The 115,343-nt window shown below is 39.0% G+C and carries 98 protein-coding genes and 1 pseudogene (2 of these 99 running past the window's edge); 54 read left to right on the top strand and 45 right to left on the bottom strand.

The genetic code is table 11. The features are described from left to right. The 3 genes from J7E57_RS01010 to J7E57_RS01000 form a co-directional block, all read left to right on the top strand. Positions 1–385 carry the 3' portion of an FMN-dependent NADH-azoreductase gene (locus J7E57_RS01010; protein WP_215129733.1) on the top strand. It extends 218 nt beyond the left edge of the window, so 385 of the gene's 603 nt are visible here — the last part of the coding sequence; its start codon lies beyond the left edge, outside the window; it ends in the stop codon at positions 383–385. 302 nt (positions 386–687) lie between these two features. After that, on the top strand, positions 688–1,578 hold the full coding sequence (locus J7E57_RS01005; protein WP_215129731.1) for a helix-turn-helix domain-containing protein: 891 nt from the start codon (positions 688–690) through the stop codon (positions 1,576–1,578). A 51-nt stretch (positions 1,579–1,629) separates the two neighbouring features. Then, positions 1,630–2,364, top strand: a complete 735-nt coding sequence (locus J7E57_RS01000) for an SDR family oxidoreductase (RefSeq protein ID WP_251029750.1) — start codon at positions 1,630–1,632, stop codon at positions 2,362–2,364. A 203-nt stretch (positions 2,365–2,567) separates the two neighbouring features. On the opposite strand, the gene J7E57_RS00995 is transcribed toward J7E57_RS01000, so the two are convergent. From J7E57_RS00995 to J7E57_RS00970, 6 genes are all read right to left on the bottom strand, one after another. Then, positions 2,568–6,296, bottom strand: a complete 3,729-nt coding sequence (locus J7E57_RS00995) for a tetratricopeptide repeat protein (RefSeq protein WP_215129728.1) — start codon at positions 6,294–6,296, stop codon at positions 2,568–2,570. 377 nt (positions 6,297–6,673) lie between these two features. After that, a complete protein-coding gene (locus tag J7E57_RS00990; protein ID WP_215129725.1) occupies positions 6,674–8,104 on the bottom strand; it encodes a DUF1593 domain-containing protein in 1,431 nt (476 codons plus the stop codon). Positions 8,105–8,569: 465 nt separating this feature from the next. Then, positions 8,570–9,655 carry a Gfo/Idh/MocA family protein gene (locus tag J7E57_RS00985; RefSeq protein ID WP_215129723.1) on the bottom strand — a complete coding sequence of 362 codons (1,086 nt, stop codon included), beginning with the start codon at positions 9,653–9,655 and terminating at the stop codon, positions 8,570–8,572. A gap of 8 nt (positions 9,656–9,663) precedes the next feature. Continuing rightward, positions 9,664–11,118 carry a Gfo/Idh/MocA family protein gene (locus J7E57_RS00980; protein ID WP_215129721.1) on the bottom strand — a complete coding sequence of 485 codons (1,455 nt, stop codon included), beginning with the start codon at positions 11,116–11,118 and terminating at the stop codon, positions 9,664–9,666. A 30-nt stretch (positions 11,119–11,148) separates the two neighbouring features. Continuing rightward, the gene (locus tag J7E57_RS00975; RefSeq protein WP_215129719.1) at positions 11,149–14,622 is read right to left on the bottom strand and encodes a DUF1080 domain-containing protein; all 3,474 of its coding nucleotides are present in this window, start codon (positions 14,620–14,622) and stop codon (positions 11,149–11,151) included. Positions 14,623–14,644: 22 nt separating this feature from the next. Further along, a complete protein-coding gene (locus tag J7E57_RS00970) occupies positions 14,645–15,931 on the bottom strand; it encodes a Gfo/Idh/MocA family oxidoreductase (protein ID WP_215129717.1) in 1,287 nt (428 codons plus the stop codon). Positions 15,932–16,156: 225 nt separating this feature from the next. Here J7E57_RS00970 and J7E57_RS00965 point away from each other — a divergent pair, with 225 nt between their 5' ends. The 4 genes from J7E57_RS00965 to J7E57_RS00950 all read left to right on the top strand — a co-directional run bounded on the left by J7E57_RS00965 (position 16,157) and on the right by J7E57_RS00950 (position 19,881). Beyond that, on the top strand, positions 16,157–17,410 hold the full coding sequence (locus J7E57_RS00965) for an ROK family protein (RefSeq protein WP_215129715.1): 1,254 nt from the start codon (positions 16,157–16,159) through the stop codon (positions 17,408–17,410). Between the two features lie 624 nt (positions 17,411–18,034). Further along, complete coding sequence (locus J7E57_RS00960) at positions 18,035–18,817, top strand: alpha/beta fold hydrolase (protein ID WP_215129713.1); 783 nt, start codon at positions 18,035–18,037, stop codon at positions 18,815–18,817. 71 nt (positions 18,818–18,888) lie between these two features. Further along, complete coding sequence (locus tag J7E57_RS00955; RefSeq protein ID WP_215129711.1) at positions 18,889–19,572, top strand: GNAT family N-acetyltransferase; 684 nt, start codon at positions 18,889–18,891, stop codon at positions 19,570–19,572. Positions 19,573–19,656: 84 nt separating this feature from the next. After that, on the top strand, positions 19,657–19,881 hold the full coding sequence (locus J7E57_RS00950) for a CDGSH iron-sulfur domain-containing protein (RefSeq protein WP_215129709.1): 225 nt from the start codon (positions 19,657–19,659) through the stop codon (positions 19,879–19,881). A gap of 105 nt (positions 19,882–19,986) precedes the next feature. On the opposite strand, the gene J7E57_RS00945 is transcribed toward J7E57_RS00950, so the two are convergent. Next, a complete protein-coding gene (locus J7E57_RS00945) occupies positions 19,987–20,790 on the bottom strand; it encodes a helix-turn-helix domain-containing protein (RefSeq protein WP_215129707.1) in 804 nt (267 codons plus the stop codon). A 138-nt stretch (positions 20,791–20,928) separates the two neighbouring features. Further along, a complete protein-coding gene (locus tag J7E57_RS00940) occupies positions 20,929–21,807 on the bottom strand; it encodes an oxidoreductase (protein ID WP_215129705.1) in 879 nt (292 codons plus the stop codon). Positions 21,808–21,955: 148 nt separating this feature from the next. Between J7E57_RS00940 and J7E57_RS00935 the strand changes: the two genes are divergently transcribed. After that, the gene (locus J7E57_RS00935; RefSeq protein WP_215129703.1) at positions 21,956–22,150 is read left to right on the top strand and encodes a hypothetical protein; all 195 of its coding nucleotides are present in this window, start codon (positions 21,956–21,958) and stop codon (positions 22,148–22,150) included. 78 nt (positions 22,151–22,228) lie between these two features. Here the strand turns inward: J7E57_RS00935 and J7E57_RS00930 are convergent, their stop codons facing one another. Beyond that, positions 22,229–23,959, bottom strand: a complete 1,731-nt coding sequence (locus J7E57_RS00930) for an arylsulfatase (RefSeq protein ID WP_251029749.1) — start codon at positions 23,957–23,959, stop codon at positions 22,229–22,231. A gap of 65 nt (positions 23,960–24,024) precedes the next feature. Then, positions 24,025–24,399, bottom strand: a complete 375-nt coding sequence (locus J7E57_RS00925; RefSeq protein WP_215129701.1) for a DoxX family protein — start codon at positions 24,397–24,399, stop codon at positions 24,025–24,027. 100 nt (positions 24,400–24,499) lie between these two features. On the opposite strand from J7E57_RS00925, the gene J7E57_RS00920 reads away from it, so the two are divergent. The 6 genes and pseudogenes from J7E57_RS00920 (at position 24,500) to J7E57_RS00895 (ending at position 29,485) form a co-directional block, all read left to right on the top strand. After that, on the top strand, positions 24,500–24,898 hold the full coding sequence (locus J7E57_RS00920) for a winged helix-turn-helix transcriptional regulator (RefSeq protein ID WP_215129699.1): 399 nt from the start codon (positions 24,500–24,502) through the stop codon (positions 24,896–24,898). Positions 24,899–24,994: 96 nt separating this feature from the next. Next, a complete protein-coding gene (locus J7E57_RS00915; protein ID WP_215129697.1) occupies positions 24,995–25,528 on the top strand; it encodes a hypothetical protein in 534 nt (177 codons plus the stop codon). Between the two features lie 720 nt (positions 25,529–26,248). Continuing rightward, positions 26,249–26,551, top strand: coding sequence for an ArsR/SmtB family transcription factor (locus tag J7E57_RS00910; protein WP_029276735.1), 303 nt, complete (start codon positions 26,249–26,251; stop codon positions 26,549–26,551). A gap of 11 nt (positions 26,552–26,562) precedes the next feature. Further along, positions 26,563–27,663, top strand: a complete 1,101-nt coding sequence (locus tag J7E57_RS00905) for an NADH:flavin oxidoreductase (protein ID WP_215129695.1) — start codon at positions 26,563–26,565, stop codon at positions 27,661–27,663. A gap of 644 nt (positions 27,664–28,307) precedes the next feature. Next, positions 28,308–29,197 (top strand): annotated as a pseudogene (locus tag J7E57_RS00900) (pirin family protein). Positions 29,198–29,203: 6 nt separating this feature from the next. Then, entirely contained in the window at positions 29,204–29,485 is a 282-nt protein-coding gene (locus J7E57_RS00895) for a GNAT family N-acetyltransferase (RefSeq protein ID WP_215129693.1), read from the top strand. Between the two features lie 6 nt (positions 29,486–29,491). On the opposite strand, the gene J7E57_RS00890 is transcribed toward J7E57_RS00895, so the two are convergent. Continuing rightward, complete coding sequence (locus tag J7E57_RS00890) at positions 29,492–30,685, bottom strand: PorT family protein (RefSeq protein WP_215129691.1); 1,194 nt, start codon at positions 30,683–30,685, stop codon at positions 29,492–29,494. Beyond that, positions 30,682–31,320 carry an RNA polymerase sigma factor gene (locus tag J7E57_RS00885; protein WP_251029748.1) on the bottom strand — a complete coding sequence of 213 codons (639 nt, stop codon included), beginning with the start codon at positions 31,318–31,320 and terminating at the stop codon, positions 30,682–30,684. Before J7E57_RS00885 ends, J7E57_RS00890 begins: the two co-directional genes overlap by 4 nt. A gap of 174 nt (positions 31,321–31,494) precedes the next feature. Between J7E57_RS00885 and J7E57_RS00880 the strand changes: the two genes are divergently transcribed. Next, a complete protein-coding gene (locus tag J7E57_RS00880) occupies positions 31,495–32,358 on the top strand; it encodes a hypothetical protein (protein ID WP_215129689.1) in 864 nt (287 codons plus the stop codon). A 56-nt stretch (positions 32,359–32,414) separates the two neighbouring features. Here J7E57_RS00880 and J7E57_RS00875 read toward each other — a convergent pair whose 3' ends face one another. Continuing rightward, complete coding sequence (locus tag J7E57_RS00875; RefSeq protein WP_215129687.1) at positions 32,415–32,813, bottom strand: HIT family protein; 399 nt, start codon at positions 32,811–32,813, stop codon at positions 32,415–32,417. Between the two features lie 89 nt (positions 32,814–32,902). Then, positions 32,903–33,376, bottom strand: a complete 474-nt coding sequence (greA, locus tag J7E57_RS00870; RefSeq protein WP_029276724.1) for a transcription elongation factor GreA — start codon at positions 33,374–33,376, stop codon at positions 32,903–32,905. Between the two features lie 322 nt (positions 33,377–33,698). Here greA and J7E57_RS00865 point away from each other — a divergent pair, with 322 nt between their 5' ends. After that, a complete protein-coding gene (locus tag J7E57_RS00865) occupies positions 33,699–35,579 on the top strand; it encodes a M1 family metallopeptidase (protein WP_215129685.1) in 1,881 nt (626 codons plus the stop codon). A 55-nt stretch (positions 35,580–35,634) separates the two neighbouring features. On the opposite strand, the gene J7E57_RS00860 is transcribed toward J7E57_RS00865, so the two are convergent. Continuing rightward, on the bottom strand, positions 35,635–36,111 hold the full coding sequence (locus J7E57_RS00860; protein ID WP_215129683.1) for an OsmC family protein: 477 nt from the start codon (positions 36,109–36,111) through the stop codon (positions 35,635–35,637). Positions 36,112–37,024: 913 nt separating this feature from the next. Next, positions 37,025–37,951 (bottom strand): 2-hydroxyacid dehydrogenase, encoded by a 927-nt coding sequence (locus J7E57_RS00855; protein WP_215129681.1) that lies wholly within the window; start codon positions 37,949–37,951, stop codon positions 37,025–37,027. 218 nt (positions 37,952–38,169) lie between these two features. On the opposite strand from J7E57_RS00855, the gene J7E57_RS00850 reads away from it, so the two are divergent. From J7E57_RS00850 to J7E57_RS00830, 5 genes are all read left to right on the top strand, one after another. Continuing rightward, positions 38,170–40,656 carry an outer membrane beta-barrel family protein gene (locus J7E57_RS00850; RefSeq protein WP_215129679.1) on the top strand — a complete coding sequence of 829 codons (2,487 nt, stop codon included), beginning with the start codon at positions 38,170–38,172 and terminating at the stop codon, positions 40,654–40,656. Between the two features lie 56 nt (positions 40,657–40,712). After that, positions 40,713–43,142 (top strand): outer membrane beta-barrel protein, encoded by a 2,430-nt coding sequence (locus J7E57_RS00845; protein ID WP_215129677.1) that lies wholly within the window; start codon positions 40,713–40,715, stop codon positions 43,140–43,142. 28 nt (positions 43,143–43,170) lie between these two features. Continuing rightward, positions 43,171–43,725 carry an NUDIX domain-containing protein gene (locus J7E57_RS00840; protein WP_215129675.1) on the top strand — a complete coding sequence of 185 codons (555 nt, stop codon included), beginning with the start codon at positions 43,171–43,173 and terminating at the stop codon, positions 43,723–43,725. A gap of 1,011 nt (positions 43,726–44,736) precedes the next feature. After that, positions 44,737–45,198 (top strand): IS200/IS605 family transposase, encoded by a 462-nt coding sequence (gene tnpA, locus J7E57_RS00835; RefSeq protein WP_215129673.1) that lies wholly within the window; start codon positions 44,737–44,739, stop codon positions 45,196–45,198. 36 nt (positions 45,199–45,234) lie between these two features. Continuing rightward, positions 45,235–45,993: a lysophospholipid acyltransferase family protein gene (locus J7E57_RS00830; protein ID WP_215129671.1), complete on the top strand. Its 759-nt coding sequence runs from the start codon at positions 45,235–45,237 to the stop codon at positions 45,991–45,993. A gap of 142 nt (positions 45,994–46,135) precedes the next feature. Here the strand turns inward: J7E57_RS00830 and J7E57_RS00825 are convergent, their stop codons facing one another. Together J7E57_RS00825 and J7E57_RS00820 are read right to left on the bottom strand one after the other, a co-directional pair. Continuing rightward, on the bottom strand, positions 46,136–46,885 hold the full coding sequence (locus J7E57_RS00825) for a LytR/AlgR family response regulator transcription factor (protein WP_029276707.1): 750 nt from the start codon (positions 46,883–46,885) through the stop codon (positions 46,136–46,138). 54 nt (positions 46,886–46,939) lie between these two features. Next, positions 46,940–47,965 (bottom strand): sensor histidine kinase, encoded by a 1,026-nt coding sequence (locus J7E57_RS00820; protein ID WP_251029747.1) that lies wholly within the window; start codon positions 47,963–47,965, stop codon positions 46,940–46,942. 263 nt (positions 47,966–48,228) lie between these two features. Between J7E57_RS00820 and J7E57_RS00815 the strand changes: the two genes are divergently transcribed. The 4 genes from J7E57_RS00815 (at position 48,229) to J7E57_RS00800 (ending at position 51,887) form a co-directional block, all read left to right on the top strand. After that, a complete protein-coding gene (locus J7E57_RS00815; RefSeq protein ID WP_215129669.1) occupies positions 48,229–48,486 on the top strand; it encodes a hypothetical protein in 258 nt (85 codons plus the stop codon). A gap of 5 nt (positions 48,487–48,491) precedes the next feature. After that, entirely contained in the window at positions 48,492–49,400 is a 909-nt protein-coding gene (locus J7E57_RS00810) for an ABC transporter ATP-binding protein (RefSeq protein WP_215129667.1), read from the top strand. Between the two features lies 1 nt (position 49,401). Next, complete coding sequence (locus J7E57_RS00805; protein WP_215129665.1) at positions 49,402–50,199, top strand: ABC transporter permease; 798 nt, start codon at positions 49,402–49,404, stop codon at positions 50,197–50,199. A gap of 119 nt (positions 50,200–50,318) precedes the next feature. Continuing rightward, positions 50,319–51,887 carry a M28 family metallopeptidase gene (locus tag J7E57_RS00800; protein ID WP_251029746.1) on the top strand — a complete coding sequence of 523 codons (1,569 nt, stop codon included), beginning with the start codon at positions 50,319–50,321 and terminating at the stop codon, positions 51,885–51,887. Positions 51,888–51,984: 97 nt separating this feature from the next. Here J7E57_RS00800 and J7E57_RS00795 read toward each other — a convergent pair whose 3' ends face one another. Further along, complete coding sequence (locus J7E57_RS00795; protein WP_057931491.1) at positions 51,985–52,215, bottom strand: response regulator transcription factor; 231 nt, start codon at positions 52,213–52,215, stop codon at positions 51,985–51,987. A 435-nt stretch (positions 52,216–52,650) separates the two neighbouring features. On the opposite strand from J7E57_RS00795, the gene J7E57_RS00790 reads away from it, so the two are divergent. From J7E57_RS00790 to J7E57_RS00755, 8 genes are all read left to right on the top strand, one after another. Continuing rightward, a complete protein-coding gene (locus J7E57_RS00790; RefSeq protein WP_215129664.1) occupies positions 52,651–53,100 on the top strand; it encodes a hypothetical protein in 450 nt (149 codons plus the stop codon). Positions 53,101–53,110: 10 nt separating this feature from the next. Then, positions 53,111–53,806 (top strand): hypothetical protein, encoded by a 696-nt coding sequence (locus J7E57_RS00785; RefSeq protein WP_215129662.1) that lies wholly within the window; start codon positions 53,111–53,113, stop codon positions 53,804–53,806. 128 nt (positions 53,807–53,934) lie between these two features. After that, positions 53,935–54,564, top strand: a complete 630-nt coding sequence (locus tag J7E57_RS00780) for a sensor histidine kinase (protein WP_215129660.1) — start codon at positions 53,935–53,937, stop codon at positions 54,562–54,564. 4 nt (positions 54,565–54,568) lie between these two features. Next, on the top strand, positions 54,569–55,210 hold the full coding sequence (locus J7E57_RS00775; protein WP_215129658.1) for a response regulator transcription factor: 642 nt from the start codon (positions 54,569–54,571) through the stop codon (positions 55,208–55,210). A gap of 219 nt (positions 55,211–55,429) precedes the next feature. Beyond that, positions 55,430–55,807: a BlaI/MecI/CopY family transcriptional regulator gene (locus J7E57_RS00770; RefSeq protein ID WP_029280636.1), complete on the top strand. Its 378-nt coding sequence runs from the start codon at positions 55,430–55,432 to the stop codon at positions 55,805–55,807. Beyond that, the gene (locus J7E57_RS00765; RefSeq protein ID WP_215129656.1) at positions 55,804–57,786 is read left to right on the top strand and encodes a M56 family metallopeptidase; all 1,983 of its coding nucleotides are present in this window, start codon (positions 55,804–55,806) and stop codon (positions 57,784–57,786) included. Before J7E57_RS00770 ends, J7E57_RS00765 begins: the two co-directional genes overlap by 4 nt. Before the next feature lie 5 nt (positions 57,787–57,791). Beyond that, a complete protein-coding gene (locus J7E57_RS00760) occupies positions 57,792–58,427 on the top strand; it encodes a TonB-dependent receptor plug domain-containing protein (RefSeq protein WP_215129653.1) in 636 nt (211 codons plus the stop codon). Positions 58,428–58,452: 25 nt separating this feature from the next. Further along, positions 58,453–58,851, top strand: coding sequence for an energy transducer TonB (locus J7E57_RS00755; RefSeq protein WP_215129651.1), 399 nt, complete (start codon positions 58,453–58,455; stop codon positions 58,849–58,851). Positions 58,852–59,334: 483 nt separating this feature from the next. Here J7E57_RS00755 and J7E57_RS00750 read toward each other — a convergent pair whose 3' ends face one another. The 5 genes from J7E57_RS00750 to J7E57_RS27390 form a co-directional block, all read right to left on the bottom strand. Next, positions 59,335–60,105, bottom strand: a complete 771-nt coding sequence (locus tag J7E57_RS00750; RefSeq protein WP_029278232.1) for a succinate dehydrogenase/fumarate reductase iron-sulfur subunit — start codon at positions 60,103–60,105, stop codon at positions 59,335–59,337. A gap of 85 nt (positions 60,106–60,190) precedes the next feature. Then, on the bottom strand, positions 60,191–62,170 hold the full coding sequence (locus J7E57_RS00745) for a fumarate reductase/succinate dehydrogenase flavoprotein subunit (protein WP_215129649.1): 1,980 nt from the start codon (positions 62,168–62,170) through the stop codon (positions 60,191–60,193). Positions 62,171–62,187: 17 nt separating this feature from the next. Then, positions 62,188–62,868, bottom strand: coding sequence for a succinate dehydrogenase cytochrome b subunit (locus J7E57_RS00740; protein ID WP_215129647.1), 681 nt, complete (start codon positions 62,866–62,868; stop codon positions 62,188–62,190). A 222-nt stretch (positions 62,869–63,090) separates the two neighbouring features. Continuing rightward, on the bottom strand, positions 63,091–63,378 hold the full coding sequence (locus J7E57_RS00735; RefSeq protein ID WP_251029745.1) for a GxxExxY protein: 288 nt from the start codon (positions 63,376–63,378) through the stop codon (positions 63,091–63,093). A gap of 1 nt (position 63,379) precedes the next feature. Continuing rightward, the gene (locus tag J7E57_RS27390) at positions 63,380–63,499 is read right to left on the bottom strand and encodes a GxxExxY protein (RefSeq protein WP_410522672.1); all 120 of its coding nucleotides are present in this window, start codon (positions 63,497–63,499) and stop codon (positions 63,380–63,382) included. Positions 63,500–63,728: 229 nt separating this feature from the next. Between J7E57_RS27390 and J7E57_RS00730 the strand changes: the two genes are divergently transcribed. Beyond that, a complete protein-coding gene (locus tag J7E57_RS00730; protein WP_215129645.1) occupies positions 63,729–64,850 on the top strand; it encodes a TlpA family protein disulfide reductase in 1,122 nt (373 codons plus the stop codon). Positions 64,851–64,939: 89 nt separating this feature from the next. On the opposite strand, the gene J7E57_RS00725 is transcribed toward J7E57_RS00730, so the two are convergent. Both J7E57_RS00725 and J7E57_RS00720 read right to left on the bottom strand, forming a co-directional pair. After that, positions 64,940–65,131: a cold-shock protein gene (locus J7E57_RS00725; protein WP_010599638.1), complete on the bottom strand. Its 192-nt coding sequence runs from the start codon at positions 65,129–65,131 to the stop codon at positions 64,940–64,942. Positions 65,132–65,421: 290 nt separating this feature from the next. Next, a complete protein-coding gene (locus J7E57_RS00720; RefSeq protein ID WP_215129643.1) occupies positions 65,422–65,925 on the bottom strand; it encodes a hypothetical protein in 504 nt (167 codons plus the stop codon). 291 nt (positions 65,926–66,216) lie between these two features. Here J7E57_RS00720 and J7E57_RS00715 point away from each other — a divergent pair, with 291 nt between their 5' ends. Beyond that, the gene (locus J7E57_RS00715; RefSeq protein WP_083505280.1) at positions 66,217–66,561 is read left to right on the top strand and encodes a four-helix bundle copper-binding protein; all 345 of its coding nucleotides are present in this window, start codon (positions 66,217–66,219) and stop codon (positions 66,559–66,561) included. A 58-nt stretch (positions 66,562–66,619) separates the two neighbouring features. Here the strand turns inward: J7E57_RS00715 and J7E57_RS00710 are convergent, their stop codons facing one another. Continuing rightward, positions 66,620–68,170, bottom strand: a complete 1,551-nt coding sequence (locus J7E57_RS00710; RefSeq protein ID WP_215129641.1) for a trypsin-like peptidase domain-containing protein — start codon at positions 68,168–68,170, stop codon at positions 66,620–66,622. A gap of 402 nt (positions 68,171–68,572) precedes the next feature. Between J7E57_RS00710 and dapF the strand changes: the two genes are divergently transcribed. The 5 genes from dapF (at position 68,573) to J7E57_RS00685 (ending at position 79,328) form a co-directional block, all read left to right on the top strand. Next, positions 68,573–69,355 carry a diaminopimelate epimerase gene (gene dapF, locus J7E57_RS00705; protein WP_215129639.1) on the top strand — a complete coding sequence of 261 codons (783 nt, stop codon included), beginning with the start codon at positions 68,573–68,575 and terminating at the stop codon, positions 69,353–69,355. A gap of 415 nt (positions 69,356–69,770) precedes the next feature. After that, the gene (locus tag J7E57_RS00700; RefSeq protein ID WP_215129637.1) at positions 69,771–70,940 is read left to right on the top strand and encodes an efflux RND transporter periplasmic adaptor subunit; all 1,170 of its coding nucleotides are present in this window, start codon (positions 69,771–69,773) and stop codon (positions 70,938–70,940) included. Positions 70,941–70,988: 48 nt separating this feature from the next. After that, on the top strand, positions 70,989–74,165 hold the full coding sequence (locus J7E57_RS00695) for an efflux RND transporter permease subunit (protein WP_215129635.1): 3,177 nt from the start codon (positions 70,989–70,991) through the stop codon (positions 74,163–74,165). Positions 74,166–74,175: 10 nt separating this feature from the next. Further along, positions 74,176–75,576: an efflux transporter outer membrane subunit gene (locus J7E57_RS00690; RefSeq protein WP_215129633.1), complete on the top strand. Its 1,401-nt coding sequence runs from the start codon at positions 74,176–74,178 to the stop codon at positions 75,574–75,576. 221 nt (positions 75,577–75,797) lie between these two features. Further along, on the top strand, positions 75,798–79,328 hold the full coding sequence (locus J7E57_RS00685; protein ID WP_215129631.1) for a gliding motility-associated C-terminal domain-containing protein: 3,531 nt from the start codon (positions 75,798–75,800) through the stop codon (positions 79,326–79,328). Here J7E57_RS00685 and J7E57_RS00680 read toward each other — a convergent pair. After that, on the bottom strand, positions 79,325–80,335 hold the full coding sequence (locus J7E57_RS00680; protein WP_215129628.1) for a type IX secretion system membrane protein PorP/SprF: 1,011 nt from the start codon (positions 80,333–80,335) through the stop codon (positions 79,325–79,327). The genes J7E57_RS00685 and J7E57_RS00680 overlap by 4 nt on opposite strands. A gap of 285 nt (positions 80,336–80,620) precedes the next feature. Here J7E57_RS00680 and J7E57_RS00675 point away from each other — a divergent pair, with 285 nt between their 5' ends. The 4 genes from J7E57_RS00675 (at position 80,621) to J7E57_RS00660 (ending at position 85,634) form a co-directional block, all read left to right on the top strand. Next, entirely contained in the window at positions 80,621–83,512 is a 2,892-nt protein-coding gene (locus J7E57_RS00675; RefSeq protein ID WP_215129627.1) for a DEAD/DEAH box helicase, read from the top strand. A gap of 246 nt (positions 83,513–83,758) precedes the next feature. Then, a complete protein-coding gene (locus J7E57_RS00670) occupies positions 83,759–84,076 on the top strand; it encodes a DUF2892 domain-containing protein (protein WP_029278253.1) in 318 nt (105 codons plus the stop codon). A 65-nt stretch (positions 84,077–84,141) separates the two neighbouring features. Continuing rightward, positions 84,142–84,924 (top strand): DUF1080 domain-containing protein, encoded by a 783-nt coding sequence (locus J7E57_RS00665; protein WP_215129625.1) that lies wholly within the window; start codon positions 84,142–84,144, stop codon positions 84,922–84,924. A gap of 107 nt (positions 84,925–85,031) precedes the next feature. Continuing rightward, positions 85,032–85,634, top strand: a complete 603-nt coding sequence (locus tag J7E57_RS00660) for a TMEM175 family protein (protein WP_215129623.1) — start codon at positions 85,032–85,034, stop codon at positions 85,632–85,634. A 2-nt stretch (positions 85,635–85,636) separates the two neighbouring features. On the opposite strand, the gene aat is transcribed toward J7E57_RS00660, so the two are convergent. Then, entirely contained in the window at positions 85,637–86,269 is a 633-nt protein-coding gene (gene aat / locus J7E57_RS00655) for a leucyl/phenylalanyl-tRNA--protein transferase (protein ID WP_215129621.1), read from the bottom strand. A 73-nt stretch (positions 86,270–86,342) separates the two neighbouring features. Here aat and J7E57_RS00650 point away from each other — a divergent pair, with 73 nt between their 5' ends. Beyond that, positions 86,343–87,785, top strand: a complete 1,443-nt coding sequence (locus tag J7E57_RS00650) for a DUF1800 family protein (protein ID WP_215129619.1) — start codon at positions 86,343–86,345, stop codon at positions 87,783–87,785. A gap of 93 nt (positions 87,786–87,878) precedes the next feature. Beyond that, positions 87,879–89,078 (top strand): DUF1501 domain-containing protein, encoded by a 1,200-nt coding sequence (locus tag J7E57_RS00645; protein ID WP_215129617.1) that lies wholly within the window; start codon positions 87,879–87,881, stop codon positions 89,076–89,078. A 58-nt stretch (positions 89,079–89,136) separates the two neighbouring features. Here J7E57_RS00645 and J7E57_RS00640 read toward each other — a convergent pair whose 3' ends face one another. After that, a complete protein-coding gene (locus tag J7E57_RS00640; RefSeq protein ID WP_215129615.1) occupies positions 89,137–89,487 on the bottom strand; it encodes a hypothetical protein in 351 nt (116 codons plus the stop codon). An 88-nt stretch (positions 89,488–89,575) separates the two neighbouring features. Here J7E57_RS00640 and J7E57_RS00635 point away from each other — a divergent pair, with 88 nt between their 5' ends. After that, on the top strand, positions 89,576–90,094 hold the full coding sequence (locus J7E57_RS00635; RefSeq protein WP_215129613.1) for a hypothetical protein: 519 nt from the start codon (positions 89,576–89,578) through the stop codon (positions 90,092–90,094). 45 nt (positions 90,095–90,139) lie between these two features. Continuing rightward, positions 90,140–90,508: a YccF domain-containing protein gene (locus tag J7E57_RS00630; protein WP_029274540.1), complete on the top strand. Its 369-nt coding sequence runs from the start codon at positions 90,140–90,142 to the stop codon at positions 90,506–90,508. A 379-nt stretch (positions 90,509–90,887) separates the two neighbouring features. On the opposite strand, the gene J7E57_RS00625 is transcribed toward J7E57_RS00630, so the two are convergent. Next, on the bottom strand, positions 90,888–91,859 hold the full coding sequence (locus tag J7E57_RS00625; protein WP_215129611.1) for an App1 family protein: 972 nt from the start codon (positions 91,857–91,859) through the stop codon (positions 90,888–90,890). Between the two features lie 58 nt (positions 91,860–91,917). Here J7E57_RS00625 and J7E57_RS00620 point away from each other — a divergent pair, with 58 nt between their 5' ends. Further along, positions 91,918–92,790: a diacylglycerol/lipid kinase family protein gene (locus tag J7E57_RS00620; RefSeq protein WP_215129609.1), complete on the top strand. Its 873-nt coding sequence runs from the start codon at positions 91,918–91,920 to the stop codon at positions 92,788–92,790. On the opposite strand, the gene J7E57_RS00615 is transcribed toward J7E57_RS00620, so the two are convergent. The 10 genes from J7E57_RS00615 to J7E57_RS00570 all read right to left on the bottom strand — a co-directional run bounded on the left by J7E57_RS00615 (position 92,779) and on the right by J7E57_RS00570 (position 100,960). Further along, positions 92,779–93,168, bottom strand: a complete 390-nt coding sequence (locus tag J7E57_RS00615) for a hypothetical protein (RefSeq protein ID WP_215129607.1) — start codon at positions 93,166–93,168, stop codon at positions 92,779–92,781. The two genes, J7E57_RS00620 and J7E57_RS00615, sit on opposite strands and share 12 nt — an antisense overlap. Continuing rightward, positions 93,169–93,822, bottom strand: coding sequence for a TonB family protein (locus tag J7E57_RS00610; RefSeq protein WP_215129605.1), 654 nt, complete (start codon positions 93,820–93,822; stop codon positions 93,169–93,171). It abuts the gene before it with no gap. A 272-nt stretch (positions 93,823–94,094) separates the two neighbouring features. Further along, positions 94,095–94,781 carry a peptidoglycan DD-metalloendopeptidase family protein gene (locus J7E57_RS00605; RefSeq protein ID WP_215129603.1) on the bottom strand — a complete coding sequence of 229 codons (687 nt, stop codon included), beginning with the start codon at positions 94,779–94,781 and terminating at the stop codon, positions 94,095–94,097. Positions 94,782–94,788: 7 nt separating this feature from the next. Next, positions 94,789–95,418 carry a PAQR family membrane homeostasis protein TrhA gene (gene trhA / locus J7E57_RS00600; RefSeq protein ID WP_215129601.1) on the bottom strand — a complete coding sequence of 210 codons (630 nt, stop codon included), beginning with the start codon at positions 95,416–95,418 and terminating at the stop codon, positions 94,789–94,791. 5 nt (positions 95,419–95,423) lie between these two features. Beyond that, positions 95,424–95,801 (bottom strand): 30S ribosome-binding factor RbfA, encoded by a 378-nt coding sequence (gene rbfA / locus J7E57_RS00595; RefSeq protein WP_116249286.1) that lies wholly within the window; start codon positions 95,799–95,801, stop codon positions 95,424–95,426. Between the two features lie 90 nt (positions 95,802–95,891). Next, a complete protein-coding gene (gene hflX, locus J7E57_RS00590; protein ID WP_215129599.1) occupies positions 95,892–97,082 on the bottom strand; it encodes a GTPase HflX in 1,191 nt (396 codons plus the stop codon). 165 nt (positions 97,083–97,247) lie between these two features. Then, on the bottom strand, positions 97,248–98,030 hold the full coding sequence (trpC, locus tag J7E57_RS00585; RefSeq protein WP_215129597.1) for an indole-3-glycerol phosphate synthase TrpC: 783 nt from the start codon (positions 98,028–98,030) through the stop codon (positions 97,248–97,250). 117 nt (positions 98,031–98,147) lie between these two features. Then, complete coding sequence (locus tag J7E57_RS00580) at positions 98,148–98,738, bottom strand: anthranilate synthase component II (protein WP_215129595.1); 591 nt, start codon at positions 98,736–98,738, stop codon at positions 98,148–98,150. Positions 98,739–98,790: 52 nt separating this feature from the next. Beyond that, positions 98,791–100,188 (bottom strand): anthranilate synthase component I family protein, encoded by a 1,398-nt coding sequence (locus J7E57_RS00575; RefSeq protein WP_215129593.1) that lies wholly within the window; start codon positions 100,186–100,188, stop codon positions 98,791–98,793. Positions 100,189–100,513: 325 nt separating this feature from the next. After that, the gene (locus J7E57_RS00570) at positions 100,514–100,960 is read right to left on the bottom strand and encodes a hypothetical protein (protein WP_029274527.1); all 447 of its coding nucleotides are present in this window, start codon (positions 100,958–100,960) and stop codon (positions 100,514–100,516) included. 112 nt (positions 100,961–101,072) lie between these two features. Here J7E57_RS00570 and J7E57_RS00565 point away from each other — a divergent pair, with 112 nt between their 5' ends. The 5 genes from J7E57_RS00565 to J7E57_RS00545 all read left to right on the top strand — a co-directional run bounded on the left by J7E57_RS00565 (position 101,073) and on the right by J7E57_RS00545 (position 110,933). Next, entirely contained in the window at positions 101,073–104,093 is a 3,021-nt protein-coding gene (locus J7E57_RS00565) for an amidohydrolase family protein (protein WP_215129591.1), read from the top strand. Between the two features lies 1 nt (position 104,094). After that, a complete protein-coding gene (locus tag J7E57_RS00560) occupies positions 104,095–105,405 on the top strand; it encodes an amidohydrolase family protein (RefSeq protein WP_215129589.1) in 1,311 nt (436 codons plus the stop codon). A 239-nt stretch (positions 105,406–105,644) separates the two neighbouring features. After that, positions 105,645–108,845, top strand: a complete 3,201-nt coding sequence (locus J7E57_RS00555; protein WP_251029744.1) for a TonB-dependent receptor — start codon at positions 105,645–105,647, stop codon at positions 108,843–108,845. 102 nt (positions 108,846–108,947) lie between these two features. Further along, complete coding sequence (locus J7E57_RS00550; RefSeq protein ID WP_215129585.1) at positions 108,948–110,699, top strand: ABC transporter ATP-binding protein; 1,752 nt, start codon at positions 108,948–108,950, stop codon at positions 110,697–110,699. Between the two features lie 18 nt (positions 110,700–110,717). Continuing rightward, positions 110,718–110,933, top strand: a complete 216-nt coding sequence (locus J7E57_RS00545; protein ID WP_215129583.1) for a PLDc N-terminal domain-containing protein — start codon at positions 110,718–110,720, stop codon at positions 110,931–110,933. A 110-nt stretch (positions 110,934–111,043) separates the two neighbouring features. Here J7E57_RS00545 and J7E57_RS00540 read toward each other — a convergent pair whose 3' ends face one another. The 4 genes from J7E57_RS00540 to J7E57_RS00525 all read right to left on the bottom strand — a co-directional run. Beyond that, positions 111,044–111,196, bottom strand: coding sequence for a hypothetical protein (locus J7E57_RS00540; protein ID WP_215129581.1), 153 nt, complete (start codon positions 111,194–111,196; stop codon positions 111,044–111,046). Positions 111,197–111,481: 285 nt separating this feature from the next. Further along, positions 111,482–112,804: an MFS transporter gene (locus J7E57_RS00535; RefSeq protein WP_215129579.1), complete on the bottom strand. Its 1,323-nt coding sequence runs from the start codon at positions 112,802–112,804 to the stop codon at positions 111,482–111,484. 178 nt (positions 112,805–112,982) lie between these two features. Beyond that, a complete protein-coding gene (locus tag J7E57_RS00530) occupies positions 112,983–114,776 on the bottom strand; it encodes a RagB/SusD family nutrient uptake outer membrane protein (protein ID WP_251029743.1) in 1,794 nt (597 codons plus the stop codon). A gap of 116 nt (positions 114,777–114,892) precedes the next feature. Beyond that, positions 114,893–115,343 carry the 3' portion of a SusC/RagA family TonB-linked outer membrane protein gene (locus tag J7E57_RS00525; protein ID WP_215129574.1) on the bottom strand. Its footprint extends 2,822 nt past the window's final position, so 451 of the gene's 3,273 nt are visible here — the last part of the coding sequence; its start codon lies beyond the right edge, outside the window; it ends in the stop codon at positions 114,893–114,895.

Here is a 115,343-nt window from a genome sequence, read left to right as displayed (position 1 = left end):
TATCAGCCTTTCAGATGCACTGGTTAAACAACTATTATCTGCAGATATCATCGTAATCGGCGCACCCCTGATTAATTTCACTATTCATTCATCACTGAAGGCATGGATTGATCATATTACCAGGGCAGGAATAACATTTGTATACAGTGAAAATGGTCCTATTGGAATGGTTATAGGTAAAAAAGTTTATGTTGCCATGTCGTCAGGTGACATTTATTCTGAAGGGCCAGGGAAAGCTAACGATTTTGTTGCCCCGTATTTAAAGGCCTTTCTTGGGTTTTTAGGAATGAGCGACCTAACCGTATTCCGCGCTGAAGGACTAAAAGTGCCTGGAGTTAAAGATCAGGCTTTTAACAAAGCGATTGAAAGTATAGTGATCGACTAATTTTTTTAACCCATAATGCATGAATAAAGCAGCAATACCGTTTACTTAAGGCTAAAACCGGTTAAAAAATATGAGGTGGTTAGTGCAGTCGATGAATAATTATTGTTAGAATATTGAAACAACACCCAAAATCCCCTGCAAGAGTTCGAACAAACTCCCATCCACCCTACGAAAAAGCATCAATCTGGTAAAGGTTGATGCTTTTTTTATATCCAATACGGAGGCTTATACCTATAATTGCATATCGGACGTTACTCACGCACAATCAAGGCAATTCCTTTTCTTTCAATTTGTTTTAAGCGATGCAAACACTCCATCCCAATCAACAGTTACCTGTTTATACCTTAGAACCCGACGAAATAGCGGGAAATAAAAATTTCAGGGTTTATCATTTCGAAGGTACTCTACCAAACCAGTCGGAACTGCTTATCCCCCACCGGAAAGATCATTACCTGGTTGTTTTGAACAGACAGTCCGATAGCCGTCAATGGATTGATATGACGCCCTATGTACTAAAAAACAATACCATTTACTTTGCTGGTCCAAGCCACATCATTGTAAAAGAAGGTTTTAAGCAGTTATGGAGCACTGGCATTGCTTTTACAAAAGAGTTTCTCTCCCTTCAGGAAAATGCTTCATTAAGTAAACTACCCATTATCGAAAACCGGCACGATGGACATGAATTAGCCTTAACCGCCGCTGATCTTAACTTTGTAGAGGACATGCTCGCCAAAATCAATACCGAATATCAAAAGCCGAGCGAATGGCAACAGCGTATGCTTACTGCCTACCTTACCGTGCTGCTTACCTATTTAAGTCGGCTGTATACCGAACAGTTTAAAGAAAGTGATCATTCCGCAGATAAACTTTTACTGAAAAGTTTTCAGGCAAAAATAGATGAAAATTATCGCGAACTGCACGAAGTGGGCGATTATGCCTCATTGTTGAATATTTCTGCCGGACATTTAAGCGAGGTGGTGAAAATACAAAGTGGCAAACCAGCCATTAAACATATCCATGAACGATTGGTACTGGAGGCTCAACGGTTGCTCTTTCACACAGAGCATTCTTTAAAAGAAATTGCCTTTGACTTAGGTTTCTCTGATACCTCTTATTTTAACCGCTTTTTTAAACGGGAAACTGGTGTAACGCCCGCTACGTACAGAGCTAATATCCGCGAAATGTACCATTAATACCATTGGATGTGTTCTAGCCAGATAACGCACCCATTATACATTTGTACTATGAAAACAGTACTGATTACAGGAGCAAACAAAAGCATTGGCTTTGAAACAGCCAGACTGTTATTACAGCAAGGATATTACGTATTTCTAGGCTGTAGAGATATCAAAAAAGGTGAACAAGCCATAAATCAACTAAAATCAGAGGGATTAACTGAGGTAGAGCCCATAGAAATTGACGTAGATAACATCGAATCAATTAAAGCCGCAGGAGAATTGCTTGGTCAGAAAACCAAGGTACTCGATGTATTGATCAACAACGCTGGTATTAGTGGTTCCATGCAAAATGCATTGGAAACCGAAATTAGTGTATTTAAACAAGTATTTGAAACCAACTTTTTTGGTGTAATTACAGTAACGCAAACATTTATAAATCTATTGAGACAATCGCCAGAACCAAGAACCGTTAACGTTACCTCCGGTTTAGGTTCGCTTGCCTTGCATAACGATCCTACATGGAAATACTATAGTGTGAAACCTGTGGATTACGTTTCTTCGAAAGCCGCCCTTAATGCGTATACCATTGTATTGGCCAATAACTTGCAAGGTACTCCATTTAAGGTAAATGCAGTCGATCCAGGTTATACAGCAACAGATTTTAACCATCACTCGGGCCCGGGAACTGTACCAGATGCAGCAGCAAGAGTGGTAAAAGCAGCTACATTGCGGCCAGATGGGCCAACAGGGCAATTCTTTAGTGACGATAATGCCCCAGAGACTGGCATTAGTCCGTGGTAACCCGAATTTGCTATTGAGATGTAGCTAAGTTTGTTTAGTAATTTTCTATATAACTTAAAGGGTTTGTATCATAAATATGGAATTTGTCATCCTGAGCCTGTCGAAGGACTTAGTTAAATATGCTTTTATGTGTTTCGACAAGCTCAACATGACAAAAATCTAAGGATAAAATACATTTATGATACAACCTCTCTAAGTTGTTCTTATTTCATAGCCAGTTGCTGATCATCAGCCTCAGCCATTTCTTTATAAAAAGCCTTAAACTGATCGATCTTATCCAAAGGGACATAATCTTTCTTTAATGCAAAACTCCGCTTTAAAACGAGTTTATTTCCTTGTTGTACACTCTCTAGTTTAAAATCGACAAAATCATTGCTCAGTTGAACCGCTTTAAAAGGCTGAACCATAGCTTTTCCGGTTGGAAGCTCTAACGATAATTCCTGATTAGACTCATCAACACCAAACAATTGGGTAAGATCGATACCAAATTTCCGCGGCGAAACCACCTGTAAAGCCGTTGCATACGATTTGTTTGACCATGGAATAGAGAATATCGACATGCCTGCTACACTTTTGCTTACATTGAGCAATTTGTACGAACAGGCTGTTCCCACAGTATCTGAAGTAGATTTTGAGGTATTGAGGTTGGTAAAACTAAGGTTAAAAATCTCGTTTTCTGGATAGATACCGGTTAAATCTTCTTTCATTTTCTTGATTTGATCTGCACTGCTCAAATCGTTAAAAACACTTCTGATATAGCTAGACATTGATCCGGTATTCCAATTGGTTTCCTTAACCGTCATATCGGCATTTTCCAGCTTAACCTCGGTTTTATAACCCATCATATTTCTTCCTCTTATACCCGGATTAAACTTAGTGAGTGCTGTGCTCGTTTTATTAATTTCGAGGATATTAGATCCTAAGAAAGTATTGCTGAAAGTATTAAAAGGCAATGTTCCGGAAGTAAGCTCTACCCAGTAATCTTTCCCTCCTATAGTAGATTTGGCAATACAGTGATTAAATTCTATACTGGGTAACAATAACGTATTCTGCCCACGATCTCTGGTGTTTGCCAAAGCCAGCGTCGCTGTAATTCCAGCTTCTTTGCACATACTCACAAAAAGTGTAGATACATCTTTACAATCGCCAATTCTTGTATTAATAACCGTTGACGGGTTTTGAGGAATAATACCACTCTGCCTAAACGATACGGAGCTGTATGCGATGTTGGTAATGATGTAATTATAAATCATCTTGATTTTGGTTAAATCATCTAAATTACTTTTACCTGTAAACAAATCGTTTACTACTGTTTTTATTTCATAACTGCTCCGTGCTTTAGCCGATGCAATATTGTCATACCAGTCTGCAATAAATTTCCAGTCGGGAATAGATGATAAATAAAGCATGTTTGTTACGTCATCCATTGGAGGCATTTTATCCTCATACCTCAAAGCTTCCTGTTTATTTTTTCCCCATACATACAGGTCAAACTCGTCTTTTGCCGTTTTAACAGGAGCAATGTCCTGCTGTGAGAAAACATATTTAAAAGCTTTATCGCGGTGGATTAACAATGAATACTTAATATTAAGGTTATCCAAACCATCGCTAAAATAGAAAGAGTCCCAGAAGTGGGTAGACATTGTCCCAACATGGAAATTTTCTATTTTATAGCGGATATTAATTACATCACCTATTTCGAGGTTTGTAAATACCAACTCATTGTTATTGGTTTCGGCAGGAACTTTTGTGCCATTTGCTTTTATTACCTCAGCTATTTCGACAGCATAATTCTGATCATTGTTATATGAAATAGCATATTCTTTAAAGCTTTCAAGGCCTTTTTGAGTCAGTATTTTTGCAGTAAAAAAGTGTTTCTCTTCTGATCCACCGTTTTCATAAACAACTTTCTGTACTTCATTATTCAAAACCACAACCTGCCCATCGGGATATTCTGTTTTAGATGGCGCCTTGCTAACCATCACTTTAACATCGGGTTTATCGAAATAATCGAATACAGCTTTTTTATCCTGAAGTGTTCTTAATAACTGGATAACAGTGTAATTATTCGGGTCGATCTGTAAACTCTTTTCGTATGCCTTAATACTTTTCTCTTTCTGTTTATTTGCATTATACAGTGTACCTAACTGAGAATATACAAAAGCATTGTTTGGATCGATCTCGAGCACTTTTAAATATAATTTTTCTGCCTCATCGTATTGTTGCAACTGATAATAAATGCCAGCTAGGTCAGTGTAGATCGAAAATCCGATCGGATCGTTCTGCAATTCCTTTTTGTAAATATCTATACCTGCATCGGTTTCTCCTTTATCAAAATGCAGCTTTGCCACATATTTAGCAGCCTTGTAATCGTTATTTTCATCAATATATTTTTGCAAAATATCAATCGCCTTAGGGTTTTTCCTAATCTGCACTTCGATAAGGTATTTTAAATTGATAATATCTGCTGAATTTAAATATTGTGGATAAATTTTCTCCACCAGGTCTATAATTTCAGGTTGTTTTTTCTCTTGGCCAAGTATATTTAGTTTTTTCATCAACACCGTTTCATTCTCGCCATAAATTTTTTCCAGTTTAGCAAGAACTTCTTTTGCCCTCACGTAATCGTTCTGTTGGAAATGCTCGGCATATACAAGCTCCAGGGCTAGCAAACACTCCGGATCGTGTGTTTTAATTTCTTCTCTGAGGGTTTCAATTCCGGTTCTATTATCAGCTTTAACAAACAGTTCTATCATCATCAGGTTGAGATAGGTACTTTCAGGAAAACGTTTTTTAAGTTTCTCCAGGATCAACCTTGCATCGAACACATTTCCTAAACGCAAATAAAGCTTAGCCATCATTAACTGATTTAAATAGCTCTGTGGTTTTGCTTTCAGGGCATCTTCGAAATATTTAAATCCAAGTGGTTTTAGCTGAACTGGTACAGGGTTTGTTTCTTGTGAATATGCCTGTGGTGTGCTGGTAGTAGAAAGGTTGTTTATTGGTGTTCCGTTGGCATCAGTTAACCGCAGCATAAAATTCGATCTACCCGCATAGCTCTCGCCTATCTGCACCAAAATGCGGTTATAGCCCTGATTTAATTTAACTGGCACAATGTAAGCGTCAAGATCGTTGTTTCTTTCTTCTGATTCGCTGATTAAAAGCTGATCATTTAACCAAACCTTTACCGATCCGGATACTCCGATTCTTAATTGCGCTACTGTACTTGCAGGTGCATTAACAAATGTTTGGGCAAACTGTAATGCATTTTCATAAGTGTTATAATAGGTAAAATCGAACCATTTATCATGCCGTACATAAGGTACCGTTCTCCAGCTAAATTTTCGGTTCTTTTTACCCGTAAAAACATAATTAAGTTCTGGATGGGCTAAAATATCATCGTACAGTTTATCGAAACCGCTGGTCGAAATATTTTCATATTCACCCGTGATTAACCAATTTTCAATTTCGCCAATCTTATTGAAATACTGATCAGCTTCGGCATATTGTTTTTCCTCTTCAAAATGCGAACCTAACGATGCATAGGCCAATGCATTGATGGTGCCGTCAACATCTTTTCTCGCTGCCAGTTTTTTATAAAATTCCAACTGGTCGGCCGTCTTTATCTTCGACGCATTATTGGGCAAATCGCTCCAAAGTGCAACAAGATATGGTTGTGGGTTTTTAGCCGTATTGGATAATTTATTTAAGTAGTTAAAACCTTCTTTGGCTGGCCGGTCCATTTCAGTCATCATAGATAATGCAACATTTGCTTCATCTGAAAATGCAGGTTTAAGTGCTGCCTTCGTAAAAAAATCGCGTGCCGCTGTCCGGTTGTTTTTAAAAAAATATTCCCAACCTGGGTTCAAATTTGTTTGTGCCTGAATAGACGAAGAAACAAGAATTGAGAGAATTAATAGTTTAAATTTCATTTTGTAATTATAGAAAAAAAACAAATCTGAATCAAAGCAATTTAGATTAAAAATAAGCAAGAAAAACACGGCTCATTACTGTACGCGAAACGATGGTTTAAGTCTATAATGCTGAGGAAGGGCAAAAGGAGAATATAAAAAACTTAGGGAGTACCTTTTGAAGGTCCACAGGCAATAATTCCGTCATTTCGCGAATTCAGCTTTAAAAAAACAAAAGAGCTAAGGTGACAGTTTAGGATAAAGCGTCATTTCAACCGCAGTCGAGAACCCGAAGGCTCTGCGAAGCAAAATCTTTAAACTATCCCAACAAGCATAGTTTAAAGATTTCTCCATTTCACTGCATTCCAGTCGAAATGATGCCATGTCCTTATCGTTCATTACTTTGGAAGAATGGTTACAATTACTCTTTTATATCGGGTTAGCCGGGGTGTTCCTTTATCGGTAACCTTCAAAATGAAGTGAGTAGTTTGAGGACCATTTACCTCTGGCGCTTTTAATTCTGTAATAACAGACATGTTTTCTGCCGGAGTGACCGCTATTTTATTAGGCAAAGTTCCTGCTTCCCTGTATTGAAACCACTGAAAACTCAGCGCATCTCCATCGGGATCATAGGATTCACTGCCGTCAAGACTAAATGTCTCGCCGGATTTTACCTTGAGCTGTTCAGGCGTATTGAGTTTCACAACAGGTGGATGATTAGCAGCTTTATAATCCGTATTGCACCAAGCCATTCTTGCCGCAAAATCATTCTGGATTTCTGCTCTCCATCTCCAAATCGTTACATGGTTGTTTTTGTAGGTACCTGTGTCTTTTACAATGGCGCTCCCCCATTTGCCTGGCACCCAAGGTGTATATTCGTCTTCGGCATTTGTCCAAAACGGTCTCGTCTCTTCTTCCAGCGGAACAATCCATTTTACCTTGGGGTCAAAGGGTGGTTTGTAAAATTCATAACGTCCGCCCCAACCTCCCCAATTTGGATGTTCTGGGTTGTTCAGTCCATTGGGAATCAGCGAAAGCCATGACGGGGTATCACCCTCCATGCCAAAAGACACATCAGGATAGATTGCCCCGAGCGGCCCATGTCCCTGCTGGATATTTCGCGCAAGCCAATCATTACTCACAACTTCGTTGTTAGCGCCGGGGAATACGCTTAAGATAGCTGACCATGTAGCTGTATAATAATTTCCCGGGCTTGCGATGTAGAAAAGGCCAGGAAAATTCTTGCGTATCCATGGCCCCGAATTATCCTGGTCCGAAATCGTGTATACCCTGAGCTTGCTTATCAACCTTTTTGCTTCCCCTTCGCTTTTAGTCTCCCTAATTTTCCAGAGTGCTTGCGCCAGTATATTCGGGCCGCCCCAAACAGTCACCCATAAAGGGCGGCTGTCATCCTTTTCAAGCATCTTGATAACCCAGTCTGAACCTTCCGAATCTTTGCCTTTTCCTACGCCTTCCATCCCATAAACCGGAAGCCCTTTTTTTACCAGGCTTAATAATTTTTGCGCTGTCGGAAATCCAGGTTCATGTTTTAGAAGGTTAGGCTGCACCTTCTCATAACTATGAATAACTTTTTCAATGAGTTCTGGGCTAACCTTTTTTGATTGATGAATGGATGTTGAAGCGATGAGCCCTTCAATATTGATTTGATTGGAGTATAGCATTAACCGGACCATCGACATAAAATCATCAGGCTCATTTCCGATGTCTGTAATGGCAATGAGGCGATATTTGGCAATTGTTTGTCCAGAAGTTGTAAGGTGTGTTGCCAGTATACTACCTAATATAAGTAGCATCAGTCTTGTCTTCATTATTTTAAAAGGAGTTAGGGATAAGAAACGTATATAAAAAGAGAGCAAAGCGCATGACTTTAATAACAAACAGCTGTAAATCAGTTTATTAAAAAATCACAACACTCTCGGGCTCAAAGCTAAAATTATAGAAATTTTTGTAAACGTTGCTGACTTTTGCAAAGAAATAGTACCAGAACTTGGAAAACAGTTTATTGAAGACTATTCTTTAGGCAAACGAAACAGAAAAGCAGGCTTGTGCAATAGGCCTAAGGGACAGGCATTTCAGTGTTTTCCAATCGAAATGACGAGATTTTTTTTGTGGTGTCAGATGTTACCATCTGGCACACTAATTTAAAGATTTCCCGGCATCACTGCACTTGCTCGAAATGAGGCCTGACATTTAGACCTTAAATTTCGAGCTACATAGATGCTGAAACGAGTTCAGCAGGACGACCGCAGCAACCGAAATGACAAGAAATAATTTTATTCTAACCGGATCATTTCACCGGTTTTTACCGATTCATCGCAGGCAAAAGCGATCCTCAGGCTATTTACAGCATCTTCGGTAGCATCAGTCAAATCAATATCTTCTGTAATGGCTTTTAAGAAATAACGCTGCTCACGATTGCACAGCTCCTGATGATCGGGCTCATCAGTAAGGTCTACCCATTCATCAGCTTTGCTGAATTCATCATTGGCATCTAAATCGGCATGATGTATTTTAATCGATTCGGTTTTGGTATGCGCATCAATGTTATCAGAGTTTCCGGCTGCACCTGCTTTTTTGGTCATGATAGATACTGATCCTTTTGGGCCAAAAACATCTTTAATAAAAAAAGCATTATCGCTCACCATCGGACCCCAGCCAGCTTCGTACCAACCAATAGAACCATCTTCGAAACGGATCTGCAGCTGCCCGTAATTGTAATTCCACTCCGGGATATCGTCAGTAAGCCTGGCACCAATGGCACTCACCTGTACAGGCTTCGATCGGGTCATTTGACACATAATATCGATATAATGAACGGCACAATCAACAATTGGGCTTAAACTTTTCATCAGGTTACGGTGCACCGTCCATTTAGGTCCATGGCTCTGTTGGTTCAGGTTCATGCGCATCACCAAAGGTTTTCCCATTTCCTGAGCCAGCGATGTAAATTTCTCCCAGGAGGGATGATAGCGGAGGATATATCCCACCAATAACTTTTTGTTCGCTTTTTTAGCAGCTTCTGCCACCGTTATTGCACCTTCAACGCTATCGGCCAATGGTTTTTCGATAAACACATGGCAACCATTTTCGAAAGATTTTATGGCATAAGCTTCGTGTGTATCGGGATAAGTAGAAATGCAAACGGCATCTGGTTTGGTTATTTCAAGTGCCTCGTAAAAATCAGTATACAATTCATATTGTCCACCTAATTTTTCGTTAAGTTTTTCTTTGCTCTTACCGATAGAAACCAATCCGCAAATTTCAAAACCGGGTAGGGTGTGATAAGCTGTGGCATGGGAAGCGCCCATATTGCCACAGCCTACTACTAATACCTTTAAATTCTTATTTTCTTTCGACATACTAAATCTTAAACCCCCAACGTCCAGCCTTTACGGTATTCGCGTTTCACAAATTGATTTACTTCATCAAAATTGGTCACCTTCATATTTATTTTGTCCCAAAGCATTTTGATATCTCTGCCTGGGTAACTGATTTTACCTGCTGCATCTCTGCGTTGTACATCTGTGCCCCTAATGGCCAGGTTGGCAATCAATAAAGTTTCGGTAAGTGGTCCGGCAATTTCAAATGGCGAACTCAGTTCCATTTTTCCATAACCGGCAATGGCGGCTTCGGCAAACTGAGTATAATGGCCTTCTTCCTGATTAGCGATACGCGGGATAGTGATTTTCGTTCTATCTGATTCGTTGCGAGAGAGTGGTAACAACTTTGGATTTTTGCCATAGGTTTCACAGATCATCTTACCTCTTGTGCCAATAAAAAGCACACCATTATCACCGAAACTTTCATTAGGTCCCAATTCTTCCGGACGTTCTGGTTTAATGCCTCCATCCATCCAATGCACCTGAACCTCATGTTTGGTTTTTGGCGTTTTAGCGAAAGTCAAAATGACGTGGCTTGATGGCGGACAGCTTTCCGCTAAATAAGCACGCTTAAATTCATCAACATATACACTGCCTACGCTGCATTCTACGCTGATTGGAGTATCCAGACCTAACACCCTAAAAGGAGGCTCTACTAGGTGGCAGCCCATATCGCCAATGGCTCCGGTGCCGTAATCCCACCATCCCCTCCAGTTAAAGGGAACCAGTTTATTTACATATTCTTTGTATGGAGCACTACCTAACCACAAATCCCAATCGAGTTCTTTCGGTATTTCGGCTTTTCCACTTGGCCACGAAATTCCCTGTGGCCATACTGGCCGGTTAGTCCAACAGTAAACGGTATGAACTTTACCTATCCTGCCTGCATCGTACCATTCCTGAAGTCTTCTTACGCCATCGCCCGAAGCACCCTGATTACCCATCTGCGTAACCACTTTATAGCGGTTTGCGGCTTCGGTTAACATTCTGGCTTCGTAAATATCGTGCGTTAAAGGTTTTTGCACATACACGTGTTTGCCCAATTGCATGGCTGCCATGGCAATTTGCGCGTGGGTATGATCGGGTGTTGATACCGTTACGGCATCAATGTTTTTGCCTTCTTTATCCAATAACTCACGATAATCTTTGTAATATTTTGCCTTTGGGAAGTTTTTTAGAGAATTTGCAGCTCTTCTATCATCTACATCGCATAAAAAAGCAACATCTGTTTTTCCTCCCCTAACAATACTGGCAATATCGCCCTCTCCTTTTCCACCTGCACCTATTCCAGCCAATTGCAAACGATCGCTTGGCGCCAGAAAACCTGGCCCACCCAACACATGGCGGGGTACAATCATAAATCCAGCGGCAGCAAGTGCTGTTGTTTTAATAAAGTTTCTTCTCGAATTTTCTGTTTTCGAATTTGCCTTATCTTCTATCATTATTCAACCTGTTATAATGCTAAATTTAACTTATTTCTTTTTACCTGTAACTTTTGTATCAGTTTCTTTTTGAGCTGTCTCTTTCTTGCTCAGATCCTTAATCCTGATGTTGCGGAACTGAACAGGAGAACCATGACCTAAGAAGCCGATATGTCCGCTTTCGCGTAATAAACCCGGATGTTCTTTATGATCTGGTGTGCCGTTTTTCTTAAATGGTTCGATATCGCCATCTAAAATTACAGTGCCGTTCAAGATCACTTTAATCTTCGATCCTTTGGCAATCACTTCTTCATAGTTCCACTCTCCCGAAGGCTTTAAAAACCCTCTTTTGGCAGGGATAGTACCATAAACCGAACCATGGTACTGGTACACTTTCAGGTCTTTATAAATTGGCGCATCATTATCCAGTATCTGCAGTTCCATACCCACGTAAGCAGCATCACCTTCCAAAGGAGCTCTGATTCCTAAACCGTTGTTTGCACCTGGGGTTAACTGAAATTCGAAACGGTAAACAAAATCGCTGAATTCTTCTTTGGTAAATAAGTTACCTCCTGATCCTTTACCTGGTTTTGGTCGGATAGCGATGTTTCCATCTTCGATAACGTAATCAGTAGTATTACCTGTCCAGCTATGCATATTGGTTCCATCGAACAATACTTTATAACCTTCCTTTTTCTCTTGTGCATTGAGTTCAAAAGGTTTTGGACGAGGAATTTCTTTGATGTAGATATCGCGGTAAGCAACCGGCGAGCCATGTGCCTGCAATTCGATCTGCTCTTCTGCGAAAATCGGCAAACTTCTGTCCCAATAATTTTCTAAGATTACATTATCGGTAACCAACTGTCCGTTCAGATAAACGGTAACACGGTCGCCTTTCATTAAGATTCTGAATGTATTCCATTCATCTAACTTGTTATCGGCTACTTTAAGCGGTTTACTTTCGTTCGTTTGATTGTTGTACAAACCACCCGAACCGACCTGAGCACCAACTTTTGTACGGGCAAGGTCCCAGATCTGTACCTGTGGTGTACCGCGCAGGTAAATACCCGCATCGCCTTCTCCTTTTTTATCATCGATGATTTTCCAGTCTACCAACATTTCAAAATCGCCATACTTTTTAACAGTAGCAAGGTTATTGCCATGACTTTGAAACTGTAGCTCGCCATTAATCACTTTCCAGCTTTCCTTTGCTTCGGCATCAGCTTTTGTTTGCGCCTCGGCTAAGGCTTTTTCATCCATTTTTGATCTTTTGATCGGATCGGCCACAAGTCCTTTCCAGCCGGATAAATCTTTGCCGTTAAAAACCTGAACAAAGCCTTCGCCGGCTTTCATTTCAGAAATATACTTACGCATACCTTCTTTCTGGTAACCGGCATCGCCTCCGGTAATTACTGTAATGGTTTTATTTAATAAGCCTTTTACAATGTCGCCATTGTAAGTTCCAGCCATGGTAATATTCATCACCGTGTTTGCAGCAGCCTGTTGTAAAGTAACATTATCTAAATACTGACCTGCAAATACAATCGCATTAAAACATTTGGCCTGTTCGGTATCTTTAAGAATCTGCTGTTGTTGTACTGGTGTTTTAGCCACTGCCATCGCATTGCGCAACAATAATAAGCGCTGCTCAGCTGGGTACTTTGTATTTCTTACCAAAGTTAAGTAACCCACAATCGCCTGGTTCAAAAAGTCTGGATTGGTCGTGCTGCGTGCAATACCGATCAATGCATCCGTCGAGCCTGCATCCGACCATGAAGAAAGTGCTTCAATTGCGGCTTTTTTGGTGGCATCGTCGCCTGTGGCGTAAGCTTCTGACACCGATTTTAACGATTGCTGGCCACCTAAACTGCCCAGTACCTTATAAAACAACAATTTCTTATCAGCAGGTGTATTACTCATTTGCTGGACAATGGCATTGGTTTGTGCCGCTTTATCTGCTGATCCTTTTACCGAAGCAATAATGGCATCCTGTACAGCAGTAAGTTCGCCGGTATCGGTGGTTTTATTTAAAAGATCAAATAATTGTGCTTTATTTTCAGCTACTGCTACATGTTGTAATGAAAGGTATGCTGCTTTTCGTACTTCAGGTTTTTTACTATTTAATGCAGTATAAATAACTTCCGTTTGGCTTGTTGCTGCACGGGCAGCTAAAATATTAATTAAGGCAACCTGCACTTCTGGTTTAGCTTTCGGAAGATAAGCGCCAATTTTAGTGGCTACACTTTCGCCTTTTATTCTTAAAATACCATTAGAAATGCCGGCAATATCTGCTGTATCTCCTTTGCCCATTAACTTCAACAGATCGTCTATAACCTCTTCCTGTCCAAGTTTTACAGCGGCGTTAATTGCAGCCAGTTTTACCTGCTGATCGTCGCTTTTAATTAGTTTGAGTACGGCTGGCAATGCAGATTTTGCTTTGCTATTGCCAAGCATGTCTAAAATAGAAACCTGAGTTGGGGCATCAACCTTTTTTAACTGGCTTACCCAGGCTGCACTATTGGTATCATTTACACCTGCAGCAGCAAATTTAACCGCAGCCGCACGAAATTCGAACTGTTTATCGGTCATGGCAGCTAACAAGGCTTGTTGATCGGTTTGTGTTGCCGAAAGTAATTTTAAGGCCGCAGTACGTTCGTTTACCTGATCATCAGCCGTTGCTTTTTCTAATATTGTTTTGGCTATTGCTTCCACTCCCACTTTATCTGTTGCTACGTTTTTCTGTGCGTACACCAATAAAGCCGCAACCGCATTGGTTTGGTCGTATTTATAACCAGCTTGTTCAGCAGCCTTTATCAAAATTTCTTTAGCAGATGCATCGCCAATATTGGCCAGTGCATACAAACTTACCTTGGTTAATGCTTTATCTGTTCCAGTAGCCAATGGCGCAATAGCTGTAGCTGCTGCTTTAGCATTAGTATGGCCCAATGCTTCTACAATGGCAATTTTTGCTTTGCCGTTTGCTTTACTCAAGCCACTAACCAATGCATTTGTAGCAGAGGCAGTACCAATTTTGGCCAGTGCTCTCGATGCTTCATCAGCCAATTGTTCGTCAGCAAGATAATCTGTTAAACAGGCTACCGCAGCATCATTTCCTACTAAATCGAACTGACTGATGATAAATGCTTTGTTCTGTTTATCGGTTAGTTTGGGTAACGCTTTGCAATAGGCGCTGATGGCCATACTCCTTAAATTCTGTTGACCAGTTTTGGTAGCATAAGCAGTAAAACCACCTACTGCATACTCAATAAGGGCGTTGTTTCCTTTTTCAGAAGCGGTTAAACCAGTAATCAAGGTTACATAACCTTCTTCACCTAAATCGGCAACTTCTTTCATATTGCGTTCTAGTTGCGCAGCATCTCGGGCAGGTAATTGTGCCAACAGATCGGCAATACGTGTGGTTGTAGTTCTCTCGTCTTTTTTATCTTGAGCCAGAGCCCTTGCCGTAAATAATGCATTTGTAAGCATTACAATGGTTAGCAGCACCAATAATATTTTTTTGTTCATGATGGTTTGTATTTGAGATGTTTTAAATAGAAAATGGTGCACGCATTACGGGATTAATCAATCTGTTAGCAGCCTCATCATCTACGAATTCTTGCTTAACCGGGTCGAATTTTAACGATCTTCCCAATCTTAAGGCAGCCAAACCAATATTTACAATGTTGCATGAACGGTGTCCGTTCTCTTCATTTAAAGCGAATTTTTTCCTCGTCCGTACCGATTCTGAAAATTCTACAATCTCAGGATCAGGATCAGGGAATTGCGCCAGTTTACGTTCCAGATCAGGAATATCAGATTTAAAACCCGGATACAATTTACCTTTTGGACCTTCTATATAAGGCACATTGGTATCTTTACCTTCACCGTCTAAAATAATCTGGCAGCCATCGGCATAAGTATAGGTAATCCTGCGCCAAATGCCTACTGCATCGGTATGTTGTTGTGGTGCATCAACCTCTACAGAAATTGGGTTGGTATCATCCTTACCTAAAAAGTATTGAATCGGATCGATATAATGTTGTCCCATATCGCTTAATCCACCACCATCATAATCCCAATAACCCCTAAAAGTTTGGTGAACACGGTGTGCATTGTAAGGCTTATATGGTGCAGGGCCTAACCATGCATTATAATCTAATTCTGGCGGTACGGGCTGAGGCGCTAAATGATCTTTGCCCACCCAATAAAATTTCCAGTCGTAGCCCGTATGTTTACTTACGGTTACTTTTAATGGCCAGCCCAACATACCACTATCTACCAATTTTTTAATCGGTTTTACAGTAGTGCCCATTCCGTAAAAGGTATCTTTAAACCTAAACCAGGTATTTAACCTAAACATTCTACCATGCTGTTTTACCGCTTCTACCACCCTTTTGCCCTCGCCTATGGTATGTGTCATTGGTTTTTCGCACCAAATGTCTTTTCCTGCATTGGCAGCATCTACAGCCATTATACCATGCCAGTGCGGCGGGGTAGCAATGTGTACAATATCTACCTCAGGTAATTGTATCAGTTCTCTATAATCACTAAATGTTTTTACACCTTTATCTAACATTGATGCTGCTTGTTTAAGGTGGTTTTGATCAACATCACATATGGCTACTACCTGGGTACCTTCGTAGCCAAAATGGCCTCTGCCCATTCCTCCAACACCGATTACGGCTTTGGTTAATTTATCGCTTGGGGCAAGATATCCTTGTCCGCCCAATACATACCTTGGGACAATGGTAAATGCTGCCAGGCCAATTGCAGATTTTTTGATAAAATCGCGTCTGGTGTTTTGTTCATTTTGTGGTTCTTCTTTAGTTTTCATTTGTTTCTTGGTGTTGTAAAAACTTATATGATAGTTTGGTTCCAAAAGCATTAGGATGCTGGAGCATAGGATTTATCGATCTGGTTAGATTAAAATTACAAGGTTAATGTTAATAAGAAATTATTATAAAGACAAAACATCGTTGATTTCTTTACGTATTAAAAAAACTTTAGTAAATTTTTAATAGAAGTTACCTATATTTATCGAAATAGTGCAATCAACAACATGAATCTTAATCTATTAAATAACCTAACATCAGACACCAACGATAAGCAGTCGATCCAAAAACACAAGCTCATAAAATACCTTTTTAATTTAGGGGCATCTTCAGTTTCTACTTTATGTGAAATTATGGAAATGAGTACGCCGAGTATCCTGAAGCTTCTGCTTGGCCTGATTGATGAAGGCTGGATAGAAAAGAAGGGCTATGGTTTATCTATTGGGGGGCGGAAACCCGACCTTTATCGTTTAAAGGATAAAAAGATTCTTATTCTCTGTATAGACATTGAATTATTTCATACCAAAATAGCCATTATTGACAACAATTATAATTTTGTGTTGGATGTTAAAACCATTTCGGTGCCTATTTCAAAAAGCAGGACTGATTTTTTCAACATTTTACATACACACCTTCAGGATATCTTAAAGTCGGCAGGTATTCAGCATAGGCAGTTTATTGGCTGCAGTGTTGGCATGCCTGGCTTAATTGATGCTGAAAAGGGAGAAAATTACAGTTATTTCTTAAGCGATGATGAAAATATCCCTTTAACAGCCGCATTTGAAAAAATGCTAAATATACCTGTAGTGATCCAAAACGATGTGAATGGTTCATCAATGGCAGAATTTACCCACGGAATGGCTAAGGGCAAAAAGAATGTACTCGTATTGTTAATGGATTGGGGCGTGGGCTTAGGCATTATAATGGACGGAAAATTGAGGCAAGGCACCTGCGGTTTCTCTGGCGAATTGGGCCATATGCCTTTTGTAGAGAATGGCGCACTCTGTTACTGTGGAAAACACGGTTGCCTCGAAACCGTTGCATCTGGAAACGCGCTGTCAGAAATGGCAAAAGAAGGTATTTTATTGGGCAAAAACTCTATGCTTACCAACCTCTCGAACGAAGAACTGGAAAGAATTGAGCCCGCCCTGATTATTAAGGCAGCCAATAAAGGTGATCAATACGCTATTCAACTGCTCTCCAATGTTGGCACTCATATGGGCAAAGGAATAGCTGTTCTGATCCAGCTATTCAACCCCGAACTGATTATTTTAAGCGGCAAAATTGCCGGGGCCAAACAATACATCACATTACCCATGCAACAGGCAATAAACACTTATTGCATGACCCAAATTAGAGAAAAAACAACGATAGTTTCTTCCGAGCTGGGCGAAAACTCCAGGCTATTAGGATATGCAGCAACAGGTATCGATCAATTTTTAGGCGCCTACATCAAAAAGGTAAAAAAGCTTAAGAAGTAAGAGCCTGTTTAATTTTATTATAAATTATTAGTATGTCAGTCTGAGCGTAGTCGAAGACCCGTTTTCGATACACTAAAGTCACTTCGACTCCGCTACCATTGACGTTATTTACAATTGTTTACTAATAAGATGTTTGCGGCGCTATAATTTCCACCCAGCCAGGCCACAGCACCGTATCCCCGTTCTAATAAATCGGCCTAACAAATTTTTGGGAATCCACAGGCCAAGCCTATGCAGAAACTTCAATACAAAAATTTTCAGCCGACACTTTTGTTTTTTCATGGGCCTTTATGTTTCAACTGCATTCAAGCTAGCTCTGCTGGTCTTTTGGTGCCAAAAGAAAAAGGCCTGCCCGGCTAGGACAAATAGAACACCCCGTCCTGCAGACACCCCTCTAAAAAAGGGGAATTATATACCAGCTGATATTTTAACATCATAAGGATCTTTATGAAATAAATTATCCCTCAGGGTGACAAAAATGTTAGATAAGTAAAATAATTGTATCAAATTTAAACAGGCTCTAATATTCCAAATGGCGCAAACCACCCTAAATTTGTCTGTTATTGGCACCTTATTTTCCAATAGCTTATTTAGATTTGTATAGCAAATTTTAAACCGAGACCGATGGAAACATATAAAAAAGCAGGACATGAAAAGGTAAATGGCATTAACATGTATTATGAAATTTACGGGGAGGGAGAAATTCCACTGGTATTGATACATGGCGGCGGTTCTACCATTCAATCTTCATTCGGCAGACTTATTCCTTTTTTGGCAAAATCCGGCCGGGTTATAGCTGTTGAGCTTCAGGCTCATGGACGTACCAGCGACCGTGACCAGGCAGAATCTTTTGAGCAGGATGCAAAAGATGTGACCACTTTATTAAATCAGCTAAAAATAACAAAAGCCAATTTTCTAGGCTTCAGCAACGGCGGAACAACAACCTTACATATTGCAGCACACCATCCGGCTGTGGTGAATAAAATCATTGTCATTTCGGCCAATTACCAACGGGAAGGTTTAATTGATGGCTTTTATAATGGCTTTGGAGATGCAACCATCGACCATATGCCGGAGCCGCTTAAAACAGCTTTTTTAGCAGTAAATCCAGATCAAAACGCGCTGCAAACGATGTTCGAAAAGGACAAACAGCGCATGCTTGATTTTGTCGACCTCAGCGCTGAAGATCTGAGGGGAATTACCGCCGATACGCTTTTAATGGTGGCAGATAAAGATGTGATCAAGCCCGAACATTTGGTTAAAATGTCGAGATTGATTGCAAATGCGCAACTGGTTATTTTACCTGGTATGCATGGCGCTATGATTGGCGAAAACCTTAATCCGGATATTAGCGATAAAACAATTGAGATTACGGCACATCTGGTGGAAACTTTTTTAAACCAATAGTTATGAGTGCATTGAGTTAATCCACATAAAATTTACCCTCCTCCTGATTTAGCATTTAATATCTTTGCCGGATGGAACACGTATTGGATAATCCAATTTATTATGCCTTAACATCCGGACATAGCCATATTGCAAAAGGCCTTGAAGAGGTAAAATATTATATCGAAGATATCACCGCATTTGCCGGCTTAAGAGATAATTCGCAGGAAAACCTAAACACCCTTTATCAGATCAGCCCTGCAGAAAGCCTTTTTGTATTTTTCTCCAAAACACCTGTCGAAATACCTGCACAGTGGGAATTGTTAACTCATATCGATATGTTTCAATTTGTTTTTCGCAGCAAGGAAATACCAGCAGCAGATGCAACTGGAATAACAGACCTTAGTCTGGAACACGTTACAGAAATGATCGATCTTGTGGAATTAACTAAACCGGGGCCTTTTCTAGCCAAAACCATCGAGCTTAGTAATTACACAGGTATATTTGTTGATGGGAAATTGGCAGCTATGGCCGGACACCGATTCCATCCCAGCCCTTACCGTGAAGTAAGTGCAGTTTGCACCCATCCCGTTCATTTAGGCAAAGGTTATGCTTTTAAGATTTTACAAGAACAGATTAAAAGAATATTGCTCCGTTCGGAAATACCGTTTTTACATGTTAGAAATGATAATGAAGGCGCCATTAAACTTTATCATAAATTGGGTTTCGAGATCAGGACAGACATGATTGCCTACGTCATCAAAAAAGAGACTTAGACCAAGAAGAGAATGTTTCTAAATAGAAAACCGTTCAGAAATTACCATTTCAATCCTTTAGTTTTGCATTAAACTAACACATACATGTCTAAAACAAAACTTACCATTAACAATAACGGCTCTGTTAAAATTGAGGGCGATTTCGAAATTGTAGATAGAAACGGAAATATTTATGGCTTACAGGGCAGAGAAGTACTTTCGATCTGCCGTTGTGGTTTATCAAAAAACAAGCCTTTTTGCGATGGTGCACATAACGGCCATTTTGAGCATGAGGCAGTAGCCTTTGATCTTCCTCCAAAAAAGGTGTAAGGTCAATCGTCATTTCGACTGAAGCGCAACGCAATGGAGAAATCTTTGAACTATGTTAAAAGATCTCTCCACTACGGTCGAGATGACGATACCTCCCAGAATAAATTACATACCTACCCTGGATGGCGCCATGCCATAAGCTTTTTTAAAAGCGAAAGAGAAATGCGACAGGTCTTTAAAACCAACTTCGAGGTACACATCTGATGATTTCCAGCCTTTTTCGGTTAGGAGATAATAGGCATCATTCAAGCGCTTTTTCTGTAGCCAGCGATTGGGCGAAAGGTTAAAGATCTTCTCAAAATCTCTTTTAAATGTGGCCAAACTTCTTCCTGTTAAATAAGCAAAACGGTTAATATCTACATTAAACTTATAATTGGCGTTCATATAGGCTTCCAAATCAATTTTTCCAGGTTCCGAAAAATCGAAAAGCACATCTTTTAATATTGGGTTGGTCTGCAATAAAATCATTACCGCTTCTTTAACTTTTAAATCGATCAAAGCCTGATTAAATTCGTTATTTCCGTCTAAATATGGCCATATCGAATCGATATAATTTTTTAAAAGACCATTGGCCGCTAGCGCCAGACCTTTAATATCCTGATTGGGCTTTTGCATATGCAGATCATATTCATTGCTGATGCTGTGCAGAATATCCTGGTCGATGTTTATGCTAATCGACTTAAACTCTCCTCTTGTTGGCGGGTATTTGGTATACCGGGCTAATTGATTTCGCCTGAAAAAACGAAAATCACCATCCGAAAACACGAATTTCTCTCCTCCGATAAAAATTTCAGATGTACCCGCAATAACCAATCCCAGCGAATGATTGGGAATAAACTGTTCGCCCTCACTACTTTTCTGGGCATAACACGAATACAGGATATTTGGGCTTTTGATTTGATTTGACATCTTGATCAAATTTATGGATTTAACATTTAACCACAGATAAAAAGGATGCACACAGATAAAATATGACGCTGCTAAAATCTGTGTTTTCTGTGTGCATCTGTGGTTAATATATTTACGAAAGCTGGAGGATTAATGAAACTATTCTTTAGTAAAAGATTTACCCAGATCAGTTGCCAAAAAATTCTCAGCCTCATCATGATCTGTGGATAAACTTACGTCCATCCATTTCTCCATTTCGGCAGTTCTGGTAGCATCAGCATGTTTAAGCATTCCAATGGCTTCACTTCCAAATACCAGGTGTACGGGTGGCTCAGGGTGCTCTACCAGTGCCAACATGGCTTTCGCTGCTTTTTGCGGATCGCCCATCGGTATAAAGTTACCGCTTTGGAAAAAATCTGAGCGCTTTTCTACAGTAGATTCGTACCCTTCAACGCGAGGTGCATATGACATTGAGGCACCAGCCCAATCGGTACGAAAACCGCCAGGTTCTACACAGGTTACATAAATCCCTAAATCCACTACTTCTTTTGCCAGGGATTCACTAAAGCCGCTCAACCCAAACTTTGCAGCCTGATAAATACTCACCCCGGCATTACCTACTCGCCCGCCTATCGAGCTGATTTGAAGAATTCTGCCCGAACGTTGTTTGCGCATAAATGGCAATACAGCTCTCGTAATTTCGATCGGTGCATATAAATTCGTTTCCAACTGACTGCGCACCTGTTCTTCAGTAAAAGCTTCTGCTGCACCAACAATACCAAAACCCGCATTGTTAACTAAAACATCTATTTTTCCAAAATGGGCTACAGCCGATTCTACTGCCAAATACACCTGATCGTAATCGGTAACATCTAAAGTGATCGGAAAAATCTGATCAGGATATTTTTCTACAAGATCTTTTAAAGCTGCTGTATTTCTTGCTGTTGCCGCAACCAAGTCGCCTTTTGCCAATACTTGTGCTGTTAGGTCACGTCCCAATCCACGGGAACTACCTGTTATAAACCAAACTTTTTTCATTTTTTCTATATTTTATGAATCAAAGGTAGGCTGATAATCGAGGTGAAGCTTTGCTTTAAGGCTCAATTTACTTTGTTAAAAAGCTCAATTGGTTTATCAGAACTTTTAAGTACAATCTGCTGTTAATTAATTAGTAAATACTTGGGTTATGGCGAAAGAAAAGAAAAAAGGAAAAAATAAAAAAAAGAAAAAGAAAAGCGGAAAAAAGAATAAGCTCGGTGTTAAAAATTCATTGGTAAACAATATTAATGCCCGAAAGACGAAAGGGAAATCGAGGTCTAAGAAGAAATCAAAAATTAGTAGGAAAGCCTATAAAAAAATGCAAAAAGACTGGAAAAAGTAATTATTGATGTCTACCTACCCGAGAATCCGGGCAAGCAGTTGATAAAAAAGCCTTCAGGCAAGGATGATCAACTTTAATTTATTTCTTAGGTAGTACATGGTTTTCCTTTGCCCAGCCTTGCCATTTTGCATCTAGTTCTTTTACCTTATCAGGATGCTGAGCCGCAACATCGTTCAATTCGGTCTGATCATTTTTAATGTTATAGAGATGCCAGGTAGAATCGCCAGAAAGATTAACCATTTTCCAATCGCCGGAGCGCACAAAACTGGCGTTAAAATGTTCGTTAAATAAGATTTCGTGTCCTTTTGGTACCTTTCCTTTTAAAGCAGGCACCAAACTCATTCCTTGCATTGGCTTAATAGTGTTGCCCATATAGCTGCCGGGATACTTCGCATTGGCAAGTTCGACAAAAGTGCTCATAAAATCCATTACATGCCCTACCTGATTGCTATAACTTCCTTTTTTGGCAGCGATACCTTTTGGCCAGAAGGCAATCATCGGCGTATGCACGCCACCTTCGTACGATTGTGATTTTGCCAGTTGATAGGGCGTATTGGCTACATTTGCCCAAATTGGTCCGATTGAGGTATAACTGGTTTGCGGACCCGGCATTACTTTCTTATAAATGGGATAGGCAATTTTTTCGCCAGCCCTTGTTTCACTTGGACGGTCGAAACCTGGCCCATAGCGCATTGCATCTTCAGGACTTGCACCATTATCGCTCAAAAACACAATCAATGTATTATCCAATTGATTGGTTTCTTTTAGGGCTTTAATAATCCGCCCGATACCTTGGTCCATCCGATCAATCATTGCTGCGTGTACAGCCATTGCCATTTCATCAAATGCTTTTGTAGGATTATCTTCCCATTTCATGGTCGATTTGCGTGGAGATAAAGGAGCTGTTTTAGGATCGATCAACCCCATCTCTACCATTCGCTGATATCTCGCCTCACGAATGGCATCCCACCCAACTTTGTAGGTATCTTTATATTTCGCGATATCATCTGGTTTTGCCTGCAATGGCCAATGCGGCGCATTTTCAGCTACATAGAGAAAAAATGGCTTATCACCTTTGCTAAATTCACGGATGTAACTCGCAGCAGTATCGTTAATGGCGTCCGTATGGTAATAATCTTTAGGTACCTCTTTAATCGGCGTTGTACCACTTACCAAACTAAAAGGGTCAAAAAAATCGACCACTCCCCAAAGTGTTCCGAAGAATTTCTCAAAGCCTCTGCTGGTTGGGTATTGATCAATTGGAGAAAACAAAGGAAAAGATGTTTTATGGTTTAGCCAGTCTAGCTGCGCTTGCGGTGTAGGTTGTTCTATGGTATTTGCAACATGCCATTTACCCGACATTGCCGTCCTGTATCCTGCTCCTTTTAGAACCTCTGCCAGCGTTACTGTATTTTTGGTAATGGCACCACGATATCCTTCAACACCTCGATCGGTAGTCATTTCGCCAATGCCAGCGTTGTGGTTATAAAGCCCGGTTAATAAGGCTGCACGTGTTGGACAGCAACGAGAAGTATTATAAAAATTTTTGAAACGGACACCATGGCTCGCCAGATAATCGATATTTGGTGTTTTAATTTCTCCGCCATAACAGCCGATATCAGAAAACCCCAGATCATCGGCAAGGATGACAATGATATTGGGTCTTTTATCAGCAGCTTTCTTTGGCTTGGGTTTATCGGTAAAAGCGGTTAAAACAGCTACAATAAAGATTAAAAACAGGCCAGAATATTTGGTAAATGTGCGCATATTACCTAAATTAAAATAAAAAGCCGAAAGATCCAGTTTCATCAATTAATTTGTTGCAAACACAACTAAATCGTTTTATAAACGCCGAAAAAATTTCAGTGCTTCATCTAAACAGATGCCGCCTTCGCTTTGTGATAGGTAAAATACGACAGCAATAACACGATTAAAAATACAACCGGACCAACGCGGTTATTGATTGGATCGCCCGATGCCGTATGCGCAATAAATGCCGAAACAAATGTAAATGCAAAACCTGCATATGCCCATTCTTTCCATTGCCCTTTTATCGGCAACAGTAATAAAACAGCGCCTAAAATTTTGGCAACGGCTAATTCTACCCTAAAATAATCAGGAAAGCCAAGGTGATGAAAAGCCTGTTTAATGGTTTCATTAGTTAGATAGGAATAGGCCGAGAAAGTCATCATTAACGAAACCAAAGCAGAGGATATCCAGTAAATAATTTTGATTGTTTTTGTTTTCATATTATTTTTTTGATGCAAACTTATGTAGTTTTACTATCTAAAAGATATTAGTATCCCAAAGGATAGTGCTATCCTTTACGAAAGCTTATACCTTTGTATTATGGGACCAAGAAAAGAACACCGTAATCTAGAAACCTGTACAGCAAGTTTAAATGCGGTAAAGGATGCGCTCTATGTGTTAAATGGTAAGTGGAAACTTCCCCTGATTATTTCTCTGCAAGAAGGACCACTGCGTTTTAATGAGATCCAAAAATCACTTGGAGAAATTACGCCCAAAATATTATCGAAAGAACTTAAAGATTTAGAATTAAATGAATTTGTGATCCGGAAAGTATTTTCTACCACTCCGGTTACCGTAACTTACGAGCTTACCCCTTATAGTGAATCGCTTGAAAGAGTAATTGATGAACTAAGGGATTGGGGATTAAAACATCGCGAACGGTTGGTTAAAAACAGAAAAAGCGAGTTGGTTGAAGCAGAAATGGCGACCTCACTTTAGACCGCCAAATTTGATCTGCTAGACCATCCATTTTGCTAAAAAAAGCAAAAAACTGATAATGATAAAATTCGGCTATCTTTGTACAAAATAAAATCGATGGCGGTATTACATAAAAAAGAAGAAAAAATTCAGGCAGTGCTGGGTAGGTTGCCTAAAAAATATACAGACGAACAATTTGTGGAGATGTTTATCAGACTTTACTCTAAAGATTGGGGCAAAATTAAATCGGCTTACATTAAACAATCTCAGGATAAAGAACCTGGAACCATCATCAACATGCCGAAACCAGAGGTATATTTACGACAGATCCTGGCAAACTATCTTCAACAAGATCGTGCTCCGAAAGCAGTAGAGGTTAAAGAAGAACCTGTTGTTGAAGCACCGGTTACCGAAGTTAAAAAAGCGAAGGCTCCAGCTAAGAAGAAAGAAACTGTAGCTGAAGAAGTGTCTGCTGAGGTTAAAAAAGCAAAAGCACCTGCTAAAAAGAAAGCTGAAGCAATTGAAGAACCAACTGTAGAAGTTAAAAAAGCTAAGGTGCCTGCAAAGAAAAAAGCGGAAGCAATCGAAGAGGTTCCGGTAGTTGAAAAGAAAGCAAAAGCAGCAGCAAAAAAGCCTGCAGCAAAAAAATAAAAAAATATTTTACATCAAATATAATAAATCACCTTTTTGGTTGTTTATATATACGAGAGCGTTAATTTAGATGACGGGGATAGGTCGGTATGATTTATCCCCGTTCTTTTTTTGCCGAATAATTTAATACGCTCAAAGCATCTCTCTTTCATTTAAGAGATCAATTTTGAATAAAATCAAAAAAATTTACACCTGATATAATAAATTGACTTTTTTGCTGTTTATATATACGAGAGCGTTAATTTAGATGACGGGGATAGGTCGGTATGATTTATCCCCGTTCTTTTTTTAGCCATTTTTTCGGCTATTTTACCATTTATTTTTTCCTAATTATTAGCCACAGGAACAGAGAAAATACTGATCTGCAATTCTTATTCTAAGAGGTCTTTATTAAAAAATCCAGCAACCAATCACAGCGATACGTCATTCCCAACTCGATTGGGAACCACGGAGTGCTCATGAATGCCTCTGAAAAAAGGAAAACTTATGAATAATCGTAATGCCTCGGTAGGGTTTGTATGTTGCATTAAGATTCCCGCCTGCGCGGGAAGGACGACCCTTCTTTAAAATATGTCATATTACAATCCGTCAATAAGAGTACAAGAAAAATCTTTCAACTCGTGCCATAATTCGTTTTAACCTACCTCCCAGTTTTACATCCAATTGTAAACTTTATTCTTTTAATTGGCATATCGGGAAAAGTCGATATACATTTGTGCCATGGATCAGGTAGAAATATTCAAAGCCCTTTCGAACAAAACACGTTTACAGATTTTAGGCTGGTTAAAAGCCCCTGAGCTACATTTTCCCGAACAGCCCAATGCCGATTTTGAAAATGTAGGTGTTTGCGTTGGGCAGATTCAGCTTAAAAGTGGTTTATCACAAAGTACCATTTCCGAATATCTGTCTATTTTACAGCGTGCCGATTTAATCAGTTCAACGCGCTTAGGCCAATGGACTTATTACAAACGCAACAAAGAAGGCTTAGAAAAATTAAGCGAAATCATCAATACCGAATTATAATTTAGAAACATATGAACACAGATAGTTTATTTAGGCCTTTTAGCCTTAAAACATTAAATATCAAAAACAGAATAGTAATGGCCCCAATGACGCGGTCATTTTCTCCGGGTGGCGTGCCAACAGCCGATGTTGCTAGCTATTATGCAAAAAGAGCTGCTGGTGAAGTGGGTTTAATCTTATCAGAAGGAACCGTAATTAACCGTCCATCTTCTTCTGCCGATCCTAACATTCCACATTTTTATGGTACCGAAGCTTTAGCAGGCTGGGAGAACGTTATTAAAAGTGTACACCAGGCTGGTGGTAAAATGGGACCACAGATCTGGCACCAGGGCATTATGGATAACCATGCATCTGGCTGGTTGCCAAGTACACCTTTTGAAGGTCCATCAAGCTTAAACAAGCCAGGTTTCGAAAACGGCGTACCGATGACTGATGCAGCCATTGCAGATACCATTGCGGCTTTTGGCCAGGCGGCAGCAGATGCCAAAGCGCTGGGCTTTGACACTGTTGAAATACATGGCGCGCACCAATACCTGATCGATCAGTTTTTTTGGGAGGGTACAAACAACCGTACCGATATTTATGGCGGTAAAACCTTAGCTGAACGTACCCGTTTTGGTGTTGAAGTAATTAAAGAAGTACGTAAAAGGGTTGGAGAAGATTTCGCCTTAATTATCCGCTTATCACAATTTAAACCTGCTGCCTACGATTTCAAGTTGGCCAAAAACGAACAGGAAATGGAACAGTGGTTAACGCCAATGGCCGAGGCCGGAATTGATATTTTTCATTGTTCGCAACGCCGTTTCTGGGAGCCTGAATTTGAAGGTTCTGATTTAAATTTTGCAGGTTGGGCTAAAAAAGTAACCGGAAAAGCGACAATCTCAGTGGGCTCAGTTGGTTTAGATGGCGATTTCTTTGGCGCTTTCGCAGGCCAGAGTTCACAGCCGAGTTCATTAGACGAACTGGTACGCAGAATGGACCGTGGCGATTTCGATTTAGTAGCAGTTGGCCGTCCGCTTTTAGCAGATCCGAACTGGGTAGAGAAAATTAAAAACAACCTTACAGAAGAATTGAAAGGCTTTAGCAAAGAAGCTTTAATGGAATTGGTATAAAAACCATATTTTTTCTTTTTAAGTTTAGAAAGGCATCTCGAAAGGGCTGCTTTTTTGTTTCTTGTGATGTCAGATGTTACCATGTGATGTACATACAAGCATAATTAAATTTCTTAAAGAACCCTTCTTTCGAAATGCCATTAATCAGTCAGATGGTAACATCTGACTGCACATACATGATAAGGAAAGCAATACCGGCAATACTTCGGCTGCTCCAGCCCCGCCCTTTGCTTAATCCGACTGAAAAAGTCGGGATAACGCTGTCGGTCGGGTTTATTTTACCTCCGACAGTAGCAATGCCCTAGCCGCCTAAACCCGATCAAAGCGAGATGATCCCGATTTAAGCACTTATTTTTGTTGTTTTATGGTGTGCTTGCTTGTTTCAAAGGTTTCATCGGGAACAGAAGCGGGAGCGGGAGGACAATGACCCAAAAGCTTCTGCAACTGCTTTCCAAAAAACCTAAACAGGGCCTTTTTCTTGATAATGAGGTTTCGTCATCTCGACTGGAGCGAAGTGAAGAGTTCCATTGAGACAGATTTCTCGACTCCTTTGCACTTCGCTCGAAATGACGTGAAGAATAGAATTTCAATCTAAATCCCACCCTTTTTCCTTAAATTCACGTCATCAAAAAATTGATTGTACCATGTCGAACATTAAACTCATTATCGAAGAAGACCAGCAAATATTGGCAATTTTATGGTTGGTAGGTTGCTGCCTTTCAGAGAGAAACGGATGGTTGGGCCTTTTTCTTTTATCGACCATATGGGCCCTGCTGCAATGAGCGATCACGAAAATCTCGATGTTCCACCTCATCCACATATCGGTTTATCTACCTTAACCTTTTTGTTCGAAGGTGAAATTACACATAAAGACAGTTTGGGTTCGGATATTGTAATTAAACCCGGACAGGTAAACTGGATGACTTCGGGCAGCGGCATTGTACATTCGGAAAGAACCCCCGAATATCTTCGCCATACCGATAAAATGCTCCATGGCTTACAAATCTGGGTAGCTTTACCTAAAGATTTGGAACAAATGGAACCTGAGTTTTGCCATGTTGAAGAGGCAGACATTCCAAGCTGGGCAGAAGATGGTGTAAGTTTTAAATTAATCGCAGGAGAAGCTTTTGGCTATAAATCTCCTGTTCCGGTATACAGTCCGCTATATTTTTTAGAATTGAAAAGTACCAAGCAGCAAAAGCTAAACATTGGCGATTACCTGTTTGGAGAAAGTGCACTTTATATTTTAGAGGGTGCAATTGAAAGTGAGGGGAATATTTTTGAGCCGCGTTTAATTTTAATTGCCAACGACGCCAAACTATGCGAATTTACCATGCACGAAAACACCACGGTTTATATTTTCGGAGGCGAACCCTTTCCTGAAGAGCGTTTCATTTACTGGAACTTTGTTGCCTCTGACAAAGAACTGATTGAAAAAGCCAAAATTAAATGGCTGGAACAAAGTTTTAAACCCGTTCCTGGAGAAACCGGTTTTGTGCCTTTGCCAGATCAAAACCCAAAGGTTAAGAAATAAACCCTGATGGAAATACAACAGACTAACAACGAAAAGAAAGGGCAGTTCGAAGCCTTAGAGAACGGCTTACAAGCAGGCGTTATGGCATATGTTTGGGCTGGCCCTGGCAAATTCATTATTGACCATACCGAAGTAAATCAAGATTTTGCTGGCAAAGGTGTAGGAAAAAAGTTAGTGCTTGCCGCCGTAAGTTATGCCAGAGAAAACAAGATGAAAATTCTTCCGCTTTGTCCATTTGCAAAAAGTGTTTTCGATAAAACGTCAGAAATTCAAGATGTATTATTTTAATCTTGATTAATTCTTCCTGCCAAATAAATTCATATTTACTGAAACGGCCACGCCTGTTGATGATAATTTAGAATTTCCATAACCAATATTGGTTAAGGGTATTTTCATAAATGGTTTAGCGCTAATGCTTAAATTATTATTTATTTTGTGCTGAAACTCGACACCAACATTGGCTATACCTAAATAATGCTGATTCTGGTTTCTGACTTCATAGCTTTGAGGGCCTTGATAAGCTCCATTATAAGAATAGCTGTATTTCTCTTTCAACATTAAATAACTAGATAAACCTGTACTTACTGAAATTGAATTTCTACGTCCATCAAAAACCTTATAGTTCACATTAATTGGAATGTCAATTACATCGCAATTGGCGTGAATATTTGCTGGATTGGCCTTAAAAACATAATTGCTGTTAGGGTTGTATTGGCTAAAATCTGAGTCGTAGATTTTCTTAGCGTAAGCTGCCCCGGTAGTAACACTCAATTTCTTTGTTAGGAAGAGCGTAGCCTCTACCCCAAAACCGCCACTTAAACTACTTTTGCCTGATTTCTGCACACTGGTTAAATCTGGTGCAGCCAGAATACTTAAAACAAATCTTGATTTTTTCTTAAAAACCGGAGGTTGAATTTTCTCTGTTTTTCTTGAGGCAAGTGTAGCAACATAATCTGGTTGTTCAAATTCTACAAGTTTAGGTTTAGCACTTATTTGCGGATTAGACAGTACATTAGTTAAAAGGTTGTGATTAATATAATCGCGTGCTAAAACTTTAGGAAAATCTGTATTAAATGAGCTTGTTATAACCGCTTTATGATCATCTGTAGCTTTATTATTCTCGTTATTCCCAACCAATAAACTTTTTTCACTATTCTCGGTCGAAGGATTTTGCGCTGTTGGCTTTTCGATTAAATCTGCCTTATTATCTAAAGGCTTGTTGTTCTCTTTTTTGTGGGCATTTGTATCTGTTTTCACCACTGAATTGTTTTTTGACTGATCACCATTCGGCTTAATCAATAAAAAAACCACAAGCAACATTGCGGCTACTGCAGCCACAGCAGTTAACCAAATTAACGGCACTATCCTCCTTTTAGGTGTTGGATGCAATCTCTCCTCCAGATTATCCCAATCTAAATCATTAAAAGGAAGATCGGGATTTTCCAATCCATCCTTAAATAATTTATCTATATCTTTTCCCTCTGTCATTGCATGTTTGTATTTAACCTCACCTGTAAAAGGTTTCTATCTACCTCCGAACTCCTTACCTGGTAAGTTTTCGCATCTGTAGTTTTTAGCATTTCCTGTAATTTCTGTCGCGCCTTAAACAGGTTCGACTTTGATGTTCCTATCGATATTCCCAGCATTTCGGCAATTTCCTCATGGCTATAGCCATCTATAGCGAAAAGGTTAAAAACCGTTCGATAGGCCGGACTTAGGTCTTGAACCAATGCTAACAAATCATGATAAGCCAATTTATCGTACACAGAGTTTGTATGTGCAATATTTTCATGATCCTGAATATCTACATGATCGGCGAATTTTAAATTGGCACGATAATAATCAATGGCAGTATTGGTTATTATCCGACCGAGCCAAGGCAAAAAGGCCTTCGAAGTTTCGTATTTGGTTATATTTTTAAAGGCTTTAAAAAAGCCATCGTTCAGTATTCCTGCAGCATCTAGCCGATCGTTTGCATAACGCAAACAAATCCCCATAGCAAAGCTATAGAAATGTTTGTATAGTGCTTTTTGACTATCCCTTTCATTTCTAACGCACCCTTGAATATACTTTTGTATAATATCTTCACTATCGCGGCTAGCGGTCACAGGTTCTCCTTTCAAAATACATTACGGTAAGAAATTACAAAAGGTTGCCTCAAAAAAGTATTTTCTTTAAAATAATTATTATTCGTTCGGTTATGCTAAAATTCTCTTTTCAACAAGCAACCATTTACAAGCTGACGGCGTAATAGCAGCATATTAATGATTAAAGTTAAAACTAAAAACAAAAATCTTATGCTAATCTACTTAAAAAGAAATCTATTGGCTATCGTTTGCATAGCAATGGTATTTACAGCCTGCAAAAAAAGCAGTTCAGACGAACCTACAACACCACCCGCTACCAATAACAATAAGGGGATTCAATTGGCAACAGATGCCAAGTTCGGGACAGTATTAACTGATAAAGATGGTAAAACTTTATACTTTTTTGCATCTGATGCTGCAGGTACGCCAACCTGTACCGGTGGTTGCGAAACCGCATGGCCACTTTATTACTCAGCCGATGCCAGCACCGATTTAAACCTGAACAAAGCAGAAGTTGGGGAGGTTACCCGTGCCGATGGCCGTAAACAAAGCACTTACCGTGGTTATCCACTTTATTACTTTGCTAACGACGTTGCAAAAGGAGATATTAAAGGCGATGGTGTTGGTGGAATATGGTTTGTGGCTAAACCCGATTATTCATTGATGCTGGCCAATACACAACTGACCGCGAACAATATTAATTACACCAGTACCTATGCTGTTGGCGATGGCAAAACCATTTACTTGACCGATAGCAAAGGCCGTACCTTGTACGCTTTTGCACCGGATAAAAATGGTGTAAACACATATACCAAGAGTGTTACACAAGAAGGTATTTGGCCGGTGTATGAATCTGAAGTGCTTAATGTACCCTCTGCTGTTGCAAAAGGTGATGTTGGCATAATTACTGTGGCTACAATTGGCAAAAAACAGTTAACTTATAAAGGATGGCCATTATACTACTGGGTATCAGATCTAAAAAGAGGCGATAACAATGGCATAGTAATCGGAAAAGGGCCAGGTTTAACTTGGCCAGTATTACAGCTAAATGCTACAATTGCTCCGGCGCCATAAAATATTTGGGTTAGGCGGGTAGAATGGTCGGCTGGTGTTTTCACAGCCGGCCTTTTTTATACTTCTAGTAAGGCTTGTTTAATTTTTTCGGCAGCTTCAGCCAATTCTTCGCTGGTTGGCTTTAATTTTTCTTTACTAAAGTTCATGTCGCTCACATTATTCATTGGTATTAAATGAATATGAGCATGCGGAACTTCCAATCCGATAACCGAAACACCAACTTTTTTGCAAGGGAAAGCTATTTTTACACCTTTAGCTACAATTTTAGCGAATATCCAAAGGCCAACATACAGATCTTCATCCATATCGAAGATATAATCGGTTTCAATTTTCGGAATAACCAAAACATGCCCCGCCGTTAAAGGCTGAACATCTAAAAATGCTAAATATTCTACAGTTTCAGCAACAACATGTGCACTGATTTCGCCTGCAACAATTTTTGAAAAAATAGTCATAAGGTGGAAGGTTAAAAGGTGTAGGGTGCAAGGTTTAGGGATTTATAGCGGAGAACAGACCTTAAGCCTTAAACCCTCCGCCTTCTACTTTATCTCGATATCTCTAAAACTTCGAACTGCATTTTACCTGCTGGCACTTCGATTTCGGCGAATTCGCCTACCGATTTACCTAACAAACCTTGTGCAATTGGCGATTTAACAGAAATTTTTCCTGTTTTTAAATCTGCTTCCGTTTCAGCTACCAACTGGTAAGTCATGGTAGCACCGTTTTTAACATTCTTTATTTTAACAATCGATAAAGCAAGTACTTTCGATAAATCTAATTTAGATTCATCAATTAAACGTGCGTTTGCCAACGTATTCTTTAATTTTGAAATTTTTGCTTCATGCAAACCTTGCGCTTCTTTAGCAGCATCGTATTCTGCATTTTCCGATAAATCACCTTTATCCCTCGCTTCTGCAATTGCTTTAGATATTAGCTGACGACCGGTGGTTGTTAAATAATGAACTTCCTCTTTTAATTTATCTAACCCCTCTTGGGTATAGTATGTTACCTCTGTCATTGCTCTATTAATTTTATTCAAACGCTATAAAAAACAAACAAGACTATATAGTTGGTTTGCTACATAGTCTTGCTTCAATTATAACGAAGATAAAATGTGGAAATTACAAAAGCAAATAAAAAATTAACAAGTGACCAATATTTTAACCTTTTGTGACGCTCAACGTCAATTTGAAGCATTAATTACGCCTTAAAATAAAGACAAACACATTCTTTCTCTATTATATTTATATGCCAGAATCACCACAATAGTAACATTCATTTATACACTTATCCAAAATTCAATCATTAGTTCTATTTTTAGCTAAAATTATTCGTAAAAAATGAAAAAGTTATTCTCTATTGCCCTACTTATTTATTTGGGTGGTTATACTGTTTCTGCCCAAGAACTTTATATGCCTAGAAATATAAAAGCAGCATACGCTAAGGGCACCCGTGCTATGAATGGAAAGCCTGGCCCTAACTATTGGCAAAACCATGGTAAATACAATATGGATATTAAGGTAGATGCCGAAACCAAAGTGGTAAGCGGTAAAGAAGAAATTTTGTACAGCAACAACAGCACTGATACTTTAAAAACTTTAGCCATTCGCTTTGTAAACAACCTGCACAAACCAACCTCACCGAGAGGTGGCGCGGTAAGTGAAGATTTTTTAAGCACAGGCTTAAATATCAGTTCGTTCACTGTTGATGGCGAAACGTATAAAGTAGATAGCAAAAACTGGGGAACAGTTGGCAATGTAAAACTGAACAAACCGTTGCTACCAAAATCGAAAATTGCGGTTAAAATAGAGTGGGATTATCCCCTATCAAAAGAAAGTGGTCGTGAGGGACAGATTGATCCAAACTCCTTTTTTGTGGCTTATAGTTATCCGCGTATATCGGTATATGATGATTATAACGGCTGGGACCGCATCCCACACACCGATAGGGCTGAGTTTTATAACGACTTTAACGATTATGAATTCACGATCAAAGCACCTAAAAACTATGTGGTTTATGCAACGGGCGATTTCCTGAATCCAGATGAAGTATTACAACCAGAAATTTCTGCACGTTTAAAAAAATCATATAATGGTGATGAGCTCATCCACATTGCTACTGAGCAGGAAATGAAAGATGGCAAAGTAACCCAACAAAAAGACTGGAACACCTGGAAATTTGTAGTAAAGCACATTACCGATGTTACTTTTGCTTTGAGCAACCATTATGTTTGGGATGGCGCAAGCGTAATTGTAGATAAAAAGACCAATCGCCGTGCAAGTGCCCAGGCGGCTTACAACCCAACTACCGGAACAGATTTTACCAACTCGGTTAAATATAACCTTAATGCTTTAGATTGGTTCTCGAACAATTGGCCAGGAATCCCCTATCCTTACGCTAAAACTATTGCTTTTCAAGGTTTTGCCGATATGGAGTACCCGATGATGGTTAACGATTCTCAATTTGGCGATCCTGTTTTTGCACAATTGGTTCAGGACCATGAAGTGGCACATACTTACTTCCCCTTTTACATGGGTATTAACGAAACCCGTTATGCCTATATGGACGAAGGCTGGGCAACAACGTTCGAATATTTAATCGGCATTGCAGAACACGGCAAAGAGGCGGCTGATAAGTTTTACAAAAACTTTAGGGTAAATAAATATATCTATGATAAATCGACAGAAGAAGATCAACCGGTAATTTCCATGTCCGATCAGGTTTCGGGTTCGGGTTATGGGAATAACTCCTACGGAAAGGCTTCATTATCTTATCTCGCCTTAAAAGATATGCTGGCTGATGAGCTATTTAAAAAAGCATTGCATACCTATATGGGAAACTGGAATGGCAAACACCCTATTCCATGGGATTATTTTAACTCGATGAATGCGGGATCTGGACAAAATTTAAACTGGTTTTTCCAGAATTGGTTTTTCACCAACAACTATCTTGATTTAGCCATTACCAAGATTACACCGGCAAAAGGGAAATCGACCCTAACAATTAAAAATGTTGGTGGCTTTGTTATTCCTTTTGATATAGTGATTACTTATACCGATGGGAAAACTGAAACGATTCATAAAACGCCAGCGGTTTGGAAAGCAAACCAGAAAGAGGTGAATGTAATAGTTAATACAGCTAAAAAAATAAAGTCAATTGGTTTAGATAATGGCATTTATGTAGATGCTACGCCGAAAGATAATGTTTGGTATGCTAAATAGTTGACAGTTTGCAATTTTCAGTTGGCAGTTCGATATGACTACCAACTGAAAACTGTTAACCGTTTTCTGCTTTACAAGTAGGTTCGTGTTTAACCGGAAAATTTAATGAATTGGCAATAAAACACATTTTATTTGCCTCATGATGCAGCGAAGCTGCAAGTTCGTAATGTGCCTTATCGGCTATTAAAACCTGGGGATGAAGGGTAACCTCTCTAAAACGACCACTGCCATCAGCCGATTCTTCCATTGTACCTACTGCCTCATCTTTATAGTCGATTACCACGATCTCATTTTTAGAACATAAGTGTAAATACCAGAGCATATGACAGCTGGATATTGAGGCCAATAACAGATCTTCTGGGTTATATTTAGATTTATCGCCCAAAAAAGCAGAATCAGATGATCCTGAAATATCGGCTTTGCCTTTTACTGAAATTACATAATCGCGATCGTACGAACGGTAATCCATTGTACCTGAGCCTTTATTGCCCGTCCAAGTAACTGTAGTTGAATATAAATGATCTTTCGGCATGATAAAATTGGTTAGATTGTATAGCCAATTTAAGAAAATAAAATTGAGTTTATCTATTTTTTAGACCTATATGATTTTAAAATCTCATGGGGGAGTGCACAGATTTCCGTGCTTTTTCCTGCGAAAATCTGCTAGGCCGGATAGTAGGATGCAGATAGTATGGTGCAGAGACAGGCATCCGTAGATTGATTACTTTGAAACTATGAGGGGCACGCTGGGTCGTCATCCGATAGCTATCGGATCTCGCGCAGGCGGGAACCTTAAGCCATAGGCGGCTAATATATTCGTGCTTTTTGTATTTTGCCTTCCCCCACCATTTCCCATACCTCAATACCGACACAGCTGTGGTCCAAAATAACCCTAAGCTATGTTTTTCTTTACCTTTTACTTAGCTATTCTTAACCTGATAATCGAAAGTAATGCAAACTTCATGAATAGCCCACCTGTAACGAAGTCTCACTCCTACCGAAGGGGGTTCGAAGCAGTAGGCAAGTAGGTGTACAGCAAGGAATAGCCAAGCCTGGCCGGAAGGTGGCTTGAACGTGGGGTAAATGTGGCGTAAAGGTGGGGTTTAAGGATTTTTAATCAGATCGATTAAATTAAGTAATCATCCTTTTGTTTAACCTAATATACTAAAACTATGACTCCCCGGAATGGAATAATCAAAATTAACGGGCAACTGGGCAATCTTGTTTTTTACAAATGCAGAAGTAACTGCAGGGCAATGCTTCACCCAGGGTTAGATGGCAGAAACAGTTGTTTATTTTAGGGTTTGAAGGTCACAACCGCTCTGTATGAACCTAATGTAATGAATCCCGACGTTAAGTCGGGAGTAATGGAAAGCAGGGCAGAACCTCAAATATTAGCAGTGCCCCCTGTGTTCCAAATTAAACTAAGTCAGGATTATGATTCACTAAAAATTAAGATTCCTTAACTTCTCAGCCAAAACCTCCGAAATTTTCCGGTAAGAATCGAATGTCCAACCACCAACATGCGGCGTTAAAATCACTTTTTCGTTATTTTTTAGTTCATCATACCAAACCTGTTCGCCCAATGCAGGGAATTTTTCTGTTTGCAGTACATCCAATCCGGCACCTAAAATCTTTCCACTTTTAATCGCAGTCAACACTGCTGGCGTATTTACAATTTCGCCCCTCGCGGTATTGATAAAGAAAATGGGCTTTTTAAAATGGAAGAAATACTCATCATCAACCATCTGTCTGGTTTCGGCTGTTACGGGAATATGCAAGCTCAGTACATCGCTGTGTTTCACAATTTCTTCCATGCTTACCTCACGGGCAAACGCATCAGAAAATCCAGTTTTATATTTATCATAGGCCATTACATCAACCTCGAAACCCGCCAGTTTCTTCGCAAAACTCTGCCCCATAAAGCCATAACCAATAATCCCCACCTTTTTGCCTTTCAATTCGTAACCACGGTTACCTTCTCTATCCCACACCCCGTTTCTAATCTCAATATCGGCCCTGCGGAAGTTGTTCATCAACGATAAAAGCAGACCTGTAGCATGTTCGCCAACAGCATCACAATTGCCTTCAGGTGCATTAATCAATTCGATATTTCTTTCAAAAGCAATTTTATCATCAATATTATCTAAGCCAGCCCCTGCCCTTGCCACAAACTTTAAGTTTGGAGCGGCAGCAAAAATTTCGGCGTCTATCCTAAATTTAGTTCTTACCGCAATACCTGTATAATCTTTTATTTTATCTAATGTTTGTTGGCGGGTAATCTGTGGTTCATCATCAACCTGGTAACCCATAGCAATGGCCTGCTCTTTAAATGCAGGGTGCAAATCATCAACAATTAATATCCTATTCATAATAAACAAAAGTAACATTTTGCAAATTGTTCAATTGTATTATTCTTTTATAGTTTTTGTAAAACTGAGGACTGCTGATTGAGAACAGTTGATTGCCGATTAACCCACAAAAATATTACTATAAAATGGCTGTAATAAAATAGTTACGGCTCCTTAATTAAACTTAGTTGCCGTTACTTTGTCTCCCTTTATAAAAACACACGAAATTTTATTTTTTAATGAGACTTTTACAATCGAGAACAATACAGATTACCCTTTTACTTTTAAGCTTATCTTTTAGTCTTTTCGCGCAAACAGGTGGAAAAGCAAAAATTACCGGAGTACTTAAAGACGCAAAAACACAAGAAACCATTCCCTTTGCTACCGCTGTTTTAATTGATAAAACAACAAGCAAAAATGCAAAAATTGCCCAAACAGATGTAAATGGTGCATTTGTAATGGCAGATATCCCAACCGGAACTTTTACCTTTAAAATAAGCTTTGTTGGCTACCAAACCATGGTTAGAGATAACGTGGTAATTACTGCCGCCACGGGTACATTAAACTTTGGCGACATTAAAATGAATCCTTCAAAAGGTAATATGCTAAGCGAAATTACCGTAACAGGCCAAAAACAAGGCATGCAAATGGGGATCGACAAAAAGATTTTTGCTGTAGACCAGAGCGTAATAAGCGAAGGGGGCTCAGCAGGCGATTTATTGCAGAATGTTCCTTCAGTTTCTACCGATATGGATGGCAATGTGAGTTTACGTGGCTCTACAGGCGTAAAAGTTTTAATTGATGGAAAACCATCTTTAATTGCCGGCGGTAATGTAGCGCAGATTCTCCAATCGATCCCGGCCAGCTCTATCGAAAGTGTTGAGGTAATTACCAATCCATCGGCTAAATATGATGCAGAAGGTCAATCAGGGATCATCAACATCGTGCTGAAGAAAAATACGAAACTTGGCTTTAACGGTTCAGTTGCACTAACTGCAGGTAACCGCGATAACTATAATGCCAACACTAATTTAAGTTTTCAGAATAGCAAAGTAAACCTTTACGGAAACTATGGCTATCGCTATGGCAACCGTTTGGGTGGCGGTTTCCAGGATATTACCTACAAAACACCAACCAGTTCAACAGCTTTCGCAAATCAGAATACCGTTTCTAATTCATCTGATAGAGGACACAATGCTAAAGCTGGTTTAGATTATTATCTGGCACCAAAAAGCGTAATCAGCTTATCGGGCGGTTTTAACTCAAGAGAAAATGAGCGGAACGAGCTGCTTGATATTAGACAATTAAGTGCAAGCCAATCACCTGTTTTATTAAGCAACAGAACCAATAATAATGACGGTTATGGAAAAAGTTATGATCTGAATTTAGATTACGTACAGAAGTTTAAAAAACCGAAAGAAGAGTTAACCTTCAACTTTGGTTATTCGTATGGAACAAACAACAACGACCAAACTTACAGCACCAACACCACTAACCGAAATGGTGTGCCGATTGATGAAACCTTAAGTTTACAGCGCGTATTTAATACCGGTAACAATACCAATTACAACATCCAGACTGATTATGCATTACCTGTTGGTAAAGCCGGTAAAATTGAAGTTGGTTACCGTAGCCAGATCCGCTTAGGAAACAATGATCAATACGCAGATTCGATTCCTACAAATACGAATATTTATGTCAGCAATAATAAGTTAATTAACGGTTTCGATAGTAAGGATCAGGTGCACGCACTTTATTTCAATTACCAGAACCAGATTAAAGATTTTGGTTACCAAATTGGATTAAGAGGAGAAGATGCGCGTTTAGATACGCATTTAGAAGGTTACACGGGTAATGTATTAACCACGGCCGAAGGAAATATCCACTACAAAAGGATATATCCAAGTGTTTTCTTAACGCAAAAATTAAAGGGCGATAATCAACTCCAATTGAGTTATACACGCCGTGTAAACCGCCCCCGTCCCTGGGATACCAACCCGTTTTTGGATGTTTCGGATCCTTTAAACTATAGAGGTGGTAACCCGAATTTATTGCCAGAGGATGTACACTCTTTCGAATTGGGATATAGTAAATACTGGAAAAAAGTAACCTTAACTTCGAGTTTGTATTTCCGCCAAACCAATGATGTAATTCAACGGGTAAGAAGTACGCCAGTTAATGGGATCATTACTTCAACCCCTCAAAATTTAACGAATCAAATCAATAGTGGTTTAGAGTTAATTGGCCGTTTCGATCTGATTAAAGCTTTAAATTTTACCACTAATGTAAACTTATATCAAGCTAAGTTTGCAGGAGATGCGAGATTTGATATTGCATCGAGCAGTGGATTTAGCTGGAATGCCAACCTAACTGGAAACTTAACTGTTGCAAAAAATGTATCGCTACAGGTACGCGGCGATTACAGAGCACCGGAAGTGATGGCACAGGGAAAACGTAATGCCATGTACGGAATTGACGGCGGAGCCAAATACGATTTCCCGAACAAAAAAGCATCTTTAAGTTTCAATGTTAGAGATGTATTTAACACCAGAAGATGGAGCATGACAACCGAAGATAAGGCAACTATTGTTGATTTTGAACGACAAATGCAGGGAACAATGGGCAACTTAACCTTCTCTTACCGATTTGGAAAAACAACATTTACGGGAGCTAAAAAGAAGAAAGACGATCAGCAGGACAACCGTCCTGATGAGGGATCATTTTAATAACCGAAGGTGCTTAGAAAAATATTTCTAAGCACCTTTTTTTAACTAATCAGATATTGGAAAAACTTTTACCTAAGCTTTGCTTTACCTTATTGATTTTACTCAAGGCCTTTGCTGCGCTTGCTGTAGAGAAAGGTGTAATCAGCGGAAAAGTGATTGAAGAAGTTGGAGGATTATCTATTCCATCGGCAGTAATATCTGTTTATATCGACGGATCTGAACAGCCCATAGTTACATCTGCCACAGATGAGGATGGCCATTTTAGTATTAAAAATCTAAAAACAGGAAATTATAGCATTAGGGTAAGTTTTGTTGGCTATGCCTCATTAAAAGTAAATGGAATAGCCATTACAGAAAAAGATTTCGATAAAAACCTGGGCGCATTAAAGCTAACCTCTGAACAAAATTCTTTGCAGGAGGTAACCATTACCGTCCAAAAACCACCTATCGAATTCGGAGCTGACGGTGTTACCTACAATGTTGGCTCAACACTATTAGCCGAAGGCAGTACCGCAACAGATGTATTAAAAAACGTACCAATGGTGCAGGTAGATATTGATGGCAACGCTACCATTGCAGGAAAAAGAAGTACGAGGGTTTTTATTGATGGTAAACCCTCAGACTATATGACCTCTAACATCGCTGACCTGCTAAATGTGCTACCTTCTGATGCCATCGATAAGATAGAAGTCCTTACCAATCCACCATCTAAATATAGCGGAGATGGAGAAGGCATCATTAACATTGTAATGAAAAAAGGCTTTAAGGTTGGCTTTAACGGTAATGTAGGTGTTTCGAGCGGATTGCAGGGCAACGGTAATACCAACGCCAATGCATCTTACCGCGGAAAATCTTATGCTATAAATGGAAGCGCAGCTTATCGTTATAATGTTGGGAAAGGTGACAGCCACAATTTCCGCGAAAACTTTTTTCCCGATACAACTTTCTATTATGACCAATATGGGGCTTACCGGAACCATAACAACGGTGGAAATTTTAGAATAGGTTTAGATTGGACCATTAGTCCAAAGCAAAGTCTGCGGTTATCAACCAATTACAACCTCAATAATTCAAATTCAAATGCTACAACCGATCTTCATTACTTAAGCGAAGAACGGATAGAAAACCGTCTCCGCAACCAGCATAATACGGGTAAAGGCAATAGTAATAACTTTGTTTTTAATGCCGATTACGATCTTCAGACCGATACCAGCGGAGGTAAAATATCTTTAGGATTAAATTTCAATACCAACAAGAATATCGATTTTAGGGATTATAGCACCACTTATACTCAACCCAATACATCAGCCCCAACTTTACAGCAAAATAATAACAACACCGGGAACAGGGGCCTAAACGTAACTTTAGATTACGAAAAACCAATATTCAATAAACGCGACCGCATTGAAGCCGGGCTAGCTTTTAACTACAGAAAGAACGATAACGACTTGTTAATCGAAAATTTTAATTTTGTAACGCAACAGTTTGTACGTAACAACAAATTATCGAACCAGTTTTTATACAATGAAAACATAGCTGCTGCCTATGCCTCCTACAACTACCGGAAGGTTGGCTGGGGTGTTAAAACGGGAGTTAGGGCAGAACTTACAGATGTAGCTTTCGATTTATCTACTGGGCAGAATTATAATGTAAAACCTTATTTGAGCGTTTTCCCTAATTTATCTTTAAATCGATTTTACCGCAAACGGTACAATATTGGTGCTACCTATAGCATCCGTGTAAACCGGCCAAGAGAAAATACCTTGAACCCACAGGTTAATAATGTTGATACACTTAATATCTCCTACGGGAATCCTAATCTATCGCCAGCTTACACCCACCAGTTTGATGTTAATTTTGGGGCTTTTGGCCAGAAATGGTCATTCAACCCGCGGCTTTCTTATTCTACCAGTCAAGGAGTTATAGAACGCTACCGCACGGTAACGTTAATTCCAGGCTCCAATACAGCCAGATCTGAAAGCACTTACGATAATGTCGGCACCAATAATTCGCTATCGCTTATCTTAATCGGGAATTATCGCCCTACGAATAAGGTATCGGCCAATGGAAATTTCAGTGTGATCCAAAGTAATTATAAATCGCAATTAAACAATTCGCTGAACCGAGATGGTTTGAGTTTTAGAGGGGCAATTGGTCTATCGATGCAGTTGCCGCTTAAAACGGCTTTCGAATCGAACTTAAATTATGCCAACAATACTAATGCACAAGGCCGGAGCAAAGGTTCCATTACTTCTAATTTCTCGGCCAGGAAAGTCTTTTTGGGTAACCGGTTAAACCTTCGCGTAACAATAAATGATATTTTAGGAAACAGAACCAATACCTTTTACAATGAAGGCCAAAATTTCAGGCTGGAGAACTATTCAACCAATAACACGCAGAATTTTACTTTTAGCCTAAATTATCGTTTCACTAAAATTACTGTAAATAAAATTCCACCACCGCCGCCTCCTGCAAAACCACAGTAAGATAAAATCATATTGCTTATCTTGCACCATGGAAGAGATCAACCCTTGGAAAACACTAGAGAGCGAGGTAAAGTACGATAACAACTGGATCCGCTTAACCGAACATCAGGTGATTAACCCCTCTGGCGGAAAAGGAATTTATGGTACGGTTCATTTTAAAAACCTGGCGATCGGAATCCTCCCACTAGATGAAAATTACAATACCTGGTTGGTTGGTCAATATCGGTATGCCCTAAACGCTTACAGCTGGGAAATTCCCGAAGGTGGTGGCCCATTTCACGAAGCATCGCTAGAAAGCGCCAGAAGGGAATTATTGGAAGAAACGGGAATGAGCGCCAGAAACTGGAAAGAGATCCAAAGAATACATTTATCTAACTCTGTGAGCGATGAACTGAGCATAATCTATGTTGCTACTGGTTTAATTCAAGGTATCGCGATGCCAGAAGAAACGGAACAACTCGTGGTAAAAAAATTGCCCTTTAATGAGGCTTATCAAATGGTTTCGAATGGAGAGATTACCGATTCGATAAGCGTTGCCGCAATTTTAAGAGCAAAGCTGATGATAATGAATGGCGAATTGTAGCTCGGACAACCACCAAATGTTCCTAACGGAACATAAAAATATTGCATATTTTTTTGCTACCCAGCATATGTCCCAACGGAACATTAGGGCAACCTGGCGAATTATAATTTTTTTTTAAAAAAATGGCACCTCTATTTACTCTAAGTGCTTATTATTTTGTCAATAAATCCATTAAGCTGTTCCATAGGAACAAATCCTGGTAGAAATAATACAATAAAAAATATTGCATATTTTTTTCTGCCCAGCATATGTCCCAACGGAACATTAGGGCAACCTGGCGAATTATAATTTTTTTTTAAAAAAATGGCACACCTCTATTTACTCCAAGTGCTTATTATTTTGTCAATAAATCCATAAGCTGTTCCATAGGAACAAATCCTGGTAGAAATAATACAATAAAAAATATTGCATATTTTTTTATGCCCAGCATATGTCCCAATGGGACATTAGGGCAATCTGGTGAATTATAAAATCTTTTTAAAAAAATGGCACACCTCTATTTACTCCAAGTGCTTATTATTTTGTCAATAAATCCATAAGCTGTTCCATAGGAACAAATCCTGGTAGAAATAATACAATAAAAAATATTGCATATTTTTTTATGCCCAGCATATGTTCCAATGGGACATTAGGGCAATCTGGTGAATTATAAAATCTTTTAAAAAAAAATGGTACACCTTTATTCTAAATCCATAAGCTGTTCCGTAGGAACAAATCCTAGGTAGAAATAATGCAAATTGCAATTTTCGTTCCGTAGGAACGTTTCGTGGCCAATAAAAAATTGTACATCTTTTTATAATTCAAAAAATTGCACCTAATTTAAGATTGCAAAACAATGCATCAACCCTTATTTAATAAGATATTTGTTTTAAATTGCCTAGCAATTCTTAAATATTAAATCATCCCAAAATTATTAACGTCCCTTATCGGACAAGTCCTCGGCGGCAAAAATTGCGGTTTGCGATTTTCGTTCCGTAGAAACGTTTAATGTTGATTTAAATTTAAAATGCCATGCCGAATACCTATACCCAATTGCATATTCAATTTGTTTTTGCCGTTAAATTTCGGGCCTCATTAATCCATAAAGATTGGAAGGAAAGGCTTTTGAAATATATCACAGGGATATTTCAGGCAAATAACCATAAAATGATCCAGATCAATTGTATGCCGGATCATATTCACATCTTTGTTGGTATGCGGCCGCACCAATCCATTTCCAGCCTGATTCAGAATGTAAAAACAGAAAGTTCAAAATGGATTAACGATCAGAGATTTTGTAAAGTTAAATTTGCTTGGCAAGAAGGTTATGGCGCATTCTCTTATTCAAAAAGCCATGTTCAACAAGTTATTCAATACATCCAAAACCAGGAACAGCACCATAAAAAGGAGACCTTTTTACAGGAGTATACCAGTTTCTTAAAAACGTTTGAGATTGGATACGAAGAAAAATACATCTTCAAAGAACCAGAATAATTTATTATTATCTTTGCCATCTATTAAATCAACCAGATGAGCAAGCTTTTCGGATATATTTTAAGCCCTATTTTTTATATTTTCTTTGGATTAACACTTTGTATCTTCCATCCTATACAATGGATTTGCTTTAAGCTTTTTGGTTATAAAGCGCATAAAGTTTCGGTAGATATCCTTAACTTTTTCCTAACCTACTGCCAGATCTTTCTATTCAATTCAATCAGTTTTAAGAATGAATACGATTTACCGACAGATAGACCAATTATTTTTGCCGCAAACCACCAGAGCATGTACGATATCCCTTCGTTAATTTGGTTTTTAAGGAAACATAGTGCAAAATTTATCTCTAAAATTGAGCTTACCAAAGGTATTCCATCCATATCCATTAACCTGCGTTTAGGCGGTGGGGCAAACATCAACCGAAAAGATAACAAACAGGCCATTTCCGAAATCATTAAACTTGGCCGTAGAATGAAAGAAAACAATTGGAGCACTGTTATTTTCCCAGAGGGAACCCGGGCGAAAGATGGTCAGTTGAAAACATTTCAATTTGGAGGTATTGCTACCATATTAAAGGTAGTTCCTAATGCCTTGGTTGTTCCGGTAGCCATAGAAAATTCGTGGAAAATTGTTCGCTTTGGCATGTTTCCGTTAACCACTGGCAATGCGCTAAAATGGACGGTTTTAAAACCGATAGAACCAGGCGCAAAAACACCAAATGATATCACGCTTGAGGTAGAAAACGAAATCAGGAAAGCTTTAGGTCAACCAATGGCACAGGCTGCTGTTCTGTAGTTTTATTTATTACTTCTCTTTAAAGATCCTTCGACTCCGCTCAGGATGACAATCGCGGCAGGATCATTCCGTGGTTTCTGTGCTTCCGTGGCAATTAAAAGGTTAATTGTTTGAACTGATTAAGCGCCTAACGCCAACCGCTCTAAATGTTCTTATTTCCGATCACCCTGAAAAATTCATCGCGGTAAGTATCGCCAACAGGGATAATCTTCTGATTGATGGTAATGCGGCTACGCTCAATACTTTCAATTTTATCAACAGCCACAATATAAGATTTGTGCACCCTGATAAACTGACCTTGAGGTAAAGCTTCTTCCATCTTCTTCATACTCTGTAGCGTAATTACACGTTCATCTTTCGTAAATATCGAGATGTAATCTTTTAAACCTTCGATGAATAAAATATTGTGCAGATATATTTTTTGAATCTTGTGCTCTGTTTTAACGAAAATATAATCTTGCACAGGATTTGCTGAGCCAGAAAACGGTGCAGGTGTAACGATGGGCTGTGCTACACTTGCAGGGGCTTCAACAGGTTTTACCTGATTATGTACTTTTTCCACCGCTTTATAAAAACGGTCGAATGCAATTGGCTTTAACAGGTAATCCGAAACATTTAGGTCGTAACTTTCTAAAGCATATTGTGGATAAGCGGTAGTTAATATGTAGTGGCATTTATTGCCAGCAATTTTTAAAAACTGGATTCCGGTTAGCTCTGGCATTTGAATATCTAAAAACACAAGATCAATCCCTCCACCCTGAACAATCTGTAAAGCTTCAATAGGGTTTTCGCACCTTTTAACCATGGTTAAAAAAGGTACTTTCGAAATATAATCCTGTAAAATATCAAGCGCTAAAGGCTCATCATCAACAACAATACAGTTTAAGTTCATTTTAGGTTATTATTTTAATTAATGATTTTATCCGGTTTATGTTTGATTATCGGATTATATGTCAATCATCAGTTCACAGGTATAATGAGTAGCCGAATTTACAACATTTAATTTATATCTATCAGGGTAAACCAATTGTAATCGTCGTTCTACATTGGTTAAACCAACCCCTCCTTGTGCATCTTTATTCTGTTGATTCTTTTTATTAACTACACTAAAATGCAAAATTTTCTGGTTGGCAATGATATTAATTTTTACTGGTTCTGCCGGATCGGTTACTACACCATGTTTAAATGCATTTTCTACAAATGAAATCAACATTAAAGGAACAATTTTTTGATTGTCAATTTCGCCGTTTAAGGTAAGCTCTATATAGGCACCATCTTTAAACCTTATTTTTTGTAGTTCGATATAACTGGTTAAATAGTCTACTTCCTTGCTTAGCGCTACTGTTGGGGTATTGCTCTCATAAATCATGTAGCGCATAATCTCCGAAAGCTTCATAATGGCATCGGCTGTTTTATCCGATTTCTGATAGGCCAGGGAATAGATATTGTTTAGCGAATTGAAAAGAAAATGTGGGTTGAGCTGCGATTTTAAAAACTGAAGTTCCATTTCGCGTCGTTCGCTTTCTAAATTCCGCTGAATCCTTTCGCTTCCAAACCAATCGATGGTGAATTTGATAATGCAGCTGCTAATCATGAAAAAGCCGCCAATAAAAGCTTTACCTGCAAAATATTCATTCACATTGTACTCTGCTTTTTCGCCTCTTACCATCATCATATCTGCAGGATTTAACACTGCAATAATTGTCTTAATTAAGGCTGCAACTGCAATCATCAGAAAAAAAGCGAGAACATAAAGCCAATATTTTTTTCTTCTCTTAATAAGTTCAGGGATTAAAAAAATATAGTTTATGTAGAAAAGGGAAACATTCAGGATTCCAAATAGCCCAAATGAAATTAATTCTCGTTTTAACGTTATTTTCGAACCGGTCGTTATTACAATAACAACAGCAGCCACCAATATTATTGCCCAGAAAATGCTGTGCAATATTAAAGCTCCCTTATTTTCTTTCATTTACAAGTTGTTTAACAATAAAAAGCAGTTAACCAGCATATTTTAGTACTGCTTTTTTTCATGCATCCAAAATAAATAAAGTTTTATCGATTTACTTACACAATCTACCAACGGGCATTTTTTTTCTACCAACGGCCCAATAGGCAAATTTTATCGACAAACGCCAAAAATGTCTGTTGATCTAGAATCTTGAACACTTGGTATAATAGATTTTAGCAGCTTGTTTTTCTTGAGTTTCTTTGAATCATCAAAACGAAAACAAAATGAAAACATCATCAGCAATCAACTTAAAAAATGAAACAGTAATTACTGATGGTATTTTCGCAACCGCTCAAATAAAACTATCGATCATGAAAAAGTTAGCAAACACATCGCCATTTTTACTTTTATTATTACCAGTATTTATGATGATTATTTTAACACTTACCGTTAGCACCAATCAGAATGATGCAGAAATAGTTGTAAAACCTACAAAAACATCTGGGTCTGTTGTGAAACAAGTAACTGCTATTTTCAAATAGAAACAATGGGTAATTACGCTATCGAAACTGTAGGTTTAAACTTTAACTTCGGTAACCAGGTTATTGTAAAAGATCTTTCATTACAAGTACCAAAAGGCAGTATTTACGGCTTCTTAGGCCCAAATGGGGCTGGAAAAACAACCACTATAAAAATCTTGCTCAACCTGCTCAAATCGCCATCCGATCAGGTTTTTATATTCGGTAAAGAAATAAACAGTAATCGCATAGCTACCCTTAAACGCATTGGTGCGCTAGTAGAACAGCCAGCCATTTATGGGCATTTAACAGGGAAAGAAAACCTCATTAACCGCTGTATTCTGTTAGGCATAAAAAAAACGAAAGCTGATGAAATGCTGTCGCTAGTAGGTTTGACAGACGCAGCAAATAAAAAAGCCAGTAAATATTCGTTAGGTATGAAACAACGGCTAGGCATTGCGCAGGCACTAATTTCAGACCCGGAATTACTCCTGCTGGATGAGCCTACAAATGGCTTAGATCCAAACGGCATTATTGAGGTCCGGAACCTCATGATCGATTTAGCTACAAAACACCAAAAAACAATATTGGTTTCAAGCCACTTATTGGCAGAAATAGAAAGAACAGCAACCCATGTTGGCATTATAAACAAAGGTCAACTATTATTTCAGGGCACCATTAACGAACTTCATTTACTAAGCAAACCAATGCTCGAAATCGAAGTCGACAAGATCGAAAGCGCAAGCTCCCTTTTAACAAAGTCGGGTTATGAAATTATAGCAAAAACCGAAAAGATAATTACTATACCATTTACTTCATCACAAAAAAGTGGAGAACTAAATACATTACTTATCCAAAATGGTTTTACTGTAAGCAGTCTTTACCAGCAAAGAAAAGACCTCGAAAATTTATTCCTTGATATTACCAAAACAAACTAACATGCACGCTCTTTATATTTCTTTAGTATCAGAATTTTACAAATCCAGAAAAACCTTAGCCTTCTGGGCAGCTATATTATTACCGGTTATTATATGCGCATTAATCAGCTTTGGTTTTTATTCCGACGCCGAGAAAATCATCGCCAGGCAATATCCTCCAATGGTATTATGGGCGCATTACAGCGGTGCAGCACTCGGCGTAATGGGATTCTTAATAATGCCCTTCTATGTTATATTCATGGCCTTTTCGGTCAATAACATCGAACATAAGAACGATACCTGGAAAATGTTATTTGCCCAACCCCTAAATAAATTTTCGATTTATGCGGCTAAATACCTGTATGCGGTCCTGTTAATATTTATCTGTTTATTCTTATTTGCGACACTTACCTATGCCTTTGGCCACTTATTACAGGTATTGTTGCCTAAGCTTAATTTTAATCAATACAACCCGCTAAATATCCTGGTTAACTCTTACGGCAAACTATTCTTATCATCTTTAGGCATTTTATCGCTACAGTTTATATTAAGTTTGCTATGGAGCGATTTTCTTAAGCCAATGGGCATTGGCTTTATTGGAACCATTATGGGCATTATTACCGCAAATGTAGGGTGGAAATATGCTTACCTGATTCCTTATTCATTACCTGCTCTGTCTTTAAAGATGACCAAGGTAAAAAAAGGAGGCGATCCGCTGGATTTTCCGGTTTTTACGCAGGAAATATGGACAAGCTTGATTTATGCTTTGGTTCTTTTCATTATTGGCTATTTTATTGTAACCAAAAAGAGCATAAAATAGTTTCAATCTGTAAATTTCTTGTACCAGACAATGCGATATGTAAAAATCTCATTGGATAATAATTTGAAGTGGTTTAAAGTGTATTTTAGATCAAAATCAACCACCAAATTATTCATAAAATGATCAAAAAATTTACAATTACCGCATTGGCCTTTGGCCTGTGCTTTTCAGCTTTTGCACAAGACACCCCTGATGCAGCTGTAGTACAAAAAATAAGAAAGGAAGGTTTAGAAAATTCGAAGGCAATGGATATTGCTTTTAATTTAACTGATGTAAGCGGTCCCCGTTTATCAAACTCTCCGGGATTAAAAAAAGCACAGGATTGGGCTGTGAAGCAACTAACCGATTGGGGATTGAAAAATGTACATCTTGAAGCCTGGGGAACTTTCGGTAAAGGCTGGCAGATAGACAAATACTATGCCGCCACTACACTTCCTTACTATCATACCATTATTGCCTCTCCTAAAGCATGGACACCCGGTACAAATGGCCCGATCAAATCGCAGGTAATTTTAATCAAGGCCGATAGTGTTGCCGATTTAGCAAAATATAAAGGCAAATTGGCCGGAAAAATCGTTATGATGGATCAGGGTACCCCGCTAACAAGTGGCATTAAGCCCGATTTTCTGCGCTATGCCGATACTACCCTGGCACAAATGGCCGCAGCAAAACCACAAACTGCAGGCCCAAGACAACGCCCTACTGGCGGGCCAATGGCCGATAGAATGGCGCAGATGATGAAAATGCGTGAAATCCGCGCGGCAATGAGTGCCATGCTGGTAGAAGAAAAAGTAGGTTTAATTTTAACTTATGCCCGTGGAGGACAGGGGACGTTTTTCACCAGTAACGGTGCTTCTTATGCTTTAGATGCAAAACCGGTATCGCCTGAGCTTGAAGTTGCAGCAGAAGATTTCTTGCATATATTGCGTCTTTTACGTGCTGGCAAGCCTGTAGAAATTGAAGCTGACATTAAAACCTCTTTTTACGACCAAGATCCTCAAGGATATAACGTAATTGCCGAAATACCTGGGACCGATAAAAAACTAAAAGATGAAGTGGTAATGATTGGCGGGCACTTCGATTCGTGGCATGCGGCAACGGGTGCTACAGATAATGCAGCAGGTTCTACCGTAATGATGGAAGCCATGCGTATTTTAAAAGCGATAGATTTTAAACCAAAGCGCACCATCCGTATTGCACTTTGGAGCTCAGAAGAGCAAGGTTTATTTGGATCGAGGGGTTATGTGGCAAAACATTTTGGCGATCCGAAAACGATGGTATTAACACCAGACCAGAAAAAAATATCAGCTTATTACAACCTCGATAATGGAACAGGAAAAATCCGTGGCGTTTATTTACAGGGCAATGCAGCTGCTGGTCCAATTTTTCAAAGTTGGTTAACACCTTTTAACGATCTTGGCGCTACCACCATCACCATTAATAACACAGGCGGTACCGATCACCAAGCCTTTGATGCCGTAGGTATCCCAGGTTTCCAGTTTATTCAGGATCCTGCCGATTACAATACCCGTACCCACCATAGCAATATGGATACTTATGATAGGCTTGTTGAGGATGATTTAAAACAGGCGGCAACCATTATCGCTTCTTTTGTTTACAATACTTCGCAGCGCGAGGCACAGATCCCAAGAAAAGAACTACCTGCTCCACAACCCGCAAGACCTTAAAGCAATATACTGTATAAACAAAAGCCTGCTGATTTGACTTTAGTATCAAATAGCAGGCTTTGCTGTTTAGAATGAGAGGTTATGCGTATCTTAACCTTTATAAGGATAATATTCTTTCTTTAAAGGCCCAAACAATTAATTGATAAGAATTCTTAAGATCGAGCTTTCTTACCATATTTCTTCGGTGCGTATTAACGGTATGCTCGCTGATAAAAAGCATTTCGCCAATTTCTTTACTGTTGTATCCCATCGATAACAAGTGTACAATTTCAACTTCCCTTTCGCTGATCGAACTGTGATTTTCCCGTAGCAGGATATTGTTTATCATGTTTGAAAGAATTAAATGGTTAAATGTTTCTATAATCAAGCTTTATTAAAAAATTAGACTTATTTCAAAATAAGTTCAAAATATTTGTTTTAATTGGCCCCACGGCATTCATTGTTTACAATCACAAATTATTCAGCTGTTATTGTATACCAAAAGTAGTGGTACGCCGCAATTCGGCGTTAGCACAAAACGCCTTAAATGAAAGGGTATTTTTACGGTATTTAATATAATCCTATAAGACAGGCAAAAGATTGTTTTTTTTTGATAATTTTATTTCTCAATTTAAGGTTATCGTGAAGTTTTAAATCCCACCCCACTTTAACGTAAAAACAAACTATATAGAAATTTTCAAATGAGTTGAGATAATGAGAAGCATTTAACTTTAGCTTTCACTAAATCACTTACCTAGCATTTTGAAACCAAATAAATAAACATATGACTCAAGATTTTTTAACTAACGAAGGTAAAAACAATACCATTCCAGTAAGTATTGCCAGCCAAATGACAGCTGCTTTCCGCAAGAGCCAGAACACAGAAAAGGGCACATTTACAGAGGCGGCGTGGTTTCCTGCAGAGCAGATTACAACATTAGCAAAAAAGATGACCGAACTAGGAGGTGATGGCATTAGGATTTATTTTGGAAGATATACCGACGATATCATCAATCAGATCAATAAGCTTGATTATGGCGATAAAATCCCTCCAACTTATTCAGAAATGAACACTTTACTCCTTGTGGTTACCAAAACGATTGACGGCAAATCCTGCACCGATTATTTTATTGATAAAGATTACGGCGATCCAATACCACAAATTACCGATCCAGAAAACAGAGCTGAGTTATGTCCACAATTTTGTGATGAAAATAGTAAATTGATGCCGTAATACATTTTCTATGACAGGAAAAATTGCTACACAAATAGACATATTTAAGGCCCTAAAATTTATTGTTCCAACTATTTGCTCATATATTGAGCTGCTTTGTCTGGTTTTTGCATTATACTTTTTATTCAAAGACAAATCAACATTTTGGCGGATCACAATTTGGTATATGGCCGTTGTGGTGTTGACTGAAATCGTTGGAAGGTACTTTGCGAGAACATACCACACAAATTTATGCATTTACAATATCTACACAATATTTGAAATTTCTTTTATTACTTATGGATTTTATACGTTCATAAAACAATATGCAAACATAAAGTACTGGCTAATTGCAACATATGCAGCAACAATGATAATTTATACAATATTTACTTTGATCTACGGTATAAATGTTTATAATGCTTTTACGATAAGTGTGGCATCTGTGGTTTTTGTAATCTATGGCTTATTGTATTTTTATCTGCTCCTGAAAGACGAAAATTATATTGATTTAAAATTTCACCCTGCATTTTGGTGGGTGGGCGGAACATTAATATTTTATTTTGGAAGCACACTCGCGAATTTTTTCGATGATATAATTCAACAAAAATTTTTAGGAAAATATAACACTCGCTTAATAATCTACACAACACTAAATCTATTTTTATATGGCTTTTGGGCCTATTCATTTATATGCAGAGCTCGTCAACGGAAAACATGTCCTTAATTCTACTGGCATCATTTGTTTTTCTTTTGATGCCAATATTTCTACTACTTTATATTAGGTCTTACAATCGACATAAAAAGAACCATTTTCTGGAAAAGCAGAATATGCAGCAAAAATTTGAGTCCGAAATGCTTCAAACCCGCGTTGAAGTACAAGATCAAACGATGCAGAGTATAGCCACAGAATTACATGATAATGTTGGCCAGTTGCTCAGTCTTACCACACTCACCTTAAACTCTGTAAATTTAAACGATGGGGAAAAGGCAAAAAAAAAAATCGACAATTCGTTAGCCCTTGTTAATAAATCTATTAAAGAATTAAGGGAGTTGGCAAAACTATTACATGGTGAACAACTGGTAGAAAATGGCATTGGCCACGCAATTGATCAGGAAGTTAACTGGTTGAATAAAGCCGGTTCGTACGAATTAAAGATCAATAACCAATTAACCGATCTGCAAATTACATCGCCGAATAAAGACTTGATCATTCTTCGTTTATTGCAGGAAATCATTAATAATATCATAAAACATGCCCAGGCAACCTATATTCAAATCGATTCGCATCTGGCAGACAATACTATATATTTAAGGGTTTCCGAAAATGGGATTGGTTTTAACCCCGAAGAAATTAGATCAAAAAAAGCGGGAATGGGACTAAATTCTATTTATAAAAGAATTGAGATGATCAATGGAAAATTAATATTAAATTCGACTCCAGGCGAAGGCACTTCCATTTCCATAGAAGTTCCATACCCTTAATTGTATGCAAGACCAAAGTATCTCTATCGCTATTGTTGATGACCACACGCTTTTCCGTTCCGGATTGGCCAGCCTATTGGAAGAATTTGATGAAATAAATGTCACGTTTGAGGCTGTAAACGGATTAGATCTCCAGTCTAAAATAAACAACCACAAACACGTTCAACTGGTGCTAATGGATATTAATATGCCGGTAATGGACGGCTTTGCAGCAACTAAATGGGTTAAAACCAATCATCCAAATGTACATGTGCTTGCACTAAGTATGCTCGAAGATGAAAAAGCGATTATCGGAATGCTTAAAGCCGGTGCCGGAGGCTATATGCTTAAAGAATCAACCCCATCAGATCTGCTAACCGCAATTAAAGTAATAGTAAATAAAGGTTTCTATGTAAATGAGCTGGTATCGGGCAGGCTTTTGGTGGCGCTAAAAGACAGTGATCAAAAACCGGTATTCTCTGCAAGAGAACTTACATTTTTACAATTTTGCAGTACCGAACTTACTTATAAGGAAATTGCCAACCTCATGAATGTTAGTCCGCGCACAGTAGATAACTACCGAGAATCTCTTTTTGCAAAGCTGAATATTAAATCGCGCACCGGATTAGTGGTATATGGTATCAAAAACAACCTGATTACAATATAGTCCTCATTTTCGCAGACAGATCACAACAAACTGATTTACAGAAAATTACAGATTTAAATTCAATACTTTTCTTAAAGTAAAACCTTAAAAGGGAACAAAAAGTCGTTCTCGTTAATTTTTCTAATAATTTATTCAATAAAATTTGGATAACTAACTAATTAGTTTTAACTTTAGTTAAGGCAAAGTAATTTGTCATCATCCTTATTATTATTAACTATTATGGAAATTAAAGATTTAACCAAAGCCGAAGAACAGATTATGCAGGTTTTATGGCAATTGGAAAAAGCATTCGTCAAAGAAGTTATTGATGAACTCCCCCTCCCCAAACCTGCGTACAATACCGTATCAACCATTATTAGAATTTTAGAAACCAAAGGTTTTATTGGTCATGAAGCCTTCGGTAAGGCCCATCAATATCATCCCCTAATCAGCAGAGAAGAATATAAACGCCATGCAACAGAAAAATTGTTGGGCAATTACTTCGAAAATTCGGTAGAGAGTATGTTCTCTTTTTTCGTTAAAGAAGAAAAACTGGATTTAAGCGATGTTGATGAAATTTTAAAAATGATTAATAAAATTAAACATAAGCCAAAATGAGTTTTGCCCACTACCTATTACAGGTGAACTTATACTTAATTGTTTTTTTCGGTTTTTACAAATTACTGTTAGATAAGGAGACCTACTTCACTTTAAACCGCATTTATTTAGTAGCTGCGGGCGTTTTGTCGTTATCTATACCCTTTATCCGTTTAGAATGGCTAACGGAGCAGAAAGCGGCACAACAGGTTTATACTTCAGTTAATTGGGAAGCCGTATTAGCACAAGCAACGATTGTAACGGAGCGCAATACCGGTTTTAACTGGGGGAACGCATTCGTTTACATCTATTGCGCAGGTATTTTGTTCTTCTTAGGTAGATTGGTATTTAACCTATTAGCGGTTAAAAAACTTATCTCAGTAAGCAAGGCTGGCTCGGCTTTCTCTTTTTTTGGCAAAAAAGTAATTGATCAGGAATTGCCACAAATGGATGTGATTGATATTCATGAAGAAGCACACATCAAACAATGGCATACCGTAGATATTTTATTTTTCGAAATTATAGGGATTATCACCTGGTTAAACCCTGTGATTTACCTTTATAAAAAAGCAATTAAAAATATCCACGAGTTTTTAGCTGATGAACTTGCTGCCGAATTTCAGGGTGATAAGGCAGAATATGCGATGTTATTGCTAAGTAAGTCGTTCGGCATTTCGCCAAATGCCTTAACAAATGGCTTTTTAGAAAAATCATTGATCAAAAAAAGAATTTTCATGCTTCATAAAGAGCGGTCTAAAAAGATCGCTATTATGAAGTATGGAATTTTTATCCCCTTATTTGCCCTTCTGATTGTTTTTTCGTCGGCTACTGTACGCAAAAATGAGAAGTTGTTATCCATTACCGATCAAATCCCTTTAGAGAAACCGATTGAGATTGTAGAAAACATGGTTACAACACCCGAGAAAATAATTGTAGCACCTAAAATTTCAGTTGATGGCAAAACAGATGCAAACTGGAAAGGATTTTACCAGTTTCTATTAAGAAATATTAAATACCCAGGCACAGCCAGCAGTGATGAGGTACAAGGTAATGCCCAGATAAAATTTAATCTAAAAGGCGGCAGGGTTATCAATATTACATCAAACGTAGAACTGGGGGCAGGTTGCGATGAAGAAGTGATGAAAGCAATTTTATCTTATAAAGGATTTAAAACTGTAGCAGATGGCAAATATGCTTTAACGGTAAGTTTTAAAATTCCAGAATCTTCAGAAGAGTTTAAGAATAAATTATTGCCTAAATCGGATGGATATGTAAATCTGAACAAGATTAACATTATATCTTATCTTCCTAAAACCATTGAAACCGGTGCCGTTAAATCTGAAAATACGGATAAAGTGTATGATTTCGTTTCAATCGAGAAACAACCGGAGTTTCCGGGCGGTATAGGCAAGTTTTATCAATACCTGGGTGGCAGCATTAAGTACCCGAAAATGGCACAAGATAATAATGTGCAAGGTAAAGTTTTTCTCAGCTTTGTTGTTGAAAAAGATGGTTCATTATCAGATGTCCAAATCACACGTGGTTTAGGAAGTGGTACCGATGAAGAAGCGATGAGGGTTATAAAAGAATCGCCAAAATGGCACCCAGGAATCCAGAATGGCTTAGCCGTTAGGGTAAAATACAACATCAATGTCAATTTCACCTTGAATACTGATCCTCCTAAACCGCTTAAAACATTATCACAAACCTCTTCCGGCATAAGACTTAAAAGCGGTATCAATTTTAACGGTCTTATTATATTAGATGGCGTTAAACTAGCAGAAAACAGCCAGATAAATTCGATAAACCCAAATAGCATCGAATCTGTTGAGGTTTTAAAGGATCAGACTGCAGTAAGCCTATATGGAAACAGGGCCAAAGATGGGGCAATTTTAATTACCACTAAAGAAGCAAAAAACAGTGCTTTCAGGCAGCCAGACACAAAGGAGCTTACTATCGACAAAACTTCAAATTTTTTCGAGCTTAAAAGAAAATTCTAACCAAAATGAAAAATATAATCGCTTTTACCATAATGATGGGGTTTAGTTTAGTTGCTTTTGCCCAAAAGGCAGATAGCACAAAAACAACCAAAATTACGCTTAGGGGCATACCTGCCCCTGGCACTGAACCCTTAATTGTAATAGATGGCAATAAACAGTACGTAAGGGGCACATCATCACTTAGCGAGGTTGATCCCAATAACATTGAATCTGTAAGCATCTTAAAGGATAGTTTAGCAAGCGCTAAGTATGGGGCTGATGGTTTTGCAGGTGTGATAGAAGTTAAAACCAGAAGTGGTTTTTTAAGCAATTCCAAATTTAAAACCGTTCCGATAAAAATTGGCGATACCAAGTTAAAAGGGAAAGTATCAGGATTTAGTGTGCAACCAAATGTACCTAACCCTAATACATCTATAACCTTAAGAAATCTATTGAATAGAGATTTTGACCCGAAGGCCGAGCCGCTTTATATCATTGACGGAAAAGAAGTTTCAGAGATAAAAAGTTTGGATAAAGAATCTATTGAATCAATAGAAGTGCTTAAAGACTCATCTGCAGGAACCTTACACGGTGATAAGGGCAAAAATGGAGTGGTGATTATTACCACTAAAAAATCAAAAGCAATTCCCAAGAAAAACTAAATAATCAATATTTAATAAAAAAACAATGAGAAAGCTAATCTTTTTAGCCCTAATGGGCATCGCCATGTGCTTAAATCAAGCAAAAGCACAAGACAATTCAAACAAAGTTTATGATTTTACCTCCCTAGAAAAGACACCCGATTATCCTGGAGGAATTAAGAGATTTTATGAATTCTTAGGCCGTGAGATTAAGTACCCTGAAGTAGCTAAGAAAAACAGCACACAGGGAAAAGTATTTGCTTCTTTTGTAGTAGAGAAAAATGGGACACTAACAGATATTCAGATTACCAGAAGTCTGACAAAGGAAACGGATGACGAAGCCTTAAGAGTATTGAACAAATTGCCAAGATGGAATCCTGGATTATTAAATGGAAGACCTGTTCGTGTGAAATACAACATCAATGTTAACTTCAGTATGAGGTAAATCCGAAATGGGCGATTGGCTAAACACACAAAACCCCAGCAAAATTGCCGGGGTTTTATGTTTTCTCTCCTGTCTCGGAAGACTAAATTTAGAAAAACTTTAATGTATATGCAAATATTACAGAATAAAATTTCTAAATATGCAAAATTTTAATATGCAAACATAAGATTATTGCGACTTTCGCAAACTTTTATTTCGAGACCGCTTTGTTGTGCAAGGTTTCGGTTTTTAATTTATAAAGTTTCATATGTTTTCATAACAGCGGGAAAATGTTAAATATGTATCTGTTTTAGTCGTTAGCATGCTAACAAATCATTAAAATTTATTCATTATTTATTCTTGGTCTATTAACCAGTATTAGTCTAATAATATGTCTTAAACAGCTATTTTATGATTAGTTTGTAGTTCCCTTTAAAACTAAAAAGCCTCCACGTTGTGGAGGCTCAAGAACCCAGCGGTTAAGCTGGGTGCACAGTATATCTTTTAAACGGTTTCTTCTGAAATAAATTTTGCAGATGCAAAATCGCGGTTCATACGAGCGATGTTTTCTAAAGAGATTCCTTTAGGGCATTCGGCTTCGCAAGCACCAGTATTGGTACAGTTTCCAAAACCTTCAGCATCCATTTGCGCAACCATGCTCTGCACCCTGCGGTAACGCTCTGGCTGACCTTGTGGTAACAATGCCAACTGAGAGATTTTAGCTGATACGAATAACATTGCTGAAGCATTTTTACAGGTTGCCACACAAGCACCGCAACCAATACAAGCTGCGGCTTCGAAAGCAGCATCTGCCTGCATTTTAGGGATTGGCAGGTTGTTCGCATCTTGCGCATTACCTGTGTTTACCGAAATAAAGCCACCAGCAGCAATAACTCGATCGAATGCAGAACGATCTACGGTTAAATCTTTTACTACCGGAAAAGCTGCTGCTCTCCAAGGCTCAACAACAATGGTATCGCCATCTTTGAAAGAACGCATGTGCAACTGGCAGGTAGTAACCAAGTCTTTTGGTCCGTGCGGACGGCCGTTGATAAACATCGAGCACATTCCGCAGATCCCTTCGCGGCAATCGTGATCGAATACCACAGGCTCTTCGCCTTTATTAATTAATTGTTCGTTTAATACATCGAACATCTCTAAGAAAGACATATCCGGTGAAATATCGGCCAATTTATAATCTACCAAAGCACCTTTGGCATTGTTATTTTTTTGACGCCAAACTTTTAGCGTTAAGTTCATATTTCCTGTACTCATGATATTGAGATTTAAGTATCAAGTAACGAGAACCAAGTATCAAGACTTGAATTAAATCTTGATACTTGATACTTACGTCTTGCTACTATTTATAACTTCTTTGTGCTACTTTAATATTTTCAAACTTCAGCTCTTCTTTGTGAAGTTCGAAGTTTACACCTTCTTTAAATTCCCAAGCGGCTACGTAAGCATAATTCTCATCATCACGTAGTGCTTCACCTTCTTCTGTCTGATACTCTTCACGGAAGTGACCGCCACAACTTTCGTTACGGTTTAACGCATCAATACACATCAACTCGCCTAGCTCGATAAAATCAGCAACGCGGCCAGCTTTTTCCAATTCGGTGTTTAACTCATCAGCTGTTCCAGGTACACGAACATCGCTCCAGAATTCAGCACGTAAAGCTCTGATTTCCTGAATTGCTTCATTTAAACCTTTTTCGTTACGGGCCATACCACATTTCTCCCACATAATGTGACCTAAACGTTTGTGGAAATGATCTACCGACTTAGTTCCTTTAATATTGATCAGTGTATTTAAAATACCAACTGCTCTTTCTTCAGCCTCTACAAAGGCAGGGTGATCAGTAGGGATTGCTTTTACCGAAATCTCTTTTGATAAATAAGCACCAATGGTATAAGGAAGAACGAAATAACCATCAGCCAAACCTTGCATCAAAGCAGATGCACCTAAACGGTTGGCACCGTGATCGGAGAAGTTAGCCTCGCCAGTACAGTATAAACCAGGTACCGATGTCATTAAGTTATAGTCAACCCATAAACCACCCATGGTATAGTGAACCGCAGGATAGATACGCATTGGTGTTTCATAAGGATTTTCACCGGTAATCTGCGCATACATATCGAACAGGTTACCATATTTTTCCTTGATTACTGCGGTACCTAAGCGCATGCAGGTTTCTTTGTCAGGATTGTGGTTACCGGCTTTAGAAGCTTCGATTTTTCCGTAACGTTCTGTATTGGCTTTAAAATCTAAGTATACTGCTAGCTTAGAAGCACCTACTCCATAACCCGCATCACAACGCTCTTTAGCAGCACGGGAGGCCACATCACGAGGAACCAGGTTACCAAAAGCAGGGTAACGGCGCTCTAAATAATAATCTCTTTCATCTTCAGGAATTTCTGAAGCTTTACGATTATCATCTTTCTTTTTAGGAACCCAGATACGTCCATCGTTACGCAACGACTCAGACATTAGGGTTAATTTAGACTGGTGATCGCCAGAAACCGGGATACAAGTTGGGTGGATCTGCGTATAGCATGGGTTTGCAAAATAAGCACCTTGTTTGTGCGCTTTCCAGGCAGCAGTAACATTACTTCCCATCGCATTGGTAGAAAGATAGAATACGTTACCGTAACCACCTGTTCCCAATACCACCGCATGACCGAAATGACGCTCTATTTCTCCTGTAATTAAGTTACGTGCAATAATACCACGTGCTTTACCATCGACTTTAACAACCTCAAGCATTTCGTGGCGGGTATACATTTCTACTTTACCCATACCAATCTGGCGTTCTAAAGCAGAATACGCACCTAATAATAACTGTTGACCAGTTTGACCAGCTGCATAAAAAGTACGTTGTACCTGTGTACCACCGAATGAGCGGTTATCTAACAAACCACCGTACTCACGTGCCAAAGGCACACCCTGAGCCACACACTGATCTATAATGTTGGCACTTACTTCGGCCAAACGATGCACATTGGCTTCGCGGGCACGATAATCGCCACCTTTAATCGTATCGTAAAAAAGGCGATAAACGCTATCACCATCATTCTGATAGTTTTTTGCTGCATTGATACCACCCTGAGCAGCAATTGAGTGTGCTCTACGTGGTGAATCCTGGAAGCAGAAACATTTTACTTTGTAACCCATTTCGGCCAAAGTAGCCGCTGCCGAAGCACCCGCTAAACCCGAACCTACTATGATTACTTCAATAGTTCTTTTGTTCGATGGGTTAACCAAAGGCACAGAAGACTTATATTTTGTCCATTTGCTGGTTAATTCGCCTTCTGGAATATTTGAATTAATATCTGACATATCTTTTGTGCTAAAAATTATTGAATAAGACCGAAATAAACTGCAATCGGCATGGCTGCGAAAAGGATCGAAATAATAACCGAATACCAAACGCCAGCTCCTTTAATTATACCGTTATATTTTGAGTGGTTCCATCCTAATGTTTGGAATGCGGAAGCAAAACCATGCAATAAGTGGTAGCATAAAGAAAACATAGCAAGAATATATACGACAACCCTTACCGGATCCTGAAATTTCTCTTTCATTACCGCATAAAGATCTTCATGTCCGTTAGCATCAACCGTTGGGATTCCTGTAAAACGGGAAACTACCCAAAAATCTTTCAGGTGAACGACCAGGAAGATCAGCAAAAGTGTACCCAATAAGCCCATAGAACGGCTGTACCATTTACTGTTTGCCTTACCATCGTTTACGGCATATTTAACAGGGCGTGCTTTTTGATTTTCCAACGTTAAACGCAACGCCTGAAAAATGTGCGCAAGCAAACCAATAAACAACACAATCTCGCCAGCCCGGATAATCCAGTTAGTGGCCATAAAATGTGCGCCTACGTTAAATGTTAAACCACCGTCGCTAATAAAAATTAAAGCATTAATACCGCAGTGTACAATTAAAAAAAGTATCAGGAACAAACCTGTAATACCCATGATGAATTTCTTCCCTATTGAAGAAGAAAATGCATTTCCGAAACCACTCATTTGATTAGGATTTATATCTAAATTTCTTGCAAAAGTATCTAATTATGAGTTTAATTTATAAACGAATATGACAAAACAACGATAAAACATTTATTTAGAAACATTCTAAAGCATATTCGGAAATAATTGAAAGAATACGGGAATATTTGTGGTTTCATAAGCTTTTTTTCCATTAAGAAATGAAGATCATTAAGTCCTAGGAGGACAATAGTATTTAGTATCTTATCTATCGAGTAAGATTTTGAAGTATTCATTAATCATAGGAACGATACTTTTGGTAATATTATCCGTGAAAAAATTGATCAGCAATCCCTGGGGAGCATTTAGAAGTTTCATATAGGTCAGTAATTGTGCCTGATGAACGGGCAAGAGATTGGAGATTGCTTTTATTTCAACAACAACACAATCATTAACAAATAAATCGGTGCGTAAATCTAAATCTATTGGCAAATCATCATATACAACCGATAATGTTAACTGTTGCGAAACAACATAACCGTTTTTCTCCAACTCATACTTTTAAGCAGCGCTCGTATATACGCTCTAATAGGCCTGGGCCAAGTACATTATGAACTTTAATTGCAAAACCTGTGATCTCGTAAGATAATTGTGTAACTTCTTTTTTAGTCATTCCCTAAGCAATTAAAATGAAACATGTATCCTACATTACTTTTTAAACATGCAGAATTAGGGGATGATTAAAATAAGTTGATTATTAAGAACTTACTCTGCAACTAAAATAACATTTTTCTTCTTAACTACCTTAATTTCTTAATGGTAAAATGTTATTAATGGCGAAATCCTAAATCCCCTCTCCAATAACTAAGTTTTTCGTTATATTGCAATATCAAATTGTTAATATGAAAAAACAGCTCTATTTACTTACTTTATTAGCGGGCCTCTTCTCTTCCTGCGATCCAACTCCCGCTACATTTAATCTCGAAACCAAAAATTTTGGCCCAAATGCCGTAATTACCATTCAAAGCGCTGAAAAGGGCGAAACACTGAAAGTTGAAAACATTACCAATAGCAATCAGACTTTTAAAATCAATATCCCAATAAAAGGCTATGCCACTTTAAGAACTGAAGATGGCAGTCGCACCGGAGAATATTACTTCTATCTTGATAAAGGCAGCTTCAAAGGCGTCCTTGATGGAAAAAACCCTAGCATTTATCCACTAAAGAGCGTTCCGGACACAGAGGGTGAAGAATTTATCGATTTCTACAAACTGACAGGCAATATGAGTAAAGACATACTCGATAGTTTGAATATTGCAGAACAAGAGCTAGATCAAGCTAACCAGAGCAACATTATGGAGAAAGCTCAAAAAGCAGATCGGTGGAGAGCGAAACAGCTTCAGCTTAAACTGGAAATTATCAGAGCTTTTGCCAAAAAGTATCCCAGCTCAACGCACACACTTTTTTTATTAGAACGTTTAGGAACGGTAGAATCAGAAGCGAAGCACTACCTGTCAATCTTTAATGGCTTAGATAAAGAAGTTCAGGAAAGTAAAAAAGGCGAAAGTCTTTTAGCTGAAATTACACAGGCCAACCAAATGATGGCAGGAAGTAAAATGCCAAATATTGAAGGAGAAAATATCGAAGGAAATAAATTCGATTTAAAAGTATTAAAAAAGATAAATCTGGTAACCTTTTGGGCATCATATAGTGGTAAGAGCCGCAGAGATAACCAAACACTGACTTCACTCTACGAAAAATACAAGAATAAAGATGTTGAATTTATAAGCGTATCATTTGATAAAAAGCGTGATTCGTGGCTTAAAACAATAAAAGAAGACAAATTAATCTGGCCTCAATATGCCGACTTTAAAGGTTCCAAATCGCCAAATGCAAAAAACTTAAGCAATTACAACGTTACTTACTTCTTTTTAGTAGATAAAAACGGCACTGTATTAACCAACAATGATCTTTCTTTAGATTTTGTTGACAGTGAAATCAGCAAAAATTTGGCCGGCAGATAAATGTGAGGATCCGCAATTCAAAAGTTGATTCCACAAAAAAAATCCCGATTTGCATCGGGACTTTTTACGATTTATGTGTTTGAGTTTTCTTAAGCTACTTTAACATTTACCGCGTTTAGGCCTTTTCTACCTTCTTCTACATCGTAGTTTACGGTATCATTCTCGCGAATGTTATCGATTAAGCCTGAAGCATGAACAAAAATTTCGGCATCGCCATTAGATGGAGTGATAAATCCGAAACCTTTAGTTTCATTAAAAAATTTTACTGTTCCTTGTTGCATTGTATTGTATTTTAATTTGTTTCAAAGATAGAGTTAAATCCCTATAAATCAATTTTTTATTTTTTTTATTATATAAATAACGCTAAATATATTGATAGTTTGCCCTTTAAGCCCGATTTAGCGCCCCGATTTAGTCTATCATTGCTCGATGTATCGCCCGGTTTTATCAATAAAGCACGTTCAAAACAGGCCTTTGTCTCCACTTTTCTACCTAAAAAAAACAAATAATAATTCAACATATAATTCCCGTCGTAATCAATACAGACTATCTGGAAAGAAATCAGGTTAAATTAACTATAAACCAGGTTTTCGTGCTGCTCATAATTTACCTTCAGATTTTCGGTAATTTTCACCACTAATGTTTCGTTTTCTTTACCATTGTAACTTAAGATTAACAGATCACCAATAATTTCGTGTAAAATTAATTTCGGGCTGGTATAGGTGATCGATACCACATGCGCTGCTTTATTTAACAGATCTGAAGCATAAATATGTAATTCGGCCCAATCGAAAAGGATCGGGTGATCTTCTAAATCGCTTAAAACAGGTATTTTATGTGCTAAGGCAGCAATGCTGTTCATTACGGAGTACTGAAGTTTTTGGTGTAATGTATTTGCCTTTTCGCTGGCTTGCTGCATCTGAGAAAAGGTATGTGCGCGCTCATCTAAGCTGTATATTTTTGATCTTTTTTGAAATTCTTTGTAAGTATCGTGAAATATCCGTCTTTCAAAATCTGTTCTGCACATAAAATTGAAATATTGTTTTACGCTGAGGTTAATGCTAGCTAAAGCCATAATATTCGGTTTTTGTTGCTGATTCAAATATGGAACAATAAAAAAAATTAATTTATAGCGTATCGGTAAACGCTGATTATCAATCGGTAAATAGCGAAACTAAATCTTGATTATGAAAAACGGATGAATATTGGTTTGAGTACAGGGATTTGGCCGAACAGCCGGTTATTTAAGATATTTTAACATTTCAAGATTTCCCAGAACCAGTCGCCAATTTCATTTTTTTTAAAACAGTTTAATTTCCAACAGGTTATTAATATACAAAATAGGTATAACCAAAACTTTTACGATATGGAAACGAGAAACAACCATGGTTTAATCCAGGCTTTACTAGATTGCGCGCTAGCTTGCGAACATTGTGCATCGTCCTGCTTAAAAGAAGAAGACATCAACATGATGATTGACTGCATTAAACTAGATCGGGATTGCGCAGATATCTGTACCCAAGCTGCCCGGTTATTGCAAAGAGATTCAATTATCGGGCATCAATATTTATTGCTCTGTGAAGAAATATGCAGGCTTTGTGCAGCCGAATGTAGCAAACACGATCATGAACATTGCAGACAATGCGCTGTTGCCTGCGAGGAATGCGCAGATGCCTGCCATGCCAATCACGAACCGATTCATCAGGATTAAAAAAAAGCGTCCCGATTTGAAATCGGGACGCTTTTAAAAACTATTTTTATCAGATTAATTACTGCGCTGGGAAGCTATAATTATAAGAACCTTGCTCGCCAACACCAGAAATACTTACCATGTTGTTTCTACCCAAAGGCAATGCTTTTTGAACATCGGCTACAGAATTTACAGGTTGCCCATTCACTTTAGTAATGATTAAACCCTTTTCTACACCAATATTATCAAATGCTTTTCCTGTGGTTACAGACGTTACTACAACACCACTATTTATGCCATATTTCGATTTCTGTGCTTGAGTAGCAGGAGCAAAAGTTGCACCTAGTTTCGAAACCTCAGCGCCTTTGCTTGTTGCATTTTTGGCTGTAAGGCCTACGCTGGCTTCTCCTTTTAAAGTTACGGTGTAATCTTTAAGCGCACCATCTCTCAACACTGTTAGCTTAACCTTATCGCCTGGATTTAAACGACCAACTCTTTCCTGAAGATCAGGAGAATCGTTGATCACTACGCCATCAACTTTTTTAATGACGTCTCCTGATTTAATGCCTGCTGCTGCAGCACCACCACCGGCAACTACATCATTCACATATAAACCGCTTATTTCGTTGGTTTTAATGCCTTCAGGTTTATCTTCTCCGCTTAATGGCACAAAGTTAACGCCAATATAACCACGTTTAACCGAGCCATATTTCATAAAATCATCAACAATTTTACGGGCAAGGTTAACTGGAATTGCAAATCCATAACCTTGATTGTATCCGCTCTGCGATGCAATTGCTGAGTTAATACCTACTAATTCGCCATTTGCGTTTACAAGCGCACCACCGCTGTTGCCTGGGTTAATGGCTGCATCGGTTTGGATAAATGATTCGATACTGGTATTTGCCGGACGATCCGGTCTTTTACCCGTACGTTGGTATTCGCGATACTCCTCTTCAGTAATTTCGTTGCCTTGTTGCTCGCGACCAATAATACCAATACTACGGTTTTTTGCACTCACAATACCAGCTGTTACCGTAGTATTTAAATCTAATGGGAAACCAACGGCTAAAACCCATTCTCCAACCTGTACATTATCTGAGTTACCCATTTTTACAACAGGCAAACCCGTTGCATTTACTTTAATTAAAGCCAAATCGGTATTCGGATCGCGGCCAATTACTTTTGCCTCAACTTTACGTCTGTCTGTTAAAACCACCTCTACCTTCTCTGCATTTTCTACCACGTGGTTATTGGTTACGATATAACCATCCTGACTGATAATTACACCAGAACCCGATGCTGCTCTAGGCTGACGTTGCATCTGGCGGCCACCGCCACCAAAGAAATCTTCCATCATATCAAATGGAGAAGAACTTCTACCACCGCCGCTTTGTGCCGCATATGTAGTTTTAATGTGAACTACACCAGGTGCAACTACTGCTGCCGCCTGCGTAAAATCTGTTGTTCCCGCTGATGATACTTTAAGCGGATTATTTGCGAAGTATAAGTTCTGTTTTTCAGTAATGGTACTGCCAGTTTGGTTACGCTCAAATAGTTTGTAACCTCCAATTGCTGCTGCCCCACCTATAAAAGCAGCCAACACGGTAATTCCTAATATTTTTTTCATGTGTTTGTATATTGTTTTTTAATGGTCATGAAGCTATTAAAAGGTTAGCATTGCTTTAAAAACCGCTAGCTTTTAATGGTTTCATGTGTTTGTATATTGTGTTTTTTAAAGCCATGATTTATTATAAGCTGATTTGCTAGCTAATTGTTTGGTTAGCTTATAATATTCATTTGTTAAATGTTATTATTTGCGAGAGCATTTTCACTTTGATTTAAGCAGAATGCTCCAGCAGTTTTTATCTGCTCAAATTTTCTTTCGTAAGTTTATTCAAATTTAATACCATATAAACGATATTTGTATCCTCAAAGCACTTAGTTTTGTGTTAAAAAATGTTAAATTAAAAAGCACAAACCACTAATTACCTTTTGCAACTCAAATATTGCATTAAAAAATGAAGCTTTCATGAAAATTAATTTCTTTAAATACCAAGGCGCAGGCAACGATTTTATTTTAATAGATCACACGATGAGTCCGTTAAAAAATATTGATAATCAATTAGTTGAACAACTATGTCATAGAAGATTTGGCGTTGGCGCCGATGGATTAATGTTTATTACCAAACATGAGGATTATGATTTTGAGATGCATTATTTTAATGCTGATGGTAAGCTGGGCAGCATGTGCGGAAATGGTGGCAGATGTATTGTTGCCTTCGCCAAACAACTCGGAATCATCGATCGCGAAACAAACTTTTTGGCAGTAGACGGCCCGCATTATGCCAGAATTTCAGAAAATGGCGAATGGGTTGATTTACAAATGATTGATGTAGATACCATTACCAAAGATGGTGAGGCTTATGTACTGAACACTGGCTCGCCTCATTATGTTGCTTTACAAAGCGGTTTAAAAGACTTTGATGTTTTTACTGAAGGGAAAAACATCCGCTACAATGGAACCTATGTAGAAAAGGGCATAAATGTAAACTTTGTAGAAGATAAAGGCGATCATTTATTTGTGCGTACCTACGAGCGCGGTGTTGAAGATGAAACTTATGCCTGTGGTACTGGGGTAACAGCTGTTGCCATGGCCATGGCGAAACACAAAGACCAAACCGGTCATATTAAAACGGCCATTAAAGTTTTGGGTGGCGATATTAAAATAGAATTCGATTACGATGGTAAGAAATTTACCAATGTATTTTTATGTGGCCCGGCTAAACTGGTTTTTGAGGGAGAAGTGGAGTAATCTTCTTTTTTAAGCTCGTAGGTTTTAAAAACCTGCGAGGTTTGAATCCTATCTGAACATCTCGTGTAAACAGACACCATCCGTGTATTTTGTTGCCTCAATACGCAACATTTATTCTAAAAAATCGTATATTTCCTTTGGATTTAACAGCTTTTAACATCTGTCGCAAGATATTTACACACTGTTTTTTATGCCAAAAAATACGACAACACAATCTTTAACAGCACTTTAAAGGAAATCCGACAGGTTTTCAATCGAAAAATAAATCAATCGATTGATTAAATGACAGAATTCGGACAGATATATTTTTTTTTAGGCTCTATTTTTGGGCATTTATTGGCGAAAATCGAAGTCCTATATTTTTTGACAACGCCCTTAATTCCGGAAATTTAAATTTAAACACACAGAAATACCCATGAGAAAAGTAACAACTCTCTTTTTTAGCGTGAGCATTGGTATGCTTCTAGCGTCCTGCGGAAATAACGATGCAGCTAAAAAAGCTGCCGCTGCAGCCGCAGCTGGTCCACAAGCTTACCCTGTTTTTACAGTAACCACACAAAATACAACATTAGATTCTGATTATCCAGCAACAATTGAAGGTATTCAAAACATCGATATCCGTCCGAAAGTTGATGGTTTCATTGAAAAAATATTGGTTGATGAGGGTGCTGTAGTTAAGAAAGGTCAATTGCTTTTCACCATTAATGCACCACAGTACGAGCAACAGGTTAGGACAGCACGAGCAGCAATTAGCAGCGCCGAAGCTGATGTAAATGCTGCCCAGCTAACAGTAAATAAAACCAAACCCCTGGTAGAAAAAGATATTATTAGCAAATACGATCTGGATGCAGCGCAGCTAACGCTTCAAAGCAGGAAAGCTGCACTGGCACAAGCGAAAGCAGAATTGGTAAATGCACAGGTTAATTTAGGTTATACTTCGATTACCAGCCCTGTTGATGGCGTAGTTGGTAGTATCCCTTTCAGAAATGGAAGTTTAGTGAGCAGCAGCAGTACGCAGCCGTTAACTACTGTTTCTAATACTTCTAAGGTTTACGCCTATTTCTCATTAAACGAGAAACAGCTTTTAGATTTTTCCAATACCTATAAAGGCAACACACTTGCACAGCAAATGAAAAATATTCCGGCGGTGAGTTTGGTCCTTGCCGATGGAACAATCTATGCGCAGAACGGCAAGATTGAATCCATCAACGGGCAGATTAACACCAGCACTGGTTCGGCAAGTTTAAGGGCAACCTTCCCTAATCCGGTTTTCTTATTAAAAAATGGCGCAAGTGCATCGGTTAGAATTCCTCAGCATGTTGAAAATGCAATTCTAGTTCCTCAAAAATCAACTATCGATTTACAGGGCAAAAAGTTCGTCTACATTTTAGGCGATTCGGCTAAGGTGGTCAACACTCAAATTGAAGTGATGGAATTAGCCAAGGGTAATTTCTACGTGGTTACCAAAGGACTTAAAGCTGGAGATAAAGTTATTTTAGAAGGCTTTCAATCGTTAAAAGACGGGATTAAAATTAAACCTGAGGTAAAAAACACCGATTCAGTTTATGCTGAAATAAAAAAATAACAATATAGTCAGTGCAATCACACTACATCAGTGTAATCCATATTAATTATGTTTAAGAAATTTATAGATAGGCCCGTTTTATCAACAGTTATATCCATTATAATTGTAATATTAGGTGTATTAGGCCTTGTAACTTTACCCATCTCTCAATACCCCGAAATTGCACCGCCAACCGTTCAGGTATCGGCTTCGTACCAGGGGGCAAATGCCGATGTGGTTATGAGTAGTGTTGTTGTTCCGCTGGAAGAGCAGATAAATGGTGTGGAAGACATGACCTACATGACTTCCAGTGCCAGTAATGATGGTACCGCAACCATTACCGTTAACTTTAAATTGGGCACAAATGCCGATTTAGCAGCGGTTAACGTACAGAATCGTGTAGCCAGGGCAACCAGTTTATTACCTGCAGAGGTAACCAGATCGGGTGTAATTACAGCAAAAAGACAGGCGAGTAACTTGCTTATTTTTGCCATTTACAGTGATGATCCATCATACGATCAGAAGTTTTTACAGAATTATGCCAACATTAACATCATCCCTGAAATTAAAAGGATTAGCGGTGTGGGTGATGCAAGTGCATTTGGTACTTTAGATTATACCATGCGTATCTGGCTTAAGCCAGAAGTAATGGCTGTTTATGGTCTGGTACCGAATGATGTAAGTGTAGCCTTGGCAGAGCAAAACATCGAAGCTGCACCAGGTCAGTTTGGGGAGCAGGGAAATCAGGCTTTTCAATACACATTAAAATATAGTGGCCGTTTAAAAACGGAAACTGAGTTTAGCAACATCATTATTAAGGCGGATGCAAACGGACAGATTCTTCGTCTAAAAGATGTGGCCAGGATAGAACTTGGTGCACAAAGTTATGCCAGTTATGTAAAGTTTAACGGCAAACCTGCTTTAGGTATTGCAATTAGTCAAACAGCGGGCTCGAATGCGAAAGAAGTAATCGAAAACTCGATCAAAACTTTAGATAAAGCAGCAACTTCTTTCCCTAAAGGTGTTCATTATGAAACCGTAGTTAACGTAAATAACTTCCTGGATGCCTCAATCGAAAAGGTAATCCATACCTTGATCGAAGCATTTATTTTGGTATTCTTAGTGGTATTTATTTTCCTACAGGATTTCCGTTCAACTTTGATTCCGGCAATCAGTGTTCCGGTGGCTATTATTGGTACCTTCTTCTTCCTGAGTCTGTTCGGTTTTACCATCAACCTGTTAACCTTATTTGCATTGGTACTGGCCATCGGTATTGTGGTGGATGATGCCATTGTGGTGGTTGAGGCCGTGCATGCCAAGCTCGATGCTGGTTACAAAGACCCTAAAAAGGCAACGAAAGATGCGATGGATGACATTAGTGGTGCGATTATTTCGATTACACTGGTAATGGCGGCAGTATTTATTCCGGTAAGTTTTATCCAGGGTTCGTCGGGTGTATTTTATAAACAATTCGGTTTAACACTGGCTATCGCGATTATTTTATCAGCGATCAACGCCTTAACATTAAGTCCGGCACTATGTGCGATGTTCTTAAAACCGCACGCAGAAGATCACGAAAAAAGTAAAAATTTCTTACAACGTTTTTATACTGCTTTCAATACTTCATTTGATGCCGTAACGCAAAAGTATAAACGCTCTGTTGGCTTCTTAGGCAAAAAAAGATGGCTTGCAGGTTTAGGAATTGCTGTTTTCGCAGTGGTGTTAGTGTGGATTATGAATACAACGCCTAAAGGTTTCGTGCCAAACGAAGATTTAGGAACGGTTTTCTCTGATATTTCATTACCACCTTCTACGTCACAGGAAGAAACCGATAAAATTATTGTAAAAATCAATGATATTGTAAGTAAGGTGCCAGAAGTAGAGGCTACATTTAGGGTTGTTGGCCGAAGTTTGATCAGCGGCTCGGGTAGTTCTTATGGTATGGTTATCGCAAGGCTTAAACCATGGGATAAACGTAAGCGTGATGTTAAAGCCATTATTGGTGAATTATTTGCAAAAGCATCCAGCATTAAAGGTGCGAAGGTAATTTTCTTTGCTCCGCCAACCATTCAGGGTTTTGGTACCGGTGGTGGTTTCGAGTTCCAGTTACAGGATAAAACCGGTGGCGATATCAAAAAATTCAACGAAGTGGGTAATGCATTTTTAGCCGCGTTGAGTAAACGTCCTGAAATTCAATATGCATCAACCTCGTTCAACCCGAATTTCCCACAATATCAGATCGATGTAAATGTGGCAAAAGTGAAACAAGCTGGCTTAACGGTTAGCGATGTGTTGGGTGTTTTGCAGGGTTATTATGGTGGTGTTTATGCCTCAAACTTTAATAAATTTGGGAAACAGTACAGGGTAATGTACCAGGCAGATGCTAAATACCGTGCTAATCAGCAAAGTTTAACCAGTATTTATGTGCGTAATTCGAGCGGTACAATGGCTCCTATTTCTGAGTTTATCACTTTAGAAAAAGTTTACGGGCCACAGGCTATTTCACGTTTCAATTTGTATACCTCAATTGCAGTTACGGGTAACCCGAATGCAGGATTTAGTTCTGGTGATGCCATTAAAGCGATTCAGGAAGAAGCCGCGATTCATCTTCCAGCAGGTTATGGATATGAGTTCTCCGGTTTATCGCGTGAAGAGGTAAGCAGTGGAAGTCAGACGATTTTTATCTTTCTACTTTGCGTAGTCTTCGTTTATTTCCTGCTTTCGGCACAGTACGAAAGTTATATCTTACCATTAGCGGTATTGTTTTCGCTGCCAATTGGTTTAGCCGGAGTATTCATCTTTGATAAGATATTTGGTGTAGATAATAACATCTATACGCAGATTACCTTGATCATGCTTGTGGGGCTACTGGCAAAGAATGCCATTTTAATTGTAGAGTACGCGGTAGACAGGCGACGAAAGGGAATGAGTATTATTAACTCGGCTATTGATGGTGCAACTGCCCGTTTACGTCCGATCTTGATGACCTCTTTTGCCTTTATCCTGGGCTTATTGCCTTTAATGTTATCATCAGGTGTTGGTGCAGCAGGTAATACGTCAATTGGTACCGGAGCTGTAGGCGGTATGTTAATCGGTACTATATTCGGCGTGTTTGTAATCCCAGCCTTGTTCATTGTTTTCCAAACCTTACAGGAAAAAATCAGTAGCAATTCTCCTTTTGAGGAAGGCATTGATCGCGAACAAACAGAAGAAGAGTACGAGTTAGCGGTTAACCGTCCACATTAATTTTAAAACCATGAAATTTAGATATAAGCATTCCATTTTAATCGGTGTAGCCATCCTCAGCCTAAGCGCTTGTGTAACTAAAAAATACGAGCGCCCACAACTTAAGAGCGAAGGTTTATACCGTGATAACAATAATACCGATACAACAACCATTGCCGATGTGCAATGGAAAACGTTGTTTTCAGACACCACTTTACAATCACTGATCCAACAGGGGATAAATGAAAATTTAGACCTGAAACAGGCCATCGAGCGCATTAAAATTGCAGAAGCAACACTAATACAAAGTCGTGGAGCATTATTGCCAAGCTTACAGGCTGATGTAAATGTAACCGACAATAAAGCTTCGGCAGCAGCGCAGAATTTTCCGGCAGGGATTAACATTAACCTGGAAACCCAAACCTATAAAGCACAGTTGAGTACCAGCTGGGAAGCTGATATTTGGGGGAAATTAAGTAGTGCAAAGCGTGGTGCTTACGCTACTTTATTACAAAGTGATGCAGCAAAACGCGCTGTCCAAACACAGTTAATTGCTACCATCGCTAATAATTATTATGCTTTATTGGCCCTTGACAAACAATTGGCCATTACCGAGCAGACCATTAAGGTTAGAACACAGGATGTTGAAACCATGAAAGCGTTAAAACAAGGCGCCGTAGTTAATGGCGCGGCTGTTGTACAGAGTGAAGCCAATTTATACGCCGCTCAGGTAACCTTGCCCGATTTGAAAAGAAGCATTAAAGAAGCTGAAAATGCATTAAGTGTTTTAGTGGCTAAAGCGCCGAATGCGATTAACCGCACAACTTTGGATCAACAGACCCCTTATGCTAATTTACAAACCGGCGTTTCTGCACAATTGTTAAAAAACCGTCCGGATGTGATAGCTGCTGAATTTGGTTTCAGATCGGCTTTCGAAAACACAAACGTAGCTAAAGCTTATTTTTATCCTGCTTTAACCATTACAGCAACAGGCGGCTTATCAAGCTTACAATTACAGGATTTCTTCAGCAAATCTATTTTCTATAATTTGGTAGGGGGTTTAACGCAGCCAATTTTTGCTAAAGGCGCAAACAAAGCACGTTTAAAAACAGCTGAGGCTAATCAACAGATTGCTTTTTACAACTTTCAACAAACACTGTTAACCGGTGGACAGGAAGTATCGAATGCTTTGTACGCCTATCAAACAGCTTCAGAAAAAGAAGAAACAAGGGCAAAACAAATTGCCTCGTTAACCAAAGCAGTGGATTTTACCAAAGAATTGTTACGTTATAGTTCGGCAACAAACTATACTGACGTTTTAACTTCAGAACAAAGTTTGTTAGCAGCCCAATTAAGTGGCATTAACGATCGATTACAAAAACTACAATCGGTGGTAAACCTATACCGCGCATTAGGCGGTGGCTGGAAATAAACAATAATTAACAAATTTTAAGGCATTCTGATTTTCAGGATGCCTTTTTTATTTAGGCCAATCCACAAATAGCATTACAATTTGATCAATCGCGATAATAAAAACGAGCGTATGCTTAGTCAAGCGCTCAATTATTTTTCAGAAAAATAATGTACGTTTGTTTCACTAAAACGCTAGCCACTAAATAGTTTATTTGTATTTTGGCTGCACCAAACAATTTTATGCGCTTCTCAAAACTGCTAGCCCTATTTGTCGGCTTATTTTTCTGCAATAATATATATGCTCAAACTTATGTAGTAATCAGTAATGCCGATAGCGGCCCTGGAACACTAAGAGAGGGGTTAACACAAGCGGCTATAGCCAATAGGATAACTACTTTTACCATTAACTTCAATTTGCCAGGCACGCCTAGCGACAATGCCAACCGTACCATTAGGTTACGTTCGGCATTACCTGTGGTTTCTTCAAATGTAGTAATCGATGGCACCTCGCAGGTTGCGTGGCCAGCACTTGGTGTTTCTGGCGCGAAAGTAATTTTGGAGCCTGAGTATCCAAACACTACGTTTTCGGGATTGGTAATCGGCCAGTCATCAACCACGCAGATCCAAACTACTGGCGTTGAGGTTTATGGTTTATACATCCGGAATTTTGCTACGATCAATAACTTACAAAATGTAAATATGGCTCAAGGCTCGGGAATTGTAATCGATTATCGTGCAAATAATATTACCATCGGTGCTCCAAATAAAGGAAATGTTATTGGAGGGAACATTAACGGTATTATTGTGCAGAACAGCTATTATTTTAACACCATCACCGCTACTAAAATCAAGATCCAATCGAACTTAATCGGGGTAATATATGATGGAATAACACCAAACACCAATGTTTTTGGTATTTCGGCCAATTTATACGATAGTGCACTAGATGTTGGTGGTGATAATCCTGGTGAAGGAAACGTAATTGCCGCAAACCGGATTAATGTAGATATCACCCGGTCATCGTACTCCACCAATGCAAGGTTTGATGTCAACGTGATCAATAATAAAATCGGCGTCGATTATACCGGCAAAAAAGATTTCCATGAATTACCGATATTTCTTTCTTCCTCCGCTTTAGAAATTGCAGGTTTAAAGGTCAATGCGGTAAATACGGCACTTTATGTGCGCAATAATATTATCGGTGGAAACAGAACTACAGGGGTTTCGATCACCAATTCAGATTTTATTTTAACCGGTAATGCCATTGGTACCGATGCTGCCGGAGCAGTAGTGATGAGTAACGGAATTGGCGTAAAAATAGAGTTGGGTGCAGGAGGAACCATCGGCGGCGCAACACCTGCCGAAGCAAACTTAATTGCCAACAACAATTTCGGTGTCGAAACGGTATCTTCAAAACCCGTAAAAATCACCAGGAACAGTTTCTTTTGCAACAAAACATTTGGCATCGGAAAAACGCTATCTATCCTTCAACCCTACATTCAGATACTGAAAAAAAGAAATGATTATGTTTCGGGCAGGGCTACACCCAATTCAGAAGTAGAACTATTTTATACTATAAATTGCCAAGGTATCTGCGAGGGCAAAACCTATATCGCAACTGTACAGGCTGGTAGCGATGGTCGTTGGGAATACAACGGAACCCTAAGCGGAATGGTTACTGCAACAGCCAGCTTATTAAATGCAACCACCTCTCCTTTCTCTACTGCTGAATTATTACCAAATGAGGCGATAGTAGAGCCTGTAACCTGTAATGCCAATGGATCAATCACCATCTCAGAACCCCGCGAAGGTTTTACTTTTAGCTGGGTAAAAATAGAAACAGACGGTAGCCGAGTACCTAAAGGAAATACACAAAGTATCTCCAATTTAGATGTAGGCACTTACGAGGTAACCGTTGATGATGGCTGCAAAGCATTCCCATCGGTGTTTATCATCAAAGATCAGAAGTTAACTAAACCTACTATCCAACCCATTTCTCCCATCTGTGGACAAACCACTTTTACATTTACCGCCGAGGTTTTAAGAGGAAAAGGTGTATTAAAATACGAGTGGATAAATACCGCAACAAATGCAGTAGTAAGCAGAGGAAACCCGACAAATTTACCAGAAGGTACTTACTTCGTAAAAGTATCGGATGAGGCAAACTGTTCGTTAGATTCTGATCCGATTACAGTTAAGAGGAAACCTCAACCTAAAATTGGGAATCCAACTAAAACCACCTCTGCAGCATGTGGTAAAGAAAACGGATCTATTGTAGGCATTACCATTACAGATGCAACGGGTACCTTAAACTACAAATGGTTTAAACGTGATCCGATCACAGGAATTTTAGGTACAGATGTGGTGTCAACTACATTGGATCTGGAAAATGTTGGAGGTGGTAACTATACCTTATCTGTTTCTGATGAAGGGCAATGTTCGCCAGTTTCCTCATCTTTCTTTATCGGCACTTATAGCGATGTTGCCATTAACGGAGGAACAGTTACCCCAGCCAGATGTGGAGTTAACAATGGTGTTATTGATGGTGTATCGATTACCAATGCCGATACCTACGAGTGGTTAGGTCCAACCGGGCAAAGCATCAAAAAAGGACCGTACTCCCCTGGTATATCAATAAAAATGATTGACCTTGCCCCAGGAACTTACACATTAAGAGCGAGCAATTCACTATATACCTGCACCTTAGACAGAACTTTTAGGATAGATGCATTAACACCAACGGTTTATACCTTTACACCAACCGTTAACAGCACCACCTGCGAGTTGATTAACGGAAGTATCAATCTGAACTTCAGCTCAGTTCTTCCAACATTGTTTAAATGGGTAGATGAATCTGGAGCTACAGTTGCAGGTGCAACCAAAACAGGGAACATTATTGAACTTAAAAATTTGCCAGGAGGCAATTACAGGATGTTTGCCTATGATGTGAACAATTGTGAAACCATTTTAGGGCCATACGCCATCAATATCACGCCAAAACTAAACATCGTATCCAATACTGCAACCGTAATTAAAGATGGCTGTACTTTACAGAGAGGTTCTGTTAAAGGCATACAGGTAATCGGTGGTATTCCGGCTTACGACTTTAAATGGATAAACGAAGCAGGTGAAGCTGTTCAGTACACTCAAGATCTAATTAATGTTGGCGCAGGCACCTATCGTTTAGAAGTAAAAGACAAAACATCTTGTGGTTATGCCATCAGCGAGGCTTACATCGTAGTAGATGAGCCTTTTAAAATCATAGCTCCCATCATCAACGATCTACGCGTTTGTTATGTTTCGGATATCGTTTTACCTGTAATTGCACCAGAAGAAGGCACCTACCAGCTCTTTGAAAAAATTGATGATACGAAGCCATTTTTAGAAAACACCAACGGAATATTCAAATTTAGGGTAGCCAAAACGGCCGACTATTTTGTGAGGAGAAAACTGGGGTCTTGTACAAGCGAGTTTACCAAGGTACATGTAGAAGTAACACACGATAACCTGGAGGTTACCAACACCATGACCCCGAATGGGGATGGTATGAACGATGTTTGGCAAGTGAGGGGTTTACCAGATTTTAAGGGCACCAATATTAAAATCTACACCCGTGGCGGTCAGTTGGTTTACGAATCGATCGGCAATTATACCAAACCTTTTGATGGTAGATTTAGGGATAAAGAATTACCAGCAGGGGTTTATTATTATGTGATCGATTTGCGGGCTGAATGTAAACCGCTAGGTGGCAGCATAACACTTTTACGTTAAAATTGCCTACTTGGACAAACTACCTGATAGCGGTTATTCAATAAAATACCCAGTACAATTTCGTGGGTACCATTATTTACCGAACGTAATCCTGAAGTATTTACATCATAGGAATAACTCAGGTTTACCAGCGATGCAATATTAAATCCTGCTAGAAGCGAAAAAGAATCGTTGTTCCTGAAACTGGTTCCAACCCAAAACTTATCCCGATAGGCAAATTTCAAATTGGCATCGAAAGTAGCTGGAGCGTTGGCCCAATAGGAAATCAAACCAGAGGGGATCATTGCAATATCCTCATCCAGAAATATTTTATAACCCGCGGTTCCGTAAAAAGTAGCCGCTTGGTATGGGCTGGTTTTAACTTGATTATTTACAATACTGCTTTTATTTCCAACCAGCTGTTTTGCTGAAACACCAGCAAAAAATCGTGGACTATACAACCAAATACCTGCGCCAATATCGGGTCTAATTTTGTTGTTATAATCGGCAGAGAATAAAGGGTCGCCCGATTCATCGGCTATAATTCCGCGCACATCAACACTGATCGATTTAAATCCGCCTGATAAACCAACTGATAAATTTACTTCGTTTGTAAGGCCCAAATGATATGCATAGGTTAAATTCACATTAGTCTGCCGAACCAAACCGGCTTTATCCGTCATGGCCACCAGGCCAATTCCATGGTGAGGCTCTGCCGCGGTGTAGCTGTTTACAAAACTTCTGCTCATTGGATTGTCCCCATTCCCGGCAAATGAATTTACATTGCTCCGAACAAAATCTTCGCCAATAGCGGTACTTAAAGAAAGGTATTGTGTACTTGGTGCACCTTCTAAACCGCTCCACTGTTTGCGTAAGCCTATTTTTAAATCTGTATAATTATCTATTCCCGATAATGCAGGATTCAACAGGATATTGTTAAAAATATATTGGGTGCTCCGGGGGATTTCTTGCCCATAGCTACAAAAGAATAAGCAGGCAAACAGAGAGAGCGCGTAAAAAAATTTCATTTAAACCTTAATAGTGATGCGTTAATTGATTGATACTAAAAAGCCTATCAATACAAGGGCTAAGATAATAAGTTGTAGTCAATTATAAAGCATTTAATATTTATCTGCCTTTAACTTCAAAATAAGCGCTCCATCCAATAGTAGCAATTAACCATTCTTTTAAATTTCGATAAAAACTGATAATTTTTATCTCAAAAACGGCTACTTCTTTTTGATGTAACCGCAAAATATTGTAAGTTTAAAGTTTTTTAAGCGCTTAGCTTAGAAAAAATTTTAAGCCAATCAATGTTACGTGTCGATAGTTCTAAAGCCTGTAAAGTGGTGTACTCTTTGTGCAAACATGAGTACTTGGGCTATTTAATTGAACCTCACGTTGTTCAGCTCAATCCACAAGGAGATTTTTCGTTTACTTATCAACGGATTTTTACGCATACCGCAGAAGAATTTAATGCCTGTTTAAGTGATATTGATTATAAACTGATCAAAATTTTAGATGACATTGAGCAAGACTCGCTGATTAAAAAATATTATAAAAAACTAATCAGGCCAACTGAGTTTTTCACTAAAATTTTCGACAATAAATTTTATGAAAATGTTCGCCCTAAAATCGAAAAGAAACTTGCCGAAGCTTTAGAGCTTTTAAAGGTAAAAAACGAGCTTTATGTAATGGACAAAGATGGCTGGCCGGTAGAACGCAAAATCGAACTGGCTGATGAGCCTGCATCTATTCTTTTTCATTTCCGAAGGAACGAAACTGAAACACGTTATTTTCCGACCATCAAATATCAGAATCTGCGCATCGAATTTATGTTTAAAGAAGCACAGATTATCAGCAACAAACCTGCATGGTTATTGCTTAACGATGTATTGTACTTTTTTGATCAGGATATTGAAGGAAAAAAACTGCAACCCTTTTTAAATAAACGCTTTATTGCCATACCCAAAACAACCGAAGCCACTTATTTTGAAAAGTTTGTAGCCCCTTTAATAGAAAAGCACCATGTGTATGCCGAAGGTTTCGAAATCAGAACCGAACAATTTGAGGCAACACCGGTAATTAAAGTTTTATATGTTGATGGTGGTCTTTCTCAAATTCAGCTATATTTTAAATATGGCGAATATACTTTCCCGGTAGAGAATGCGCACAAAGTAACTGTACGTTTAGAAAAAACTGCCGATAACTATATTTTCCACCGCATCAAACGTTCGGCAGAATGGGAGAAAAAGCAGTTTAATTTGCTGTTATCCTTAGGACTAAAAAAAACGAGTTCTTTATTCAGCAACCTGGAAGTAGCTTCTGCTGAAGAAAATCCAAGTTACGGGGCTATAAATTGGGTAAACGAGCATATCGAAATTTTACAGGCATCGGGTTTTGAAATTGAACAGGCTACAGGACAGAAAAAATTTGTTTTCGGTGCCAGCAAAATAGATCTTGAAGTTAAAGAAGGAAACGATTGGTTCGATATCCATGCTGTGGTGTGGTTCGGAAAATATCAGATTCCTTTTCTTTCACTAAAGCAACATATTCTACACAAAAAGCGTGAGTTTTTGTTGCCCGATGGTGAAGTAGCCATTATCCCTGATAAATGGTTTACACAATACGGCAGCTTGTTCAGTTTGGCAGAGGCCGGAAAAACGCTAAAATTAAAGAAACACCATATCGGTCTCATCAATGATCTGGCTGAAGATAGCCTGGCTAATGTTACGCTTGAACGCAAGTTACAGCGATTATCAGACTTTGAGGATATTGCCGATACGCAAATGCCTGTTCATTTTAAAGGCAGTTTACGCGATTACCAGAAAGCCGGCTACAACTGGTTCAGTTTTTTACGCGAATACAATTTCGGTGGCTGTTTGGCCGATGATATGGGTTTAGGTAAAACCATCCAGACATTGGCCATGCTGCAAAAGGTGAAGGAAGATGACCAATTGCTCGAAACGCAGACAACCTCGCTCATCATCATGCCTACCTCTTTAATTTACAATTGGTTAACGGAGGCTAAAAAGTTTACACCAAAGCTTAAAATACTGGCACATACCGGTACCAACCGAAATAAAGATGTTGCCAATTTTGCCAATTACGATATTATCATTACCACTTACGGTGTAACCAGGGTAGATGTAGATGAATTGAAAAACTTTTATTTCAACTACATTATTCTCGATGAAAGTCAGAACATTAAAAACCCCGCATCAAAATCGTTTAAAGCCGTTAGAAGCTTAAAATCTAAACATAAACTAATTCTGAGCGGTACACCCGTAGAAAACTCAGTAAGCGATTTATGGTCGCAGCTGACCTTTTTAAACCCTGGTTTATTGGGTACACAGGCATTCTTCTACGAAGAATATGTACAAGCGATAGAAAAGAAAAAGGACGAAGAAAAAGCGCGTAAACTGCAATCGATTATCAAGCCATTCGTGCTCCGTAGAACGAAAGAGCAGGTGGCTGCAGAATTACCACCAAAAACGGAGCAGGTAATTTATTGCGACATGAGCGAAGATCAGGCCGCTTACTACGAAAAAACAAAATCTGCATACCGTAACGATTTATTGCAGAGCATGGACGATGGAACTTTCGCAAAGAAACAGGTACAGCTATTACAAGGGTTAACCGCCCTACGTCAGTTGGCCAACCACCCTGTAATGATTGATGGCACCTATGTTTCAGATTCAGGAAAGTTCGAAAATGTGATCCACACACTGGATAACGTACTTAAAGGCGGACATAAGGTTTTGGTTTTTTCTCAGTTTGTAAAACATCTTGATATCTTCAAAAAACATTTTGAAGCGGAAAATATTCCATTTGCTTATTTAGATGGTGCAACCCGTAACCGTGGCGAAATTGTTTCCGAATTTCAGCAGAATACTGAGCTGAAAGTCTTCTTAATCTCTATAAAAGCAGGCGGCGTAGGTTTAAACTTAACACAAGCTGATTATGTTTTTATTCTCGATCCATGGTGGAACCCAGCAGTAGAACAACAAGCCATCGACAGAACGCACCGTATTGGTCAGGATAAAAAGGTTTTCATCTATAAATTCATCGCAAAAGATACCGTAGAAGAGAAAATATTGGCTTTGCAGAACCGTAAAAAATCGCTCGCAAACTCTTTAATTACAACCGAAGAAAGTTTCTTTAAATCGCTGAGCAAGGAAGATATACGCGATATATTGAATTAAAGTTGCCACAGGCGATTGGCTCATTAGTCATTAGTTCATTGGTTAGCATAGCCCATATCAGCAAGTTGAATTTTGGAGATAAACGCTTTGCGCGTCATCCTGAACTTGTTTCAGGATCTTAATAACCAATAAGATGCTGAAACGAGTTCATCAGGACGATCCTAAGAGGAGATCCCACAATTAAATTTCTTTTCAAAACTCATTTCCTTCTTACTTGTTATACAGTAGAACATAAATTTAACCATTATGACAAATCAAGATTTTAATACCGCTGTAAACAATGTTAAGGAAGCCTGGAAGTACCCAGAATTGTTCGAAAACGTTTCAAAATCTGAACGTTGGTTATCTGGCGCTGCAGGAACATATCTACTTTTTAAAGGCATCACCAGCATTTTTTCGCATCCTGTAATTGGCCTTACGGGTGCAGCAATTGGTGCAGGATTACTATACCGCGGCATCACGGGTTATTGCCCAATGCGCGATTTGGCAGAACAGCGTAAAGAAGATATTGCCCCTGACGAAGTAATTATAAGCGAAACCTACGTTGTTGACGATTTGGGGTAAAATTTTAAATACGAAATTTCCTTTTCTTAATAAACTGGTTAACTTTAAAAAGTTAAACCACAATCATGAACAAGTACACACTATTATTTATTCCTGCACTTTTTGCAGGGCAAGCTATGGCACAAGATAAAAAACCAGATCCTGCCAAAGACCCAAAAACAACCGAGGTTTGGGAACCCGTTCCTAAAATTGTTACACCGGGCAAATTGCCTCAGGATGCACCATCTGATGCTACCATTCTTTTCAACGGCAGAAATTTAGATGCATGGCATTCTGTTAAAGATCCATCGAAACCAGCTGCCTGGACAATAGACGATGGTTTTTTTACGGTAAAAAAGGGCACTGGAAATATCGAAACCAATAAAAAGTTTACCGATTACCAATTGCACATGGAATGGAAAATTCCTGAAAACATATTTGGCGAAGGTCAGGCACGTGGAAATAGCGGTGTGTTTTTAGCATCAACAGGTGGCGGTGACGACGGTTACGAAATCCAGATTATGGATGCTTATAACAATAAAACCTATGTTAACGGACAAACGGGCAGTGTTTACAAACAAGCTATTCCATTGGCAAATGCCAACAAAAAACCAGGCGAATGGCAATATTATGATATCATTTGGAACGCACCGCGTTTTAATGAAGATGGAACAGTACAAAAACCAGCAAGTGTTACTGTATTTTTAAACGGCGTACTTTTACAGAACGGATTTGTACTAAAAGGGGAAACCAGGTATATCGGTGCACCAGAATACAAAAAACATGGTCCTGCTTCAATCAAATTACAAGATCACGGCGATCCAAGTCCTGCAATCAGTTACAGGAACATCTGGGTAAGAGAATTATAATTTCAACAAAACAACAATAAGAAACCTGCAGATCAAAAGTTTGCGGGTTTTGTTTTATAAGATAATTTCATTGATAATTGTACCAAATTTAGTGTCGATTTTTTTTTATGAACAAAGGCAGATTAGAAGCATTTAGTGATGGAGTAATTGCAATTATCATTACCATTATGGTTTTAGAAATTAAAGTTCCGGAGCATGGCGAAACTTTAGCAAGCTTAAAACCGCTTATTCCAAAATTCATCAGCTATGTTTTAAGTTTTATCTACGTGGGTATTTACTGGAACAATCACCACCATTTACTGCATGCAGTTAAAAAAGTAAACGGATCAATGCTTTGGGCAAATCTTAATTTTTTATTCTGGCTTTCGTTATTCCCAGTAGCAGCCGGATGGATGGGTGAACATCATTTTGCCTTATGGCCGGTTGTGGTTTATGGTGCTGTACTCCTGCTTGCCGCTGTTTCTTACACCCTGTTGGTAATCGTAATCAAAAGAACAGAAGGTCAGCATTCGCTTGTGGTACATGCCATTGGGAATGATGCAAAAGGGAAATTCTCATTACTTTTTTATATCGGGGGCATTGCACTAAGTTTTATAAACCCATGGATTGGCGTTGCACTTTATTTCATTGTAGCCTGCATCTGGTTTATTCCGGATAAACGCATAGAAAATGCAATGCGCGAGCAGGGTTTAATTGATAACGAACACTAGTATTAAGGAGCCTGAAGCAGTTCCATATACAATTCCCGAACGATCATTTCAGCACCTAAACTCATTAAATGATCGTTCGGCAACTGACAGTCAATTAAATCGATATTCATTTTACTTAAAAAAATCAATGCTGCTTTTGACGCATTGCTTACATGGCTAAACATACTTTCTCCACAAAAAACACGATTTACTTTTAAACCATATAGGCCACCCACCAGCTGATCAGCCAACCAAACCTCTACACTGTGCGCGTAGCCCTGCTGATGAAGGCTAATGTAGGCATCTTGCATTTCGTTGGTAATCCAGGTACCGTCCTGCCCTTTCCTTTCGGTAGTTGCGCAATTGCGGATCACTTCGGCAAAAGCCTGATTAAAAGTAATCTTGAAAACTTCCTGGTTTAAAATTTTCTGCATGCTCTTACTGATCTTAATTTTATCGGGATAAATCACACAGCGTTTGTGTGGCGAATACCAGAGGATTGGTTCGCCTTCACTAAACCATGGAAATATACCATTCGAATAGGCGATTAACAACCGCTCCGTACTTAAATCACCACCAATGGCCAATAAACCATCCTCTTCTGCCAAGGCTGGGTCTGGAAAGCCCGGATTGTCATCTAGTAGCTGAAAAAACATAGGCAAAAATAAGAAAGAAAACAAAGATTAAACCCTGGCGTTTTAAATATGTCATACTGTAAAACAGTCTATTATGAGCGCAAAAGATAATTTCTTAAAAGTAAAACATCTTTACAACCGGGCAGGCTTCGGGGTTTCTTATGCCGACTTACAAAAATTAAGCAAAAAAAATCTCGATAAAGTGGTCGATAATCTGCTTAAAGATTCCCTAAAAAACGATCCCATTAATTTAGTGAACGATTACGAATCGAAACGACAACTTTTGGTTCAGGCGGGTTTATACTCGAAAAAAGACCTGACCGATGAAGAAAAGAAAATGCGCCAGCAGATTGTACGGGAGCAAAACGAAGTAAGCCGCGACCTGAATATTGCCTTCATTACCAAAATGATCAATACCGATGCCCCGTTGAGGGAGAAGATGACCCTTTTTTGGCATGGCCATTTTGCCTGCCGCAGCAATAACCCGTTTTTTGCGCAACAATTAAATAACATCCAAAGAACAAATGCCCTGGGCAGCTTTAAAACCTTACTGGTTGAAGTTTCCAAGTCGCCCGCAATGCTGCAATACCTGAATAACCAGCAGAACAGAAAAGGTAAACCAAATGAGAACTTCGCCCGCGAACTCATGGAACTTTTCACCCTTGGAAGAGGAAATTATACCGAGCAGGACATTAAAGAATCTGCCCGCTCATTTACCGGCTGGATGTACGACAAAGATGGCTCGTTTATTTTCAGGCAAAACCTGCACGATACTGGGACAAAAACCTTCTTTGGTAAAATCGGCAATTTCGAAGGCGAAAATATCATCGATATTATTCTCGAGAAACCCGAAACCTCACAGTTTATCGCTCGGAAAGTATATAAGTTTTTCGTAAACGATAACCCTAATGAGGCTCATGTTAAAGAACTTGCCACACATTTTTACAACTCGAAATACGACATCGGCTCGATGATGAAAAAAATGTTTACATCTGATTGGTTTTATAGCCCTGAAAATGTAGGCACAAAAATTAAATCACCCACTGAATTTTTAGTAGGCTTAAGTCGCGAGTTTTATGTTACCTATAACAAACCACAGGTTTTAATACAGCTACAAAGCAGTTTGGGGCAATATTTATTTAACCCACCTAATGTAGCGGGCTGGCCTGGCGGACAAAGCTGGATTGATAGTTCATCATTAATGTTAAGGATGCGCATTCCTTCGCTTGTTTTAAATGACGGGGAAATCGATTTCAGCGGCAAAGCAGATCCTGAAGATGAAGCTGTAATTGCCTTAAGCAGAACAGCTACTACCAATGCAAATGCCAACATGAAACCAAAATCGTACGTAAACGCAAATGCAGACTGGCCTAAATTTTTAGATACTTTACCAAAAGGATTAACGCCGTTGGAACTCACCGAGTTTTTATTGCAACCGAAATTAAATGCCAAAATAACAACAATGGTAAGCGATAATAAAGGATTGAGAAGTACAGCAGTCGAAATTACCAGCATGCCCGAGTACCAGTTGTGTTAATAGTCGATAGTTGATGGTCCAATAGCCGATTAGCTGAGCACTCAAACCAATGAACTATTGACAAATGAACAAGTGAACCAAAATATTAACAAGATGAACAGAAGAAATTTTTTAAGAAATACAGGATTTGTTGCAGCAGGTTCGCTATTTGTTCCGGCTTTTATGAAACCGCTTGAGGCCATGGCCCTTGATGAATTGAGTTTATACAAAAACTTAGTTGTGGTACAGCTTTCTGGTGGAAATGACGGTTTAAATACGGTTATTCCCTTTGGAAACGACATTTATTACCAAAAAAGAAAAAGTATTGCCATTAAACCTGAAGAGGTAATTAAATTGAACCACATGCAAGGGCTAAATCCGAACATGGCGGCCCTGCAAGAAATTTATGACCAAGGCTGGATGACCATCATCAACGATGTTGGCTACCCCAACCCAGACCGCTCGCATTTCCGTTCGATGGATATCTGGCAAACGGGTAGCGACAGCAATCAATTCTTATCAACCGGATGGATTGGCCGTTATTTAGATAGCAATTGCCAAACCTGCAAATTCCCTTATACTGCGATAGAAGTAGACGACTCGCTTTCTCTGGCCATGAAAGGGCAAACCAAAAAAGGAATTGCATTAAAAGATCCCGCAGCTTTGTTCCGTAATACGAACGATCCCTTTTTTAAGGCCATGTTGCAGAATGATAAGGAACATTTAGATGAAGATAATTTAGGTTATTTATATAAAACCATGATCGAAACTTCATCCTCTGCCAGTTATATCCAGAATACTTCCAAAATTTATCAGTCGAAATCTACTTACCCTACTTCGGGTTTTGCAAACCAATTGAAAACGGTTTCTAAATTTATTTCTTCCGGATTAAAAACAAGGGTTTATTATGTATCCTTAAGTGGTTTTGATACCCACGTAAATCAGATTGGTCAACAAGGTAATCTGCTTAAACAATATAGTGAAGGTATGGCTGCTTTTTTGAAAGATCTAAAATCGAACAATAAATTGGAGGATACCTTGGTAATTACCTTCTCCGAATTTGGCCGCAGGGTTGAACAAAACGCCAGTAACGGCACCGACCACGGAACGGCAAATAATATGTTTGTTTTTGGTGGAAAATTGAAGAAACAAGGGATCTTTAATGCTGCGCCTAATTTAAGTGATTTGGATACAGGCGATTTAAAATATCAATTGGATTTCAGACAGGTTTATGGTACCATTTTAGATAAATGGCTGGATGTAAATAATGCTGATATCCTGAATAAAAAGTTTAATACACTCGATTTTATATAGATCTTACAAGAAGTCAAGTTTTATACCAAATTGCTATGAAACTTGACTTCTTTTCTATTTATCTCCTTTTTAATACATAAACAGGCCTACTGCTGTCTTTATCAATCTGATCGGTATAGGTATTAAGAAGTTCATAGCCATATCTTTTCAATTTATTGAGACAATCTATTTGGGAATTGAAAAGCAAATCATTTCCGTCGTCGTCTCTTACGTTCATTTCTTTAGGCCGTTTGAATTTTTGCCCATAATCTACCCTGGCAATATAGGTATCGCCACCATTATAAATCGGTTTTAATTCGATGTAATCTACCTTGATATCACTTAACTTAAAGCCATTTACATTTTGAGCTTTAGTACGCGACAGCCCTAAGCACGCGACGAATGTCGCTGCAAGAATTAATTTTTTCATGTTGTGTTTCTTTTGTGTGTGATTCTAAATTACGAAGAATGATTTATACTTTTAAGATCAGTATCGACAAAAACGAATTAATGCACGCATGGAAAAATTCTTGCTTTTTTTTATCTCTATTTCATTGCTGCTCGGCAATAAAAGCGTTGCGCAAAAACAGCAAAACAAAGTTTACAAAACATTTGTAGCTGCTGATTCGGTTGTTATCCTCAGCCATAAAGTAACTTATACCCCAATAATAAATATAGGTGACTACTCCCCACGTTTAATTGAGAATGGAAAGCTGAACGAAAAAATCATAAAGCAAAGACTTAGACTCAGCAAAAAAGATATCGACTCATTGGCAAGCATCTTAATTACACCTCTTAAATTGGGAGAAACATTCGAGCGTGGCAAATGCTTTATCCCACATCATGGAATTTTAATCTTCAAAGGCGATAAATGCTCATTCTTTGATATCTGCTTTGACTGTAAACACTTTGTGACCTCCGATGACATTAAACTTTCGGATAGCTCAAGAATTATTACATGGAAAAAATTAAAAGCCTTCTTTAAAACGCGTAAAATGGATTACCAGATTCCGATGGTTGACGAAAAGGACGATTAGTCTTGTAACAAATACTTCCAAATTAAATCTTAAACTAAAAACATAATGAACTTTTTAGGCAATATTATCTGGATTATTTTTGGCGGTATCTTTATTTTCTTCGAATATATTATTGGAGGCCTTATCCTTTGTCTAACCATTGTGGGGATTCCTTTTGGTATCCAATGTTTTAAATTCGCCATTGTAGGCCTTGCTCCTTTTGGCGTTAAAATAACCGATACCTCATCAAATACAGGCTGCCTTTCTACTATCATGAACCTGATCTGGATTTTATGTGGCGGTTTCTGGATTGCCTTAACGCATTTATTTTTTGGTATCCTGCTTTGCATTACCATTGTGGGTATTCCATTTGGTCGCCAGCATTTTAAGTTAATGAATTTGGCATTCACGCCTTTCGGAAAATCGATTTCCTGATTTGAGGTAAATTTATACCGTTCCGTCATTTCGACTGCAGTGTTCCAAAGGAACTCCTTCGGAGGAGAAATCTGTAAACATTTTTTTGAAAAGCAGGTTCTGTGCTTATCGGATCCCAACGTCCCGCCATTCGCTATAGCCCTCATGATCCCGATGAAAAATCGGGACGGGGCTGTCGCTACTGTCGGGTTTATTGAACTTTGGCCTGCTCCCATTAGCAAAAACATTGTACCTAGCCCCGATTGAATGGGATGCCCACGATACTTTATCGGGGCAGGAAGGACAGCTATATATTGCAGCGTCATTTCCAACTTGATTGGAAATCGTAATGCCTTGGTAGGATTTTAAGCCTGCGCGGGAATGACGCCCTTTGAAACTATTAGATCAATCCTATTGATTTAGAATGTTCAATCGCTTCCCCGCTATTATTAAATAAACACGCACTCACCCCTTTTTCCTCAACTTTGTTAAGCAATTGTCTTGTTTCTACTTCTTTTTCAGGACGAATATTGCGAATGTAGACCGCTTCGATATTTTTTGGATACTTCTCCACTATTGTGGAATAAATTTTTGGGTCCTGCTGCGAGTTATCACCAAAAAACACAAACTTCTGATTGGGGAAAGCATCTAAAATCCGCATTACCCTCAATAATTTACCCTCATGGCCTGTTTTACCTGTGCTGACTAAATCTTTCCATCGTTTTAATGTATTTAAAAGAAAAGCACCGTCAGGCAACTTGTTAAACCTAAAAGTCTCGACCAAATAATCGTAAAGGTTCCATTCGCTGCTGCTTACATAAAAAAAGGGATTGGGCTGATCTGATTCAGTGTGCGACATGGCCAATTGCTGATAATGACTGGCTGCATCAGGAAAGGTTTTACGTGTATGTGGATTCTTGATAAACAGCTCTCTCAACCGCCGCCCTATAGTTGCCGAATGAGAAATCATCACGGTATCATCCACATCCGAAATAAAGGCATATTGCGTAATGTGCGGTACATATACCTTACCCTCACCTGCACTTAAAACCTTCCCGTTTTTATCAACAGCTTCTACCTTAACAAAGTGCCAGCCTGCAGGCACATCATGTTCAGCTTTCCATTCGAATTTAAAAAAGCCATCCCCTTCGGTTTTATTGTAAATCGTTTGATCAAAAAATTGCAACCGCACCTCAACAAAAGCATAGGGTTTTAGGATAAAGAGTTTTAAAAGATGTACAATATTAATAAACAGATTATTACTATAAACCTGCTGCGTTTTCGCCTTGCGTTTAAAAACATGACCATAAACAATCAAATTATGCGTGTGGCCGTAGCCGTGATATACTTTAACACTAACAGATTTATTCATCTGTATTAAAACAGAGTTTACTAAAAGTTGTTTGTTGATATAAACCATAAGGTAACACATGAAATTATTATTCATCATCAATCCAGCCTCAGGCAGCCATGACATTAACTTAAAGGAAGTAATTTCTACCTATTTCGATGCAAAAGATACAGAAATTGATCTTTTTGAATTGCCCAAAGATTGTTCTTTAGAGAAGATAAAACAAAGAATTACAAGTTCAAAAGCAGATCGCGTGGTAGCAGTTGGTGGCGACGGGACCTTAAAACTGGTTGCCGAATGTTTGTTGCATACTGAAACGCCTATCGGCATTATCCCTAGCGGTTCTGCAAATGGGATGGCGAAAGAATTAGACATACCAACTGATATTGAGCTGGCTTTAGCAATTTTGGATGAAGGCCGTTTGCAAAAAATCCATGTGGTTAAACTTAATGACGAAATCTGCATTCATTTATCCGATTTAGGTTTTAATGCCTACCTGGTAAAGAAATTTGATACCCTGCCCCAGCGCGGTATGTGGGGCTATGCAAAAGCCACCTGGCATGCCTTATGGAACCACAACAGAATGGAAGTGCAACTGAAACTTAAAAACGAAACCATTACCTCTAAAGCAGCCATGGTGGCTATTGCCAATGCAACCATGTACGGCTCTGGATTAAAGATAAACCCTGACGGAAAATTAGATGACGATCTTTTCGAAGTGGTTTTGGTAAAAGATTACTCCTACCTGGAAATATTAAAAATATGGATCACCAAACTGCCCTTCAACCCGAAAAAGATAGAAGTGTTTCAAACTGCTGAAGTAAAGATTTCCTCAAAACACAAAGCACATTTCCAGGTTGATGGAGAGTACATTGGCAGGGTGAATACTGTTGAAGCAAAAATTCTGCCTGCTGCCATAACGGTGGTTTTACCTAAGGTTTCAGAAGGATGAACGGTGAATTTTAATCGTAAAATACAGCCTGAAGAATTCGGCAATAAAGCAGATGCGGAACAAAATATCAAACCACCGTTCGCCGAGGTTTAATACTTCTGGTAAATAAGTAATAAAGCCAATGGAAAATACCCAAACCACCAAACGGAATGGAAACTGAATATAATAAGTAATAAAGCCGAATTTCTTAAATAAGATCAAACCCGCTGCCGATGCAAAAAGCGACACAAATAGGGGCAACAATAAAACAACCTTGGCCTGCGAAAGTATCTGGTGGGGGATTTCGTTCAGGTGTGTTAAAATCTGCCAAAACTGTTTAGCCAATAATGCAATGCTGATGATATCCAATAAGGCAAAAAATCTGCTTGTGTTTTTCATTTACTTACAATACTTTGCTAAATAATCGTCAGCCATTTTACTTCCCATATATTTAACAAATAAAAAATCCTCACAGGCACCTTGTTTATCGCCCTGTTTTATTTTTTTTAGGGCCATTTTTATCCGGTCATCCAAGTATTCATCATCAATGCCTAACTGGTTTTTAATGGCAATAATCTGAACCTCTTGTCCGGGTTTTGCCTGGTCGATGTTTTTATAGAAATTAATTACAGAGTTAGTTAAACCTTCTTCAGCCAGGTAAGTACGGATAGCTTCCTGAATGGCCTCATTTGATTTTCCTTCACAATTATAGCCCGAAAGTTTAAAATTAACCGGAGCTACAATCGAAACTGTTGTATCGTATCCTGCCGGAACCTGCCATTTACCGCTGCTTAAACGCACCAAGCGCAAGGCTTCTTCATCCAGGTCAGACAATATTCCTTTACTAATTTTGGAAAAATAAACCTTACCCTGGCCATTGAGCTTAAAACTCACGCTCACAGTTCCCTGAATACAATTATCTTTCGAAAACTGGGGATAGATCGTATTTTCCCTTAAGAAATTCGTAAAACCACTTTTACCCGATTTAAACTGAACCTGGGCCATGGCCAATGAACAGCAGAAAAGTAAAGAAAGGGTAAGCAGGTTTTTCATGATACTAATTTACTAAAAAAAACCGAAAGCATTTTACCACAGAGGGGCACCGAGTTTTTCACAGAGAAATGAGAAATATAATTGACATTTAAATAGTAAGTTCGTCTTTCCCGCGCAGGCGTGAATCTTAAAGCACACACTAGTAGCGATCGCTGTAAGATTGCTTCGCCGGCTGAAAAAGCCTTCTCAATGACGATCCTCGCCGCCTATCATCGCAAACAAATCTCTCTGTGGCCTAGGTCCTTTCCCTCTGTGTTCTTTATGGTTAAAAACTAAGAAAAATTAGTTTTTAAAATCAAATTCGGGTCGGGGCAGTTTGCCAGGTATTTTTCTCGTTCACTAAATCTGCAAACCCCAGGGTAATCGCCTTTTAATCCTTCCATATTTTCGATCAATTGAAAATGAAGGTGTGGCGGCCAGTAACCGTTCTCTTCTTTTGGGCCTAATTCTGCGATTTTTGCGCCTGCTGGAATAAATTTACCTTCCTCCAGCCCATTTAACGAAGCTAGGCTTAAATGCCCATATAACGCATTAAACTTAAAACCATCAATTTCGTAAGCCAAGATGATTGTTGCGCCGTAATCGCCAAAGTTGTTATTATTGGCAAAGCTCTGAACGGTGGCATCGTAAAAACTATAGACCGGTGTTCCAGCTGGCCCCCAGATATCTACACCTAAATGTAACCTGCGGGCTTCTTCTCCGGCATTAAAATGAGCACTTCGTGAATATATGGTACGGTGTTCATCATAACCGCCAATTCCATAACGAGCATTGTTCCGGGTTAATTTTTCATTTATCCAGGCAGAAAATAAATCGGTATTATCCAGAATTTCATTTGTTAACTCGGTATTTGCCACAGTAAAATCTAAAGGTAAAAGCTGGTCATGATTTACATCAAAATCAACCACCTTGTGGATCAATGAAGCATTCGCTCGAATAATCTGCTCAAAAGTTTGCATCCGTAATTTATTTGAAGATATAAATGAAATTGTAAATGTAGTGAGACAAAGCCCCTCCTATTACAAATAAGTGCCAAAGCTCATGGCTATGCATCCACCTAAATAACTGTTTATCCTTTGCATAATAATAGGTTCCGGCAATGTAAAAAACGCCACCGAACAGTAACCAAAAAATTGCACCAAAAGGTAGTGTACCTAGCATTTTCTGTAGCAAAGGCACAATCAAACACCCCATTAAAATATAAATAGACAAAGAAATGGCGGTACTTTTTAAGCGGTTAAAGATTTTAAGCAGGCAACCAACAATAGCTATAATCCATACAATAGCAAACAAACTCCACCTCAACCAACCATCAAAAACTAGTAAAGCAGTTGGCGTGTAGGAGCCTGCTATCATCAGATAAATACAGCAATGATCGAATTTTTGCCAAAAACGTACACCATAATCGGTAGCCGGATAACCATGATACATGGCACTTACGCCAAAAAGGATAAAAGTGCCAATGCTATAAATCCATGCAGCAGTATATTCAATAGGTGTATTGCATTTTTGAAGCAATATATAGCCTGCCGGAATTGCAATTAACGCCGGTATAAAATGAGTGAAGAAATTAACGGGTTCCCTTAGCTTCCTCACAAAGATTATTCGCTGTCTTCGTCCTTCTGTCTGGGTTCTTTTGCAATCTTCTCGAACAGATGATCCATCCGCTCTACATACTCGTTCGTGTCATCTACAAAGAAAGTAAGCTCTGGCACTACCCTAACCTGATGGCGGATTCTGCTTCCCAATTTGTACCTGATTTCGCCCGAATGTGCGTTAACTGTATTGATAGAAAGCGTGGTGTTATTGGTATTAAAAAAGCTCAGGTAAACTTTAGCCACTGCCAAATCTGGCGAAACCCGAACACGGGTAATGGTTACCAATGTATTAGGCAAAAATGCAGCACCTTCCCGCTGAAAAACCTGTGCTAACTCCTCTTGTAATACTCCTGCAAATTTCTGCTGACGTTTACTTTCCATAATGTATTTATCTATCGTTATTTTGATGAAACCTCGCAGGTTTTCGAAACCTGCGAGGTTTATTTTTGCACCCCAATAACGGAATTTAATCTAATATAACAAATTACTATCATACGGGTACCTCGCTATATGCGCATCTTTGACCTTATCGTACAATAATGTTTTAAACTCTTCTAAGTTTTCTTTTTCTGTGGCCGAGATAAATAATACAGGTACTTTATCGTGGCTCATCCAGCTTTTCTTAAAGTCTTCTAAAGTCAGCTTGCCATCATCCTCTTCATCATCAACCTCAGGCGAAACATAAGCATCAATCTTATTAAAAACTAAAATCATGTCTTTATCAATCGCGCCAATATCTTTCAAGGTTTCATTGACCGTATTAATCTGATCTTCGAAGTTAGGATGCGAAACATCAACCACGTGGATCAACAAATCGGCTTCACGTACTTCATCTAAAGTAGATTTAAAACATTCTACCAAATGGTGAGGCAGCTTGCGGATAAACCCAACGGTATCGGAAAGCAAAAAAGGTAAATTCTCGATCACCACTTTACGAACAGTCGTATCTAAAGTCGCAAACAATTTATTTTCTGCAAATACTTCCGATTTCGACAGCATGTTCATGATGGTGGATTTACCTACGTTGGTATAGCCTACCAATGCTACCCGAATTAACTGACCACGGTTTTTACGCTGTGTTTCGTTCTGCCGGTCTATATTTCTTAAACGCTCTTTTAGCAAAGAGATTTTATTTAAAATAATACGTCTATCACTTTCTATCTGGGTTTCACCCGGACCACGCATCCCGATACCACCTTTCTGGCGCTCTAAGTGAGTCCACATACCGGTTAGGCGTGGCAAAACATATTGTAATTGCGCCAGTTCTACCTGTGTTTTTGCCTGTGCAGTTTGGGCCCTGTTGGCAAAAATATCGAGGATCAGATTGCTTCGATCTAACACCTTAACTCCAAGTTCACGATCGATGTTACGTAATTGCGACGGTGATAATTCATCGTCGAAAACCACCACATCAATTTCTTCTGATTTTACATAAGCTTTTATCTCTTCCAGTTTTCCCGTACCCACAAATGTAGCACGCTCTGGTTTAAGCATCTTCTGTGTAAAAACCTTTTCTACCTTTCCCCCCGCTGTATCGACCAAAAAAGCCAGCTCATCTAAATATTCTTTTGTTTGGGCTTCTTTTTCACCAGGTGTAACCACTCCGACTAAAATTGCCCGTTCCTGCACTACGGCAGTATCATATGTCTTTTGTTTTCCCATGTAATTGAGGCAAATATACGAATTTGCCAACGTGTAAATCCATTAAGCTTCGTTATTCCGTCATTTCGAGTGCAGCAAAGCGTAGCCGAGAAATCTTTTAACGATAAGTCCATCTAAAGATTTCTCCGCCATGGCCGAAATGACGATTTTTCTATAAAACTCGATCTATATCTGCCCTACAAATTCTTTTATTGCAACACCTGGATTGTCAGTCTTCATAAAATTCTCGCCAATTAAAAACCCGTTAAAACCTGCGGCCTTTAGATCTTTAATCGTTTGTGGATTGCTAATCGCACTTTCCGAAATCTTTAAAAATTCATTAGGGATTTTATTTACCAAATCGAACGAAGTCTGGATATCTACCGTAAAATCGCCCAGGTTTCTGTTGTTTACACCAATAGCATCCAGATTCGGACAGATGCTCCGTTCCAACTCTTCCTGGTTGTGCACTTCTAACAACACATTTAAGCCTAAGTCTTTTGCAAACTTTCCGAAATCGTTAATCTGCTGAGGGGTTAATATTGAGGCGATCAATAGAATAATATCAGCACCCCAGGCTTTTGCTTCCAGGATCTGATACTCATCGATCATAAAATCCTTCCTCAAGATCGGAATATTGTTTGCCGCCCGTGCTGCCAGAATATCGTCGGTTTTACCGCCAAAGAAATCGACATCCGTTAATACCGAAAGTGCAGATGCACCCGCAGCATTATAAGCCTGCGTTACCTCTGCAACATCGGCAATGCCATTGATTAACCCTTTTGATGGCGAACGACGCTTAAACTCTGCAATAATGCCGGTACGGTCTTCGGCCAATAGAAACTCCTTAAAAGAATAAGGTGTTCGTTTAAAATGCACCGAATTTTCTAAATCCTGTACAGAAACCAAAGCTTTAGCAGCCGCAATTTCTTCTTTTTTGCGTAATACTATTTTATCTAATATGTTCATTTTACTTATCCGTCGTGCTGATCCGATAGCTACCGGATTTGTTTCAGCATCTAAAAGTTAACTAATCCCAGTAAGATCCTGAATCAAGTTCAGGATGACGACCGGATGAATAAAGCACTAGGGGGTTGAGGTTAACCAGTTTTCCATCATCTGTTTCCCATACTCCGTTAACACACTTTCAGGATGAAACTGTACCCCGCGTACATCTAAAGTTTCATGCCTTAACGCCATAATTTCATTCTTATGATCTCTTGCTGTAATTTTTAAACACGAAGGGAAGTTATCTTTACTCACTACCCAACTGTGGTAGCGACCAACATTTATGGTTTGCGGGCATTCCCAGAACAAAGGCTCATCGCCATCTACAACAGTTACCGGTGTAGCAATTCCGTGCATTGGTCTGCCCAGGTTCAATAAAGTACCGCCAAAAACTTCGGCTATGGCTTGCTGGCCTAAACATACCCCAAAAATACTCTTCGTTGGCGCATAAGTTTTAATTACATCTAATAACAAACCAGCTTCTTCCGGAATGCCCGGCCCAGGTGAAAGTAAAATTTTATCATACTTATCTACATCGGCCAGATCGAATTTATCATTTCTCCAAACTTCTGCTTCATAACCAACTTCGTTAATTAAATGCACAAGATTGTAGGTAAAACTATCATAGTTATCAATTACTAAGACGGTTTTTTTATCTATATTTTCCATTTTATTTCCTGTTAACGGATTTTACTCCAAACTAAAAACTCCTCACTCCCAACTATATTCCCTCTGCCATTTGCACCGCTTTACGCAACGCCGCAATTTTATTGTTCACCTCCTGCATTTCAGTTTCGGGAACGGAATCGGCCACAATACCCGCACCTGCACGGTAATGCAGTTCGTTATTCTTGCTCATAAACGTCCTGATCATGATGGCATGGTTAAAATCTTCATTAAAGCCCATAAAACCAATTGCACCAGCATAAAAATTCCTGCCCAGCTTTTCGTTTTCGTCAATCAACTGCATGGCTTTGTATTTTGGCGCACCACTTAAGGTACCTGCCGGATAGGTATCGGCAACTACTTTAAAAGCACTTACGTTTTCCTGCAAATGACCACTCACTTTACTTACCAGATGGATCAGGTGTGAATAGTATTGTACCTCTTTAAAAGATTTTACCTCCACGCGGTTACAGTGCCTGCTTAAATCGTTTCTGGCCAAATCAACCAGCATTACATGTTCTGCACTTTCTTTCGGGTCTTGTTCTAATTTACGGGCCTGTTCAGCATCTTCGATGTCGTTTCCGCTGCGTTTAAAAGTTCCTGCGATTGGGAAAATATTGGCCGAATTGTTTTTGATGGTAATCTGTGCCTCTGGCGAAGAACCGAACAATTTAAAATTCCCATAATCAAAATAAAACAGATAAGGAGATGGGTTTATCGAACGCAGGCAACGGTATACATTAAATTCATCACCAGAAAATGCTTGTTTAAATGCTCTTGAAGGCACAATCTGGAAAACATCACCGCGGTAAATATGCTTTTGTAGTTTCTCTACCAGATCCATAAATCCCTGATCGGTTAGGTTTGAACTTTCCTCACCGCGAAGTTGAAACTTATATTCAGGGTAATTTTTATTCTGGATCAGGTACTCCATTTTTTCAAGCCCACCCTCTTCTTCTCCTTCGAAAGTATTTTTGAAAAGGGTGATTTCATTTTTAAAGTGATCGATGGCAATGATATAACGGTACAGGTGATACTGCATTTCCGGAATTTCTTCACCCTCTGGTGTTTTAGAAGTAAACTTTATATCTTCAAAATGTTGTACTGCATTCCAGGTAAAATAGCCAAACAGACCGCTCGAAATAAATTTAATTTCGGGTAATTCCGTTTCTCTGAATTTATCTTTAAAATCGGCAATTTCTTCAATCAGGTTTTTACTTTCGGTAATCTCTACGGCGCCATCAGGAAAATAAGTCTCTAATCGCGATCCCTTCAAAATAATTCCTGCTACCGGATCGGCACAAACAAAACTCATCGAGTTTTCTCTGCTGTGGTAGTCAGAACTTTCTAACAGGATGCTGTTAGGATACACATCACGTAAGCGTAAATAAATGCTCACTGGCGTTGTGGTATCGGCAAGCATTTTTTTGTAAGTCGTATTAATTTTATACATGATAAAGGTAAATGGTGTAAGCTATAGGGCTTAAGGTTTGCATTTCGTATTTTTTAACAATAAAAAGCCCGGCGTGTGGTTCTACGCCGGGCTTTAATGGTTCTTTAATAAGGTTTAGGTTGATAAACTATATTTTGTTCATACGCAGCCAGCGCAATTCGTTCGAATTACTTTGCCAAAGCCATGTATGTATATTGTTGATCATGAGCAACAAAAATATAAAGAATTTCCAAAAATGGAAATAATTATGAAAATAAATTTAGTCCGAAGTCGAATACAGCATGTGCTCTTCGCCACGCGTCCAGGCCCCTGCTTTTTATAATTACTATGAAACCCCAAAAAACGATCTACCCGGAACTTCTTTTACCATTAATAAAATGGTTACAATAATCAAAATCAATGCTAAGCCAAAGAAAACTGAAATGGTACGGTGTTTTGCAACAGCGTCAGCAACTTTTTTCGATTTAGCATTACCAACAGTAATTAAAATAATCGCAATTATCATCATACTGATGTGCTCCATTTTAAAATAACGCACCGCTGGTGCACCGGCACTGCTCAACTTATACCAGCCTTCGCTGAAATAAAGTACCAAACCAATCAACAATTGAATGTGTGCACTGATTAAAGTGAAAACATTTAGCTTTCTATCACCTTCTGTATAGGTTTTATTACCAAACCAGCCAGACAAAGCCTTAACAACGGCAATAATTAGCAAAAGAAAAACCACATAGCGCCATCCAGAGTGGGCACTTTTTAAAATATCGTTCATATCAATTAATTTCTATGACTCAAAAATAGACATTAATTGTAAAAAATAGGATATTCAACAGATTGAACGCTTATTTATATTAGTTTTAAACAAATTAAACACTAAACTTATTATGAAGAAAATTTTACTTGCCATCGGGCTGGTATTTTCTACTACAATTCTGTTTGCACAGCAAACTTCCTTTCCCGTTAACGGTTCTTTCGATACCCGACCTGGAATGTTTGCCTTTACCAACGCAACAATAGTAGTTAATGCCAACCAGACTCTAACAAATGCCACACTTTTAATCAAAGGACAAACCATACAGGGTATTGGTGCTGGTTTAGCCGTACCTAAAGGCTACGTGGTAATCGACCTTAAAGGAAAATTTGTTTACCCCTCCCTAATTGATGCCTTTACCAGTTATGGACTTAGCGAAACACCTGCACAACAGCGAGGTTTCGGCGGTCAACGTCAGTCTATTTTCGTTTCTACCAAAAAAGGTGCTTATGGCTGGAACGAATCAATCAGGCCGGAAACTTATGTAAAAAGCATCTTTTCTACCGACAGCAAAAAAGCAGATGAATTACGTAAGGTAGGCTTTGGTAGTGTAAATGTAATTAACCGCGATGGTATTGCCCGCGGCGTTTCTGCTGCTGTAACTTTAAACGAAGGTGCAGATAACAGCGTATTCTTAAAAGATCAAACCGCAGCAAACTATTCGTTTAACAAAGGAATATCATCAAACGATTACCCGACTTCGTTAATGGGCTCTATTGCGTTATTGCGTCAAACGTATTACGATGCGCAATGGTATGGCAAACAAAAAGAGGAGTACAACATTTCGCTAGACGAATTTGGCAAGCAACAAACTATGCCGCAAATTTTTGAAGTTGATGGATGGCAGAACATTCTGCGTGCTGATAAAATCGGAAAAGAATTTGGCAAGAAATACATCATTAAATCTACAGGTGATGAATACCAACGGATAAACGAGGTTAAAGCTACCGGAGCTAGTTTAATTATTCCCGTAACTTTCCCTAAAGCTTATGACGTTGAAGATCCGGCAGAGGCCAGAAACGTCACTTTATCACAAATGAAAGGCTGGGAACTGGCACCAACCAATCCAGCCAGCTTGGAAAAAGCAGGGATTAAATTTGCTTTAACGGCATTCGGCCTGGAGAACAGTCGCGATTTTTGGGCAAACATCCGCACTGCGATAGAAAATGGCTTAACTGAAAAACAGGCCCTACAATCGGTTACCGAAATCCCTGCCTCACTCTTGGGCATCAGCGATAAAGTGGGTTCCCTAGAAAAAGGAAAAGTAGCCAATTTTTTAATCTCATCTGATAACCTGTTCAAAAACGGAAACATTATTTTCGAAAACTGGGTACAGGGCAAACGTTTCATTGTTAACAAAATGGATATAAGCGATGTACGCGGTACTTATAATTTAAACGTTGATGGTATTGGTGCTTTAATCCTAAAAATTATCGGAACAGGTGGCGGATCGACAGCCGCTATTGAAAGAACCGGTGTAGATAGTGTTAAAACCACAGCAACCTTTACCAGAAATGGCGATTGGGTAAGCATCAATTTCAACCTAAAGAAAAATCCTAAGGGTGATGTCCGGTTAAGCGGTTACATTACTTCGGCAAACCCGGTTACCATCAAAGGCGAATCGGCTCTGGCTGATGGCACTACGGGAAAATTTACAGCAACTTATAAAGAAGCCGCAAAAGAAACACCTAAAAAAGAAGAGCCAAAAAGCACTTTGGCCATGGGGCCGGTAATTTATCCCTTCTCTGCCTTCGGAAGCACTGAACTGCCCAAACAAGAAACGGTTTTAATTAAAAACGGTACCGTTTGGACGAATGAAAAAGATGGAATCCTCCAAAATGCCGACGTACTTTTAGAAAACGGAAAAATTAAAGCGGTTGGCAAAAACCTTTCGGCAAGCGGTGCGAAAGTGATCGATGCTACCGGTAAACACGTAACCGCTGGTATTATTGATGAGCACTCGCACATTGCAGGTGCAGGCGGCATTAACGAAGGTGCGCAATCGGTTTCTGCCGAGGTACGCGTTGCCGACATCCTCAATTCTGAAGACGTAAACATTTACCGCCAGCTGGCCGGTGGTGTAACCACTTCACAAATCCTACACGGGTCGGCCAATCCAATCGGTGGCCAATCGCAATTGATTAAACTGCGCTGGGGCAAATCGCCAGAGGAACTGAAATTTGCAGGTGCGGATGGTTTCATCAAATTTGCTTTGGGCGAAAACGTGAAACAGAGTAATTTCGGTACAGGTGCCCGTTTCCCGGTTACACGTATGGGTGTTGAGCAAACTTTTGTGGATGAATTTACCCGTGCAAAAGAATATGAAAAAGCTTTATCAGTGAAAGGTAACAGCGTACGTAAAGATCTAGAATTAGATGCTATTGTTGAGATTTTGAACAACAAACGTTTCATTACCTGCCACTCTTATGTGCAGAGCGAGATCAATATGTTAATTCATGTGGCTGATAGCTTAGGATTCAAGATCAATACCTTTACGCACATTTTAGAAGGCTATAAAGTGGCCGATAAAATGAAAGCGCACGGCATTGCAGGTTCTACCTTCTCCGATTGGTGGGCCTATAAAAACGAAGTGGCCGAAGCCATCCCTTATAACGGAAAAATCATGCACAATGTTGGCGTAACTACCGCTTTCAACTCTGATGATGCCGAAATGGCCCGTCACTTAAACCAGGAAGCAGGAAAATCGGTATTATACGGTAACGTTCCGGAAGAAGATGCTTTTAAGTTTGTAACCTTAAACCCGGCAAAGATGCTGCATATCGACGATAAAGTGGGCAGTTTAAAAGCAGGTAAAGATGCCGATGTGGTGATCTGGACCGCCAATCCACTTTCTGTTTACGCCAGGGCAGAGAAAACTTTTGTGGATGGTATTGCGTATTGGGATATCGAGAAAGATGCACAGGTAATCAAAGCTCAACAGACAGAAAAAGCACGCTTGATCCAGAAGATGTTAGAGAGTAAAAGCAAAGGTGGCCGTACACAACGCCCATTAGGCGATGCACCACGTCTGTACAATTGCGAAACCTTAGAAAACTATTCAGCAGAATTAACCGAGAAAGAACATGCACACTAACATGAAAACATATTTATTCAGTCTGGCTTTTTCGGCTTCGAGCCTGATGTGTTTTGCACAGGCAAACCTATCGCCAGCTAAAAAACAAAGCAAAACCATCGCCATTACAGGTGCAACCGTGCATATTGGCAATGGAACAGTGATCGAAAACGGAACCATCCTTTTTGGCAACGGAAAAATTATCTCGGTTACCGCCAACGGACAGGTTCCACAGGATGATGTAATGCGCATTGTGGCTACAGGTAAACATATTTACCCAGGCATTATTGCCGCAACCACCAACCTGGGTTTAACCGAAATTGAAGCCGTAAAAGCAACATTGGATTTTCAGGAAATCGGCGATTTCAACTCGCACATCCGTTCTATTGTGGCTTACAATACCGACTCGAAAGTTCCGGCTACCTTGCGTAGCAATGGTGTATTAATGGCACAGCCAACACCACAAGGCGGAACAGTTTCGGGCAGTTCATCAGTTGTTCAGCTCGATGCCTGGAACTGGGAAGATGCAGCACTTAAAATCGACGATGCCATGCACATGACCTGGCCAGTTACGCCACGTTTCAGAGGCGGCTTCGGTGGTTTCGGCAGACCGCAACAATCGCCAGAAAGCTTAGCAGAAAGAACACAGGCTGCCATTGCGCAGCTAACATCCTTCTTTGCCGAGGCCAAAGCTTATGCTGAAATCGGCAAACCAGATGCAATTAATACCCGTTTCGAGGCGATGAAAAAAGTATTCGCCGGTAACGAAAAATTGTTTATCGCGGCCGAAAGTCATAAAGATATTGTTGCAGCCGTTAATTTCGCCAAGAAATTTGGCATCACCCCGGTAATTACAGGGGCAGATGAAGCTTACCTGATCATCGATTTCCTGAAAGAAAACAACATTACCTTAGTGGTGAAACAGCCCCATGCTTTACCTAACAATAATGATGACGATGTAAATATGCCTTATAAAAATGCTGCAATATTGGCCAATGCAGGCTTAAATGTAGTATTGAGCATTGATGGTTACTGGCAACAGCGCAACCTGCCTTTTATGGCCGGTACGGTTACGGCTTGGGGCTTGGACAAAGAAAAAGCTTTATCAACCATTACCTTAAACGCTGCAAAAGCGATGGGCATTGATAAAACCGCGGGTAGTATTGAGACTGGCAAAGATGCTACTTTCTTTATTTCAGCTGGCGACGCTTTGGATATGCGCACCAACAAAGTGGAGCAGGCTTTTATTCAGGGCAGGGATATTAATCTTGATAATCTACACAAACAGTTGGATAAAAAGTTCAGTGATAAATATATTGCTGAGAAGAAATAAGTTAACACCAGTTTAACACAAACGGCCGATATTGATTTATCGGCCGTTTTTTATTTTAACATCAGGCTTAAAAACTACCAAGGACTAAACCTATTATTAATATTAAATCAGGATTCAGTTAACAGCACATTAACATCTTTGTCATCATAAAAAATCAGAACTAATCATAATGAAATCTGCCTGAACAGCAAAAAAACAGGCTCAGGCAAGCTTCATAACCGTTAAAAAAACAAATGATGATGAAAAATTTACTTATTGCAGTGTTGTTCCTGTTTTGCCTTGTCCAGAACCGGGCATTTGCACAAACAACCCAGGCATCAATTTCGGGTGTAATCACCGATCAACAAAAGAAATCTATTCCTGGAGTTTCGGTGCAGATCAGAAACAATTCAACAGGTTTCACTACTAAAACATCTACCAACGCTCAGGGCGAGTATACTTTTAAAGAGCTTCCATTGGGTGGCCCTTATTCGGTAAAAGCCATTTATGTAGGTTTTGGCGAGCAGATCAGAAATGGTTATATGTTAAACCTTGGCGATGTGGTTAGGGTAAACGTTGCCATGCAGGAAGCTTCGCAGGATTTAGACGCAGTACAGGTTGTGGCTTCTGGTTTGAGGAACAAAGTTCAAAACTTTGGCGCTTCTACAGAAATCTCGGCCAAAACAATGAACCAATTACCTGTAAACGGGCGTAATTTTTCTAACTTAATGGATTTATCTCCTTTAAGCCGTGGTGGAAATATTTCGGGGCAGTTAGGTTCTTCTACAAATTATACCATTGATGGAATGAATGCTAAAAACCCAACATCAGCCGGTAGTACTACGAGTCGTAGTGGTGCACCATATTCCATTTCTATTGAGGCCGTTCGCGAGTTTAAGGTAGTAACCAATCAATATGATGTTACTCTAGGCAGAGCCGGAGGCGGTACAGTAACCGCTGTAACTAAATCTGGTACAAACACAGTAAGTGGAAGCGCCTTTGGTTATGGCCGTGCAGATTGGTTAGCCAGCCGTTACGATATTAGAGGTGTAAAGCGTGACAATGATTTCTCTACTTATCAATATGGTTTTACTTTAGGTGGCCCGATTATCAAGGATAAATTACATTATTTCGTTGGTTTAGATCATCAGAAAGATGCTCGCCCATTAATTATTGCCGATGTTAACGGCCCCGCTGATGAAGCACGTTTCAGAATCACTAATAGTACTTTAGCACAGTTTTTGGATGTTGCCCGTACTAAATATGGCGTAGCAAATACACCTCAATATGGTTCTTTCGACAAAAAGCGCGGCTCGGATGCTGCATTTGCCCGTGTAGATTGGCAAATTAATGATAGAAATTTATTAACCATTCGTGATAATTACACCAACGATAGAAATCCATTAGGTTTAGCAGATAACACCGCGATAAATTTCTACGAAAGTTACGGTAACGATAAAAATGTCGACAATAATTTATTGGCAACTTTACGTTCAACCATAAGCAGCAAAATCACTAACGAATTAAAAATACAACATTTATATACTTTCCAGGCGAGTACCCAAAATGACGAATTAACAGGTGCCATTCCAAGAGCAATTGTAGGAAATATAAAATCTGACCTTGCTGATGGCACAAAGGGTATCTCTACCGCAATACAAATTGGCGGCCACCGTTTCGGACAAGAAGGTTTTACCAATAATGTTTTTCAACTGGTAGATAATTTTTATTATAATACGGATAAAGTTAAATATACATTTGGTGTTGACGTGATGTATACCAATGCAAAATCTCTTTATGGCAGTGAAGTGAACGGCCGTTTCGAGTACTCAACTTCTCAGATTCAAGATCCTGCTTTTCCAAATGACCCTACAAAAAAGATCGAAGTTCCAGCAATCACAAACTTTAATAACCTTGCTCCAAACAGATTTTATCGTGAAGTACCTTTGGTTGCAGACCCAACGGTTAAAGCTGGTATTTGGAACGCCGCTATTTACGGCCAAATGCAGACTAAATTAGCAAAGGGTTTAGATTTTATAGGTGGTTTACGCATTGATTACAGCACTTATCCAAAATCGCCACTTAATCAACAACTATTTGATGCTATTGGCGTGAGAACAGACCATGAGTTGAAACAATTTTTAATTCAGCCAAGAATTCAATTTAACTGGGATATTAATGAAAACCGAACAGACTTTGTTCGTTTCGGAGCAGGTATTTTCGGTTCGGATGTGAACAACTATGTAACCATTAATAACTTAACCTTTGATGGTAAACATTTAGCAACAGTTGATGTTTTCGGCGCAAATGTACCAACACCAAACTTTATAGGTTATAGAAATGGTACTGTTGCTACACCTTCACTAAGTGCTTTACAGGTACCAACTATCAATACTTATGCAGAAGATGCAAAAATTCCAGTGGTTTATAAAGCCAACTTATCATACAGTAAATTAATCACCGATAAATTTAAGGTTGGGATTACGGGTTACGCAACATTAGGACGTAACAACTACATGTATGTTGACAAAAATATGGCGGCAAATCCATTCTTTACCCTTCCTAACGAAGGTAACCGTGGTGTATTTGTACCAACGTCAAGTATAACAGCAAGTAACGGTGTTGCTGATTGGAAAGGCGGTCGTTTAACTAATCAGTTTGGCCGTGTGTTAGAATTAAATAGTAAAGGTAAAGTAAATCAATTCGCTATAGTTTTAGATGCGACCTGGAATTATTTTAAAGATGGAGAAATCTCTGCAAGTTATACTTATAACGACACAAAAGATAATACATCGTATAATGGCAACGTGGCAAACTCTGCTACTTTATCTCTACCTGTTAAAGATGATCCTAGAGATTTGAGCAAAATGTCTTATTCAGATAATCAATTCCGCAATAAGGTTGTTATTTATGGAACGTCTCCAAGTTTTTATGGCTTTAGATTAGGCGTTCGTTACTCTGGTATTGGTGGTACACGATATAGCTTATTGGCTGGCGGCAATATTAATGGAGATTTTGTGGCCACAAATGATTTAGCTTTTGTATTCGATAGAAACAATCAAAATATCCCTGCAAATATTCGAACAGGTTTACAGACATTATTGGATAATCCAGATGCAAGCCAAAGTTTAAAAGATTATATTAATAAATATTCTGGTCAGATAGCAGAGCGAAATGGTGGCGTGAATGACTTTTTTGGTATTGTTGATTTAAAATTAAGTTATCAACTACAATTAAATAAAAAGCACAGTATTGAATTCTCTGGAGATGTGTTTAATTTTGCAAACCTACTTAACAAAAAATGGGGTGTAAATGAAACTTTGGGCAACCAGGCTTTATACGCCGTTAGTGCATTTGATGCTACAAACAAAGCTTATACTTATCGTGTAAATAACACCGGCATTGTTACACCATCAGGTAACCCTTGGCAGATACAAATTGGTTTACGTTACGGATTTTAACAACCGTTTAGCTAAGTTTCTTAGCTTAAAGTCATAAAAAAAGGGAATGGATTTTTATCCGTTCCCTTTTTTTATGTTTGCATTAACAAACAGCAAAACTTAATGGGATTATTACTTAACTACCTGAAAAACCACAAGTGGATTGTGGCCTTAGCGTTATTGCTAGCAGGCATAAATATTGGTTTTTCACTTTTAGATCCATACATCACCGGTCGCATTTTAGACCGCTTTATCAATAAAAAAGATTCGTTAACCTATAACCAATACCTTTGGGGCTCTCTTGGTTTAATCGGACTGGCTATTGGTGCAGCCATGGTTTCGCGTATCGCTAAAAACTTCCAGGATTATTTCACCAGTGTGATTGTTCAAAAAGTTGGCGCAAAAATGTACGCTGATGGTTTGCAACATTCTCTAAAATTGCCTTATCAGGTTTTCGAAGATCAACGTAGCGGAGAAACCCTGGGTATTTTACAAAAAGTACGTTTGGATTCAGAGAAGTTTATTACCGCCTTTATCAGTATCCTTTTTGTAAGTTTAATCGGAATGATTTTCGTTATCGTGTATTCGGTTTCGGTAAGCTATAAAGTTACCTTAGTTTATTTTTCAGCTATCCCGATCATCAGTTTCGTAAGCTGGTTTTTAAGTCGCAAAATTAAAACCATCCAACGCTCTATCGTTGGCGAAACCACAGCTTTGGCAGGTTCGACTACAGAATCGTTAAGAAACATAGAACTGGTTAAGAGTTTAGGTTTGGCCGATCAGGAAATTGACCGGCTGAATAAAACCACTTACAAAATTTTGGGCTTAGAACTTAAAAAAGTGAAATATGTGCGCAGTATGAGTTTTGTTCAGGGCACAACCGTTAACCTGGTCCGCAGTACAATGGTACTGGTTTTACTGCTCCTTATTTTCGACAATACGATTTCTGCCGGTCAGTATTTCTCATTTCTTTTTTACTCGTTCTTTCTTTTCGGACCGCTACAGGAGCTGGGCAATGTGATTTTAACCTGGCGTGAGGCTGAAGTTTCGTTAGGTAACTTTAAAAAGATTTTAAGTACACCGATTGATAAAAAACCTGAGAATCCAACTTCTATAGCAAAAATTAAGGATTTAACCTTTAACAATGTGGGCTTTAAACACCTAACAGCCAATAGAAATGCCTTAGATAATATTTCGTTTAAAACCCATCACGGGCAAACCATTGCATTTGTTGGTCCATCGGGTTCTGGAAAAAGCACACTGGTAAAACTATTGGTGGGTTTATATCCGGCAAAAGACGGTGAGATTTTATACAATGGTATCCCAAGTAACGATATCGATCTTGATGCCTTACGCGAGAAAATCGGTTTCGTAACACAAGACACGCAATTGTTCTCGGGTACAATAAGAGAAAACCTGCTGTTTGTTAACCCTAATGCTACGGATGAAGAATGTTATAAAGTTTTAAACCAGGCAGCCTGTCAAACTTTGCTAGCCCGTGCAGATAAAGGTTTGGATTCGTTAATTGGTGAGGGTGGGGTTAAAGTCTCGGGAGGAGAAAAACAACGTTTATCTATTGCAAGAGCACTGCTCCGTCAGCCAGATATTTTGGTTTTTGATGAGGCCACTTCTTCGCTGGATTCGATTACGGAAGAAGAGATTACCAAAACCATTCGCTCGGTTTCAAATTTAACTGATCACATTACCATTTTGATTGCGCATCGTTTATCAACAATAAAACATGCTGATAAAATTTATGTTTTAGAGAAAGGCCACATTATTGAGCAAGGAAGACATGAAGAACTAATTGCACAAAATGGTTTATATCAAGCCATGTGGCGCCAACAAATTGGAGAAAGAGTTGTTGAAGCTTAGGAACAAAAAGAATTTGTCATGTTACTAGCTCAAATAGAAAGCAACCAGATTGCAATTATCATTATTATAGCTGCCATACTTTGGCTGGCATTAATATTAGCGGCATTGTACCATATATCGAGAAACAACAGCATTGGTTTCTCGGTAAAAGTACTTTGGTTTATCATTATCCTGCTTGCCCCCTTTTTAGGTTCCATTATTTATCTAATCTGGGGTAAGAACAAGAAGTTTTAATGTTTCGTGGCCGATGGCTCATTAACTAATCACAAAATATAGTATCGCCATGGTCCGTGTCCTCACGGACCATTTCTTATTCAAAAACAAATACTGTTAGTAGAATAAGTCTATTTTTTTTGGAAAACAATTCCAGTAGTTCTTCGGTTTGGTCCTGCCCCGCTGTTCCTCCTGCCGATAGCTATCGATAAAAAGAACAAATGCCCTCTATCGGCATCCGTGCCATCGGGTTTAGATGGCCAGGGCAAACGTATAACTGACATTTTTAACCGCTATAGGTTTTGCATGAGGGATAGCAGTGGAAATCCTTTTTTGATTTTTCTTCAAAAAAGATTGTAACGGATAGCCCGACCCTTGCGCAGCTTGGGGCATGCCCAGATTATTTGCAATAAAATATTTCCCTTATCGCCATGGTTCGTGTCCTCACGAACCATTTTTTGTATTTCATCACCAAGACACAAAGGCACAATAGTACTTAATTATCATTGAGTTTCAGAGTTGTCAACTTTCCGGCAAACTGGCTATTAAGTTGATAACTCTTTTAGTAACTAAGCAACCTTGCTGGTTTGTTCGTTAATATCCTGCAAACTCAGTTTCGTTAAAGATTTCGTTTTTAACCATGTAATTCCAGCAATTGCCAATGTCATCGTTCCACCAAAAACTACCGATGGGATAGTACGCATTAACTTTGCGGTAAGGCCCGATTCGAAAGCTCCGATTTCGTTCGACGACCCAATAAACATGCTGTTTACTGCCGATACACGTCCGCGCATTTCGTCGGGTGTTAACAATTGCATAATGGTTGATCTGATGATTACACTTACGCTATCAAAAGAGCCTTCTAAAAAGAGAAAGAAGAGCGTTAAGTAGAAATTTTTAGATAAACTCCAGCAGATGATGCTTAAGCCAAAACCGGTTACGGCTATCAATAAATTTCGCCATGGTTTGTTCATCGGCGAAAAACGCGTCATAGCAAGCATGGTAAAAACAGATCCTGCAGAAACAGCGGCCCGCATAAAGCCTAAACCCTCGGGTCCAACTTTTAATATATCATTTGCAAACACGGGCAATATGGCTACCGCACCACCAAAAAACACCGAAAACAGATCCAAACTCATTGCCCAAACCATCATTTTGGTTTTAAACACAAAATTTATTCCTTTAAGCAAACTCTCTTTAATATTTTCTTTGGGCACAAACTGCGGAGGGTGTACTTTTAAAAAGAAAATACAGATAAGGGCTATAAATACAAAAGAAATAATTACGATATAAGTGATGGTAATACCGAAGAAACCATAAGTTATTCCTCCTATTGCCGGCCCTAAAATAGAAGCCATCTGCCAGCTCGAACTGCTCCAGGTGCTCGCATTTGGATAAAGGTTTTTTGGCAAAATCTGAGCCATTAAAGAGAATGTAGCCGGACCGAAAAACCCTCTTGATATCCCCATCCCAAATACGAGTACATACATAATTAAGGCAATTAGATTAACCTTGAAATTAAACAGGGTAAAAATAATATCGAACTGCCCAAGGTTAAACTGCGGTAATGTTACCAGCAGCATAATGAGGGTACAAAGAAATACGCCTCCAAATACTTTGAGCAATAAGCCCCTTTTTTCGCTCTTATCTGCAACATAACCTCCGTATAATGCAATCCCTATAGCAGGAATAGCCTCACACAGGCCTACAAACCCTAAGGCCAATGGATCTTTTGTTACATGATAAATATAAATCCCAAGCACCACTGCCTGCATTTGATAGGCAAATGTGAAGAAAAAACGCATGCCTAAATAAGAGCGGAACTCCCTAAAGCGCAATGCGGCGTAAGGATCTGGTTTTGTAATAACCGAATTGAGGTCTGAATCTGCCACAGAAAAAAGTTTATTTGCAAAACTACGCTTTGAAAATTAAATACGGGAATGGCCAAAGTCTTAAGCTTACCTGTTTTTTCTATTGAAACGTAAAAATATCCGATCGGCCAGCTCCAGATATTATTGCATAAAAAACCCGATGAATAATATTATCCATCGGGTATCTAGATTGGTTAGCTTAGTAACCGGGGTTTTGTTCTAGTAAATTATTTTTGTTTACTTCATCGCGACTAAATGGTCTGAAATAAAGTTTATCGTTCCAACTCCTGTTCTCTTGCGCATTCTCCTCTACCGGGCTATAGGTATAATCGTAAATGGTATTATCGTAATGATAAGGGGCAGGCATCGTTTTTCCTGGTTTAAATTTACCGGTTACCTTAATATAAGTGGTTTTTCTGCCTAATGTTTCACTGGCGATTAACCACCTGCGGGTATCATGGTAACGTTGTTCTTCGTAGGCCATTTCTATGCGGCGCTCATGGCGGTAAGCCGCTCTAAGGCCAGCCTGATCTGTTGCGGTAACCGCAGGCATACCTGCCCTGAAACGGATTTTATTTAACCAGTTTGTGGCATTGCCCAATTCGCCAAGCTCAATACTCGCTTCGATATAATTAAATACCGCTTCGGTATATCTAAAGAAAGGCCAGGGCACATTTTGCGACATCGAGGCATCTACAATAGTTGGATCTGGATCGATAAATTTATGGTAGTAATAACCTGTCCAGCTGCCGTTCCAGTTTTCGATAGAACTTGCACGTGTATCTAAACCTCTAAAGTCAATTCTCGTATTGTTATCCATTAAATCGTATACTCCAGTTTGGATTTGACTGGCAGGATCGACATTACCAGATGCTTTATCGCGTGGTTTCCAGCCAGCACCATCATATAAAATAGTGGCGTAAAAGCGTGGATCTCTATTTTGATAAGGCTCAGCTTTTTGTGCTGGGTTTGTCCAACTAAATTTAGAACCGTCTTTCATTTCATAATCATCAACCAATAAACCTATCGGCGTATTACCTGCCCAGTTATGGTAACCGTTTGGACCATTTTGTTGCGCATGCTTAATATTATTCTGAACTATGAAATAACGTGCAAAAATTAATTCGGCAGCTGCCGTAGCATCTATGTTGGGCGCTTTACTGGCACCACCCATTGCTATACTTTTATAATTCCTACTTCCTTCCGTTGCAGATACTGGCGTAGATAAATCTAACAAATAGCCTTTTGTGGCATCCATTACTGCCTTTGCAGCCGTTTGAGCCAATTTATAACGAGCGGCTTGATCTCCACTTGCATAACTTAAGAAATCTAATTTTTGAGCGGCAATTCCACTAACTTTATTTGTAAGTTTTGCCCTGTCGTGCAAATCGCTCGCCGCATAAATCAATACCCTTGATTTAAGTGCCAAAGCAGCGGTAGCAGTGGTACGCCCCTTTTCCATCGTTTTGCCTGTTAAAAGTTTATTCGCCTCATCGCAATCTTTAATAATGAAGTTTACACATTCTTCATAGGTATTACGCTTTACGTTGTAATTATCGTTGAGTACGTAAGTTTTTGTGATAATAGGTACTGCTCCATAAAAGCGTAATAACTGCTGATAAAAATAAGCACGTAAAAAATATGCTTCACCCGCCAGCTGGTCTTTTAATGTTTGGCTCGTTAGTGCATTATCTCCACTGGTAATTTTCTCGATGGCAATGTTGCAGGCCCTGATGCGGTTATACATTTGTTTATAAGCCCACGTATCATCCACCCAGCCCAATGTAGATGGGTTAATGGTAGCACTATTAACCAGATCGATACCACGGGTAGGGTGTGTAAACAAGGCTTCGTCAGAAACTGATGCTAACATCTGCTCAGAAAAGCCACCGTTACCCAATCCATTATAGATATCGTTCACAAATGCCTGCGCAGTTGCAGGATCTTTCCATACCGATTCGGCAGGCACCTGACCAGGTGATTCTACGTTCAAAAAATCCTTTTTACACGCAAATGCAAAAAAGGTAATAAGAACCAATAGATATAAATTTCTATTTTGAATTATTGTTTTCATATTCTTCTTTGTAATTGATAAACAGCTATACATTGTTAAAAAGTGGCTTTAATACCCATATTAATTACCCTGGCTTGTGGATAGTATTGTCCACTTGTATTGGTTGATTCAGGATCCCATATCTTGATTTTATCAAACGTAGCCAAATTGAGCCCGTTTGCATACACCCTTACACTATTTAACCCAACCTTTTCAACCAACGTAGTTGGCAATGTATAACCTAACTCTACATTCTTAAGTCTGATGTAGTTATTGCTCCTTAACCAATAGGTATTGTTTAAGGCATTATTGCTATCGGTATAATAGGTAGCACCTCTGTTTGATAAACGTGGGTTTACCGAACTTGGATTATCGATACTCCAGCGGTTCAGGTATGACCACTCTAAGAAGTTACCAATATCTCCCGATTCTGTTAGACCAACAATCTGCATTCCGCCGGTTGCCCCTTGAATAAGCACTGATAAGTCAAATCCCTTGTACTGAACA

Origin of the sequence: Pedobacter sp. ISL-64 (assembly GCF_018613605.1) — a bacterium.
In the GTDB taxonomy this organism is placed as follows: Bacteria; Bacteroidota; Bacteroidia; order Sphingobacteriales; family Sphingobacteriaceae; genus Pedobacter.
Note: the sequence above shows the minus strand (reverse complement) of the source record. Positions and strands in the feature narration are given on the sequence as shown.

Bases quoted from the DNA above. Each gene is read 5' to 3' on its own strand.
- J7E57_RS01005 (WP_215129731.1), top strand. From the start codon at position 688: ATGCAAACACTCCATCCCAATCAACAGTTACCTGTTTATACCTTAGAA.
- J7E57_RS01000 (WP_251029750.1), top strand. From the start codon at position 1,630: ATGAAAACAGTACTGATTACAGGAGCAAACAAAAGCATTGGCTTTGAA.
- J7E57_RS00995 (WP_215129728.1), bottom strand. From the start codon at position 6,296: ATGAAATTTAAACTATTAATTCTCTCAATTCTTGTTTCTTCGTCTATT.
- J7E57_RS00990 (WP_215129725.1), bottom strand. From the start codon at position 8,104: ATGAAGACAAGACTGATGCTACTTATATTAGGTAGTATACTGGCAACA.
- J7E57_RS00985 (WP_215129723.1), bottom strand. From the start codon at position 9,655: ATGTCGAAAGAAAATAAGAATTTAAAGGTATTAGTAGTAGGCTGTGGC.
- J7E57_RS00980 (WP_215129721.1), bottom strand. From the start codon at position 11,118: ATGATAGAAGATAAGGCAAATTCGAAAACAGAAAATTCGAGAAGAAAC.
- J7E57_RS00975 (WP_215129719.1), bottom strand. From the start codon at position 14,622: ATGAACAAAAAAATATTATTGGTGCTGCTAACCATTGTAATGCTTACA.
- J7E57_RS00970 (WP_215129717.1), bottom strand. From the start codon at position 15,931: ATGAAAACTAAAGAAGAACCACAAAATGAACAAAACACCAGACGCGAT.
- J7E57_RS00965 (WP_215129715.1), top strand. From the start codon at position 16,157: ATGAATCTTAATCTATTAAATAACCTAACATCAGACACCAACGATAAG.
- J7E57_RS00960 (WP_215129713.1), top strand. From the start codon at position 18,035: ATGGAAACATATAAAAAAGCAGGACATGAAAAGGTAAATGGCATTAAC.
- J7E57_RS00955 (WP_215129711.1), top strand. From the start codon at position 18,889: ATGGAACACGTATTGGATAATCCAATTTATTATGCCTTAACATCCGGA.
- J7E57_RS00950 (WP_215129709.1), top strand. From the start codon at position 19,657: ATGTCTAAAACAAAACTTACCATTAACAATAACGGCTCTGTTAAAATT.
- J7E57_RS00945 (WP_215129707.1), bottom strand. From the start codon at position 20,790: ATGTCAAATCAAATCAAAAGCCCAAATATCCTGTATTCGTGTTATGCC.
- J7E57_RS00940 (WP_215129705.1), bottom strand. From the start codon at position 21,807: ATGAAAAAAGTTTGGTTTATAACAGGTAGTTCCCGTGGATTGGGACGT.
- J7E57_RS00935 (WP_215129703.1), top strand. From the start codon at position 21,956: ATGGCGAAAGAAAAGAAAAAAGGAAAAAATAAAAAAAAGAAAAAGAAA.
- J7E57_RS00930 (WP_251029749.1), bottom strand. From the start codon at position 23,959: ATGAAACTGGATCTTTCGGCTTTTTATTTTAATTTAGGTAATATGCGC.
- J7E57_RS00925 (WP_215129701.1), bottom strand. From the start codon at position 24,399: ATGAAAACAAAAACAATCAAAATTATTTACTGGATATCCTCTGCTTTG.
- J7E57_RS00920 (WP_215129699.1), top strand. From the start codon at position 24,500: ATGGGACCAAGAAAAGAACACCGTAATCTAGAAACCTGTACAGCAAGT.
- J7E57_RS00915 (WP_215129697.1), top strand. From the start codon at position 24,995: ATGGCGGTATTACATAAAAAAGAAGAAAAAATTCAGGCAGTGCTGGGT.
- J7E57_RS00910 (WP_029276735.1), top strand. From the start codon at position 26,249: ATGGATCAGGTAGAAATATTCAAAGCCCTTTCGAACAAAACACGTTTA.
- J7E57_RS00905 (WP_215129695.1), top strand. From the start codon at position 26,563: ATGAACACAGATAGTTTATTTAGGCCTTTTAGCCTTAAAACATTAAAT.
- J7E57_RS00895 (WP_215129693.1), top strand. From the start codon at position 29,204: ATGGAAATACAACAGACTAACAACGAAAAGAAAGGGCAGTTCGAAGCC.
- J7E57_RS00890 (WP_215129691.1), bottom strand. From the start codon at position 30,685: ATGACAGAGGGAAAAGATATAGATAAATTATTTAAGGATGGATTGGAA.
- J7E57_RS00880 (WP_215129689.1), top strand. From the start codon at position 31,495: ATGCTAATCTACTTAAAAAGAAATCTATTGGCTATCGTTTGCATAGCA.
- J7E57_RS00875 (WP_215129687.1), bottom strand. From the start codon at position 32,813: ATGACTATTTTTTCAAAAATTGTTGCAGGCGAAATCAGTGCACATGTT.
- greA (WP_029276724.1), bottom strand. From the start codon at position 33,376: ATGACAGAGGTAACATACTATACCCAAGAGGGGTTAGATAAATTAAAA.
- J7E57_RS00865 (WP_215129685.1), top strand. From the start codon at position 33,699: ATGAAAAAGTTATTCTCTATTGCCCTACTTATTTATTTGGGTGGTTAT.
- J7E57_RS00860 (WP_215129683.1), bottom strand. From the start codon at position 36,111: ATGCCGAAAGATCATTTATATTCAACTACAGTTACTTGGACGGGCAAT.
- J7E57_RS00855 (WP_215129681.1), bottom strand. From the start codon at position 37,951: ATGAATAGGATATTAATTGTTGATGATTTGCACCCTGCATTTAAAGAG.
- J7E57_RS00850 (WP_215129679.1), top strand. From the start codon at position 38,170: ATGAGACTTTTACAATCGAGAACAATACAGATTACCCTTTTACTTTTA.
- J7E57_RS00840 (WP_215129675.1), top strand. From the start codon at position 43,171: ATGGAAGAGATCAACCCTTGGAAAACACTAGAGAGCGAGGTAAAGTAC.
- tnpA (WP_215129673.1), top strand. From the start codon at position 44,737: ATGCCGAATACCTATACCCAATTGCATATTCAATTTGTTTTTGCCGTT.
- J7E57_RS00830 (WP_215129671.1), top strand. From the start codon at position 45,235: ATGAGCAAGCTTTTCGGATATATTTTAAGCCCTATTTTTTATATTTTC.
- J7E57_RS00825 (WP_029276707.1), bottom strand. From the start codon at position 46,885: ATGAACTTAAACTGTATTGTTGTTGATGATGAGCCTTTAGCGCTTGAT.
- J7E57_RS00820 (WP_251029747.1), bottom strand. From the start codon at position 47,965: ATGAAAGAAAATAAGGGAGCTTTAATATTGCACAGCATTTTCTGGGCA.
- J7E57_RS00815 (WP_215129669.1), top strand. From the start codon at position 48,229: ATGAAAACATCATCAGCAATCAACTTAAAAAATGAAACAGTAATTACT.
- J7E57_RS00810 (WP_215129667.1), top strand. From the start codon at position 48,492: ATGGGTAATTACGCTATCGAAACTGTAGGTTTAAACTTTAACTTCGGT.
- J7E57_RS00805 (WP_215129665.1), top strand. From the start codon at position 49,402: ATGCACGCTCTTTATATTTCTTTAGTATCAGAATTTTACAAATCCAGA.
- J7E57_RS00800 (WP_251029746.1), top strand. From the start codon at position 50,319: ATGATCAAAAAATTTACAATTACCGCATTGGCCTTTGGCCTGTGCTTT.
- J7E57_RS00795 (WP_057931491.1), bottom strand. From the start codon at position 52,215: ATGATAAACAATATCCTGCTACGGGAAAATCACAGTTCGATCAGCGAA.
- J7E57_RS00790 (WP_215129664.1), top strand. From the start codon at position 52,651: ATGACTCAAGATTTTTTAACTAACGAAGGTAAAAACAATACCATTCCA.
- J7E57_RS00785 (WP_215129662.1), top strand. From the start codon at position 53,111: ATGACAGGAAAAATTGCTACACAAATAGACATATTTAAGGCCCTAAAA.
- J7E57_RS00780 (WP_215129660.1), top strand. From the start codon at position 53,935: ATGCTTCAAACCCGCGTTGAAGTACAAGATCAAACGATGCAGAGTATA.
- J7E57_RS00775 (WP_215129658.1), top strand. From the start codon at position 54,569: ATGCAAGACCAAAGTATCTCTATCGCTATTGTTGATGACCACACGCTT.
- J7E57_RS00770 (WP_029280636.1), top strand. From the start codon at position 55,430: ATGGAAATTAAAGATTTAACCAAAGCCGAAGAACAGATTATGCAGGTT.
- J7E57_RS00765 (WP_215129656.1), top strand. From the start codon at position 55,804: ATGAGTTTTGCCCACTACCTATTACAGGTGAACTTATACTTAATTGTT.
- J7E57_RS00760 (WP_215129653.1), top strand. From the start codon at position 57,792: ATGAAAAATATAATCGCTTTTACCATAATGATGGGGTTTAGTTTAGTT.
- J7E57_RS00755 (WP_215129651.1), top strand. From the start codon at position 58,453: ATGAGAAAGCTAATCTTTTTAGCCCTAATGGGCATCGCCATGTGCTTA.
- J7E57_RS00750 (WP_029278232.1), bottom strand. From the start codon at position 60,105: ATGAGTACAGGAAATATGAACTTAACGCTAAAAGTTTGGCGTCAAAAA.
- J7E57_RS00745 (WP_215129649.1), bottom strand. From the start codon at position 62,170: ATGTCAGATATTAATTCAAATATTCCAGAAGGCGAATTAACCAGCAAA.
- J7E57_RS00740 (WP_215129647.1), bottom strand. From the start codon at position 62,868: ATGAGTGGTTTCGGAAATGCATTTTCTTCTTCAATAGGGAAGAAATTC.
- J7E57_RS27390 (WP_410522672.1), bottom strand. From the start codon at position 63,499: ATGACTAAAAAAGAAGTTACACAATTATCTTACGAGATCACAGGTTTT.
- J7E57_RS00730 (WP_215129645.1), top strand. From the start codon at position 63,729: ATGAAAAAACAGCTCTATTTACTTACTTTATTAGCGGGCCTCTTCTCT.
- J7E57_RS00725 (WP_010599638.1), bottom strand. From the start codon at position 65,131: ATGCAACAAGGAACAGTAAAATTTTTTAATGAAACTAAAGGTTTCGGA.
- J7E57_RS00720 (WP_215129643.1), bottom strand. From the start codon at position 65,925: ATGGCTTTAGCTAGCATTAACCTCAGCGTAAAACAATATTTCAATTTT.
- J7E57_RS00715 (WP_083505280.1), top strand. From the start codon at position 66,217: ATGGAAACGAGAAACAACCATGGTTTAATCCAGGCTTTACTAGATTGC.
- J7E57_RS00710 (WP_215129641.1), bottom strand. From the start codon at position 68,170: ATGAAAAAAATATTAGGAATTACCGTGTTGGCTGCTTTTATAGGTGGG.
- dapF (WP_215129639.1), top strand. From the start codon at position 68,573: ATGAAAATTAATTTCTTTAAATACCAAGGCGCAGGCAACGATTTTATT.
- J7E57_RS00700 (WP_215129637.1), top strand. From the start codon at position 69,771: ATGAGAAAAGTAACAACTCTCTTTTTTAGCGTGAGCATTGGTATGCTT.
- J7E57_RS00695 (WP_215129635.1), top strand. From the start codon at position 70,989: ATGTTTAAGAAATTTATAGATAGGCCCGTTTTATCAACAGTTATATCC.
- J7E57_RS00690 (WP_215129633.1), top strand. From the start codon at position 74,176: ATGAAATTTAGATATAAGCATTCCATTTTAATCGGTGTAGCCATCCTC.
- J7E57_RS00685 (WP_215129631.1), top strand. From the start codon at position 75,798: ATGCGCTTCTCAAAACTGCTAGCCCTATTTGTCGGCTTATTTTTCTGC.
- J7E57_RS00680 (WP_215129628.1), bottom strand. From the start codon at position 80,335: ATGAAATTTTTTTACGCGCTCTCTCTGTTTGCCTGCTTATTCTTTTGT.
- J7E57_RS00675 (WP_215129627.1), top strand. From the start codon at position 80,621: ATGTTACGTGTCGATAGTTCTAAAGCCTGTAAAGTGGTGTACTCTTTG.
- J7E57_RS00670 (WP_029278253.1), top strand. From the start codon at position 83,759: ATGACAAATCAAGATTTTAATACCGCTGTAAACAATGTTAAGGAAGCC.
- J7E57_RS00665 (WP_215129625.1), top strand. From the start codon at position 84,142: ATGAACAAGTACACACTATTATTTATTCCTGCACTTTTTGCAGGGCAA.
- J7E57_RS00660 (WP_215129623.1), top strand. From the start codon at position 85,032: ATGAACAAAGGCAGATTAGAAGCATTTAGTGATGGAGTAATTGCAATT.
- aat (WP_215129621.1), bottom strand. From the start codon at position 86,269: ATGTTTTTTCAGCTACTAGATGACAATCCGGGCTTTCCAGACCCAGCC.
- J7E57_RS00650 (WP_215129619.1), top strand. From the start codon at position 86,343: ATGAGCGCAAAAGATAATTTCTTAAAAGTAAAACATCTTTACAACCGG.
- J7E57_RS00645 (WP_215129617.1), top strand. From the start codon at position 87,879: ATGAACAGAAGAAATTTTTTAAGAAATACAGGATTTGTTGCAGCAGGT.
- J7E57_RS00640 (WP_215129615.1), bottom strand. From the start codon at position 89,487: ATGAAAAAATTAATTCTTGCAGCGACATTCGTCGCGTGCTTAGGGCTG.
- J7E57_RS00635 (WP_215129613.1), top strand. From the start codon at position 89,576: ATGGAAAAATTCTTGCTTTTTTTTATCTCTATTTCATTGCTGCTCGGC.
- J7E57_RS00630 (WP_029274540.1), top strand. From the start codon at position 90,140: ATGAACTTTTTAGGCAATATTATCTGGATTATTTTTGGCGGTATCTTT.
- J7E57_RS00625 (WP_215129611.1), bottom strand. From the start codon at position 91,859: ATGAATAAATCTGTTAGTGTTAAAGTATATCACGGCTACGGCCACACG.
- J7E57_RS00620 (WP_215129609.1), top strand. From the start codon at position 91,918: ATGAAATTATTATTCATCATCAATCCAGCCTCAGGCAGCCATGACATT.
- J7E57_RS00615 (WP_215129607.1), bottom strand. From the start codon at position 93,168: ATGAAAAACACAAGCAGATTTTTTGCCTTATTGGATATCATCAGCATT.
- J7E57_RS00610 (WP_215129605.1), bottom strand. From the start codon at position 93,822: ATGAAAAACCTGCTTACCCTTTCTTTACTTTTCTGCTGTTCATTGGCC.
- J7E57_RS00605 (WP_215129603.1), bottom strand. From the start codon at position 94,781: ATGCAAACTTTTGAGCAGATTATTCGAGCGAATGCTTCATTGATCCAC.
- rbfA (WP_116249286.1), bottom strand. From the start codon at position 95,801: ATGGAAAGTAAACGTCAGCAGAAATTTGCAGGAGTATTACAAGAGGAG.
- hflX (WP_215129599.1), bottom strand. From the start codon at position 97,082: ATGGGAAAACAAAAGACATATGATACTGCCGTAGTGCAGGAACGGGCA.
- trpC (WP_215129597.1), bottom strand. From the start codon at position 98,030: ATGAACATATTAGATAAAATAGTATTACGCAAAAAAGAAGAAATTGCG.
- J7E57_RS00580 (WP_215129595.1), bottom strand. From the start codon at position 98,738: ATGGAAAATATAGATAAAAAAACCGTCTTAGTAATTGATAACTATGAT.
- J7E57_RS00575 (WP_215129593.1), bottom strand. From the start codon at position 100,188: ATGTATAAAATTAATACGACTTACAAAAAAATGCTTGCCGATACCACA.
- J7E57_RS00570 (WP_029274527.1), bottom strand. From the start codon at position 100,960: ATGAACGATATTTTAAAAAGTGCCCACTCTGGATGGCGCTATGTGGTT.
- J7E57_RS00565 (WP_215129591.1), top strand. From the start codon at position 101,073: ATGAAGAAAATTTTACTTGCCATCGGGCTGGTATTTTCTACTACAATT.
- J7E57_RS00560 (WP_215129589.1), top strand. From the start codon at position 104,095: ATGAAAACATATTTATTCAGTCTGGCTTTTTCGGCTTCGAGCCTGATG.
- J7E57_RS00555 (WP_251029744.1), top strand. From the start codon at position 105,645: ATGAAAAATTTACTTATTGCAGTGTTGTTCCTGTTTTGCCTTGTCCAG.
- J7E57_RS00550 (WP_215129585.1), top strand. From the start codon at position 108,948: ATGGGATTATTACTTAACTACCTGAAAAACCACAAGTGGATTGTGGCC.
- J7E57_RS00545 (WP_215129583.1), top strand. From the start codon at position 110,718: ATGTTACTAGCTCAAATAGAAAGCAACCAGATTGCAATTATCATTATT.
- J7E57_RS00540 (WP_215129581.1), bottom strand. From the start codon at position 111,196: ATGTCAGTTATACGTTTGCCCTGGCCATCTAAACCCGATGGCACGGAT.